This window comes from Streptomyces tauricus (assembly GCF_014650955.1).
Classification (GTDB): Bacteria; Actinomycetota; Actinomycetes; order Streptomycetales; family Streptomycetaceae; genus Streptomyces; species Streptomyces tauricus.
This window is the reverse complement of the sequence record NZ_BMVY01000001.1, coordinates 57,672-173,014: the sequence shown is the minus strand read 5'-3', so window position 1 is coordinate 173,014 and position 115,343 is coordinate 57,672. Positions and strand designations below refer to the sequence as shown.

82 protein-coding genes, 1 tRNA gene and 1 pseudogene (2 of these 84 cut by a window edge) are annotated in these 115,343 nt (G+C 71.2%); 58 read left to right on the top strand and 26 right to left on the bottom strand.

Annotated features, from left to right (window positions below; translation table 11 throughout):
• From IE278_RS00630 to IE278_RS00590, 9 genes are all read left to right on the top strand, one after another.
• A protein-coding gene (locus IE278_RS00630) for an aminotransferase class I/II-fold pyridoxal phosphate-dependent enzyme (protein ID WP_189767597.1) crosses the window boundary here: on the top strand, nt 1-1,307 show its 3' portion. 664 nt of this gene lie to the left of the window's left edge; only the last 1,307 of its 1,971 coding nucleotides appear in the window; its start codon lies off the left edge, out of view; it ends in the stop codon at nt 1,305-1,307.
• 7 nt (nt 1,308-1,314) lie between these two features.
• Nucleotides 1,315-3,114, top strand: a complete 1,800-nt coding sequence (locus IE278_RS00625) for an amino acid adenylation domain-containing protein (RefSeq protein ID WP_189767595.1) — start codon at nt 1,315-1,317, stop codon at nt 3,112-3,114.
• Between the two features lie 11 nt (nt 3,115-3,125).
• Complete coding sequence (locus tag IE278_RS00620; RefSeq protein ID WP_189767593.1) at nt 3,126-11,207, top strand: type I polyketide synthase; 8,082 nt, start codon at nt 3,126-3,128, stop codon at nt 11,205-11,207.
• Between the two features lie 19 nt (nt 11,208-11,226).
• A complete protein-coding gene (locus tag IE278_RS00615; RefSeq protein WP_246569649.1) occupies nt 11,227-12,117 on the top strand; it encodes a thioesterase II family protein in 891 nt (296 codons plus the stop codon).
• Nucleotides 12,105-13,220: an SAM-dependent methyltransferase gene (locus IE278_RS00610; RefSeq protein ID WP_189767592.1), complete on the top strand. Its 1,116-nt coding sequence runs from the start codon at nt 12,105-12,107 to the stop codon at nt 13,218-13,220. Before IE278_RS00615 ends, IE278_RS00610 begins: the two co-directional genes overlap by 13 nt.
• Before the next feature lie 19 nt (nt 13,221-13,239).
• Nucleotides 13,240-15,960, top strand: coding sequence for an undecylprodigiosin ligase RedH (gene redH, locus IE278_RS00605; protein WP_189767590.1), 2,721 nt, complete (start codon nt 13,240-13,242; stop codon nt 15,958-15,960).
• Between the two features lie 84 nt (nt 15,961-16,044).
• A complete protein-coding gene (locus IE278_RS00600; protein ID WP_189767588.1) occupies nt 16,045-17,292 on the top strand; it encodes a Rieske 2Fe-2S domain-containing protein in 1,248 nt (415 codons plus the stop codon).
• Nucleotides 17,292-17,972 carry a methyltransferase family protein gene (locus IE278_RS00595; RefSeq protein ID WP_189767586.1) on the top strand — a complete coding sequence of 227 codons (681 nt, stop codon included), beginning with the start codon at nt 17,292-17,294 and terminating at the stop codon, nt 17,970-17,972. The genes IE278_RS00600 and IE278_RS00595 overlap by 1 nt, the downstream gene beginning before the upstream one ends.
• Nucleotides 17,973-18,022: 50 nt before the next feature.
• Nucleotides 18,023-18,940: a lysophospholipid acyltransferase family protein gene (locus tag IE278_RS00590; protein ID WP_189767584.1), complete on the top strand. Its 918-nt coding sequence runs from the start codon at nt 18,023-18,025 to the stop codon at nt 18,938-18,940.
• A gap of 76 nt (nt 18,941-19,016) precedes the next feature.
• Here IE278_RS00590 and IE278_RS00585 read toward each other — a convergent pair whose 3' ends face one another.
• Nucleotides 19,017-19,961: a helix-turn-helix domain-containing protein gene (locus tag IE278_RS00585; RefSeq protein ID WP_189767581.1), complete on the bottom strand. Its 945-nt coding sequence runs from the start codon at nt 19,959-19,961 to the stop codon at nt 19,017-19,019.
• Between the two features lie 147 nt (nt 19,962-20,108).
• Here IE278_RS00585 and IE278_RS00580 point away from each other — a divergent pair, with 147 nt between their 5' ends.
• From IE278_RS00580 to IE278_RS00570, 3 genes are all read left to right on the top strand, one after another.
• Complete coding sequence (locus IE278_RS00580; protein WP_189768966.1) at nt 20,109-21,146, top strand: saccharopine dehydrogenase family protein; 1,038 nt, start codon at nt 20,109-20,111, stop codon at nt 21,144-21,146.
• Between the two features lie 143 nt (nt 21,147-21,289).
• Nucleotides 21,290-22,357, top strand: coding sequence for a phospho-N-acetylmuramoyl-pentapeptide-transferase (gene mraY / locus IE278_RS00575; RefSeq protein WP_189767579.1), 1,068 nt, complete (start codon nt 21,290-21,292; stop codon nt 22,355-22,357).
• Between the two features lie 84 nt (nt 22,358-22,441).
• A complete protein-coding gene (locus IE278_RS00570; protein WP_189767576.1) occupies nt 22,442-23,101 on the top strand; it encodes a class I SAM-dependent methyltransferase in 660 nt (219 codons plus the stop codon).
• A gap of 15 nt (nt 23,102-23,116) precedes the next feature.
• Here IE278_RS00570 and IE278_RS00565 read toward each other — a convergent pair whose 3' ends face one another.
• Both IE278_RS00565 and uvrA read right to left on the bottom strand, forming a co-directional pair.
• Nucleotides 23,117-23,779: a hypothetical protein gene (locus IE278_RS00565; RefSeq protein ID WP_189767574.1), complete on the bottom strand. Its 663-nt coding sequence runs from the start codon at nt 23,777-23,779 to the stop codon at nt 23,117-23,119.
• A 137-nt stretch (nt 23,780-23,916) separates the two neighbouring features.
• Complete coding sequence (gene uvrA, locus IE278_RS00560) at nt 23,917-26,403, bottom strand: excinuclease ABC subunit UvrA (protein ID WP_189767572.1); 2,487 nt, start codon at nt 26,401-26,403, stop codon at nt 23,917-23,919.
• A 246-nt stretch (nt 26,404-26,649) separates the two neighbouring features.
• Between uvrA and IE278_RS00555 the strand changes: the two genes are divergently transcribed.
• Both IE278_RS00555 and IE278_RS00550 read left to right on the top strand, forming a co-directional pair.
• Nucleotides 26,650-26,889 (top strand): type II TA system antitoxin, ParD family, encoded by a 240-nt coding sequence (locus IE278_RS00555; protein WP_189767570.1) that lies wholly within the window; start codon nt 26,650-26,652, stop codon nt 26,887-26,889.
• Entirely contained in the window at nt 26,886-27,260 is a 375-nt protein-coding gene (locus IE278_RS00550) for a toxin Doc (protein ID WP_189768964.1), read from the top strand. Before IE278_RS00555 ends, IE278_RS00550 begins: the two co-directional genes overlap by 4 nt.
• A gap of 346 nt (nt 27,261-27,606) precedes the next feature.
• Here the strand turns inward: IE278_RS00550 and IE278_RS00545 are convergent, their stop codons facing one another.
• Nucleotides 27,607-30,210, bottom strand: a complete 2,604-nt coding sequence (locus IE278_RS00545; RefSeq protein WP_189768962.1) for a PA14 domain-containing protein — start codon at nt 30,208-30,210, stop codon at nt 27,607-27,609.
• Nucleotides 30,211-30,671: 461 nt separating this feature from the next.
• Here IE278_RS00545 and IE278_RS00540 point away from each other — a divergent pair, with 461 nt between their 5' ends.
• The 7 genes from IE278_RS00540 (at nt 30,672) to IE278_RS00510 (ending at nt 37,967) form a co-directional block, all read left to right on the top strand.
• Nucleotides 30,672-31,685, top strand: coding sequence for a LacI family DNA-binding transcriptional regulator (locus IE278_RS00540; protein WP_189767568.1), 1,014 nt, complete (start codon nt 30,672-30,674; stop codon nt 31,683-31,685).
• 164 nt (nt 31,686-31,849) lie between these two features.
• Nucleotides 31,850-32,941 carry an ABC transporter substrate-binding protein gene (locus IE278_RS00535; protein WP_189767566.1) on the top strand — a complete coding sequence of 364 codons (1,092 nt, stop codon included), beginning with the start codon at nt 31,850-31,852 and terminating at the stop codon, nt 32,939-32,941.
• Nucleotide 32,942: 1 nt separating this feature from the next.
• A complete protein-coding gene (locus tag IE278_RS00530) occupies nt 32,943-34,520 on the top strand; it encodes a sugar ABC transporter ATP-binding protein (protein ID WP_189767565.1) in 1,578 nt (525 codons plus the stop codon).
• Complete coding sequence (locus IE278_RS00525; RefSeq protein WP_189767564.1) at nt 34,517-35,479, top strand: ABC transporter permease; 963 nt, start codon at nt 34,517-34,519, stop codon at nt 35,477-35,479. Before IE278_RS00530 ends, IE278_RS00525 begins: the two co-directional genes overlap by 4 nt.
• Entirely contained in the window at nt 35,476-36,507 is a 1,032-nt protein-coding gene (locus IE278_RS00520) for an ABC transporter permease (protein WP_189767563.1), read from the top strand. Before IE278_RS00525 ends, IE278_RS00520 begins: the two co-directional genes overlap by 4 nt.
• Before the next feature lie 275 nt (nt 36,508-36,782).
• Nucleotides 36,783-37,871, top strand: a complete 1,089-nt coding sequence (locus IE278_RS00515) for a glutamate--cysteine ligase 2 (protein ID WP_189767562.1) — start codon at nt 36,783-36,785, stop codon at nt 37,869-37,871.
• Between the two features lie 21 nt (nt 37,872-37,892).
• Nucleotides 37,893-37,967: transfer RNA gene (locus IE278_RS00510), tRNA-Ser, on the top strand.
• A 96-nt stretch (nt 37,968-38,063) separates the two neighbouring features.
• Here IE278_RS00510 and IE278_RS00505 read toward each other — a convergent pair.
• Entirely contained in the window at nt 38,064-39,878 is a 1,815-nt protein-coding gene (locus IE278_RS00505) for an ABC transporter ATP-binding protein (RefSeq protein WP_189767561.1), read from the bottom strand.
• A 299-nt stretch (nt 39,879-40,177) separates the two neighbouring features.
• On the opposite strand from IE278_RS00505, the gene IE278_RS00500 reads away from it, so the two are divergent.
• Nucleotides 40,178-41,350: an FAD-dependent oxidoreductase gene (locus tag IE278_RS00500; protein WP_189767559.1), complete on the top strand. Its 1,173-nt coding sequence runs from the start codon at nt 40,178-40,180 to the stop codon at nt 41,348-41,350.
• A gap of 227 nt (nt 41,351-41,577) precedes the next feature.
• Nucleotides 41,578-42,246: a hypothetical protein gene (locus tag IE278_RS00495; protein WP_189767557.1), complete on the top strand. Its 669-nt coding sequence runs from the start codon at nt 41,578-41,580 to the stop codon at nt 42,244-42,246.
• 109 nt (nt 42,247-42,355) lie between these two features.
• Here IE278_RS00495 and IE278_RS42005 read toward each other — a convergent pair.
• A pseudogene (locus IE278_RS42005) lies at nt 42,356-42,553 on the bottom strand (GNAT family N-acetyltransferase); the annotation flags it as partial.
• Between the two features lie 131 nt (nt 42,554-42,684).
• On the opposite strand from IE278_RS42005, the gene ligA reads away from it, so the two are divergent.
• From ligA to IE278_RS00470, 5 genes are all read left to right on the top strand, one after another.
• Nucleotides 42,685-44,850 carry an NAD-dependent DNA ligase LigA gene (gene ligA / locus IE278_RS00490; RefSeq protein ID WP_189767555.1) on the top strand — a complete coding sequence of 722 codons (2,166 nt, stop codon included), beginning with the start codon at nt 42,685-42,687 and terminating at the stop codon, nt 44,848-44,850.
• Nucleotides 44,851-44,964: 114 nt separating this feature from the next.
• On the top strand, nt 44,965-45,537 hold the full coding sequence (locus IE278_RS00485; RefSeq protein ID WP_189767553.1) for a hypothetical protein: 573 nt from the start codon (nt 44,965-44,967) through the stop codon (nt 45,535-45,537).
• Between the two features lie 158 nt (nt 45,538-45,695).
• Nucleotides 45,696-45,842, top strand: a complete 147-nt coding sequence (locus IE278_RS00480; protein ID WP_189767551.1) for a hypothetical protein — start codon at nt 45,696-45,698, stop codon at nt 45,840-45,842.
• A 227-nt stretch (nt 45,843-46,069) separates the two neighbouring features.
• A complete protein-coding gene (locus IE278_RS00475; protein WP_189767549.1) occupies nt 46,070-46,567 on the top strand; it encodes a hypothetical protein in 498 nt (165 codons plus the stop codon).
• A gap of 421 nt (nt 46,568-46,988) precedes the next feature.
• Nucleotides 46,989-47,930 carry an endonuclease/exonuclease/phosphatase family protein gene (locus IE278_RS00470; protein WP_213089692.1) on the top strand — a complete coding sequence of 314 codons (942 nt, stop codon included), beginning with the start codon at nt 46,989-46,991 and terminating at the stop codon, nt 47,928-47,930.
• 50 nt (nt 47,931-47,980) lie between these two features.
• On the opposite strand, the gene IE278_RS00465 is transcribed toward IE278_RS00470, so the two are convergent.
• Both IE278_RS00465 and IE278_RS00460 read right to left on the bottom strand, forming a co-directional pair.
• Nucleotides 47,981-49,006, bottom strand: coding sequence for a DUF6745 domain-containing protein (locus IE278_RS00465; protein WP_189767545.1), 1,026 nt, complete (start codon nt 49,004-49,006; stop codon nt 47,981-47,983).
• Between the two features lie 98 nt (nt 49,007-49,104).
• Entirely contained in the window at nt 49,105-49,431 is a 327-nt protein-coding gene (locus IE278_RS00460) for a DUF8820 family protein (protein ID WP_189767542.1), read from the bottom strand.
• Between the two features lie 246 nt (nt 49,432-49,677).
• Here IE278_RS00460 and IE278_RS00455 point away from each other — a divergent pair, with 246 nt between their 5' ends.
• The 9 genes from IE278_RS00455 (at nt 49,678) to IE278_RS00415 (ending at nt 57,681) form a co-directional block, all read left to right on the top strand.
• Nucleotides 49,678-50,646 carry an STM4015 family protein gene (locus IE278_RS00455; protein WP_189767539.1) on the top strand — a complete coding sequence of 323 codons (969 nt, stop codon included), beginning with the start codon at nt 49,678-49,680 and terminating at the stop codon, nt 50,644-50,646.
• A gap of 36 nt (nt 50,647-50,682) precedes the next feature.
• Complete coding sequence (locus IE278_RS00450) at nt 50,683-51,909, top strand: STM4014 family protein (protein WP_189767537.1); 1,227 nt, start codon at nt 50,683-50,685, stop codon at nt 51,907-51,909.
• Nucleotides 51,910-52,024: 115 nt separating this feature from the next.
• Complete coding sequence (locus IE278_RS00445; protein ID WP_189768960.1) at nt 52,025-52,831, top strand: STM4013/SEN3800 family hydrolase; 807 nt, start codon at nt 52,025-52,027, stop codon at nt 52,829-52,831.
• On the top strand, nt 52,828-54,195 hold the full coding sequence (locus tag IE278_RS00440; protein WP_189767535.1) for an STM4012 family radical SAM protein: 1,368 nt from the start codon (nt 52,828-52,830) through the stop codon (nt 54,193-54,195). Before IE278_RS00445 ends, IE278_RS00440 begins: the two co-directional genes overlap by 4 nt.
• A gap of 6 nt (nt 54,196-54,201) precedes the next feature.
• Nucleotides 54,202-55,092, top strand: coding sequence for an STM4011 family radical SAM protein (locus IE278_RS00435; protein WP_189767533.1), 891 nt, complete (start codon nt 54,202-54,204; stop codon nt 55,090-55,092).
• 170 nt (nt 55,093-55,262) lie between these two features.
• The gene (locus IE278_RS00430; RefSeq protein ID WP_246569647.1) at nt 55,263-55,724 is read left to right on the top strand and encodes a hypothetical protein; all 462 of its coding nucleotides are present in this window, start codon (nt 55,263-55,265) and stop codon (nt 55,722-55,724) included.
• Between the two features lie 239 nt (nt 55,725-55,963).
• Entirely contained in the window at nt 55,964-56,251 is a 288-nt protein-coding gene (locus tag IE278_RS00425) for a zinc-ribbon domain-containing protein (protein WP_189767531.1), read from the top strand.
• 144 nt (nt 56,252-56,395) lie between these two features.
• Nucleotides 56,396-56,758, top strand: a complete 363-nt coding sequence (locus IE278_RS00420; protein ID WP_246569645.1) for an STAS domain-containing protein — start codon at nt 56,396-56,398, stop codon at nt 56,756-56,758.
• Nucleotides 56,755-57,681 carry an anti-sigma factor RsbA family regulatory protein gene (locus tag IE278_RS00415; protein ID WP_189767529.1) on the top strand — a complete coding sequence of 309 codons (927 nt, stop codon included), beginning with the start codon at nt 56,755-56,757 and terminating at the stop codon, nt 57,679-57,681. The genes IE278_RS00420 and IE278_RS00415 overlap by 4 nt, the downstream gene beginning before the upstream one ends.
• A 67-nt stretch (nt 57,682-57,748) precedes the next feature.
• On the opposite strand, the gene IE278_RS00410 is transcribed toward IE278_RS00415, so the two are convergent.
• On the bottom strand, nt 57,749-58,609 hold the full coding sequence (locus tag IE278_RS00410) for an alpha/beta fold hydrolase (RefSeq protein WP_189767528.1): 861 nt from the start codon (nt 58,607-58,609) through the stop codon (nt 57,749-57,751).
• 102 nt (nt 58,610-58,711) lie between these two features.
• Nucleotides 58,712-59,167 (bottom strand): SRPBCC family protein, encoded by a 456-nt coding sequence (locus IE278_RS00405; protein ID WP_189767526.1) that lies wholly within the window; start codon nt 59,165-59,167, stop codon nt 58,712-58,714.
• A 208-nt stretch (nt 59,168-59,375) separates the two neighbouring features.
• On the opposite strand from IE278_RS00405, the gene IE278_RS00400 reads away from it, so the two are divergent.
• Nucleotides 59,376-60,416 carry a YihY/virulence factor BrkB family protein gene (locus tag IE278_RS00400; protein WP_189767524.1) on the top strand — a complete coding sequence of 347 codons (1,041 nt, stop codon included), beginning with the start codon at nt 59,376-59,378 and terminating at the stop codon, nt 60,414-60,416.
• A gap of 48 nt (nt 60,417-60,464) precedes the next feature.
• Here the strand turns inward: IE278_RS00400 and IE278_RS00395 are convergent, their stop codons facing one another.
• Nucleotides 60,465-61,706, bottom strand: coding sequence for an aminotransferase class V-fold PLP-dependent enzyme (locus tag IE278_RS00395; RefSeq protein ID WP_189767522.1), 1,242 nt, complete (start codon nt 61,704-61,706; stop codon nt 60,465-60,467).
• 193 nt (nt 61,707-61,899) lie between these two features.
• On the opposite strand from IE278_RS00395, the gene IE278_RS00390 reads away from it, so the two are divergent.
• A complete protein-coding gene (locus IE278_RS00390; protein ID WP_246569643.1) occupies nt 61,900-64,083 on the top strand; it encodes an ATP-binding protein in 2,184 nt (727 codons plus the stop codon).
• Here IE278_RS00390 and IE278_RS00385 read toward each other — a convergent pair.
• Together IE278_RS00385 and IE278_RS00380 are read right to left on the bottom strand one after the other, a co-directional pair.
• Nucleotides 63,987-64,595: a transcriptional regulator gene (locus IE278_RS00385; protein WP_189767518.1), complete on the bottom strand. Its 609-nt coding sequence runs from the start codon at nt 64,593-64,595 to the stop codon at nt 63,987-63,989. The two genes, IE278_RS00390 and IE278_RS00385, sit on opposite strands and share 97 nt — an antisense overlap.
• Nucleotides 64,592-65,848 (bottom strand): hypothetical protein, encoded by a 1,257-nt coding sequence (locus tag IE278_RS00380; protein ID WP_189767516.1) that lies wholly within the window; start codon nt 65,846-65,848, stop codon nt 64,592-64,594. Before IE278_RS00380 ends, IE278_RS00385 begins: the two co-directional genes overlap by 4 nt.
• Nucleotides 65,849-66,183: 335 nt before the next feature.
• Between IE278_RS00380 and IE278_RS00375 the strand changes: the two genes are divergently transcribed.
• The 3 genes from IE278_RS00375 (at nt 66,184) to IE278_RS00365 (ending at nt 74,187) form a co-directional block, all read left to right on the top strand.
• Nucleotides 66,184-69,372 carry an AfsR/SARP family transcriptional regulator gene (locus IE278_RS00375; RefSeq protein WP_189767513.1) on the top strand — a complete coding sequence of 1,063 codons (3,189 nt, stop codon included), beginning with the start codon at nt 66,184-66,186 and terminating at the stop codon, nt 69,370-69,372.
• 634 nt (nt 69,373-70,006) lie between these two features.
• Nucleotides 70,007-72,559 (top strand): discoidin domain-containing protein, encoded by a 2,553-nt coding sequence (locus tag IE278_RS00370; protein ID WP_189768956.1) that lies wholly within the window; start codon nt 70,007-70,009, stop codon nt 72,557-72,559.
• 173 nt (nt 72,560-72,732) lie between these two features.
• Nucleotides 72,733-74,187: a glyceraldehyde-3-phosphate dehydrogenase gene (locus IE278_RS00365; RefSeq protein ID WP_189767511.1), complete on the top strand. Its 1,455-nt coding sequence runs from the start codon at nt 72,733-72,735 to the stop codon at nt 74,185-74,187.
• A gap of 105 nt (nt 74,188-74,292) precedes the next feature.
• On the opposite strand, the gene IE278_RS00360 is transcribed toward IE278_RS00365, so the two are convergent.
• From IE278_RS00360 to IE278_RS00350, 3 genes are all read right to left on the bottom strand, one after another.
• The gene (locus tag IE278_RS00360; RefSeq protein ID WP_189767509.1) at nt 74,293-77,583 is read right to left on the bottom strand and encodes a family 78 glycoside hydrolase catalytic domain; all 3,291 of its coding nucleotides are present in this window, start codon (nt 77,581-77,583) and stop codon (nt 74,293-74,295) included.
• A gap of 67 nt (nt 77,584-77,650) precedes the next feature.
• The gene (locus tag IE278_RS00355) at nt 77,651-81,058 is read right to left on the bottom strand and encodes a glycosylhydrolase-like jelly roll fold domain-containing protein (RefSeq protein WP_189767508.1); all 3,408 of its coding nucleotides are present in this window, start codon (nt 81,056-81,058) and stop codon (nt 77,651-77,653) included.
• A gap of 134 nt (nt 81,059-81,192) precedes the next feature.
• Nucleotides 81,193-83,772: a glycoside hydrolase family 127 protein gene (locus IE278_RS00350; RefSeq protein ID WP_189767506.1), complete on the bottom strand. Its 2,580-nt coding sequence runs from the start codon at nt 83,770-83,772 to the stop codon at nt 81,193-81,195.
• A 389-nt stretch (nt 83,773-84,161) separates the two neighbouring features.
• On the opposite strand from IE278_RS00350, the gene IE278_RS00345 reads away from it, so the two are divergent.
• Together IE278_RS00345 and IE278_RS00340 are read left to right on the top strand one after the other, a co-directional pair.
• Complete coding sequence (locus tag IE278_RS00345; RefSeq protein WP_189767504.1) at nt 84,162-84,974, top strand: SAM-dependent methyltransferase; 813 nt, start codon at nt 84,162-84,164, stop codon at nt 84,972-84,974.
• A 234-nt stretch (nt 84,975-85,208) separates the two neighbouring features.
• On the top strand, nt 85,209-85,628 hold the full coding sequence (locus tag IE278_RS00340; protein ID WP_189767502.1) for a PPOX class F420-dependent oxidoreductase: 420 nt from the start codon (nt 85,209-85,211) through the stop codon (nt 85,626-85,628).
• 91 nt (nt 85,629-85,719) lie between these two features.
• On the opposite strand, the gene IE278_RS00335 is transcribed toward IE278_RS00340, so the two are convergent.
• The 4 genes from IE278_RS00335 to IE278_RS00320 are packed head-to-tail and all read right to left on the bottom strand — an operon-like array spanning nt 85,720 to nt 91,331.
• On the bottom strand, nt 85,720-88,101 hold the full coding sequence (locus IE278_RS00335; RefSeq protein ID WP_189767500.1) for a bifunctional salicylyl-CoA 5-hydroxylase/oxidoreductase: 2,382 nt from the start codon (nt 88,099-88,101) through the stop codon (nt 85,720-85,722).
• Between the two features lie 13 nt (nt 88,102-88,114).
• Nucleotides 88,115-89,884: an AMP-binding protein gene (locus IE278_RS00330; RefSeq protein WP_246569641.1), complete on the bottom strand. Its 1,770-nt coding sequence runs from the start codon at nt 89,882-89,884 to the stop codon at nt 88,115-88,117.
• A 41-nt stretch (nt 89,885-89,925) separates the two neighbouring features.
• Nucleotides 89,926-90,852, bottom strand: coding sequence for an acyl-CoA thioesterase (locus IE278_RS00325; RefSeq protein ID WP_189767498.1), 927 nt, complete (start codon nt 90,850-90,852; stop codon nt 89,926-89,928).
• Nucleotides 90,849-91,331 (bottom strand): cupin domain-containing protein, encoded by a 483-nt coding sequence (locus tag IE278_RS00320; protein ID WP_189767496.1) that lies wholly within the window; start codon nt 91,329-91,331, stop codon nt 90,849-90,851. Before IE278_RS00320 ends, IE278_RS00325 begins: the two co-directional genes overlap by 4 nt.
• A gap of 169 nt (nt 91,332-91,500) precedes the next feature.
• Between IE278_RS00320 and IE278_RS00315 the strand changes: the two genes are divergently transcribed.
• The 6 genes from IE278_RS00315 to IE278_RS00290 all read left to right on the top strand — a co-directional run bounded on the left by IE278_RS00315 (nt 91,501) and on the right by IE278_RS00290 (nt 99,317).
• Complete coding sequence (locus tag IE278_RS00315) at nt 91,501-91,917, top strand: RidA family protein (protein ID WP_246569638.1); 417 nt, start codon at nt 91,501-91,503, stop codon at nt 91,915-91,917.
• A 282-nt stretch (nt 91,918-92,199) separates the two neighbouring features.
• Nucleotides 92,200-93,699 carry a metallophosphoesterase family protein gene (locus tag IE278_RS00310; protein ID WP_189767494.1) on the top strand — a complete coding sequence of 500 codons (1,500 nt, stop codon included), beginning with the start codon at nt 92,200-92,202 and terminating at the stop codon, nt 93,697-93,699.
• 155 nt (nt 93,700-93,854) lie between these two features.
• Entirely contained in the window at nt 93,855-94,217 is a 363-nt protein-coding gene (locus tag IE278_RS00305) for a cupin domain-containing protein (protein ID WP_189767493.1), read from the top strand.
• Nucleotides 94,218-94,366: 149 nt separating this feature from the next.
• Complete coding sequence (locus tag IE278_RS00300; protein ID WP_189767491.1) at nt 94,367-96,790, top strand: serine/threonine protein kinase; 2,424 nt, start codon at nt 94,367-94,369, stop codon at nt 96,788-96,790.
• On the top strand, nt 96,787-98,028 hold the full coding sequence (locus tag IE278_RS00295) for a GlnX family signal transduction membrane protein (protein WP_246569635.1): 1,242 nt from the start codon (nt 96,787-96,789) through the stop codon (nt 98,026-98,028). Before IE278_RS00300 ends, IE278_RS00295 begins: the two co-directional genes overlap by 4 nt.
• The gene (locus IE278_RS00290) at nt 98,025-99,317 is read left to right on the top strand and encodes an alpha-glucoside ABC transporter substrate-binding protein (protein WP_189767489.1); all 1,293 of its coding nucleotides are present in this window, start codon (nt 98,025-98,027) and stop codon (nt 99,315-99,317) included. The genes IE278_RS00295 and IE278_RS00290 overlap by 4 nt, the downstream gene beginning before the upstream one ends.
• 113 nt (nt 99,318-99,430) lie before the next feature.
• Here IE278_RS00290 and IE278_RS00285 read toward each other — a convergent pair whose 3' ends face one another.
• The 4 genes from IE278_RS00285 to IE278_RS00270 form a co-directional block, all read right to left on the bottom strand.
• On the bottom strand, nt 99,431-100,081 hold the full coding sequence (locus IE278_RS00285; protein WP_189767487.1) for a DUF4360 domain-containing protein: 651 nt from the start codon (nt 100,079-100,081) through the stop codon (nt 99,431-99,433).
• 369 nt (nt 100,082-100,450) lie between these two features.
• Nucleotides 100,451-100,984: a GNAT family N-acetyltransferase gene (locus IE278_RS00280; protein ID WP_189767485.1), complete on the bottom strand. Its 534-nt coding sequence runs from the start codon at nt 100,982-100,984 to the stop codon at nt 100,451-100,453.
• 148 nt (nt 100,985-101,132) lie between these two features.
• Nucleotides 101,133-102,365, bottom strand: a complete 1,233-nt coding sequence (locus tag IE278_RS41775; RefSeq protein WP_213089691.1) for an SRPBCC family protein — start codon at nt 102,363-102,365, stop codon at nt 101,133-101,135.
• 89 nt (nt 102,366-102,454) lie between these two features.
• Entirely contained in the window at nt 102,455-103,414 is a 960-nt protein-coding gene (locus tag IE278_RS00270) for a LysR family transcriptional regulator (protein ID WP_189767484.1), read from the bottom strand.
• A 218-nt stretch (nt 103,415-103,632) separates the two neighbouring features.
• Here IE278_RS00270 and IE278_RS00265 point away from each other — a divergent pair, with 218 nt between their 5' ends.
• The 6 genes from IE278_RS00265 to IE278_RS00240 are packed head-to-tail and all read left to right on the top strand — an operon-like array spanning nt 103,633 to nt 110,626.
• Nucleotides 103,633-104,523, top strand: coding sequence for an FAD binding domain-containing protein (locus IE278_RS00265; RefSeq protein ID WP_189767483.1), 891 nt, complete (start codon nt 103,633-103,635; stop codon nt 104,521-104,523).
• A 5-nt stretch (nt 104,524-104,528) separates the two neighbouring features.
• On the top strand, nt 104,529-105,068 hold the full coding sequence (locus IE278_RS00260) for a (2Fe-2S)-binding protein (RefSeq protein ID WP_189767482.1): 540 nt from the start codon (nt 104,529-104,531) through the stop codon (nt 105,066-105,068).
• Nucleotides 105,065-107,482, top strand: coding sequence for an aerobic carbon-monoxide dehydrogenase large subunit (locus IE278_RS00255; protein ID WP_189767481.1), 2,418 nt, complete (start codon nt 105,065-105,067; stop codon nt 107,480-107,482). The genes IE278_RS00260 and IE278_RS00255 overlap by 4 nt, the downstream gene beginning before the upstream one ends.
• Nucleotides 107,479-108,489, top strand: a complete 1,011-nt coding sequence (locus IE278_RS00250; protein ID WP_213089690.1) for an XdhC family protein — start codon at nt 107,479-107,481, stop codon at nt 108,487-108,489. The genes IE278_RS00255 and IE278_RS00250 overlap by 4 nt, the downstream gene beginning before the upstream one ends.
• Nucleotides 108,486-109,385 (top strand): AAA family ATPase, encoded by a 900-nt coding sequence (locus IE278_RS00245; protein ID WP_189767480.1) that lies wholly within the window; start codon nt 108,486-108,488, stop codon nt 109,383-109,385. The genes IE278_RS00250 and IE278_RS00245 overlap by 4 nt, the downstream gene beginning before the upstream one ends.
• On the top strand, nt 109,358-110,626 hold the full coding sequence (locus tag IE278_RS00240) for a vWA domain-containing protein (RefSeq protein WP_246569633.1): 1,269 nt from the start codon (nt 109,358-109,360) through the stop codon (nt 110,624-110,626). Before IE278_RS00245 ends, IE278_RS00240 begins: the two co-directional genes overlap by 28 nt.
• A gap of 76 nt (nt 110,627-110,702) precedes the next feature.
• Here the strand turns inward: IE278_RS00240 and IE278_RS00235 are convergent, their stop codons facing one another.
• Both IE278_RS00235 and IE278_RS00230 read right to left on the bottom strand, forming a co-directional pair.
• Nucleotides 110,703-111,518, bottom strand: a complete 816-nt coding sequence (locus IE278_RS00235; RefSeq protein ID WP_189767479.1) for an SAM-dependent methyltransferase — start codon at nt 111,516-111,518, stop codon at nt 110,703-110,705.
• Nucleotides 111,519-111,561: 43 nt separating this feature from the next.
• A complete protein-coding gene (locus IE278_RS00230; RefSeq protein ID WP_189767477.1) occupies nt 111,562-112,581 on the bottom strand; it encodes a MarR family winged helix-turn-helix transcriptional regulator in 1,020 nt (339 codons plus the stop codon).
• A gap of 92 nt (nt 112,582-112,673) precedes the next feature.
• On the opposite strand from IE278_RS00230, the gene IE278_RS00225 reads away from it, so the two are divergent.
• Both IE278_RS00225 and IE278_RS00220 read left to right on the top strand, forming a co-directional pair.
• Nucleotides 112,674-113,732, top strand: coding sequence for an alpha/beta hydrolase family protein (locus tag IE278_RS00225; RefSeq protein WP_246569630.1), 1,059 nt, complete (start codon nt 112,674-112,676; stop codon nt 113,730-113,732).
• Nucleotides 113,733-113,918: 186 nt separating this feature from the next.
• Nucleotides 113,919-115,343: the 5' portion of a hypothetical protein gene (locus tag IE278_RS00220; protein ID WP_246569627.1), read on the top strand. 90 nt of this gene lie beyond the right edge of the window; 1,425 of the gene's 1,515 nt are visible here — the first part of the coding sequence; its start codon is at nt 113,919-113,921; its stop codon lies off the right edge, out of view.

Below are 115,343 nucleotides of genomic sequence, written 5' to 3'. Positions count from 1 at the left end.
ACGGACGCGCCGCTGACGGGCGCGCCGTGGACGACCCGGGCTCGGCCTGGGACAGCCGGTCCATGAAGGACTTCGTGGAGGAACGCGACGGCGACCTCTTCGCCAAGACCCGCAGCTTCGGCAGGTACCTGCGGCGGCGCGAGGCCGAGCGGCTCTACTGGTACGGCATGCCGCTGCACTCCCGCTGCTCCAACCGGGCCGTCATCTTCGACGAACTGGAGGGCCTCGAACGCGAGTTCCTGATGTTCGCCTCGAACAACTACCTGGGCCTGGCCAACCACCCCAAGGTGATCGAGGCCGTCTGCGACGCCACGCGGCGGTACGGGGCCACCCACACCGGTTCCCGGTTCATCGGCGGGACCAACATGCTCCACAAGGAACTGGAGCGGCGCCTCGCGGCCTTCAAGCAGCGGTCGGCCTGCATCGTCTATCCCGGCGGCTACGCGGCGAACATCGGCGCGATCTCCGCACTGGTCAAGAGTTACGACACCGTCGTCGTCGACAAGCTCAACCACATGAGCATCGTCGACGGAGCCCGGCTCTCCGGCGCCACCCGCAGGATCTACCAGCACAACGACATGGCCGACCTTGAGCGCATCCTGAAGCGCTGCGACGAGGATCCCGGCGGCAAACTCATCGTGGCCGACGGCGTGTTCAGCATGCACGGCGACATCTGCGACCTGCCCGAGATCGTCCGGCTGGCCAAGGAGCACGGCGCCAGGGTCATGATCGACGACGCGCACTCCACCGGCGTACTCGGCCGGCGCGGCTCGGGAACGGCCGAACACTTCGGCCTGAAGGGTGAGGTCGACCTCGAACTCGGCACGATGAGCAAGACGCTCGCGGGCATGGGCGGGTTCGTCGTCGGCGACGAGGAGGTCGTCGAGTACCTCCGCTTCTACTCGAACTCGTACGTCTTCGCCGCGAACATCCCCGCGGGTGTCGCCGCCGGGCTGATCGCGTCCATCGACGTCATCGAGTCGGAGCCCGAACGCATCACGAAGCTGTGGCACAACATCCGTCTGCTGCGGAGCCAGTTGGCGGACGCCGGCTTCGATCTGGAGAACACCCGCAGCGCGATCCTTCCCCTGGTCGTCGGCGACGAACGCAAGGCGATGGAGCTGGGCCGCGCGGTCCGCGCGAGGGGGCTCTACTGCCAGACGGTGGTGTTCCCGGGCGTGCCGCTCGGTGACGCGCGCCTGCGGGTCAGCGTCACCTCGGAGCACACCCCCGAGGATCTGGAGACCGCCGCGGGCATCTTCGTCGAGGCCGCCCGCGAGGTCGGTGTCCTGCCGTCGGCGGGGTGAGGCGGCGATGACGGAAGCAGCCCTGACGCGCGTACCGCACGGCCGCGGTTCCTCCTCGCCCGGCCCCGGTGCCGTTCCGGACGACTCCGACGACACCTCGCTGATCCGGTGGTCGCTGCCGCTGTCCCCCGCGCAGGCGACCCGGCCTGCCTTCGTCGGCGAACGGCCCATCTCTTACGGCCAGTTGGAGGTGGACGTCACGGCCGTCGCGTCCGGTCTGCTCGGGCTCGGCGCGGCGCTCGGTGACCGGGTGGCCGTCTGGATGGACAAGACGCCACGCTACGCCGAGGCCATCCTCGCGATCCTGAGGGCCGGTTGCGCGTACGTGCCGCTCGACGGGGGTCAGCCGCCCGCACGCGTGGAGCACATCCTCACGGACTGCGAACCCGTCGTGCTCTTCACCGACCACCGCCACCTGGAACTGCTCACGGACCGTGAACTGCCCTCCTGCGTAAGGGCGATCGTGGTCGCCGAGGACGACTCGGGCAAGGTACGCGACGACCGTGCCACAGCCGGGACGACGGCGAGGTACGCGACACCGATCCGCACGTGGGCCGACCTCACGGCGGAGACGGAGACGGCGGTAGCGGAGGCGGCGGTAGCGGAGACGACCGTGGCGGCGACAGCGGACCACGATCGCTTTCCACCCATGCCGGATCGCGACGACCTCGCCGCGATCCTCTACACCTCCGGCTCGACCGGTACGCCGAAAGGGGTGCGGATCTCCTACCGGAACCTGGCGAACTTCATCCGCTGGGCGCGTACCGAACTGACCGTGGGACCGGACGACGTCTTCGCCAACCACGCCTCCTTCAACTTCGACCTGTCGACCTTCGACCTCTTCACCGCGCTGTCGGTGGGCGCCGGTGTCTGGATCGTCGCCGACGACCGGGCACGCGACGTCGGGGCGCTGGCCAGGGGGATACGCGAGCACGGCGTCACGGTGTGGTACTCCGTGCCCTCCGTGCTGAACCTCCTGACCCGCTCGGGTGCGCTCACCCCGGACACGGTCCGCACCCTGCGGTACGTCCTCTTCGCGGGCGAGGTGTACCCGATCGGGCAGTTGCGTTCACTGGCGGCCCTGCTCCCTGAGGAGACGGCGCTCTACAACCTGTACGGGCCGACCGAGACCAACGTCTGCACGTATCACCGGGTCCGTGCGGAGGACCTCGGTCGGGACGAGCCCGTACCGATCGGCACGCCGGTTCCCGGCGCCCGTGTGTCCGTGGTCGACGAGGACGGACACACGCTGCACGGGCCCGAGGCGTTCGGTGAGTTGATCGTCGAGGGTGACTGCGTGACTCCCGGCTACTGGCGTGGGAAGTCACCTGCGGCCGACGCCGGAGACGCCACCTGCGGACCCACCGCGGTCGGACATGAAAGAGGCCGCCACGCCACCGGCGACCTGGTGAGCTACGAGGGGGACCGCCTCGTCTACCGCGGGCGCCGTGACCGGATGGTCAAACTCTCCGGCTACCGCGTGGAGTTGGGCGAGATCGAGGCCACCGCGCTCAAGCACCCGGCCGTCGCGTCCGCCGCCGTGGTCGTGGACACACAGGGCACGGAGCCGCGGATCGCCCTCTACTACACCCTCGTTCCGGGGGCCCGCAGGCCGAACCTCATCGAGATCAAACGGCACTGCGCACAGCACCTGCCCCGCTACATGCTGCCCCACCTGGCCGGCTGCCTCGACGAACTGCCGCGCAACGCCAACGGCAAGACCGACTACCACCGCCTGGGCAGCGGGACGGCCGGCTCTGTCCGGCACGCGCATGTCCTGCACGCGCAGGCCGTACCCGGCAAATGACGGAGACGCTCATGAACCAGGATCCCCACGAGACCCCCTGGCAACCCTGGCAGGGGAAAGAGCCGAAGACCGTCGCCGGGCTGCTGCGCCACCATCTCGAACACCGTCCGGACGCGCTCGCCTACCGTTTCCTCACCGGAACCGATACGGGCCGCGCCGACGCAGGCAGCACGGAAGAGGCCGAAAGGGCCGAAGAAGGCACGTCGTGGAACTACCGCGAGCTCGACCTGCGCACCCGGGCCGTGGCCGCACTCCTCCAGAGCGAAGGCCTCACGGGCGAACCGGTCCTGCTGCTCCATCCCCCGGGGCTCGACTACATCGCCGGCTTCCTCGGCTGCCTGTACGCGGGAGCCGTCGCCGTACCCGCCTACCCGCCGGACACCCGGCGCTTCGGCCAGACCATGCCCCGTCTCGCGGCCATCGCCCGGGACTCCGGGGCCACCCACGCCCTCACGACCGGGGCCCTGTCGCGCTTCGCGGCCACGAAACGACGCGAGATGGACTCGCTCGGGCTCGCCGGTCTGCGCTGGCTGGCGCTGTCCGAGCTGGGCACCGACGGAGCCGACACCTGGCACGAGCCCGTGGTCGGGAGCGATGCGACGGCCTTCCTCCAGTACACGTCCGGCTCGACCTCGTCGCCCAAGGGCGTGATGGTCAGCAACGGCAACCTGCTGCACAACCTCCGTTCGATCCACCGCAGGCTGGAGCACGACGCCGGGTCGGGCATGGTGTCCTGGCTGCCCCCGTACCACGACATGGGTCTCATCGGCGGCATCCTCACGCCCCTGTACGGCGGCTTTCCCGCCCACCTCATGTCCGCGATGTCGTTCGTACGGCAGCCGCTGCTGTGGCTGGAGACGCTGTCGCGGACCCGGGCGTCCACCAGCGTGGCCCCCAACTTCGGCTTCGAGCACTGCGTACGCCGGATCACGGACGAGCAGCGGGACGGGCTTGACCTGAGCCACTGGAGGCTGGCGCTGAACGGCGCCGAGCCGGTACGCGCCGACACCCTCGACCAGTTCACCGAACGGTTCGCGGCCTGCGGCTTCGAACGCCGTGCCCTGCTGCCCTGCTACGGCCTCGCGGAGGCGACGCTGATGGTGACGGGGGTCGGCGCGCACGAACCGCCACCGGTCGGCGCGTTCGCGTCCGCCGCCCTGGGCGCGGGGGTCGCCGAACCCGTACCCGACGCGGCTGTACCCGACACCGCCATGCCCGACGCAGCCACGCCCGAGGCCGCCGGGGCGCGGAGCGGGCGGGCGGTCCGGCTGGTCGGCTGCGGCCCCGCCGTCGACGGGGTGGACGTCGCCGTCGTCGACCCCGGCACCCGACGGCGGATCGACTCCGAGGGGCACATCGGTGAGATCTGGATCGCGGGCGGGAGCGTGGCGCACGGGTACTGGGGCCGCCCCGAGGCCAGCGAGGCCACCTTCCGGGCCCGTATCGAGGGCGAAGGGCCCACGCCCTTCCTGCGCACCGGCGATCTCGGCTTCCTGAAGGGCGGCCATCTGCACGTCGTCGGCCGTATCAAGGACGTCGTCATCGTGCAGGGCCGCAACCACTACCCGCAGGACGTCGAACTCACCGTCGAGCGGGCCGACGAGGCGGTCCGGGCGGGTTCGGGCGCGGCCTTCTCGATCGAGGTCGACGGCGCCGAGGAACTCGTCGTCGTGCACGAGGTCGAGAGCAGGCGCCTCGACGGGGCGCCGGCGCTCCTGGCGAAGCTGCGCGCGGCGATCGCCGAGGAGCACGACGTGACACCCCACGCCGTCGTCCTCCTCAAGAGGTCGACGGTTCACAGGACGACCAGCGGCAAGATCCAACGGCAGGCGTGCAAGCGGGACTTCCTGGGCCTCGGACTCACCGTGGTGGCGGCCAGCGTCACGAGGGACCCCGCGACACCCCTCCCCGCGGGGGGCCTCGCCGGCCTGTCCGCCGCCGGGCGCCGGCAGCGGGTGGTGGACGCGGTCACCGAGGTCCTGACGGGTGTCCCGGCGACGGCCGAACCACCGGACGTCACCGGTTGGACCTTCCTCGAACTGGACCTGGACTACCCGGCGCTCCTCACCGCCGTACGTGCCCTGGAGGAGCGGCTCGGCACCCGGATCCCCGTGGGCGTGCTGCTGACACGTCCAAGGGTCGACACCCTGATCAGCCTGTTTCTCGGCGAGGACCCCGGCGAGGAAACGGTCGAGGAACCCAGTTGGGACGCTGCGGCCGTCGAGGCCTGGCTGGTCGAGGAGGTGGCGACGCGCCTCGGCCTGTCCGCCGCCTCGGTCGACGTCACCAGGCCCATGGCGTCGTTGGGTCTGGACTCGAAGCAGGCCGTGGCGATCCTCGCGGAACTCGGCGCGAGGACAGGGCGCGAGATGAGCACGGGCACCGCTTTCGAGCACCCGACCATCCGGGCCGTCGCGGCCCACGTCGGTGCCGCCGGGCGCGTGGCGGGCCCGGCGGCCTCGGCGGACACCCTGGCCTCGGCAGGGGCAGCAGCCTCCGCAAGCGCGGCCATCTCGACGGCGGCGGCCCCGCCACCGCAATCCCAGCCCCAGTCACAGCCCCAGCCCCAGCCCCAGCCGCGACTGTTGCGGCAACCGTCGCCGCGGCAGGACCCCGAGCACGAGCCCATCGCCGTCATCGGCATGGGGTGCCGTTTCCCGGGAGCCCCGGACCCGGACAGCTACTGGCGGCTCCTGGTGGACGGACGCGACGCGATCACCGGGGTCCCGGGCGGCCGTTGGGCCACCGAGCAGGTGGACGCGCCCGCGTTCGGCGGCTTCGTCGATCGCGTGGACGAGTTCGACGCCCGCTTCTTCGGCCTGTCCGCCCGGGAGGCGGCGCGGATGGACCCCCAGCAGCGGCTGCTCCTGGAGACCGCCTGGCAGACCGTGGAGGACGCTGGCCTCGATCCGACCGGGCTGTCGGGCAGCGCGACCGGTGTGTTCGTCGGCATCAGCAGCCATGACTACTCCGAACTGCAGATGAGCCGCCTGGACACGATCGACGTCCACGCGGCGACCGGCAACGCGCACTCCATCGCGGCGAACAGGCTGTCGTACACCCTCGATCTGCGCGGGCCGAGTCTCGCGGTGGACACCGCGTGCTCGTCGTCGTTGCTCGCGGTGCACCTCGCCTGCGAGAGCATGCGGCGCGGCGAGTGCGACACGGCCCTGGCCGGCGGGGTCAACCTCCTGATCTCGCCGGGCCTCTCGGTGGCGTTCGCCCAGGGCGACATGCTCTCCCCGGACGGCCGGTGCCGTACGTTCGACGACTCGGCGAACGGCTACGTACGCGGTGAGGGCGTGGGCCTCGTCCTCCTCAAGCCGCTCTCCGCGGCGCTCGCCGACGGTGACCCGGTCCACGCCGTGATCCGCGGGTCGGCCACCGCCCACGGCGGCAGGAGCAACGGCCTGACGGCGCCGAGGGGTTCGGCCCAGCGCTCCGTGATCGAACGGGCCCTGGCCCAGGCGGGTCTGAGCGGTTCCGACATCGACTACGTGGAGGCGCACGGCACCGGCACCTCACTGGGCGACCCTGTCGAATGGGAGGGCCTCGCGGCCGCCTACGGCAGCGGCCGGCCCGAGGGCAGCCGCTGCCTGGTGGGGTCGGTCAAGACCAACATCGGCCACCTGGAGTCGGCCGCGGGCATCGCCGGGCTCATCAAGGCGGCCCTCGTCGTACGGCACCGCCAGGTTCCGCCGACGCTCCACCTGCGTACCCCGAACCGCCGCCTGGCCTGGGAAGACGCCGGACTCGACGTGCCGACCCGGCTCACCGGCCTGCCGGACACCGGCAGCGTACGGGCCGGGGTCAGTTCGTTCGGGTTCGGCGGGGCGAACGCGCACGTGGTGCTGGAATCGGCGCCCGAGCCGGATCCGCTCGACGCGGTGGCCCCGAAGCGGCCCACCCACGCCCTGTGCCTGTCGGCGCACACCCCGACGGCCCTCACCACCCTGGCCCAGCGCTGGCGTACGCACCTGGCCGCCCACCCCGACGCGGAACTCGCGGAACTCTGCCACACCGCCAACACCGGCCGGGCCCGGCTCGCCTTCCGGGCGGTCGTCACCGGCGGTTCCCAGGAGGCGTTCGACACCGCGCTCGACGCGCTGGCCCGCGGCGGACCGTCGACCGCCGTGGTGCGCGGCCGGACCCGGCCGGGACGGGCGCCGAAGGTCGCGTTCCTCTTCAGCGGCCAGGGCACCCAGTACACGGGCATGGGCAAGGGGCTGTACGACACGCACAGCGGGTTCGCCCGCACCCTCGAACGCGCCGACCGCGTCCTGCGACCCCACCTGGGCGTCCCGCTGACGGAGCTGCTGTTCGGTGAGGGGTCGGCCGACCGGCTGGCGAGCACCCGGTACTGCCAGGCCGCGCTGGTGGCACTGGAGGTCGCGCTCGCCGAGCTGTGGATCTCGCTGGGTGTGCGGCCGACCGCTCTGCTCGGGCACAGCATCGGGGCGTACGGCGCCGCCTGTGTCGCCGGGGTGATGTCCCTGGAGGACGCCCTGACACTGGCCGTGGTGCGGGGCAGGCACATGTCCGAGCAGCCCGGCGAGGGCGCGATGATCGCCTGTGCCGGGGACGCGGAGACCATCCGCGCCGCGGCCGGCGCCGAGGACTCCGTCGCGATCGCCGCCGTCAACGCCCCCGGGCATCTGGTGCTGTCCGGACCCCGTACGGAGATCGACGCGGTACGCGCGCGGCTGGAAGGTCAGGCGGTCGTCGTCAGGCCGCTCGCGGTGTCGCACGCCTTCCACTCCCCGCTGATGGCGGGTGCGGCCGGGCCGCTGCGCGCCGCGGCCGACGGTGTCGCGTTCCAACCGCCGCAGATTCCCTGGGTCTTCGACGCCACGGGTGAACAGGTCACCGGGCCGGTCGGGGCCGACGACTGGGCGCGGCACATGGTGGGCCCGGTGCGTTTCGGTGACGGTTTCGCGACGCTGCGTCGCCTCGGCTGCGATGCCTTCGTGGAGATCGGCCCGCATCCGACGCTCCTCACCATGGCACGCACCATGACCGGGCCGGACGACGAGGAGTCGGTGCTGTGGCTGCCCTCCCTGCGCCGCACGCGTGGTGGCCCCGCGGGTGACGGTGACTGGCAGACGCTTCTCCAGTCGCTCGGCCGACTGCACTGCGCGGGCGGGTCCGTGGACTGGGCCGCACTGGACGAGGGCGCGCGCAGGCCACGTATACCGGTACCGCACGCGGTCCTCGAAGGGCAGCGGTACTGGTTCTCATCGAAGCCGTTGTCCGAGTCAGCAGCATCGAGGGCTGCGTCGGCATCGACACCCGCCCCGGCGTCGGCGCCGAGCGGTCCCGCACAGAACGGCTTCGCGGATCACGGCCAGACACAGGCCGCCCCCACCACCCCCGCGGCCCTCGACAGTCCCGTCACCCCCCTCACCCCCGCCGCCCCCGTCACCCCGGCCTCCGCCGGAGGCGAGGTCCGCACCGAGGTCGTCGACCACGTGGCGCGGGCCTGCGCCTTCCCGCCCGAGCAGATCCCCCTGGACGCACGGCTGGGCACGGACCTGGGCTTCGACTCGCTGATGCGCACCGAGCTCGAACGCGCCCTCGCCCGCCGGTTCCCCGAACAGCTGGACAGGTACCGGGAGTCGGTGCCCGAGGATCCGACCGTCGGCCAGTTGGTGGCTCTGCTGGACACCCGTGACCGGCCCCCGGCCCCCGGGCCCGGCACTCCCCCGGCCGCCGTCGACGGTCCACGGCCCGCCGCGCCGACGGGGCCCGCACGTCGGGCGGACGGCGACCGTCCCCGGGTGAAGCAGGAGCGCGTGTTCGAGGAGTGGGCCGAGTACGCGGAACTGCAGGGCCGCCTCCGCCAGACAACGGCGAGCGGTTCGAACCCGTACGGCCGGATCCACGAGGGCCACAACTCCGGCCGGATCTCGCTCGACGGCCGCCCGGTCGTCAACTTCTCCTCCTTCAACTACCTCGCGCTGTCGCACCACCCGCGGGTGCGCAGGGCCGCGCAGGAGGCCATCGACCGGTACGGCACCTCCAGTTCGGCCACGCCCCTGCTGTTCGGCGAGACGCCCCTGCACCACGAACTGGACGCCGAGATCGCCTCGTTCCTCGGCACGGAGGCCGCGATCGTCTTCGCCGGGGGCCATGCGACGAACGTGGCGACCATCGGGCACCTCTTCGGGCCCGAGGACCTGGTCCTGCACGACGAGTGGATCCACGACAGCGCGCTGCGCGGCTGCATGCTCTCAGGGGCCCGGCGCCGGCCCTTCCCGCACAACGACTGGCGGGCGCTGGACTCGACGCTGGGTGCGCTCCGCTCGCAGCACCGGCGGGCCCTGGTCCTCATCGAGGGCGCGTACAGCCAGGACGGTGACCTGCCCGATCTGCGCAGGTTCATCGAGGTGAAGAAGCGCCACGGCGCGATGCTGATGATCGACGAGGCCCACTCGATCGGTGTCCTGGGGCGGACGGGCCGCGGCATCGGCGAGTACTTCGGCGTCGACCGCGGTGACGTGGATCTGTGGATGGGCACGCTGAGCAAGGCGCTCGGCAGCCTCGGCGGTTACATCGCGGCCCGCGAACCGATCATCGAGTACCTCCGGTTCACCGCTCCGCTGCACATCTTCAGCACCGGTATCTCACCGGCGAACACGGCCGCCGCCCTGGAGGCCATCCGGGTCGTCAGGGACGAGCCGCAGCGCGTGGCCCGGGTGCGGCGGCTCGCCGAGCACTTCCGCGACTCGGCCCGCGCGCGCGGCTTCGACGTCGGTGTGTCGCGTGCGTCGGCGGTGATCCCGGTCGTCATCGGCGACTGGGAGAAGACGATGGCGCTCTCCAACTCCCTGCTGGAGCGGGGCGTGAACGTCATGCCGATCGGCTATCCGGCCGTCGCACGCGACGAGTGCCGGCTGCGCTTCTTCGTCAACGCGGACCACACCGAAGAAGACCTGGAACACTCCCTCGACCTCCTGGGACGAGCCATGTCGGAACACACCCACACACCCCCCTCCCCCGGCCCCGCGGAGCATGTGCCCGCGGCCCTACGTCCGACCGCTCCCCTTCCCTCACCCACGTCTCACCCCGGACCGGCCGGGGACTCCGCCGCCGACGTGCTGGTCACCGGCGCGAGCGGGTTCATCGGCGGTCATCTGACACGCCGGCTGACCGAACACAGCCACCGGGTACGGGTGTTGGTGCGCGAGGGCAGCGACCGCTCCGCCTTCGCAGGGGTGGACGTCGAAGTGGCGGTCGGTGACCTGAACGACCGGGAGAGCCTGCGCCGCGCCACCTCGGGTGTCCGGCACGTCTACAACTGTGCGGGCCTGTCGGCCGACTGGGGCCCGTGGGAGGAGTTCAGGCGCGTCAACGTCGACGGCAGCCGCAACCTCGTCGAGGCCGCCCACCACGCGGGGACCGTGGAGCGCCTCGTCCACCTCAGCACCACCGACGTGTACGGCTATCCGGTCACCCCCTGCGACGAGAGCGCGGAGCCCAAGGACATCGGACTCCCGTACAACCGCAGCAAGTTGCTGGGGGAACGCGCCGTGCGGCAGGCCGCCGAACGGACCGGGCTGCCCGTCACCGTCGTGCGGCCGGTGTCGGTCTACGGGCCGCGCAGCAAGGACTTCGTGATCGAGATCGCGACGCTGCTGCTGAGCCGGCAGATGGTCTACGTCCGCGGGGGTGCCGTACCGGCGGGTCTCGTCTATGTGGGCAATCTCGTCGACGGGATGATCGCCGCGTGCACGTCGGAGACCGCGGTCGGCAAGGCGTACAACATGCGGGACCCCGATCCGACGACATGGCGGGAGTACGTGGAGGCACTGGCCCGCGGTCTGGGCGTGAGGCCTCCCGCGTTCAGCCTGCCGACCCCGGTGGCCCGGGGCGTGGCCACGGTGTCCGAGAGGCTCTACGGCGCCCTGGGGATCAAGTCCCGCCCCGTGCTCACCCGCCACGCCGTCCATCTCTTCGACCGTGATCAGTCCTACGCCATCGACCGGGCGCGCGACGACTTCGGGTTCAAGAGCGAGGTGGGCTTCGAGGAGGGCATCGCGCTGACGCTGGCCTGGCTGGACTCGCCGGAGGGGCGCGCGCTCGTCATCCGCTGACCCGACCGGGAGGATCCACGTGCACACCATCGAGCGGTCGGGGAGAGGGCCCTCGGCTCCACGACCACCCACGGCCGGCTGGTTCCCCGGCTTCGGCCCGAGCACGGCCACACCTGCTCGTGCGGGCGCCGCGCCACTGCGTCTCGTCTGTCTCCCGTACGCGGGCGGCACACCGTCCGTCTACCGGAACTGGGCGGCGCACCTCGGCGACCCGGTGCACGTCGTTCCCGTCCTCCTGCCCGGCCGGGGACTGCGCGTACGGGAGGCGCCGTACACCGGCATGGGCGCTCTGGTCGCGGATCTCACGGACGCGTTGATGGAGCACGAACTCGCTCATGACTACGCCCTGTTCGGGCACAGCATGGGAGCGCTGCTCGCCTACGAGGTCGCACACGAACTGCGGGACCGCGGCCTGGCCGAGCCGGCGCACCTGTTCGTGTCGGGGAGCAGGGCACCGCACCTGTACGGGGACCGTCGCGACCACACGCTCTCCGACGCGGAGCTGCGGCAGCTGGTACGCGATCTCGGGGGCCTGGGCGCCGACGACACCATCGGCGGTTCGTACCTGGAGCGGCGCCTGCCGGTGCTGCGCGCCGACCTCACCGTCTGCGAGACCTACCGGTGGGCCCCGCGCCGCCCCCTGAGCTGCCCGATGACCGCGTTCTCCGCCACTCGTGACCCGATCGCGCCCGCGCACGAGATGGAGGCATGGCGCGTCCACACCCGGGGCTCGCTCCTGCGCCACCACGTGGAGGGCGACCACTTCTTCCTCAACGGCCCGTCCAGGCCGTACCTCCTGCGCGAGATCCGTGCCGAACTCGCCCGCCACCTCGACGTGCCGGGGGATGCGGGAACGGCCGTGCGAGACCGTCCGCCCACTGCGAAGAGGGAACCCTCATGGATCTACTGAGCCTGGCCAGGACCGTCAAGGACCGGGTGGAGGCACCGATCACGGATGCGCTGGCGGTGGCGAAGGTCGTCACGGACCCGCGGACCCCCCTGCTGCTGGCGCTCTCCACCGTGGTGGTCACACCCCTGTACCGGGCGGCGTTCCTGGCGTCCGCGTCGGGCTCGGGTGTGCTCCAGTGCCTGGCCGTCCGGCCCTGCGACCTGGACAGCCTCGTCGAGTATCTGGAGGTGCCCCAGGACCGGGAGCGGCTGCGCGTCTGGCTGGACACCGGTGTCCGTCTCGGGGAACTGGACGTGCGTGAGGGGTGCTACCGGCTCAGGAGCACCCCCGCCAAGCTCCTCGCCCACGCGGGCAACGACGCGGTGGCCGCCGCCCTCGAAGAGATCATGCGCTTCCACGTGCCCGCGCTGCTGGACGCGCCGCGGATGCTCAAGGAGGGCCGTCGTTTCTCCCTCGGCGACCAGGACGGTACGGTCATCGCCCGTTCCTCTCTGGCGCTGCAGGGCATGGTGCAGGAGGCGATCGACCGGCACCTGGAGCGCGCCACCCCGGTCCGGCTGCTGGAGATCGGCTGCGGGACGGGGGCGTACGTCCGCCACGCCGCACGGCTCAACCCCCGCCTGACGGCCCTCGCGGTCGACCTCCAGCCGGAGGTGGCTCTGCGGGCGGCAGCCAACATGGCCGAGTGGGGGCTCACCGGACGTGTGGAGACCCGCCAGGGTGATCTGCGCACCCTCGAACTCCAGCCCCAGTTCGATCTCGTCACCCTGCACAACAACATCTACTACTTCCCCGAGGCCGAGCGCGTCGAGGTACTGGAGCGGGCCCGCTCGTTCCTGGCGCCCGGCGGCCGGCTGCTGCTCACCTCGTCGTGCCAGGGCGGCGGCAACGCCGGGCTGGACGTGCTCAACCTCTGGTTCGAGTACGCCGACTTCGGCGGCCCGCTGCCCCGGGAGGACGAACTGGTCGCCCAACTGGAGAAGGCGGGTTTCACGGACGTCCGGGCCGCCGGGATCGTCCCCACACAGCCGTTCCGCGTGTTCGTGGCGACCAACGGCGCCGACGGCGCCGACGGCACCAACGGCACCCCCATTCAGGCCTGACGGGCCGGGAGACCTCATCATGGACACACGCACGGCAAGCACTCCGGCCCCCGCCTCCTCTCCCTCCTCACTGGTGGTCGTGCTCGGTCGCACGTCCGCGTCCGGTGCCGGCAGCGAGGTCCTGGGCGGCAAGGCCGCCCGGCTGAGCGAGCTGATCGAGGCGGGACTGCCCGTCCCGCCCGCGTTCTGCCTCACCACCGGCCTGTTCGACCTGTTCCTGCGCGAGACGGGCCTCGGCGCGGAGATCCGGGCCGTCGAGGCGCGCGACGCGGATCCCGGGGCCGTCCGTGAGCTGATCACGTCCCGGGAGATACCCGAGCCCCTCACCCGTGCGATCGTCGCCGCCTACGAGGACCTGGGCAGGCCCCGGGTCGCGGTCCGTTCGTCGGCCTGCCGGGAGGACTCCGCCGCCCAGTCCTTCGCCGGCCAGCACGACACCGTCCTGGACGTGTCGGGCGACGAGGACCTGCTGCGGGCGGTGAAGGTCTGCTGGGCCTCCCTGTGGTCGGACCGCGCCGCCGCCTACCGCGACGGGACGGGACCCGCGGGCTCCATCGCCGTGGTCGTGCAGGAGATGGTCCAGGCGGACGTCAGCGGGGTGCTGTTCACCGTCGACCCGGTCGGCGCACGGCCCAACCGCCTTGTCGTGGAGGCCTGTTGCGGACTGGGCGAGGGGCTGGTCTCCGGACGGGTGTCCAGTGACTTCTTCGTCGTCGACGACCGCACGCTGGAGGTCGTCGAGGAACATGTGCGGTACAAGGTGACCAAGTGCGCGCCCCTCACCCCCGGCCGGATCGGTATGACGAAGGTCGACGCCGCCGACCGCGACGCGCCCTGTCTGACCCGGGAGCAGTTGCGTGTGCTCGCCGGGCTCGCCGTCCGGGTCCGTTCGCACTACGGCACGGAACAGGACATCGAGTGGGCCATGCGCGACGGAGAACTCCACCTCCTCCAGGCCAGGCCGGTCACCACGCGCCCCTCGGACAGGGCGACGACGGACGGCGAGCGCAGCCCGTACCTCGCGCGGCAGAGCGATCCCGTGCAGCACGGCACGCTCTGGTCGCGGATGGACATCGGTGAGATCTTCGTCGGGCTGATGTCACCGCTCGGTCTCAGCTTCGCGCAGTACTACCAGCGGAATGTGCACGGGGACTGCGCCGCCGCGCTCGGGGTGCGGGACACCGGTGACGTAGGTCTGCAGATGGGCTTCTTCCAGGGACATGTGTATCTGAACATCTCCTACACGGCCTATCTGCTCGGGCAGTGCCTGCCCACCCGCGACCAGCGCCACTTCACCAAGCGCTTCGTCAGCGAGGAGGTCGACCTCGCCGCGTACAGGAACCCCTTCGGCACCTTTCCCGGAGGTGTGGAGGATCTGCTCTCCACGGTGCACTGGGTGCAGGCCACGGCCACCGAGATGCTGAGCATGAAGCAGCGTGCCGAGGAGATGGCCGGCTCGCGGCTCTACGAGTTCGACCGCGCCCGGCGGCTGGACCTGACACGGATGAGCCGCCGGGAACTCGACGCCGAACTGACCCGCTACCTCGGCTACTTCCACGACGCGCACGTCGGTTACATGCCGTACTACATCAACGCGTTCGGGTTCTACGGCGTCCTCACGGAGCTGTGCGCCAAGTGGCTCGGCGCCGACGGTGACAATCTGCAGAACCGCATCAAGACCGACATGTCGAGCCTGCGGACCGTCGCCTCGGCACAGGAGATCTGGGGTGTGGCCCAGGCCGCGAAGGCCAGGCCGCGCGTATTGGAGATCATCGACGAGGCACCTCTCGACGAGATCGAGGACCGGCTGCGCCGCGATCCCGAGGGCCTGGCCTTCTGGAACACCCAGGTGGAGCCGTTCCTGCGGGCCAACGGCACCCGAGGCCGCCAGGAGATGGAGCTCACCCATCCGCGCTGGATCGACGACCCCTCGTACATCTTCCAGATGATCCGCCGCTATGCCGCCGACGGGATCTCCGTGGACGACCTGATGGGACGCAGCCGTGCCCACGCGGAGGGCGACGGCCGGGCGGTCCTGGCGAAGCTGCCGCTGCCCAAGCGGAAGGTCCTGGAGACCGTCATCTCGATGTACAGCCTGTGCAGCGAGCTGCGCGAGACCACCCGCATGTCGATGATCACGTCGATCTGGCTGGTCAGGAACGTCGTGTACGAGGTGGGCAGGCGGCTCGTCGCGGAAGGCGTCCTGCACTCGCTGGACGAGGTCGCCTTCCTCGAATTCGAGGACGTACGGGCCTACCTGGCCGGTGACGCCACGGAGCGCGAGGCGTTCTCCCGGGCCGAGCTGGACGAGCGGCGGCGGCTGCACGAGTACCACAACCGGCTGCCCGAGCCGCCGCTCACGTTCGTCGGCGAGCACGACATCACGCAGTCGGTGCGGCCGGCGGCCGACGGGAGCCGTCTCGAAGGGCTGGGCTCCAGCCCGGGTCGGATCATGGGCCGCGCGCGCATCGTGGAAGATTTGGTCTGGCAGGCCGACGAGTTCCAGCCCGGCGAGGTCCTGGTCACCCGCTACACCGACGCGTCCTGGACACCGCTCTTCGCCATCGCCGGCGCGGTGGTCACCGACATCGGTTCGATGCTCTCCCACAGCTCGATCGTGTCGCGGGAGTTCAACGTGCCGTCCGTGGTCAACACCAAGCACGCCACACAGCGCATCAACACGGGCGACCTGATCGTCGTCGACGGCGACACGGGTGTCGTGGAGGTCGTCGAAGGCTGAACCCTCCCCCCTGCTCCCCCGCCCCGCCCGTCAGCGAACCGTGCCGCGCCCCCATGGAGCGGTTCACCCCAGGAAGGCAGCGAGATGATCCCCAACCAGTGGTACCCGATCCTGCAGACCGGTGACATCAAACGCGACCGGCCCACCGGCGTACGACGTATGGGCGAGGAGCTGGTGCTCTGGCGCGACCTCGGCGGCACCCTCGTCTGCCAGAGTGCGCGCTGCCCGCACAAGGGCGCCAACATCGCCGAGGGGCGCCTCAAGGGCAACACGGTCGAGTGCCCGTACCACGGCTTCCGTTACAACGCCGAGGGCACCTGCAAGGTCGTCCCCGCCCTCGGCGCCAACGCCCGGATCCCCCAGTCGCTCCAGCTGAAGACCTACCCGGTGCGCGAGCAGCACGGGCTGGTGTGGCTGTGGTGGGGCGAGGCGCGGGAGCAGCTCCCCGAGATCGAGCTGCCCCATGAACTCGTGGGCAATCCACGCCCGCACGAGACGATCTCCTGGACCCGGCCGGTGCACTACACCCGGTACATCGAGAGCCTGCTCGAGTTCTACCACGTGACCTTCGTGCACCGGGATCACTGGACCAACAACATCGACTACACGTTCATGTACGGCACCGCCCGCAATCTGTGGATGGACGGCCGGGAGCGGTACCTCGCCGCGAACAAGATCGTCAACCATGAGGTCGTAGTCGACGGCACCACGATCCGTTCCACCTTCGACCAGTGCGAGGAGGCGAACCCCGCCAACAGCTCGCACTTCAACCTCATCTACCAGGCGCCGGGCCTGACGCACGTCAAGACCGGTCTCCTGGAGATCACGACATGGCTCACGCCGATCGACGACGAGAACACGCTGGCGATCATGCGCCTGTACGAGTACCCGCAGTTGCGGACCATGGTGCCCATCAAGCCACTCAGGCCCTGGGTGTTGCGCGCTTCCCTCCTGATGGAGAAGCTCGTCCAGGACCCCCAGGACGTGGGCATCATGCTCCGGCAGGAGCCCAAGGTCAGTGAGCGCGGCGTGAACAAGTTCATCGCCGTGGACGAGATGAACGCCAAGTTCCTGCAGATACGGGACCGGCTCAAGGCGGAGGCGGAGGCGGACGCCAAGGCGGGGGCAGAGGCGCACACGGAGACACACGCGGAGACGGCACCGGCGGCAGCCCCGGAGACCCCTGTGACACAGACCAGCACGACACCTCCCGCGACCAACGGCAATGGCAGCGGCAACGGCAACGGTTCGAAGGGCGCACACGGCACCCGCAGGAAGCGGACCGGGGCGGCGGCGGACCGTGAGGACGGCCTGACGAAGGCCCGTTCCTGATGTACGGCGGGTACGACGCCTCGACCGGCCCCAAGATCCTGGTGACCACGTGCAACACGCTGGCCGTGACGGCCGCCGGATGGTTCCTCTTCGGCGGCACGGACACGGTGGCGGACTGGTTCGGGACGGACCTGGACCACGCCGAACCGCTGCGCCGTGGGCTGCTGTTCGCCCTTTCGGCGATCTACCTGCTGCGGTTCGTCGCCACGACCTTCGTCATGCTGAAGAGGAGCATGGAGTGGTCCGAGGCGGCGACCGTGGGCGTCTGGGTCGTCGTCATCCACGGCACGATGGCGTACCTGGGCGGCACCAACGCAGCGTCCGTGGGCGTGGTCACCTGGCTCGGGGTGGTGCTCTACCTCGTGGGCTCGTACCTCAACACGGGCTCGGAGTACCAGCGCAAGCTGTGGAAACGAGTGCCGGAGCACCAAGGCAAGCTCTACACCGAGGGCCTGTTCAAGTACTCCATGCACATCAACTACTTCGGTGACGTCGTCCTGTTCACCGGGTTCGCCCTGGTGACGGGCAGCCCCTGGGCCCTGATCATCCCGGCGATCATGGCGTGCATGTTCTCGTTCATGAACATCCCCATGCTCGACAAGTACCTGGCCGAGCGGTACGGGACAGCGTTCGACGAGTACGCGAAGAAGACGGCCAAGCTGGTCCCCTTCGTCTACTGACCTGTGAGTACTGACCTGCGACAGACCGAACGGCACAGGAGGAGGAGCGCATGGCCGAGGCGGGTGACGAACAGTCCCGGACGGCACAGGAACGCATCGGCCCGGGCGAGCTGTTCACGGAAGTGATCGCCCAGGGGCTGCTGACCCTCGCGCGGGGCCGCGACCTCCTCGACCGGTGCCTCACCGAGGAGCAGAGCGTCGACGACTTCGGCTTCGACCCCGAACTCACCGACGAGATGATCCTCGCCCCGTTCCGGCCCCTGTACGAGAAGTACTTCCGGGTGACGGTGGAGGGACTGGCGAACGTGCCGGGCGAGGGCGGTGCCCTGGTGGTGGCCAACCACTCGGGCACGCTCCCGCTGGACGCGCTGATGCTGCAGGTCGCCCTGCGCGACCGTCATCCCGCCCGTCGCGCGCTGCGTCTGCTGGCCGCGGACCTGGTGTTCGATCTGCCCGTGCTGCGCACGCTGGCCCGCCGGGCCGGGCACACCCAGGCCCGTATGGACAACGCGCTGCGCCTGCTGGAGCGCGGCGAACTGGTCGGCGTGATGCCGGAGGGCTACAAGGGCCTCGGCAAGCCCTTCGCCGAACGCTACCGGCTGAGGCGTTTCGGCCGGGGCGGCTTCGCGGCCGCCGCCCTGCGCACGGGGACACCGATCGTGCCGTGCGCGGTCCTGGGCGCCGAGGAGATCTACCCGATGGTCGCCGACGCCCGTCCCGTGGCCAGGCTCCTCGGGCTGCCGTACTTTCCGATCACCCCCACGTTCCCCCTGCTGGGACCGCTCGGTGCGATTCCGCTGCCGACGAAGTGGACGATCCGTTTCGGTACGCCCCTGCCGACCGACCACTACGCGCAGGACGCGCTGGACGATCCGATGTTCGTCCACAAGCTCTCCGACGAGGTCCGGGACACCGTCCAGGACATGCTCACCGAGATGGTCCGCGAGCGCCGCTCGGTGTTCGGGTAGGTCCCTTCAGCAGCGTGTACGTCATGTCAGGAGCGTGCAGGCCTTCTCAGCAGCGTGCACGTCTTCTCAGGAGCGTTCAGGCCGGCCGTGAGCGGAAGGTGCGGCGGTAGGTGTCAGGCGGTACGCCGAGCGTGTGGTTGAAGTGGCGGCGCAGCGTCGTGGCGGTCCCCATGCCGGTGGCCTCCGCGATGGCCTCGACACCGCTGTCCGTGGTCTCCAGCAACTCCTGGGCGCGGCGGATGCGTTGGGCCAGCAGCCACTGCAGCGGGGTGGTGCCGGTCGCCGCCCTGAAGTGACGGCCGAGATGACGTGAGCTCATCCCCGCCCGGCGTGCCAGGTCGTCCACGGTCAGCGGCTGGTCGAGGCGTTCGACGACCCAGGGCAGCAGGGCGGCGAGCGGATGGTCGTCGCGGGCGGGTACGGGCGCGGCGACGAACTGGGCCTGGCCGCCGGCCCGGTGCGGTGGCACGACCAGGCGGCGGGCCACCGCGTTGGCGACCGCCGAACCGTGGTCGAGGCGCACGAGATGGAGGCACAGGTCCATCGCGGCGGCCTTGCCCGCGGAGGTGAGCACGCTGCCGTTGTCCACGTACAGCACGTCCGGGTCGACCTGTACGCGCGGGTGGCGGGCGGCGAGCACATCGGTGTGCGCCCAGTGGGTGGTGGCACGCCTGCCGTCCAGCAGTCCGGCGGCGGCGAGCACGAAGGCGCCCGTGCACAGGGAGGCCACCCGTGCGCCCGCCTCGTGGGCGGCACGCACCGCGTCCACCAGGTCGCCGGGCGGGGTCTCGTCGACGTCGGCCCAGGCCGGGACGAGGACCGTGTCGGCGTGCGGCAGCCGGTCGAGGCCGTGGTCGGGCTCCAGCCGGAACCGGCCGACCTGTACGGCGGCGGATCCGCAGACCTCGACGTCGTACCAGGGGACGTCCACTCCCGCCGGGGCGCTGCCGAACACCTCGCAGGCCACCGACAGTTCGAAGTGCAGCATTCCCTCGGTGGCGACCACCGCGACAGAGCCCATGTCCGTAATTGTACGCAGCATGTCGTTCCGGACACTCACGAGCAGGCACAGGACCTCGGCAGGATGACCGCAGTGGATCACAACGGATCCCAGGCGGGTCTGGAGCGCGTGGCGGGCCGGTCGTCCGAGCGAGTACGGGGAGTGGTCATGGGACCGGGTCCGGGTCATACGGTTGCGGTGTTCGGCGCCTACGGGCACACCGGGCGGTTCGTGGTGGCGGAGCTGCTGGAGCGGGGGTTCGTCCCGGTGCTCTCCGGCCGCGACGCGGACAAGCTGCGAGCGCTGGCCGCGTCCCGTCCCGGACTCGACGTCCGGCCCGCCCCGGTCGACGATCCGGCCGCGCTCGACCGTGCGCTGGCCGGCGCGGCAGCGGTGATCAACTGCGCCGGTCCCTTCACCACCACGGCCGCCCCCGTGATCGAGGCGGCCCTGCGCGCCGGGATCCCGTACATCGACGTGGCGGCCGAGATCGAGGCGAACACCGACACACTCGCGCACTTCGCGGACCGCGCCCGCGCCGCCAAAACCGTTGTCGTACCCGCGATGGCCTTCTACGGCGGACTGGGCGATCTGCTGGTCACCACGGCCATGGGTGACTGGACCGCGGCCGACGAGGCGCACATCGCCTACGGGCTGAGCGGCTGGCATCCCACCCCCGGAACACGCGTCGCGGGCGCGGCCGTCCAGGCACGGCGCGACGGACAGCGCGTCCGCTTCCGGCAGGGGCGGCTGGAGTACCACCGGGACGACCTGCCCACCCTCGACTGGCACTTCCCCGCCCCGCTGGGCACACGGGCCGTCATCGGCGAGTTCACCATGGCCGACGTCGTCACCGTCCCCAGCCATCTGTCCGTCCCCGAGGTGCGCACCTACATGACCACCGAGGCGGCCGGCGACCTCGCGGCCCCGGACACTCCGGCGCCCACCGCCGTCGACGGGAGCGGCCGGTCCGCGCAGACCTTCCTCGTCGATGCCGTCGTACGGTCCGGCGGTACCGAGCGCCGTGCCACGGCCTGGGGGCAGGACATCTACGCCGTCACCGCGCCCCTCGCCGTGGAGGCCGTCCGGCGCGTCCTCGACGGACGGACCGGCAGGACAGGTGTCGCCTTCGCGGGTGACGTCTTCGACGCCCCCGACTTCCTCGACGCGCTCGCCCCGCACATCACGTACTCGACGACCGCATAACCTCCGGCGCCGAGGCTTGGGGCGGCAACTACCCACCGGCGTACAGCGCTTGGCTCTATGCATAGGGTGTGGGCTGCGACCGCCGCCCGCACCGGTGCGGCGGTCGGGCACGAGCACGCAGTCGAGGGGAAAACCGCCGTCCGATGAACCAGATCCTGTTTGCCGGGGCCATAGGCCTGTTCCTGACACTCGGCGGCACACCACTGCTGATCAAGCTGCTGGCCCGCAAGGGCTACGGCCAGTTCATCCGGGACGACGGACCCCGCGGCCACCACGGCAAGCGCGGCACACCCACCATGGGCGGCATCGCCTTCATCCTGGCCACCCTCGCCGCGTACGCCCTGACCAAGGTCATCACCGGTGAGCCGCCGACGTTCCCCGGTGTGCTGGTGCTGTTCCTGATGGCGGGCATGGGTGTCGTCGGCTTCCTCGACGACTACATCAAGATCGTGAAGCGGCGTTCGCTGGGGCTGCGGGCCGGCGCCAAGATGGCGGGCCAGCTGATCGTCGGCATCCTGTTCGCCGTCCTGGCGATCCGGTTCGCCGACGACCGCGGACTGACTCCCGCCTCGCTGAAGCTGTCGTTCGTGAGCGACTTCGGCTGGACCATCGGTCCGGTGCTGTTCGTCGTGTGGGCCCTGTTCATGATCCTGGCCATGTCCAACGGGGTGAACCTGACCGACGGTCTGGACGGACTGGCCACCGGCGCGTCGGCGATGGTCCTCGCCGGCTACACCTTCATCGGTCTGTGGCAGTTCCAGAACTCGTGCGCCAACGCGATGAACCTCACCGATCCCGGTTCCTGCATCGAGGTGCGCGATCCGCTCGACCTGGCCGTCGTCGCCTCCGCGCTGATGGGTGCCTGTATCGGGTTCCTCTGGTGGAACACCTCACCCGCCAAGATCTTCATGGGTGACACCGGTTCGCTCGCGCTGGGCGGCGCGCTGGCGGGTCTGGCCATCTGCTCCCGCACCCAGTTGCTGCTCGCCCTGCTGGGCGGGCTGTTCGTCCTGATCACCCTGTCCGTGGTCATCCAGGTCGGCTCGTTCAAGCTGACCGGCAAGCGGGTCTTCAAGATGGCCCCTCTGCAGCACCACTTCGAGCTCAAGGGCTGGTCCGAGGTCCTGGTCGTGGTCCGCTTCTGGACCATCCAGGGGATCTGCGTCATCCTCGGGATCGGTGTGTTCTACGCGGGCTGGGTGGCGGGCTGAGCCCACTGCGACCTGCCGGTGTGTGAAGGCGCGGCGGCCCCGGATTCCGGCTACGGCGACCGGCGTCTGGGCTAGCCTGCGGGTATGAGCAGCGGACGGGAAGACCCGGAGGGCGAGAGCTGGCTGGCGGCCATCCGGGCGTCCTACGACGCCGACGCCGCCGACTACGCGGAGGAGACACGCAACCTCCTGGCCGAGCTGCCGCCCGAGCAGGAGGTCATGGCGCTGTTCGCCGAGTGGGTGCGCGCGCAGGGCGGCGGGCCCGTCGCGGACGTGGGGTGCGGGCCCGGGCGGATCACCGCCCACCTGAGGGACCTCGGCGTCGACGCCTTCGGTATCGACCTGTCACCCCGGATGATCGAGGTGGCCCGACGCGAACACCCCGGCCTGCGGTTCGAGGTGGGCTCGATGACCCGACTCGGCCTCGCGGACGGCGAGTTGGCCGCCCTGCTCGCCTGGTACTCCATCATGCACGTCCCCGACGACGCGATCGGCGAGGTCTTCGCCGGCTTCCGCCGGGTGCTGCGGCCCGGCGGTCTGCTGCTGCTGGGTTTCCACGTGGGTGACCCCTCATCGCCCGAGCCCCACGACACCGACGAGAGCCGGCCCGACGGCTACGGCCACCGCCGCCGACCGGGTCAGGTGGCCACCTGGCTGGACGAGTCCGGCTTCACGGTCGAGACCCACCCGACCCTCACGTCGGCCGCCCGCAGACTCGGCGGAGTACTGCTGGCCCGCCGCTAGCGCCTGACTGCCCGCCTACTTCACATGGCCGGTGAACACAGCGGTCTCCGATTCGTAGTCGGGTGCGACCTCCACCTGGAGGTACTTCTCGTCCGTGGGGAGTTCGCAGGCCCAGACGACGGAGAGCGAACGCCCGGCGAGGACGCGGGTCTCGGGAAGGCCGTCGAGCCCTTCGTCGAAGATGGCGTCACCTTCCTTGCCCTCGTCGCCGTAGGCGCAGTTGACGCTGAGTTCGTCGGCGTTGACGCTCTCGTCGGACCCGTTCACGATCTTGATGGTGAACTTGGCGTACGGCGTGTTCCCCGGGGACGCGTACTCGCTCGACGTGCCCCGCGAGAACTTCGACAGGCTGACTTCCACGTCGTTCTCGTAGGCGACCGGTTCACTGAGGCTGTAGACGCCGTCGCCGGACTCCTCGGCGACCGGTTCGGTGTCGCCGTCGGCCACGGCGGGCGCGTCGTCCGCCGGCGCGACCTCGGTGACCGTGACGGTCGGGGCCGGCTTGGCCGCGCTGTCACGGCTGCCGCTCACCGCGATGCCCGTGGCGACGACCGCGACGACGACGGCGGCCGCGGAGCCGATGACGACCGCGTTCGAGAGGTTCTTCTTCGCGGGCGGCGGCGGCAGGGGCGGCGGCGGGAAGCCCGGCATGCGTGGCGGTGTCGACTCATGGCTCATGTGTCCCCCTGTGTGACGCTGCCGAGGCATGCATCATGACGTTGCGAGCGAGACTTGTGGACCCTCCGTGGCCAAATAGTTCTCATGATGCGCAAGCGCTGTCCGTTTCCCCCATCGGCCCACCTTCGACGGGGAACTCAGGACGCCGCCAGTCGGCGTGCCAGGTACGGTGCCGTCGCACTGTGGCGTGATGTCGCCACCTTCGCCGGGGTGCCTTCGGCGATCACGCGGCCGCCGGCGTCCCCGCCGCCGGGACCCAGGTCGATGACCCAGTCGGCGGTGGCGATCGTGTCCAGGTCGTGTTCGACCAGAACCACCGTGTTGCCCGCGTCGACGAGCCGGTGCAACTGGCGCAGCAGCAGGGCGATGTCGGCGGGGTGGAGCCCGGCCGTCGGCTCGTCGAGGAGGTAGAGCGCGTGGCCACGACGGGCCCGCTGCAACTCCGTGGAGAGTTTGATGCGTTGGGCCTCACCGCCGCTGAGTTCCGTCGCGGGCTGTCCCAGACGCAGGTATCCGAGCCCCACTTCCCGCAGCGTCTCCAGGCTCCGGGAGGCGGCCGGGAGGTCGGCGAGGAATCCGGCGGCCTCGTCGACGGGCATGGCGAGCACGTCCGCGATGTTCCGGCCCCGGTACGTGACTTCGAGCGTCTCGGCGTCGTAGCGGGCGCCGTGGCAGGCCGGGCACGGCGCGTACGTCCCGGGCAGGAACAGCAGCTCGACCTCGACGAACCCCTCGCCCTGGCAGGTCCCGCAGCGGCCCTCCGCGACGTTGAAGGAGAACCGCCCCGCGGAGTACCCGCGCTTGTGTGCCTCGTCGGTCGCCGCGTACAGCTTGCGGACCGCGTCGAACATGCCGGTGTACGTCGCCAGGTTGGAGCGGGGTGTCCGGCCGATGGGCCGCTGGTCGACCCGTACCAGCCGGTCGAAGGAGTCGAGCCCCGCCGCGCCCCGCAGGTCGACCTCCAGCTCCGCGTCGTCGTCCTCGCTCCCGGCCCCGGTCCCGTCCGGGTTCTGGCCGAGGTGGCGGCGTACGACCTCGGCGAGCACCTGGGTCACCAGCGTGGACTTACCCGATCCGGACACCCCGGTCACCGCGGTCAGCACCTGCAGCGGTACGTCGACGGAGACGTCCCGCAGGTTGTGCCGGGAGACACCGCTCAGGCGCAGCCGCCCCCGAGGCTTCCGCGGGCGGTGCTCGACCGGCGGCGCATGCCCGGACAGGTACCGGCCGGTGGCGGACTCCGCGACCTCCTCCAGGCCGGGCACCGGACCGCTGTACAGGACCTGCCCGCCGCCCTCGCCCGCCCCGGGGCCGATGTCCACCACCCAGTCGGCCCGTCGCACCACATCCATGTCGTGCTCGACGACGAAGAGCGAGTTGCCCGACTCCTTGAGCCGGTCCAGTACGTCCAGCAGGGGCTCCGCGTCGGCCGGGTGCAGCCCGGCGGACGGCTCGTCGAGGACGTAGACGACGCCGAACAGACCGGAGCGCAACTGGGTGGCGATGCGCAGCCGTTGCGCCTCGCCGGGCGACAGGGTCGTCGAGCGGCGTCCGAGGCCGAGATAGCCGAGGCCGAGCCCGAGCAGCACCTCGATACGGGCCACCAGGTCCGCGCAGATCCGTACCGCGACCTCGTTGGTCTCCCCGGCCGGGTCCGTCGTGGTGGCCGCCTCGGCCTCGGACAGCTCCGCTACGGGCCGCAGCAGCACGACGACCTCGGTGAGGGGCAGCGCGTTGACCTCGGCGATGGACCGGCCGGCGAAGGTCACGGCCAGGGCTTCCGGCCGCAGGCCGCTGCCCTCGCACTCCGGGCAGGGCACACTCCGCACGAAGCGCAGGGCCCGTTCCCGCATCCGCTCGCTCCTGGAGTCGGCGAGGACATGCATGACATGGGCGCGGGCGCTCCAGAACTTGCCGTAGTAGCCGTAGTCGATGCGGTCGGCCTCCGGCTCGATCAGCACGGACGGCTGCTCGTCGGTGTGCAGCAGCCAGTCACGGTCCTTCTTCTTGAGCCGGCGCCACGGCTTGTCGATGTCGATGCCAAGGCCGCTCACGACGCTGCGCAGGTTGGCGCCCTGCCAGGCACCCGGCCAGGCCGCGATGGCGCCGTCGCGGATGCTCAGGGAGGGGTCCGGTACGAGCAGGTCGTCGGCGACGTCGACGACGGCGCCCAGCCCGTGGCACCGCGTACAGGCGCCGGCGGCGGTGTTGGGCGAGAACGCCTCGGCGGCGAGCCGCGGCACCCCGGGCGGGTGGGTGCCGGCTCGGGAGTACAGGATGCGCAGCAGGTTGCCCAGCGTGGTGAGCGTGCCGACCGTGGACCGGGAGCTGGGGGCGCCGTGCCGCTGCTGCAGGGCGACCGCCGGCGGCAGCCCGGAGATCTCCTGGACGTGCGGGGCGCCGACCTGCTGCAGCAGCCGGCGGGCGTAGGGCGCGACGGACTCGAAGTACCGCCGCTGGGCCTCGGCGTAGAGCGTGCCGAAGGCCAGCGAGGACTTCCCGGACCCCGAGATCCCGGTGAAGGCGACCATCGCGTCACGGGGAACATCCACGTCGACGTTCTTCAGATTGTGCTCGGCGGCACCTCTGACATGCACAAACGGATCGGACGCGGCACCCACCACAACGCCTCCTCACGCGACGACCCCACCCCACCCCTCCACCCTGCGCCTCCGGCCCCGCTCCGGCACCCGGAGCCCCCGGGTCCTCCACGGGCCGGGGCGCAGCCCCGCCCCTGGAGGGGCGCGGGGAACTGCGCGCCCAGCCCCCACCGACCCCGCAGACAGAACGCCACCCCCGGCGGGGGACCCACCAGGGACCCGCCAGCAGCCCGGTTGCCGACCCCGGTACCAACTAGGTACCATCCCCCCATGCCGTCCTTGAACATCACCTACAGCGACGAGGAGATGCAGGAGCTGCGCGCCGCGGCCGCAGCCGCAGGCACCTCCCTCAAGCAGTACGTCCACGACCTCTCACTCCGCGAACGCCAGCGCCAGCAGTTCGTGCGCTACGCCGTTTCCTGGGGCGAACTGCGGCGCGCCGAGTTCGACGAGGCGTTCCCGGACGAGATCCCGCCGGCCGGCCGCCACCAGGGAGCCGAAGCCGCCTGATGCTGCATGTCGACATCGCCTGGCTGCTCGACATCCAGGAGCAGGCCGTCCCCGAGGACGTGACGGTCGGGGACTACTCCGCCCTGGTGGCCGCGGTCGCCCGCCACAAGACCCGCATCCCCCGCCCCGGCCTCGCCACGCCGGACGCGTCCTGGCGGGCGGCGGCGCTCCTGCACACGATCGTCCGGCTGGAGCCCCTGCCGTACCGGAACTCCCTGTACGCCTGCCAGGTCGCCGTCGCCTACATGCACACCTCCGATGAGGGCATCGATCCGCCCTACGGGGCGCTGGTGGAGCTGGTGCGCGACATACAGGCCCGCAAGGCCACCGTCTACCAGGCCGCCGACCGGATCCGCACCTGGCGCATCTGACACGGTTCGTTGCCGGCTGCAGGCGGGCGGGGGCTGGTCGCGCAGTTCCCGCGTGCCCCTCAAGACGAAAGACAGGGGCGCAGCCCCGTCCTTCAGGGGCGCGGGGAACTGCGCGCTCAGCCCCCCCCCCCCCCCCCCCCCCCCCCCCCCCCCCCCCCCCCCCCCCCCCCCCCCCCCCCGCATGCGCGCACCCGCCGTACGGCCATCCGCACCGAGCGCGAACCCGCAGAAAGGCGGAGCCGCCCGGCGAACAGCGGGGAGGCATCCCGCCGGGCGGCCCTGGCATCGAACGCGAGCGATGCCTGACACCTTGATGCCTGACAAGCCGCTGTCAGGCATCAGTCGATCAGACGCACCCCGCAGGGATCGCCCGGGACACGTCGTCGATCAGGGCCTCGTGCGCCGCCTTGACCCGCCGCACATCGGGCTTGACGACCGCGCGGTCGTACGTGAGCAGCCCGTTCAGCTCGCCCTCGACGTCCGCGATCTGGGTGTACACCGCGCCGTTGCCGCCCTTGCAGGCCAGGGCGTGCACCTCGGCGAGCTTGGTGAGGTAGTCGTCGGTGTACGTGGCCGGATCGACGTCGACATAGGACTGCTGCACCGACCAGGCATGTCCGGGCACGGCGAGTCCGAGGCCGCCGTACTCACCCATGACCAGTGCCCGTCTGCCGTCCGGACGCGGTGGCAGGGCAGGGCTCGGATAGCCGTGCTCGTCCATGATGTCGCCGGTACCGCCGTCGGCGCCGAGGTTGAGGCCCGACTGGTTGTTGACCAGCCGTGTGGGGTCCCAGGCCTTGGCCTGTTCGGCGATGCGGCCCACGTCGTACTGGCCCCACCCTTCGTTGAAGGTGACCCACATGACGATCGACGGGCTGCTGATGTGCTCGTCGATCATCTGCTTCATCTCGCGCTCGTAGGTGGCGCGGGCGGCGGCGGACGGGTTCACGCCCGCTGTCATGGCCGGCATGTCCTGCCACACCAGCAGGCCGAGTCTGTCGGCCCAGTAGAACCACCGGTCGGGTTCGACCTTGATGTGTTTGCGGACCGAGTTGAAGCCCATGGCCTTGTGCATCTTGAGGTCGTAGGCCAGGGCCTTGTCGCTCGGGGCGGTGTGCAGGCCGTCGGGCCAGAAGCCCTGGTCGAGGGTGGCCATCATGAAGACCGGCTTGCCGTTGAGGACGGTACGAGGGGTCCCCTCGATGTTCTCCACGGCGACGGACCGCATGCCGAAGTAGCTGCTGACACGGTCCTTGCCGACACTGACCTTGAGGTCGTACAGGAACGGGTCGTCCGGTGACCACAGCCGTGCGTCACGGATCCGCAGGGTCAGCGGGGCGCCCGTGCGGCCGGAGACGGTGGCCACCTTGCGCTTGCCCTCGTACGCGGTCGCGGTGACCGGCACCCCGTCGCGTACGCCCTTCGGTGCGACCGTCAGCGTGCCGGCGTCCACGTCCGGGGTGAGTGCGAGCGAGTCGACGTGGTCGGCGGCGACGGGCTCCATCCACACGGTCTGCCAGATGCCCGAGGACGGGGTGTACCAGATGCCGCTCGGGTCCAGGCGCTGCTTGCCGATGGGCGGGTTCTCGCCGTTCGCGGCGTCCGTCGGGTCGTAGACGCCGACGATCAGCTCCTGGGTGCGGCCCGGCTTGAGGGCGTCGGTGACGTCGGCGCCGAACTTGTCGTAGCCGCCCTGGTGGTCGGCGACCTTCGTGCCGTTGACGTAGACCTCGGAACGCCAGTCGACCGCGCCGAAGTTGAGCCGCAGACGCTGCTTCGAGCCGATCTTCCAGTCCTTCGGGACGGTGAAGGTGCGCCGGTACCACATCCGGTCCTCGTGCCGTTCGATGCCCGACAGCTGGGACTCGACGGGGTAGGGGACGAGGATCTTCTCGGCGAGTTTCCTGCCCACCGGGGGCCGCTCCCCCGCCTCTGCCGCGGCGAACTGCCAACTGCCGTTGAGGTTTTGCCAGTTGTCGCGGGTGAGCTGGGGCCTCGGGTACTCGCGGTGGGCGTTGGCCGGGGTGACGTCCTTGCCCCACCGGGTGCTCAGCTGGTGGGTCGAGCGGTTGGTGCCACTGCTCCAGAAGGGCTTGACAACGTTGCCGTCCCGGGCGGAGAGACCCCCTGCCCCGTCGTAGCGCACATCGGCGCTGCCGCGCGCGGTGCCGGTCTTGTTGCCGACCACGGGTTCCTTGAGCGCGATCAGCAGGGATTTGGGATCGGCCGGGTCGAGCCGGATGCGCCCGAGCGGCCAGGTGGCCCCGCCGATGACCGCGTCCAGGTGGTCGACGAGTCCGGCCGGGGGCGCCTTGAGTTCCTGGGCGAAGTCGAGCCGCAGGGTGCGGCCGTCCTTGAGGACGGTGGTGGCGATGGCTCCGTCGTAGTCGTAGCCCGCGGGCAGCAGGAACGCCGACTGCGGGACGGCGGTCTTGGTGCCGCCGGGCGGAGTCCAGCGCAGATGGAGGTTGGAGCCTCCGTAGTGCTCGAAGTACTCGACCTTGATGTCGTACGCCGTGCCGGCGGTCAGCTCCACCGGTTCCGCGGTCTGTTCGCGGTCCCAGTCGTCGACCCAGTGGTCGATGGTGAGCTTTCCGTCCACCCAGAGCCGGAAGCCGTTGTCCCCGATGATCGAAAAGGTGGTGGGACCGGTTTTCTCGGGCACGATCCGACCGGTCCAGCGCACGCTGACGTCGTCCGACTTCCCGGTCGCGGAACGGAGCCGGGACTCCAGGTTGTCGAAGTCGAGCAGCGCGTCCATGCCGGTGGCCTTGAGCTCGTGGAAATCGAAGGCGCCGGGGGCGGACTGGGTGTAGTACTCCCCCTTGAGGCCGTGGACCTCGACAGGATCCTCCACGGCCGTCGCGACGGGCGCGGCGGCCAGTCCCGCGGCCCCGAGCAGTAACGCGAGGAGCAGAGCGAGCCGTTGTCTGAGTTGTATGCGTCGTATGCGTGATCTGAGCGAACCGAGTGACTTGAGTGATCTGATGCGCACGAATCCTCCTAGGGAGCTTCTGACGAATCTCCGCGGTGTCGCGACACCCGGTCTGCGCGGCGTCACGACGCCCGGCACACACCCCCGCCCAGGACCGGCTTCACCCGGCCCGGCCTGGGGTCCCACGCCCTTCGGGCTGTGCGGGAGCACCGAACGTCGTCCCCTCGCCCACGGAGACCGACGGAGGCCCATCGGAAACCCCCCGGGCCGTGTCCACGGCGTCCCGCCTGCCCCGCGGGCGGACGACGGGAGCTCGCGGACACGGCCTAGGGTGAGGAAGGGTGGCGGCTCGGAGCTTCAGTCTGTACAACGTTGGAAGCAGTGGCAGTTGGCATGAGAGCACGGGCTCCCACCCACTGTCCAGGTTCATGACACAGCTCCGGTCGCGGAGTTCCCGTCGATGCCGAGGAGATCCCTTGCGGGTCAGCCTGAAGGACGTGGCCGAACGGGCCGGCGTCTCGATCAAGACCGTTTCCAACGTCGTGAACAACTATCCGCACATCACCCCAGCGATGCGCGCCAAGGTCCAGGAGGCGATCGACGAACTCGGCTACCGGCCGAACCTCACCGCACGGCATTTGCGCAAAGGCCGTACGGGCATCATCGCGCTGGCCGTTCCCGAGCTGGGCAACCCCTACTTCGCCGAGCTCGCGGGCGCGGTGATCGACGCCGCCGCCGAGCACGAGTTCACCGTCCTGCTCGACCACACGCGCGGCGAGCGCCAGCAGGAACTGCTGGTCAGCCAGGGGTTCCGGGCCCGGGTGATCGACGGACTGATCCTCAGTCCGCTGGAGCTGGAGGCCGAGGATCTGCAGGGCCGGGCCGACGACGTGCCCCTGGTCCTGCTCGGCGAGCGCGAGTACGGTCTGCCCTTCGACCACATCGCGATCGACAACGTCGCCGCCGCCCGCGCGGCGGTGCGCCATCTGCTCGACCGCGGCCGGACCCGGATCGCCTACCTCGGGGTCCGTACGGACTCCGCGAACCGCCCCGCCCATCTGCGGCTCGACGGCTGGCGTGCGGAGCTGGCGGCGGCGGGCCTCACCCCCGACGAGAACCTGATCGTGCCCGTCGGCGGCTGGGACCGGGACGACGGCGCCCGGGCCATGGCCGAACTCCTTGACGCGGGCCATCGGCCCGACGCGGTCTTCGCCTTCAACGACCTCATCGCGATCGGCGCCATGCGGGTGCTGCACGAGCGGGGGCTCAGGGTGCCGTGGGACATCGCCGTGGTGGGCTTCGACGACATCGCCGAGAGCCGTTTCGGAGCCGTTTCGCTGACCACCATCGCGCCGGACAAACAGGCGATCGCCCGGCTCGCGGTGGCCTCGCTGCTGCGCAGTCTCTCCGGCCGTCAGGACCCCGGCGGACGTGAACTCACGGCGGAGTTCCGGCTGGTGGAGCGGGAGAGCACCCTCGGGCGGCGCTGACGGCGGGTCGAACGAATCGGTCGAGATTTCGGACGGAGGGGTTTACACGACCTCTCCAACGATGTAAAAACCTCCCCTGAACGCCGTGCACGCCGTATCGACCGTCAAGTGCCGAACTCCCGGGAGCGCTCTCAGCTCCGGGGCCGCGCCGTTTGGGGATCTCCATGAAGTCGACCGCATCTTCTCGTCGCACCACCGCTCGCGCCCTCCTCGCCACCGGCATCCTGACGAGCCTGGCACTCACCGGATGCACCAAGTCCGAGGACTCCTCCGACGACAAGGCCACCGAGCAGCAGGCCGACGCGGGTCAGGAGGTCGCCTCGCCGAGCGCCGGCTCCGGGGCCTCCTGCACCATCGACACGTTCGGCGGCAAGAAGCTCGATCTCAAGAACGCCACGGTCGGTTTCTCGCAGTCCGAGAAGGAGGCCAACCCCTTCCGGATCGCCGAGACCGACTCGATCGAGGCGGAGGCGAAGAAGCGCGGCATCAAGCTCCTCACCGCCAACGCCCAGTCGCAGTTCTCCAAGCAGATCAGCGACGTCCAGGACCTCATCGCCAAGGGCGCCGACGTGCTGGTGATCGCCCCGCTCAACTCGGACGGCTGGGAGCCGGTGCTGAAGACGGCGGCGGCCAAGCACATCCCGATCGTCACGGTCGACCGCAAGATCAACGCCGAGGCGTGCAAGGACTATGTGAGCTTCATCGGCTCCGACTTCGTGGAGCAGGGCAAGCGGGCCGCCGACCAGATGATCGAGGCGACCGGCGGCAAGGGCGAGATCGCCATCCTGCTCGGCGCGGCGGGCAACAACGTCACCACGGAACGCACCAAGGGCTTCGTGGACCAGATCAAGGCGGAGGCGCCCGGCCTCAAGGTGGTGTTCCAGCAGACCGGTGAGTTCGCCCGCGAGAAGGGCCAGTCGGTCACCGAGAACCTCATCCAGTCCAAGCCCGGGATCAAGGGCATCTACGCCGAGAACGACGAGATGGGCCTCGGCGCCGTCAACGCCCTCAAGGGCGCGGGCAAGAAGGCCGGCGACGTGAAGATCGTGACCATCGACGGCACGCGCAACGCCGTCCAGGGCATCGTGGACGGCTGGATCAGCGGGGTCGTCGAGTCCAACCCGCGTTTCGGGCCGCTGGCCTTCCAGACCCTGGACAGCTTCACCAAGGGCGAGGAAGTGGCGCAGGACATCGTTATCAAGGACAGCGCGTACACCGAGGCCAACGCCGAGTCGGACATCTCCAAGGCCTACTGAGATGCTTTCCGTCACCGGCGTGTCCAAGCTCTTCCCCGGCGTGAAGGCGCTGTCCGACGTGGACTTCACCGCCCGCGCCGGGGAGGTGCACGCCCTCGTCGGCGAGAACGGCGCGGGCAAGTCGACCCTGATCAAAGTACTGACCGGCGTCTACCAGCCGGACTCCGGCGAGGTCGTCCACAACGGCTCGCCGGTCCGCTTCACCACACCGCTGCAGGCCCAGCAGGCGGGCATCTCCACCATCTACCAGGAGGTCAACCTCGTCCCGCTGATGAGCGTGGCGCGCAACCTCCTCCTCGGCCGTGAACCACGCGGCCGACTCGGTCTGATCGACTTCCGCCGGATGCACCGGGAGGCCGACGAGGCGCTGCGGGGCCTCGGCATCCGGGTCGACGTGAGCCGGCCGCTGCGTGAACTGGGCGTCGGCGCCCAGCAGATGGTGGCCCTCGCGCGGGCCGTCGCCATCGACGCCCGGGTCGTCATCATGGACGAGCCCACCTCCTCGCTCGAACCGCGCGAGGTGCGCACCCTCTTCGACGTGATCGGCATGCTCCGCGAGCGCGGCATCGCGGTGGTCTACGTGAGCCACCGCATGGACGAGCTGTACGAGATCTGCGACGCCGTCACCGTGCTGCGTGACGGCCGGGTGGTGCACACCGGGCGGCTCGCCGACCTCGACCGGCTGCGGCTGGTCTCGCTGATGCTGGGCCGGGAGATCGGCGAGGTGCGCAGCGAGGGACTGACCAAGTTCACCGGCTCGCACCAGGCGGCGGCCGAACCGGTGCTGCGCGCCGAGGACTTGACGGTCCGTCATCAGCTCCACGGCGTGTCGCTGTCCATCCGTCCGGGTGAGGTGGTGGGCCTGGGCGGACTCCTCGGCTCGGGCCGCAGTGAGACCGCGCGGGCGATCGCGGGGGCGTTGCCGGCCGACTCCGGCCGGGTGTCGGTCGGCGGCGCGCCCGTGCGTACCGGCTCCACCCCGGCGGCGATCCGCGCCGGTATCAGCCTGCTGCCCGAGGACCGTAAGGCGGAAGGCATCTCGCCCGGCCTCTCGGTACGGGAGAACATCGCGCTGGCCGCCCTTCCCGGGCTCTCCCGGTTCGGTCTGGTGGACAACGCCCGGGTCGACAAGGTCGTCGACACGTTCGTGAAGCGGCTGCGCATCAAGTCCGCGGGCCCGCACCAGAAGGTCGGCGAGCTGTCCGGCGGCAACCAGCAGAAGGTGCTGCTGGCCCGCTGGCTCGCCATGCACCCGAAGGTGCTGCTTCTCGACGAGCCCACCCGGGGCATCGATGTGGGAGCCAAGGCGGAGGTCCAGTCCCTCATCGACGAACTCGCCGAGGAGGGACTGGCCGTGCTGCTGATCTCCTCGGACACCGAGGAGCTGATCGAGGGCAGTGACCGGATCATCGTCCTCAAGGACGGGGTGGTGGTCGACGAGCTGACCGGCGACGCCGTCACCGAGGACGCGCTGATGCGGGCCATCGCCGCCGAGTCCCCGGCGCCCCCGGACTCCGCAGAACTCTCCAAGTCGCCCGACTTCCCCCAGTCCCCAGGATCCGCCGGGAGCGCCCCATGACCGACCTGACGCTCACCCGCGGTCAGGTGGACCGCGAGCGGCTGCTGCGCCTGCTCCAGGAGTACGGCGTCTACGCGGGCGTCGTGGCACTGCTCGCCTTCAACTTCGTCTTCACCTCGAACTTCGTCTCGGCGGAGAACTTCCGCACCCAGGCCGTCCAGGTCGCGCCGGTCCTCATCGTCGCGCTCGGCATGGCACTGGCGATCGGCACCGAGGGCGTCGACCTGTCGGTGGGCTCGGTGATGGCCCTGTCCACCTCGCTGCTGTCCCTGTATCTCGGCTACGGCCCGTGGATGGCCGTCCTCATGGCGGTGGCGGGCGGCATCGTGATCGGCCTGGCGAACGGTTCGCTGATCGCCTTCCTGGGGGTCCAGCCGATCGTCGCCACGCTGGCCCTCATGGTCGCCGGACGCGGGATCGCCCTGGTGCTGCTCCCGCAGCTGGAGGACGTACGCGATCCGGGGATGGCGTCGCTCGGTTCCGGTGACGTGCTGGGCGTGCCGTATCTGGTCCTCATCGCGGCGGCCCTGGCGTTGCTGGTGGCCTTCGTGGTGCGACGCACCACCTTCGGGCGCCAGCTGCTCGCCGTCGGCGACAGCAGGCCGGCGGCCCGTCTCGCGGGGCTGCCCGTGCGCCGCATCCTCATCGTGGTGTACGCGTGCTCCGGCGCGCTGGCCGCGGTGGCGGGCGTCCTCGCCACCGCCCGGCTGACGGCCAGCGATCCCACCTCGCTGGGCAACCTCATGGAACTGTCGGCGATCACGGCGGTGGTCGTCGGCGGCACTCCCCTGTCCGGGGGTCGGATACGCATCGGCGGCACGGTCGCCGGGGCCGTCCTGATCCAGCTGCTGACCACCACGCTCATCAAGCACGACCTGCAACCGTCGTGGACGCAGATGGCCCAGGCCGTGGTGATCATCGCCGCCGTCTACGCGGCCCGTGAACGGGGGAAGCGATGACCGTCGAGACCACAGAGGCCGAGCTGCAGCCGGCCTCCGCCCGGCAGGGCCCCGACAAGGCCGACGCCCCGAGCCGTGCCGAGCGATTCAGCGCCCTCGCCCAGCAGCACGGCGCCCTGGTCACCCTCCTGGTGGCCATGGTCGCGGCGTCGCTGAGCTTCGACACCTTCCTGACCGGTGACAACCTGGAGAACATGGCGCTGTCCTCGGCCTTCCTCGCCGTGGTCGCGCTGGGCATGACGTTCGTCATCGTCACCGGCGGGATCGACCTGTCGGTCGGCTCGCTCTTCGCCCTCGGCGGAGTACTGGCGGCCTGGGGCTCGCAGTACGGCACGGCTGTGGCCCTCCTGCTCCCGCTCGCGGTGTGCGGGCTGATCGGAGTCGTCAACGGCCTGCTCATCGCCCGGTCGGGGCTGGCCCCCTTCATCGTCACGCTGGCCGCCATGCTCGGGGCGCGCGGCATCCTGCTGGCGATCACCGACGAGGGCTCACGCACCTACCTCGTCGACAAGGACTCGTTCTTCGCGACCCTCGGACAGGGCTCGCTGCTCGGCATCGGCGTACCGATATGGATCACGGTGGCCCTGTTCATACTGGGCGCGGTCGTCCTGCGGCTCACCCGGTTCGGGCAGTACGTGTACGCGGTCGGCGGCAACGAGGACGCGGCGGCCCTGATGGGTGCCCCCGTGGCCCGTACGAAGATCGCCGTGTACGCCCTGTCGGGGCTGTGCGCCGGTCTCGCGGGGGCGCTCAACGCGTCCTGGCTGGTGTCGGGCGTGACGATCCTCGGGTCCGGCATGGAGCTGGAGGCCATCTCGGCGGTCGTCATCGGCGGCACCCTGCTCTCCGGCGGCTTCGGCTTCGTCAGCGGTTCGCTGGTCGGTGTGCTGCTGCTGAAGGTGATCCAGAACGTCATCAACCAGATCGGGTCCCTGGACTCCGCGTACCAGCAGGTGGTCAGCGGGGCCTTCCTCGCCGTGGTCGTGGTGGCCCAGACATGGCTGGGGCGCAGGCGCCGGGTGCTGTGACCGCCTCGCCCGGGCGGTGCCGGGCGCTGTGAACGGCCCCACCCGGGCGGCTTCGATGCCGCCCGGGTGGGGCCGGCGGCATGTCCGGGGCCGGGTAACGGCCGCCGGCGCGCTTCCGCAGGAGCGCACCGGGCCTCGTGCGCAAGCCCTCACGGCTACCTGGTGTCCACCCGCTGTTCCAGGGCATTCGGATCCCCGGGAGGAGTTGCCAGCCTCCGCCTTCCCGGCATTTCCTCGTCGTCCCTTCGGACGACCCATATGAGAGGCTTTATCACGTGCGTACCGTGGGAGTGGAAGAAGAACTTCTCCTGGTCGATCCCGAGACAGGAGAACCCCAGGCGCTGTCCGCCGCGGTACTCGCCCGGGCCGCCAGGGACGATCCGTCGGAGGAGACGTTCGAGAAGGAACTGCACACCCAGCAACTCGAATTCGCCACTCACCCGCAGGCGGACATGACCGAACTCGGCGCCGAGATAGTCCGCTGCCGGAAGGAGGCGGCACGTGTCGCGGGGGACATCGGTGCCACTGTCGTCGCGCTCGCCACGTCTCCCCTGCCGGTCAGGCCCTCGGTCAGCATGAGTCCCCGTTACCAGTGGATGATCGAGGAATTCGGTCTGCCGGCCCAGGAGCAGCTCGTCTGCGGCTGCCACATCCATGTGTCGGTGGAATCCGACGACGAGGGCGCCGCGGTGCTCGACCGTATTCGCCCCTGGCTGTCCGTGCTGACCGCGCTCAGCACCAACTCCCCCTTCTGGCAGGGCAAGGACAGCCTCTACAGCAGTTACCGCAGCCGCGTGTGGATGCGCTGGCCCATGGCCGGCCCCACGGAACTCTTCGGCACCGCAGACGCCTACCACCGACGGGTCGACGACATGGTCGCCACGGGGGTTCTGAAGGACAGGGGCATGGTCTATTACGACGCGCGGATCGCCGAGCGGTACCCCACCGTCGAGATCCGTGTGTCGGACGTCTGCCTGGAGGCGAGCACCGCGACCCTGCTCGCCACCCTCACCCGTGGACTCGTCGAGACGGCGGCACGCGAGTGGCGTGCGGGAGCCGCCCCGGCGGCGCACCCCGTGGAGCTGTTGCGCCTGGCCGCCTGGCGGGCCGCACGGTCGGGTCTTGAGGATGACCTGCTGCACCCCGTGACCATGCGGCCGGCACCGGCCCAGGACGTGGTCCGCGCGCTGCTGGACCATGTCGGCCCCGCCCTGGACGACAGTGGTGACACCGACCGGGTGCACACCGCCGCGGCGGAACTGCTGCGGGACGGCAACGGCGCCCGGGTCCAGCGGCAGATCCTGGAGCGGACCGGAAGCCTGGGGGACGTGGTCACGGAGTGCGTGCGGCGCACGCAGACCTGAGCGCTAGGATCACGCCCAAGGGCGGGGTCGTAGCACAGAGGTAGTGCGCCGCGACGACATCTCGGAGGACGCCGGTTCGAATCCGGCCGCCCCGCCCCCTTTCCCGCGTCAGCGCATGACGCAGTGCGTGACACAGTCCATGACTCAGTGCATGACCGCTTCACCGCATGGCCGGCTCAGTGCACGGCCGACTCAGTGCACGGTCGCCCGGGTGGGGCCGTCGTCCAGGAAGCCGCCTGACTGGTGCTGCCAGAGCTTGGCGTAGGCGCCTGCCGAGGCGAGCAGTTCCTGGTGGGTGCCCTGTTCGACGATGCGCCCTCGGTCCAGGACCACGAGCCGGTCCATGGTGGCGACCGTACTGAGCCGGTGCGCCACCACGAGCGCCGTCCGCCCCTCCATGAGCCTCCACAGCGCCTCCTGGACCAGGACCTCGCTCTCGGAGTCCAGGGCGCTGGTGGCCTCGTCGAGCAGCAGGATCGGCGCGTCGCGCAGGATCGCCCTGGCGAGCGCGACCCGCTGGCGCTGTCCGCCCGACAGCTTCACCCCGCGCTCGCCCACCATGGTGTCGAAGCCGTTCGGCAAGGCGTCGGCGAACTCGGTGACGTGCGCGATCCCGGCCGCGCGCCGGATCTCCCGGTCCGTGGCGTCCGGGCGGGCGAACGCGATGTTGTCCCGCAGCGAGCGGTGGAACATCGCCGGATCCTGCGGCACATAGGCGATGAGGCTGCGCAGCTCGGCCTGGCGCAGCCTGCTGATGTCCTGTCCCCCGATCAGGATCCGGCCCGCGTCGAGGTCCGTCATCCTCAGCAGCAGCCGGCTGAGGGTGGTCTTGCCGCCGCCCGACCGGCCGACGAGACCGATCTTCGTCCCGCTGGGCACAGCCAGTTCGAGCCCTTCGAAGAGAGGTCCCGCCCCCGCGTGGGCGAAGGTCACCTCTTCGAAGTGGACGTCGGCGGCCTGGGACAGCAACGGCTCGGGCGGCACCGGGTCCAGCACGGTCGGCGGCATCAGCAGCAGTTCGGTGAACTGCCCCGCCTCCGTCATCGAACTCTCCAGCCGGCGGTACACCTGATTGAACTCGAACATGATCCGCGTCGCGTTCGAGTAGTACGTGAAGGCCACCACGACCGCCTCCACACCGTGCCCGCCGCCGGCGAGGGCGACCGCGAGCAACAGGCCCAGCACGTTGGTGAGTACGGACAGGGGTGCGACCAGCGTGTCGATGCGCAGGTTGCCGTAGTCCCACGCCCGGAGGGTGAGCCGCCGTGACTCGGCCACCCGGGACCGGTGTTCGGCGGCTTCGCGTTCCTCGGCCGCGAACGCGCGGACCGTGTCCATGTTCATCAGGCTGTCGGCGACATGGCCCGACACCCGGGCGATCGCCTCCTCGCGCCTGTCGACCAGCGCCTGGCGGCGGCGGATGAGCGGCACCACGCACAGCGCGGTCAGCACGAGCATCGTCAACAGGCCGACGACGAGCAGCGGTTCGTACCGCCAGAGGATCACCGATCCGAACGCGAGGGGCACCACCCGGCCCACCACCTGGAACGTCAGCGTGTCGACGAACTCCTCGAACCGGGAGGCGAAGCTCAGCACCCGCTTGGTCAGCGACCCGGCGAAGTTGTCGTGGAAGAAGGCCGCGTCCTTGGCGAACAGCTCGTCCATGCCGATCACGTACAGGCTCTCGATGCCTCGGGCGGCCAGCCGGTTCAGGCAGTGCAGGCCCAGCCGCCACAGCGCCTCCCCGAGCAACAGGACGCCGGCGAAGGCGAGGACGTAGGGGAGGGCCTCGGTGAGGGTGATGCCGCCTTCGGTGGCGATCCTCGCGACGAGTTTCGCGACGATGAGCGGCGCCACGTAGTTGATGCCTATGTTGCCCAGGGCCGGCAGCAGCATGGCCGGCACCGAGAACGGTTTCAAGCGGGCCAACTCCCGCCCGTAGTGACGAAGTGCCAGAAGCACCGCGCCCCTGCGTGGTTGAACCCTGTGTGTTTCAGGCGTTCCCATCCCACCCCCGGGTGGTCGTAGGGCGGCCCGTCGCCCGTTTCTCCGGTGAATCTCCGTTGCCGCACGCCGACAACAGCGGAGAGGACGGGTGGGCCGGAACTGGAATTGTCCCGCGACGGCACACGATGAGTCCAAGTGTTTTGCGGCCCGTACACCCGTACGCAGGTGCGAAGTCGGTGACCGGCCTCCCCTTCCGTCAACGGCGTGCCACGGCCCTCACACCACGCGGGAGGCACACAGGGAAGTGCGGGCCTACAGTGCGACCGAGAGTCCGTACACGTACGAGTGGGGGATACGACGTGGTGCACACACTTGTCATCGGTGGCGGGATCGCCGGCACGGCTGCCGCGCTGGCTCTGCACAAGGCGGGTTCGGACGTCACCGTGTACGAGGCTCATCCCGACTCGGCCGAGGACATCGGGGCGTTCCTCACCCTCGCGAGCAACGGCATGCGGGCCCTCGCCCAGATCGACGCCTCCGCCGCGGTCACGGCCGTCGGCTTCCCCCTGCGTTCCATGCGTGTCCTCGACGACACGGGCGCCACGGTGGCCCATGTGCCGCTCGGCGAGGCCCACGACCCGCTCCTGCGGTACCGGTGCCTGCACCGCGGCGAACTCGCCTCCGCGCTGCAGGCGGAGGCCGCCCGCCGGGGCATCGGCATCCGGCACGGAGCGCGGCTCGCGTCCGTCCAGGACACCCCGGACGCGGTCACCGCGCACTTCACCGACGGCAGCACCGCGACCGGTGACCTGCTCGTCGGGGCGGACGGGCTGAACTCCGTCGTACGGCACGGGTTCGCCCCTGCCGTACAGCCCCGTTACGCGGGACAGCGCGTCTTCTACGGCTACTCCGACGACCCGCTCCTGGCCGAGGAGAACGCCGGGGAGAGCGAGCGCATCACCATGGTGCGGGGCAGCGCGACCTCCTTCGGCCACGCGGTGTCGCCGGCCGGGGAGACGTACTGGTTCGCGCGCGTGGCCGGTGAGCCCCTGGCCGCCGAGGAGATCGCCCACGGCACCCCCGGCCACTGGCGCGAGCTGCTGCTGCCGCTGCTGCGTGGGGACACCACCCCTGCCGCGGGTGTCGTCGCGGCCACCACCGACCGCCTCATGGTCACCAACGCCACGGAGATCCCCACCGGTACACCGTGGCGCTCCGGCCGCGTCCTCACCATCGGTGACGCGGCCCACGCGGCCTCCCCCGCGACCGGGCAGGGAGCCTCGATGGCCCTGGAGGACGCCGTCGTCCTCGCGAAGTGCCTGCGCGACGCACCCGATACCGAGACCGCGCTCACCCTGTACGAGTCACTACGTCGTCCGCGCGTCGAGGACAACATCACCACCAGCGGCAACATCTCCCGCGGCACTCCCCCGTCGTCCCGTCCGGGCCGGGGAGCCCCCGCGTCACGGCCGGGCGACGACGACCTCGTACGGCACCTGGACTGGCACACGGACCTGTGGGCCACCTCATGAACGGCACCGGATACGGATGTGTGTTGACACCTTGCTGCACCGTCACGGAGGTACGCACCAGGAACAGCCCGTTCCCCACGTGCGTACTATCTCTACACTGGCGCAAAGCGCGTAGGTGTGTCCTTCGGACGGACCAGCCCTGACAGACACCATCCCGCCCTCAACTCGCGTACGGACATGTCTTTCCTTTTTGCACATGTGCCGGCGGACCGAGAAAGGCTCCACATATGTCTGACAACCAGATCTCCACCACAGAACTCACCTCGCAGTACATCGCACAGGTGACCAGCGACCTGGAGCGCAACAGCAAGGAGCAGGAGCGCATCGCGACGGACATCGCGGCCCTCCAGGAGCAGTTGCTGGCTCTGCAGCACGACCACACGGTGCTGGTGAACATGCACCAGGCGCTCGGTGGCACGAGCCCCGCCACCGGCACCGCCGCGGCGGTGCCCTCCGTGCCGAGTCAGTCCTCCGCCCGGACCAAGCAGCCCAAGGAAGCCAAGGACGTCAAGGACGTCAAGGACGTCAAGGACGTCAAGGCGGCCAAGCCGAAGAAGGCGACTGCCACGGGCGCGGCGAAGAAGGCCGAGGCCAAGAAGCCCGAGCCCAGGAAGACCGCGGCGAAGGCAGCGAAGACCACCGCGCAGCCGAGCCTCGTCGACCTGATCCGCGGTCACCTCGAAGCACAGAAGGAGCCGCGCTCCGCCGCCGAGATCACCACCGCGCTCACCGCGGCCCACCCGGAGCGCACCATCAAGACCACCGTCGTGCGCACCACCCTCGAAAACCTGGTCGCCAGGAGCAGCGCCCACCGCAACAAGCAGGGCTCCTCGGTCTTCTACACCGCCACCACCGAGGCCCCCGCCGCGGCCGAGCCCGCCGCCGCGGCCGGCTGACCGTCCCTGTCGGCGCCCGGCCCCCAGGCTGCCGGCACGCTCACTGGCGCCCGTTCGCGTACGCCATTGCGTGCCGGGGCCGCCGACGGCACGAGGCGTCCGCGGCCGGTCACGACGCCGTCCGCCCGGGGTGCGGCGGGCTGAACTCGTCCGCCAGCAGACCCAGCATGACCACGTCGTGATGCCCGCCGTCGAAGAACACATGCTCGCGCAGCCGCCCCTCCTCGACGAAACCGAGTCCACGGTGCAGTGCCAGCGAGGCCTCGTTGCGTGCGAAGACCCGCGCCTGGCATTTGTGGAAGCGCCGGCGTGGTGCGAGCCGACCACACCGACCGGCTGTCCCGTGTTGAGGGCCTCGACCACCAGGGTGAAGCAGTCACCGTCGGCCCCGGGCCTGCGTCGGGGCCGTTGTCAGTGGTGGCAGGCAGGATGGCCCTCATGACCTCACCAGTTGCAGTGATCGTGGATGCCGTCGCCTACGCACAGGCCGTCGAGGACGCCGTGAAGGCGTCGGCCGCCTACTACACGGGCGGCACCTCGCCGATGGACGACGACACCTACGACCGGCTCGTGCGCGCCATCACCGTGTGGGAGGCGGAGCATCCCGACGAGGTGCTGCCCGGCTCGCCGACCGGGAAGGTCGCCGGCGGCGCCGTGGACGGCGATGTGCCGCACACGGTGGCGATGCTGAGTCTGGACAACGTGTTCTCGGCGGACGAGTTCACCGCCTGGACGGCGTCGCTGGCCCGGCGCGTCGGCCACGACGTGGAGCGGTTCAGCGTCGAACCGAAGCTGGACGGCCTGGCGATCGCCGCCCGTTACACCGCCGGCCGCCTGGAGCGGCTGATCACCCGTGGGGACGGGACGGCCGGGGAGGACGTCTCGCACGCGATCGGCACCGTCGAGGGCCTGCCGGAGGTCCTGGCCGAGCCGGTGACGGTGGAGGTGCGCGGTGAAGTCCTGATGACCACGGCGCAGTTCGAGCACGCCAACGAGGTGCGCACCGCGCACGGCGGCCAGCCGTTCGCGAATCCGCGCGGCGCCTCGGCGGGCACCCTGAGAGCCAAGGAGCGTGCCTACACCGTGCCGATGACGTTCTTCGGCTACGGTCTGCTGCCCCTGCCGGACACGGACGCCGAACTGGCCGGGCGGCTGCGCGAGCTGTCCCACAGCGAGCTGATGGACCGTGCCGCCGGGCTCGGGGTGAACACCACCGCGGGCACCGCCGTGCCCGGCACCACCGCCGAGACGGCCGAGCAGGTCCTGGCCCGGGTGCGGGAGATCGCCGCGCTGCGCGCCTCCCTGCCGTTCGGCATCGACGGGATCGTCATCAAGGCCGACCTGGCCGCCGACCAGCAGACCGCCGGATCCGGTTCACGCGCCCCGCGCTGGGCCATCGCCTACAAACTGCCTGCCGTGGAGAAGATCACCCGGCTCCTTGAAGTCGAGTGGAACGTGGGCCGCACCGGCATCATCGCCCCGCGCGCCGTCCTCGAACCGGTCGTCATCGACGGGGCCACCATCACCTACGCCACCCTGCACAACCCGGCCGACATCACCCGGCGCGACCTGCGCCTGGGTGACCACGTCATGGTCCACCGGGCCGGTGACGTCATCCCCCGGATCGAAGCCCCCGTCGCCCATCTGCGCACGGGTGACGAACAGCCCATCGTCTTCCCCGAGGTGTGCCCGCGGTGCGGGAGCGGCATCGACACCGGAGAACAGCGCTGGCGCTGCGAGAACGGCCGCAACTGCCATCTGGTCGCCTCCCTGTCGTACGCGGCCGGCCGTGATCAGCTCGACATCGAGGGCCTCGGCCACACCCGCGTCGTCCAGCTCGTCGAGGCCGGCCTGGTCACCGATCTCGCGGATCTGTTCACCCTCACCCGTGACCAGCTCCTGAAGCTGGAGAGGATGGGCGAGACGAGCACCGACAACCTCCTCGCGGCGCTCACCACGGCCAAGGGACGCCCGCTCTCCCGGGTGCTGTGCGCGCTCGGTGTACGGGGCACGGGGCGGTCGATGTCCCGGCGCATCGCCCGTCACTTCGCCACCATGGACCACGTCCGCGCGGCCGACGCCACGTCGATGCAGCAGGTCGAGGGCATCGGTACGGAGAAGGCCCCGTCCATCGTCTCGGAACTCGCCGAACTGGCCCCGCTCATCGACAAGCTCGTAGCCGCCGGGGTGAACATGACCGAGCCCGGCGCCACTCCCCCGAGCGCACCGACCGCCGAGGACGCCGAGGGTGTCTCGGGCAGCGCCCAGGACACCGAGGGCTCGACGGGCTCAGGGAGCCCTGAGGATGCGGGAGGTTCGCAGGGGTCGGCGCCGGCGGGCGGGCCGCTCGCCGGGATGACGGTGGTGGTGACCGGCGCGATGACCGGCGCACTGGAGAAGCTCAGCCGCAACCAGATGAACGAACTCATCGAACGGGCCGGCGGCCGCTCCTCCTCCAGCGTCTCCAAGAAGACCACCCTGGTGGTGGCGGGAGAGGGCGCCGGATCCAAGCGCGCCAAGGCCGAGACCCTCGGCATCCGCCTCGCCACCCCCGACGAGTTCGCCGCGCTCGTCACCGACCACCTCGAACAGCCCGCTCAGTAGTCCACCCCGGCCCGGCCGCACGCCATGTGCCCGGCCGGGGCCGGTGGCGCGAGGGCGGGCCGCCGTGACAGGCTCTGCGTCGCTCGTGAACAGGCTGTTGGTGAGGGGAAATCCGTGGACACGCAGACGTGGGACGCACTGGTCACATCGATGAAGAACGCGTACACCGCGGATCTGGCTCAGGGGAGAGCGCCCCGCCCGGTCATCATGCCGCTGGTCCGCGGCGAACTGGTGGGACTCATCTGGCTGCGCCCGGCGACGACCGGCGAGGACGCCATGACCGCGATCGTCGAGCTGTCGAACGTCGCCGCGGCGGCGGGCGCGGACGAGGTCGTGCTCGCCTGGGACACCCAGAACGTCGCGGCCGAATGCGGGCTCCCGGTCATCGGCCCGGCACCCTGCCTGAACCTGGTGCACGCCACGAAGGACGGCCACGTACTGCACCAACTCCCCTGCACGCACCAGCCCGTGGACTCCTCGCCCGAGGGCGCGGACACGGCCGAGCCCCGGTGGCTCCCCGCCCCGGGACCGCAGCCGGGCGGCGAGCTCGCCCCGCCCATCCAGGCCGCCCTCACGTACTCCTTCACCCCGCTCGACCTCGACCACCCCTCCCCCTTCGGCGTCACCGTCCTCCTCATGGAGGACGACGGCTACGCCGTCCACCTCACCGATGCCTTCACCCCCTGACCCAGGTGTCCCGCGCGCCGCCTCCAGGTTCGTCGCAGGGGTGGTACGCGGGGGTTCCACGCAAGAGTGGCGGCCGGTTGCCGTGGTTGTCCGCCCGTGGCGGGGTATACGGAGCTGTGCACGGACCGCACCACCGCCCCCGGCCCAGGAGTAGAGCCATGGCAGGCATCATGAACAAGATCAAGCAGTTCGCCCGGAGCCCGCAGGGACGGCGCACCATCGAGCAGGCACGCCGCGCCTCCGCCGATCCGCGACGTCGCGCCCAGGCCCAGCGACTGCTGGGCAAGCTGCGCGGCCGACGCTGACCTCGATCGGGCGGCCCGGCCCCGACCAACGCGAAGACCCCACCCGTGCAACACGGGTGGGGTCTTTGTTGAGCGCCGGGCAGGCCTTGCACCTGCATTTCCCCGCAGGAAGCGGGGCGTCTTTCCTTGGACCACCGACGCGAGACGGGCCCGCACTCGGCGGCTCGCTCAAGATCGAGTCTAGCAGCATCGGCGCCCCACTCTGCACACGCGTGCGATGTGAAGATGTGAAGGCGCAGAACACATTTCCGTTTGCCGAACGCAGAGCCGGATACCCGGTGTTCATGGCTGGAGCGAACAACAAAACCACGAACGGACAGTCGCCCACCGCGCATGCGCGAGCGGCGAAGACCACCGTGACCGAAGGTGCCACGGCGCCCGCGAAGGAGTCACAGAAGGCCGCAACCGAGGCGGTGAAGAACGCCGGGGACGCTGCCGGGGCCGTCGGCCGTGGCAGCAGGGAAGCCCTGGTGAACCTCGGCGGAGTCGCGTCGCAGAAGGCCAAGGAGACGGCCAGGACGGTGCAGGGCGGTGTTTCCACGGCCGCTCAGCAGACAGTCGGGAAGGCCGGCCTTGTCTGGACCCTCCTGAAGGCCAGGAAGCTCGTCGCGGCCGGCGCCGGCGCGGGGACCGCTGCGGTGGTCCTCTGCTCCTACACCGTGGGCCGGCGTGCCGGTCTGCGGCAGCGAGGCCCGCTTTCCCGTCTCAGTGGCGGTCGTCTCTGAGCAACAGGACGCCGCCAAGGCACCTGCTCGCAGGCCCGTCGGAGCTTCTGCTCCGGCGGGCCTGCTGGCGTGCGGCCGTCCCGCACTCTGTCCCGCACTCCCCCCGGTCCGGGGTGAGTGACCGTGACCGGAACCTGATCACCGTGCCGTGCGTCGTTAGGGGCACGTCGTGCTCATGACGTGAGCCGAAGAACGGTTCCGGAACGGATACGGGATCCCGGGACGGAACAGGGACCCCCGTACGGGGCGGGACGGATACGGGTGGGGCTTGGTGGAGCGGATCGCGAACGGCAGTGCGGCGACGGGGACGAAAGCCGCGGCGCCCGTCCGATGGCACCGGAGACTCCCCTGGCGGCGCCTCTTTCAGCGGCCTTGGGGCCCGGACGCGGACGGCCGGTCGTCCTCCTGGGCGCGTGGGCGTGTGCTCGCGGCGCTCGCCGTACTGACCGCCGCCCTGCTGGCCTTCCACTCGGTCGTGCCCAATACGGTGGGCCGCTTCGGCAGCCTGCTGGAGACGTTCCTGCCCTGGCTCGGTATGGCCGTACTCCTGTTGCTGCTTCTCGCCCTGCTGCGCCGCTCGGCCAGCGCGCTGGTGGCCCTGGTGCTGCCGACGGCCGTGTGGGGGCTGTCGTTCGGCGGACGCCTCCTGCCCGAGGACCGCGGCGCACACGACCTCACGGCGGTCCAGCACAACGTCAGTGATGTGAACACCGATCCCGCGGGCACCGCGGCCGCCCTGATCGAGACCGCACCGGATCTCGTCGCCCTGGAAGAGCTGACCCCCGACGCGTTGCCTGCCTACGAGAAGGCCCTGGCACCGGACTACCCCCACCACGCGGTCGAGGGAACGGTCGGACTCTGGTCGAGGCATCCCCTGTCGGACGTTCGCCGGGTGGACATCAGACCGGCCGCGATCGAGGAGGGCTGGAGCCGCGGGATGCGGTCCACGGCCCGCACTCCGTGGGGCGACATCGCGGTGTACGTCGCCCACCTGCCCTCGGTCCGCCTCGGCTGGAACGGTCTCGGTTCCGGTGCGCGGGACGAGAGCGCCGGCCTGCTGGGAGATGCCCTCGCCACCGAGAGGCTGGACAGGGTGATCCTGCTCGGTGACCTCAACAGCACCCTGGACGACCGGGGTCTGGATCCGGTGACCTCACGGATGGACCGTACGGACTCGGCGCGGCAGGCCTTCGCCTTCAGCTGGCCGGCTTCCTTCCCCGTGTCCCGGATCGACCAGGTCCTGGCCCGCTCGGCCACCGTGACGAACGTACGGACCCTGCCCGCCACCGGCAGCGACCACCTCCCCCTCGCCGTCGACATCAGGCTTGAGCGCGGCTCCGACGGCTCCCCGCCGCCCCCCTGACCCCCCTTCCCCCCCTGCCCCCCCTGCCCCACGCTCCCCCGCCCGCGTCCCTACGTCTGCTGCAGCGGCTCGTACGCCTCCGCGCCGACGCCGAACGTCCATGCCACGCCCTCGCGGGCCGTGCGGGTCGACGGCGGCACCCTCAGCCAGTAGGTGCGGCTCGTACCGTCCGGCTCCGGTGTGGAGTTGACGACCTCGACCATCACCACGTCCTCGTCGCCGACGAGTTGGACCCGCCACAGCACGCCCGTCTCGTCGCGGTGGACAGGGACCGCGCCTGACTCGTCCAGATAGCGGTCGTACCCGTAGTACTCCAGCATCACGCGGCGCAGTTCGGCGTTCTCCTCGCCGCGGATCCGCTCGGGGGTCAGGCTGGTCAGCTCGTCCAGGAAGTCGCGGGGGACGGGCATGCCCCGCCACGCGTACAACTCGAACCCGTCCGCGTAACCCAGGGCCGGGCCGTCGCCTCGGTCCAGGCGTCCGGCTTCGTCGCGGTGCAGGGTCAGGGGGCGCTCGCTGACGACCGCCACCTTCTCGTAGGGCCACCACCAGCCCGCGTGGCGCGCGACCGCGGCCAGACCCTCCAGAGGGCTCCCGGCCCCGGAGTCGAACGCGCACAGCCAGGCCGCGTCGTGCTGTCCGAGGGCCGCGTCCAGAAGAAGGAGGCGCACCCGCGTCTCCTCCGCCCGGTCGCCGGCGAGTTCGTCGACGACGCCCGCCCGTACCCGGTCGACCAGGGTGCGGGTGGACTCCCACAGGCCCGCTCCGGTGGCACGCCAGTGGCCGCTCCACCCCTCCGGTCCCAGTTCCCCGTGCAGCCGCGCCCGTTCGGCGGCCCAGGGGGCGCCCAGCACGGCGTCGCGGACGCTCGCCCCGAAGGTGTCCGGCTCCGGGGCGTCCGGACGTGCCGCCGCCATGAGTGTGCGCACCGCCTCGCGGGGTGAGCGTGTCCATACGATCCGCTCCGGTCCGGCCAGACCTGCCCGCCGGTAGGCGAGCCGGACGCCCTCCTCGGCCGCCGCCCGGTCCCCCGGCCCCGTCGCCGCCGCCGTCGCCCGCCAACTGCCCTGCTCCATCAACGCCGTTCCTCTCCCCGAGTACCGTGCCGGGCCGCATCCCCGTGCCGCCCGGTCCTGCGTCGCGCTGTCCGCGCGTGCGATGTGTGTGCCGCTCGTCAGTCGGCGACCATGCGCACCGAGCCCGGCACGTACTCCCGTTGCCGAATCACTCGGTACCAGCCCTTCGGGAGGGAGATCGCCGCGTGTTCCTCGTGGACGACGCGGGCGCCGTCGGGCACGTGCAGCAGCATCGGTCCGAACAGGCCGGCCTCGCGGACGAGCCGTCCGGGACCGACCACCGCGTGGGCGTGGCCGGTGACTTCGCCGAGTGCCAGGACGAGCCTGCCGCGGCCGTCCCGTGGTTCGGACGCCGCGTCGGCCGCGTGCTCCGGCACCGCGCTCTCGGCCAGCGCCACGATCAGGACGTCTCCTTGCCGGTACATGGGTCTCCTCCCGCTGCGGCACACCGTGTGCCAGGGGAACGACCGTAGAGGCGGGCACTGACAATCACCCCCGACCGCAGGTCACACGGCCCGCACGGGACGAGGGGCGCTGTAGGAGGACCCCTGTTCCACACGTTGTCAGTGGGGCTTGGTAGAACTCCGTTACCTGGATGCGGTCGGCGCGCGCCGGGAGTCAGGACCCATGACCGCCGATCCACCGACTTCCGCACGAAGGAGCAGGCGCGCATGACCATCGGTGACCACTTCCAGGAGTTCCACGGCCTGCCGGCCTTCGACTTCCCGGGCCTCGACGACCCGACGCCCGACGCGTCCTCGCTTCCGTCGCCCGAGTCCGTCGCCTGGCGCATCGCGGTGAACTCCTACGACTCCGACGAGCAGTGGGAAGCGGCCTTCGGCCGTTTCACGGCGGCCGTCGACACGGAGCGGGTGCGGGCGATCGTCGTGGGCGCGTGGAGCGACGTGTATGACTCCGCTCCCGACGAGGTGGTCAAGGCGCTGGTGGCGGCCCGGGACCGGCTGCCCGCCCTGCGCGCGCTGTTCGTCGGCGACATCGTGATGGAGGAGGCCGAGATCTCCTGGATCACGCAGGGCGACATGGGCCCGCTCCTCCAAGCCTTCCCCGATCTGGAGGAGTTCGGGGTCCGCGGCGGCAACGGACTGGTCTTCCCCGCCGTCCGTCATGAGCGGCTGCGGAAGCTGACCGTCGAGACCGGCGGCCTGCCCGTCGAAGCGGTGCGCGGCATCGCCGCCAGCGATCTGCCCGACCTCGTCGAACTCGACCTGTGGCTGGGCACGTCCGAGTACGGCGGGGACTCCGACATCGCCGACCTCGAACCCTTCTTCGCGGGCACCAGGCTGCCCTCCCTCACCAGGCTCGCCCTGCGCAACAGCGAGATCCAGGACGCCATCTGCTCGGCCCTCGCGTCCGCCCCCGTGGTGGCACGCCTGGAGGAGCTCGACGTCTCGATGGGCGTGCTCACCGACGACGGCGCGACGGCACTGCTCACCGGCCAGCCGTTGACGCACCTCAAGAAGCTCGACCTCCACCACAACTACCTCAGCCCCGCCCTGAGCACACGACTGCTGGAGACCCTCGAACCCGCGGGCGTGATCGTCGACACCGACAAGGAAGACGCCGAGGACGACGAGGACGACGACGGCGAGGTCTGGCGTTTCGTCGCGGTGGGCGAGTAGCGCGCCGCGAAGTCCGGACCAGGGAGGGGGAACGGCATGGGCCGTACGGAATCGGCGGACGCCCCGCCGAAGTGGGTGGTCGTCGCCAACGGGGACAACCGCAGGGTGGAACTGTTCACCACGGCCGCCGAGGCCGCCGGCCACGGCACGCCCCGGGTCGTCGAGTGGCTCGACGTCCTGCGCGAGGGCGGGCACGACTTCGCCGACGACGAGATCGTCCGCCTGGACTCCCCCGGTGAGAACGCCGGCGTGGACGCCTTGCTGCGCGGGGTGGACGATCCGACGCGGGTGGAGGGTTCCGCGCGGTGGTACGCGCGGTTCCTGAAGTGCGTGGCCTCGCTGCGCGGCGGAGCCCGGCTTGACGACCCGGCGGAGCTGGCCGTGATGTTCGACAAACGGCTGTGCCACGACCGGCTCGCGCGCGCGGACGTGCCGGTGCCCCCGTCCCCCACTTCCGGCTCCGGCGGCCTCGCACCGGTCCGGGGGTGGTCGGACGTACGGGACGTCATGGCGGCGGCGGGCATGCGGCGTGCCTTCGTCAAACTCGCCCACGGCTCGTCCGCCTCCGGTGTCCTGGCCGTCGAGACCTCCGCTTCGGGCCGGATCCGTGCGACGACATCGGTGGAGCGCGCCGAGGACGGCCGGCTGTACAACTCGCTGCGGGTGCGCCGCTACACGTCGGAGCCGGAGGTCGCCGCGATCGTCGACACGCTGGCACCCGACGGACTGCACGTCGAACGCTGGCTGCCGAAGGCCTCCCTCGGGGGCCGGTCGGCCGATCTGCGCATCGTGGTCGTGGCCGGCCGGGCCACGCACGCCGTGGTCCGCACCAGCCGCTCCCCGCTGACCAATCTCCATCTCGGCGGGACGCGCGGCGATCTGGCCGCCGTGCGCGCGCTGGCGGGTGACCGGTGGGCCACGGCCATCGAGGTGAGTGAGCGGGCCGCCGCCTGTTTTCCCGGCACGCTGTGTGTCGGCGTCGACCTGCTGCCCGCCATCGGCTGGCGCCGCTTCGCCGTCGGCGAGGTCAACGCGTTCGGCGACCTGCTGCCCCGCCTCACCGGCCTGCCGGGCAGCGGGGCGGAGGGCCTGGACACGTACGCCGCGCAGATCGCCGCGGCCGGTGCCTTCTGCCGCGGTCTCGGCCCAGGGCACTCCACGGCGCCCGCGCCGCCTGGCCCACCCGTGTCACCGCATGGCCCGTCCGACCCGCAGTCACTTCACCCGCACCACCCGCCGAGGACAGCCCATGCCACAACCTGACGCCGACCCCGTACCGCCCCCGGCCGACCGCCCTCCGACCACGTCCGGCACGACGAACATCACCGCCGGTACCACCGACAGCGCCGGCACCACCGGTACCACCGGCGCTCCGGACATGAACGAGGTCGTGGGACGGGACGATCTGCTCCTCCTCACCCTGGACACCCTTCGCCACGACGTGGCGGTCGAGCTGGCGGCAGCCGGCCGGCTGCCCAACCTCACCGCCCATCTCCCGGGCGGCACCTGGGAGAAGCGGCACGCGCCGGGGAACTTCACCTACGCCTCCCACCAGGCGATGTTCGCCGGCTTCCTCCCCACGCCCGCCGGTCCCGGACCGCATCCGCGGCTGTTCGCCGCCCGGTTCGCGGGCAGCGAGACCACGGCGGACGGCACGTTCGTCTTCGAGACCCCGGACCTCGTGTCCGCCCTGGCCGCCCGCGGCTACCGCACGGTGTGCATCGGCGGCGTCGGCTTCTTCAACAAACAGGGCGCCCTGGGCGACGTACTGCCCGGCTACTTCCAGGAGAGCCACTGGGAGCCGGAGTTCTCCGTCGCCTCTGCGACCTCATTCGAGGCGCAGGTGGCCCGCGCCGAGAAGACGGTCTCCGAACTGCCCCCGCAACAGCGCCTGTTCCTCTTCCTGAACGCCTCGGCGCTGCACCAGCCGAACTGGTTCCACCTCCCCGGCGCGACCCGGGAGGCGGGCGACAGCCGCCTCACCCATGCCGCGGCGCTGGAGTACATCGACCGCCATGTGGGGCGGCTGTTCGGCGCGATGAGTTCGCGCCGCCGCTGCTTCGCGATCGTCTGCTCCGACCACGGCACCGCCTACGGGGACGACGGCTACACCGGCCACCGCCTCGGCCACGAATCCGTGTGGACCGTGCCCTACGGCCACTTCTTCCTGGAGCCGCCCACATGACCGTCACCTCTGAGGCCGGCTCCGCGAGCACTTCTCTCGCTCTGCCGCGCCCGTACCAGAGCTATACGTACGCCTATCCGCACAAGACCGCCTACCGGCCGCTCGCCCCGGAACCGCGACTCGCGGACCTGTGGGCCGGGGAGTCCCGGCAGGCCCTCTCGCTGTACCTGCACATCCCGTTCTGCGAGATCCGCTGCGGCTTCTGCAACCTCTTCACCCGCATCGGCGCGCCGGACGGGCTGACGGGCCGCTATCTGGACGCCGTACGCCGTCAGGCCGCCGCCGTCCGCGAGGCCCTGGGTGATGAGGAGGCGCCCCGTTTCGCCAACGCGGCGTTCGGCGGCGGCACTCCGACCTATCTGGAGGCCGCCGAGCTGGAGCGGCTGTGCGACATCGCCGAGCACGAGATGGGCGTGGACCTGCGGGCCGTTCCCCTGTCCGTGGAGGCCTCGCCGTCCACGGCCACCGCGGACAGGCTGGCCGTGCTGGCCGAGCGCGGCACCACACGCCTGAGCCTCGGTGTGCAGAGCTTCGTCGAGGAGGAGTCCCGGGCCGCCGTACGCCCCCAGCGCAGAAGCGACGTGGAGGCGGCCCTGACCCGCATCCGCGAGGCCGCGATCCCGGTCCTGAACATCGACCTGATCTACGGCATCGACGGGCAGACGGCGGCCAGTTGGCGGTACTCCCTCGACGCGGCCCTGGCCTGGCGCCCCGAGGAGATCTACCTCTACCCCCTCTACATACGTCCGCTGACCGGCCTCGGCCGCCACACCGACCGGCGCACGGCCGACCGCCAGTGGGACGAGGAACGGCTGCGCCGCTACCGGGAGGGGCGCGACCATCTGCTCTCCCACGGGTACGAGCAGGTGTCGATGCGTATGTTCCGGCGGGCCGACGCACCACCGCAGGGGCCGGACGACTACGCGTGCCAGACCGACGGCATGATCGGCCTGGGCTGCGGCGCCCGCTCGTACACCTCGCGGCTGCACTACTCCTTCGACTACGCGGTGTCGATGCGGGAGATCCGCGGCATCATCGACGACTACACCGTCACCGAGGACTTCTCCCGCGCCCTGCACGGCAGGTGGGTCGACGAGGACGAGGCACGCCGCCGGCATCTGCTGCAGTCGCTGCTCCAGGCGGAGGGCCTGCCCGTCGCCGACTACCGCCGTCGGTTCGGTACGGATCCCGTCGACGACTTCCCGACGGAGCTGGACACCCTCGTGGGCCGCGGCTGGCTCGACGACGCCCGGCCGGAGCTGCTGCGGCTCTCCGCCGAGGGGCTCGCGCACTCGGACGCCATCGGCCCCGAGTTCTTCTCACCGGCCGTGCGTGAGGCCATGGCCGCGTACGAGACGAAGTGAGTGCCGGTGGACCTCACCCTGCTGTACCGCGGCCCCCTTTCCTCCTGCGACTACGACTGCCCCTACTGCCCGTTCGCGAAGCGGCGGGACTCCACGGCCCAACTGCGCGCCGACCGCACGGCCCTTGAGCGGTTCACCGCCTGGGCGCACGAACAGCGCCAGGACCGTCTCTCGGTCCTGTTCACCCCGTGGGGCGAGGGGCTGGTGCGCTCCTGGTACCGCCGCGCCCTCGTGGAACTCTCGCACCAGCCGCACATCCAACGGGTCGCCATCCAGACCAATCTGAGCTGCCGGACCGACTGGCTGAAGGACGCGGACCTCGACACCGTCGCCCTGTGGTGCACCTACCACCCCGGCCAGACACCGTACGAACGCTTCCTCGCCAAGACGCACACCCTGGCCGGCCTCGGTGTCCGTTTCAGCGTCGGGATCGTCGGCGTGCCCGACCACCTGGAACACGCGCGACGGCTGCGCGCGGAACTGCCGTCGCACGTCTACCTGTGGGTGAACGCCGCCGAGGGACACACCTATACGGACGCGCAGGCCGCCGAGTGGACGGAGCTGGACCCGCTCTTCCCCTTCAGCCGGCACCCGCACCGGTCGGCGGGCATGCCCTGCCGCACCGGCGAGTCGGTCCTGTCGGTCGACGGTGCGGGCACGGTGCGCCGCTGCCATTTCGTGCGCACGGAACTGGGCAACCTCTACGACGGTTCCTACCGTGCCGCGCTCGGCCCCAGGGCCTGCCCCAAGGAGCTGTGCGACTGCCACATCGGATATGTCCACCTGGAGACACTGCCGCTGTACGACGTGTTCGCGGGCGGGATTCTGGAACGTGTGCCGCCCGCCCTCCCCGACCGCCCGCTCCTGCCCCTCATCGCCACAACTGGGCGTGACTGACGTGCCGTTGGTTGTCCTGCCGTCAAGCAGCGCGCTTCGGCCGCGGCTGGCTCGGCTGGCAGGATGTCGCCGTTGACCCCTTTGCGTGGCACATGACAGCGTCGGTCCGCCCCGGGCAGCGGGCTCCGGGCAGCAGTCTTCGGACACATCCACAGAGGGGACCGATCAGCATGGGCGGCAGACAGGTCACGTACGCGGCGGCACTCACGGCGGCCGTACTCTTCCTCGGCGTCTCGGGCACCGCGGCCTCGGCCGCGACCCAGACACCCCCGGCCGCGGCGGCGGAGGCGGCGTTCGGCCAGAGCAGCTTCACCCCCGAGGAGGAGGCTCATCTGCGCGAGGTGGCCGCGGCGATCTGGAACGCGGACCTGGCGGCAGGCTGGAACATGAACCCCGAGGTCGCCGACGTGCTCTCCACCGCGACCGGGGAGATCCTCCGGTGTTCCGAGGCCTTCGCCCTCGTGCCCCGGCCGGCCGGCTTCGTCCCGGGCGTCGGATACCTGCTCAACTACTGGAAGAACCTCAAGGACTATTTCCTCGCCGTGAAGGACAACCGCACGTACCGCGCGTGCGTGGTGACCGCGGCGGCGAACTACCGGTCGGCGATCGAGATGGCCTCCATGGGCATCTGACCTCCCGTCCCGCACCGCCCCGTGCCATGCCGCTCGGCGTCCGGCCGCAGGTTCGCCCACCCGGGTGGGCGGCCCACCCGGCCGCCGAGCGGCACCCACGGTTCCGGGACACCGGGAGTGCCGTCGGCCGTGCACGCCCTCGTGCAGCAGACTGGGACACGAGACCGTGACCGGTGAGCGCCCCTCCGCTCACCGGCACCGCGCCGCCGGACACCGCTCGTCCCGAAAGGATCCACCACATGATCATCTTTGGCACCAAGGGATATCTCTACCAGTTGGCGATACTGACGCTGGTGTGCGGCCAGTGCGGCAACCCCGCCGCGCACACGCTCAGCAAACGCGTCACGAAGTTCACCCTGTTCTTCGTCCCGCTGTTCCCCGTCTCGACGAAGTACGCGACCCAGTGCACCTTCTGCGGCGCACAGCACAAGATCGGCAAGGAGCAGGCGGAGCAGTTGCAGGTGCAGGGCGCGAGCGGTCAGCCGCACGGCCAGCAGCAGCCGCACCAGCAGCCCTATCAGGGCTGATCGTCCACCGGCCGGGCCGGGGACGCGGTGAGCCCGTCCGGCCCTGACCGCACCCGATCGGATCTTCCCTGCCCCGGTGGCTTCGCGCGGGGTGCGCAGAGGGAATACTGGGGTGGAAACGACGACACTCCAGAGGTGGTCAGCGTGGACAGAGCGTGGGAGGCGGACCCGCCGGACGTGTCGTCCGCGCGGTCCACGGGCACCCTTCAGGTGCGCCCCCTGTCGGACCGGACGGGCTGGCAGGCCGCGGGTGAGGTCAGTCTGGCCACGCGCATCGCCTGGGAACGGACGCTGGACCGGCTGGCTCTGGAGGATGTGGAGGTGTGCCACTTGGAACTCTCGGCGGTCACCTTCGTCGACGTCGCCGGTGTCTCCGCCCTCGCAGTGGCGGCTCAAGGTCTTCCCGAAGGACGTCGCATCATGATCGAACAGCCGCCTGCCGCCATGGGACGGGTACTGGACATGTTCTGGCCCGGCCTGCGGGGCGTCGAGGTGGTGGCACGATGACGGCCCCCTCCACCGAGTTGTTCGTGCATCCCGCCCTGTTCTACCGGGGCGAGGAGGAGTACGTGGACGGCACCGTGCCGTTCATCCGCGAGGGTCTGGCGGCCGGCGAACCGGTGGCGGTCGCCGTGCCCGGCCCGAAGCTGGACATCCTGCGCTCCGCCCTGGGCGACGCCGCGACGGATGTGCGCTTCATCGACATGACGCAGGCGGGACGCAACCCCGGCCGGATCATCCCCAAGGTGCTGCGCGTCTTCGCCGACGCCCACCCGACCTCGCGCGTGCGGATCATCGGCGAGCCGATATGGCCCGATCGCAGCGGCGTGGAGTACCCGGCCTGCGTCCAGCACGAGGCACTGATCAACAGCGCGTTCGAGGGCCGGGACGCGACGATCCTGTGTCCGTACGACGAGGCGGGGCTCAGTGAGCAGGCGCTGACCGACGCGTACGCGACCCATCCCGTCGTGATCTCCGAGGGCCGGCAGCGGAACAGCCCGTCCTACGCGCCCGAGCGGGTGGTCGAGCGGTACAACGAACCCCTGCCGATCGCGGAGGCGGCGGAAGGTTACGCCTTCGGCGCGGACGAACTGCCGGCTGCCCGGTACTTCGTGGCCGAGCGGGCCACCCGGTTCGGTCTCTCCGGTGTCCGGCTGGACGACCTGGCGCTGGTCGTCGCCGAGCTGACCACCAACAGTGTGGTGCACGGCGGTGGTACGGGCACGGTGTATGTGTGGGCCGAGAACGGCCAGGTGGTGTGCGAGGTGCGCGACGGGGGGCAGCTGAAGGATCCCCTCGCCGGGCGGCGCCCCTCCCCGCCCGCGCAAGTGGGCGGCCGGGGGCTGCTGCTGGTGAACTACCTCACCGATCTGGTCCGGGTGCACACCGGGCCCGACGGCACGGTCATCCGCTGTTACGTCGACTGCTGAGGTCGACTGAAGGCCGACCACTCGGGGGTGCGCCCCCGAGTGGTCGGCCTTCAGGCAGGCGGCCAGGTCAGCCCTGGAAGAAGTCACCCAACGACTCGGCCAGTTCCTCGGGGGCCTGTTCGGCGACGTGGTGGCCGGAGTCGATTCCGTGGCCGCGTACGTCGGGGGCCCAGTCGGCCCAGATCTTCAGCGGGTCGCCGTAGAGGTCCTCCAGGTCGTCCCGGAGCGACCAGAGCGCCAGCGCGGGGCACGTGATCCGCCGTCCGGCGGCCCGGTCGGCCTCCTCGTGACCCCTGTCGATGGTCAGACCCGCCCGGTAGTCCTCCAGCATCGCCCGGACCACGTCCGGGTCGCGCACGGCTGCGCGCCACTCGTCGTGGTTCTCCTGCCCCATGCTCCGCGGATCACCGTGGTACCAGCTGTCCGGATCGGCGTTGATGACCCGCTCGGGGATGTCCGGCTGCGCGAAGAAGAACCAGTGCCACCACTGGGTGGCGAACTTCGCGGTGATACGGGACAGATGCTCGCTCAGGGGAAGGCAGTCGATCAGCGCCACGCGCCGGACCGCCTCGGGGTGATCGAGGACCAGACGCAGCGCGACACTGCCTCCGCGGTCGTGCCCGGCCAGCATGAACCGCTCATGGCCGAGGGAGCGCATGACCGCCACCACGTCCTGGGCGACGACACGCTTGGTGTAACCCGCGTGGTCGGCGGTGAACGCCGGACCACGCGAGCGGCCGTATCCCCGCAGGTCGGGGCAGACGACGGTGAAGCCCCGCTCGACCAGTCGGGGAGCGACCCGGTGCCAGGTCGCGGAGGTCCTGGGGTGGCCGTGCAGCAGGACGACGGGCGGTCCCTCGCCGCCGTGGCGGACGAAGGCGGACGACTCCGGGAGCCGGACCACCTCGGATGCGAAACCCTCGAACATCGGTCCGGCCTCCCGGTTCGTCGCTGCTGCCGCTCAGGTCGTCCGCCCTGCCGCTCCGGTCGCGTCCCCGCTCCGCACCGGACGCGGTGCGGTGTGGTGTGGTCAGCCCGGTGTGATGCGGCCGCGCCAGGAACCGGACGCGCCGTGCTGCTCGATGTACTCCTTGAAGCGGCGCATGTCGCCCTTGACCCGGCGGTCGATCGTCCCCGTCAGGTCGGCGGCCTTCTCGGCCGCCCCGGTCGGCTCCACGTCCATCACGAGCTGGACCCGCGTATGCGTGTCGTCCAGCCGCTGGAAGCTGACGGTGCCCTTCTGCTTGGTGTCACCGCTGGTGGTGCGCCAGGTGATCCGCTCGTCGGGGAACTGGTCGACGATCTCCGTGTCGAACTCGCGCTTCACCCCACCGATCTTGGTGGTCCAGTGGTTGTGGCGGTCGTCGACCTGCCTGATCTCCTCGACGCCCTCCATGAACTTGGGGAACTCCTCGAACTGGGTCCACTGGTTGTAGGCGACGCTGACGGGGACCTCGACCTCGACCGCTTCCTTGACCGTGCTCATCAGTCGGCTCCTTTCCACTGAATGGCCACGGAGCAGGGGGTTCTGCCCTGTGGATCTCGTCTCGGCGCGCCGGGTACCCGATGAACGTCCGCCTACAACCCGGCGAAGCCATCGTTTCTCGTCAAAGGTCATCTCTTCCGGTCGTGGCCGCCGTCCGCGTCCGCCGCGGACCGCGCATGGGCGGGGCGGGGCGGGATACCCGGCGGGTATGGCAAGGACATCGAAATCCGATCACGGCGTCACGACGTCGGGGTCCGCGCAGCAGGAGCAGACTCCGGGCCCGGCGGAGGAGATAGAGGAGCGGGCACCGGACAAGCTCCACGAGTTGCCGAAGCGGTCGTGGCTGGCCGTTCTGAAAGGCACGGTCAAGGAGTTCCAGGACGACGAGCTGGCCGACAGGGCCGCGGCACTGACGTACTACGGGGTGCTCTCGCTGTTCCCGGCGCTGCTGCTCCTGGTCTCGCTCCTGGGCATCGCCGGCAAGTCGGCGACGCAGGAGGTCCTGGACAACCTCAAGAAACTGACTCCCGGCTCCGCACGGGACATCATCAGCGACGCGGTGACGCAGCTGCAGGGCCGGGGCGGCATCGGCTCCGTCATGGCCCTGGTCGGTGTCGTGCTCGCCGTGTGGTCGGCCTCCGGCTATGTGGCGGCCTTCATCCGCTCCGCCAACGCCGTCTACGACATGCCGGAGGGACGCCCCGTCTGGAAGGTGCTGCCGATCCGCGTGGGCGTGACCGTCGTGCTCCTGGTACTGACGGTGATCAGCGCGCTGATCGTGGTGTTCACCGGTGGTCTGGCCCGCCAGGCGGGCGGCGCGCTGGGAATCGGAGACACGGCCCTGACGGTGTGGTCGATCGCGAAGTGGCCGGTGCTGGTGGTGCTCGTCACGATCATGATCGCCCTTCTCTACTGGGCGACACCGAACGTGAAGGGCCGCGGTTTCAAGTGGATCACTCCCGGTAGCGTGCTGGCCCTGCTGATCTGGATGATCGCCTCGGCCGGGTTCGCGTTCTACGTGGCCAACTTCGGCTCGTACAACAAGACCTACGGCACGCTCGCCGGTGTCATCGTCTTCCTGATCTGGCTGTGGATCAGCAACATCGCGATCCTTCTCGGGCTGGAGTTCGACTCCGAGATGGCACGGCAGCGCGCCATCGCGGGCGGCATGCCGGACACCGAGGAGCCCTATGTTCCGCCCCGGGACACCCGCGCCTGGAGCGACGAGGAGCAGCGCCGCATGGAATGAGGGGCCGCATGGACTAGGGGGTCGGACGGAACGAGGGCGTGCGGCCGGTCATCCGGCCGCGCGCGCGAGTGCGGCGACGGCCTCCACGGCCCGGTCCAGTTCGGCATGCGTGTTGTAGTAGTGCGGTGAGAGGCGTACGAGGGGGTGGACGTCCCGCACCTCCGTGTCGAACTGGGTGTGCTCGGGGACGGTCGTCGTCACGTTGATCCCCTGCCGCGCGAGCGCCGCGGCGACGTCCGCGGTGGGCACGCCGTCGACCTTCGCGGTCACGATGGCGCACCGGACCCGGCCGAGGTCGTACGTGGTGACGCCGGGCAGGGCGTCGAGGGCGTCGCGCAGATACGCGCCGAGGGCGGTGGCCCGCTCCCCGATCCGGTCCATGCCCAGGTCCAGGGCCTGGCGGGCGGCCACTCCCAGCCCCAGGACGTTGGCGTAGCTCGCTTCCCAGCTCTCGAAGCGCCGAGCGCCGGCGTGCCAGGTGAAGCCCCGGTCGCCGTCCCAGGTGGCCGCCTGGATGTCGCTGACGAACGGGTCGAGGTACTCCAGGGCCTCGCGGCGGACCCACAGGAAGCCGGTGCCGCGTGGTCCCCGCAGGAACTTGCGGCCGGTGGCGCTGAGCATGTCGCAGCCGATCCGGGTGACGTCGACGGGAAACTGCCCCACGGACTGGGTGGCGTCGAGCAGGAACGGCACGCCGGCGGCTCGGGTGATCCGGCCGATCTCGTGCGCGGGGTTGACCAGGCCGCCGCTGGTGGGGATGTGGGTGACGCCGACGAGTTTGGTGCGCTCGTCGATCAGTGCGGCCAGCGCCGTGGTGTCGAGTCCGCCGGACTCGTCGTCGGGGACCACCACGACCTCGGCGCCGGAACGCCGTGCGGTCTGCAGGTACGCCAGCACGTTGCTGCCGTACTCCGCCCGGCCGGTCAGGATCCGGTCGCCCGGTTTGAAGACCATCGAGTAGAAGCCGGCGTTCCACGCGTGCGTGGAGTTGTCGAAGAGCGCGATCTCGTCGGACTGCCCGCCGACCAGTTCGGCGATGCTCGTGTAGGTGGCGTCGATCCGGTCCTGTTCCTGTCGGGCGGCCTCGTAACCGCCGATCTCCGCCTCCAGCTCCAGATGGGAGGTCATCGTCACGAGGGTCCGCCGGGACAGCAGCCCGGCCCCCGCGTTGTTGAGGTGCACCCGGTGCGCGGTACCGGGGGTCTCCGCGCGGAGCGCCTCGATGTCCAGTCCGGGGTGTTCCACGCTGCTGTCCTCCACGGTGCCGTGTCCAACGCTGGTGGGTTCCATGACGGTGTGTTTCCATCCGCGCGGCCCTCGTATGCCTTCGTATGCCCGCGCTGCGCTCCCCGAGCCCCCGAGCTCGTACGCGCCCTCCCCCGGAAGTGAGCCGCCGATCCGCGGATCCGCGGATATCGAGCTTCTGCGCGGAAAGGATCCGTCGAAGGCATTGCTGCTTACGTACACGGGGCGGAGGGCGCGGGTGCCGAGCGAGGGGCACAGGTCGCACAACGAGTTGCGTGGCGACGTGTACGGCTCGGTCGTCCAGGCGGGCTCCGTACACGGTGGTATCCACATCGGTGCGCCGACTCCTTCCGTCCGGCAGACGCCGTGGCAGTTCCCCCCGCTCGTACGGGTGGTCGACCGGTCGTCGGAGCTGGCGGCGCTGGAGCGTCATCGTGCCCGCGCCGCGCGGGACGGGCGGCCGGCGCTGGCCGCGGTCAGCGGACTGGGCGGAGTCGGCAAGACCACGGTCGCGCTGAGCTGGCTCCACACCTTGCGCCGTCAGTTTCCGGGCGGCCAGCTCCACGCCGACCTGGGGGCTCAGTCGCCCGACGGGCCGGAGCACCCGGGAGAGGTACTCGCGCGTTTCCTGCGGGCCCTGGGCGTTCCCGCACAGCAGGTCCCCACGATGCTCGCCGAACGAACCGTGATGTACCGGTCGTTGACCGCCGACCGGAGCCTGGTCGTCCTGCTCGACGACGCGGCGACCGCGGCCCAGGTCCGGCCGTTGCTGCCCGGAGGCAGCAGCGTCACCGCGGTGACCAGCCGCAGACGGCTGCCGGGGCTGACCGTCGACGGCTGCTATCCCGTCCACCTGGAACCACTCGCCTCCGACGCGGCCGTCGAACTGCTCACGGACACCCTCGCGGACGGGCGGGTGGCCGAGGAGCCCGAGAACGCGCAGGCCCTGGTCGAGTTGTGCGCGGGGCTGCCGCTGGCCGTCCGTATCGCGGGCGCCCGGCTCGCGGCGCGCCCCGGGCGGAGTATCGGCACGATGGTCCGCTCACTGGCCGCGGAACATCAGCGACTGGAGGCACTGGCCATCGACGGCGACCACAACGTCCGAGCGGCACTGGATCTGTCGTACCAGGCACTGCCGCCCTCGGCGGCCCGGCTCTACCGCTTGCTGGGGCTGCACCCCGGCCGGGAGTTCGACACCCCGGTGGCCTCGGCGTTGCTCATCGCGGAGGGAACGGAGGGAGCGGCGGGAACGGAGGGAGCGGAGGGAGCGGCGGCGCGGTCGCTGGACGTGCTCCACGAGGCGAGCCTCCTCGTCGATGCCGCGGGAGAACGGCATCGCTTCCACGATCTCGTACGACTGCACGCCGCCGCGCGGGCGAGGGAGGACGAGTCTCCTGAGGAACGTGCGGCAGCCGCGCGCCGTATCGCCGATCACTATCTGGCGAGCGCCACGCGCGCCGAGGAGATCATCGATCCCCAGCACCGGACCATGGCCCGGGACTACGGTTCGGCCTCCGTGGTCGTCGCGGACGTGGGACCCGGCTCCGAAGCCGCGCTGGACTGGCTGGAGCGTGAACTCCCCAATCTGATGGCCGTGATCCATCAGGCCCGGTCCGCCGGCTTTCCCACCGTCTGCTGGCAGCTCGCCGACGCGTTGTGGCCGCTCTTCCTGCGGCGCAAGTTCTACGACGACTGGTGTGCCGCGCACCGGGAGGGGCTGGCGGCGGCACGGGACCTGGAGGACACGGCGGCCGAATGCCGCATGCTGACCTCGGGCGGTGTCGGGGAACTCGGCGCCGGGAACCCCGACCGCGCCCTGGAGATGTTCGAGCAGGCGGCACGGCTGTTCCTCGGCCGCGGTGACCGGCTCGGTCAGGCCCGCACGCTCAACTACCGCGGTCTCGCCCTGCAACGGCTCGGGCGTACGGACGAGGCCGTCGCGTACTTCGCGCGGGCCGCCACGGAGTTACCCGCGAACGGTGACGAGCGGGCGGGCGGGCTCGCCGGGCTCAACCTCGCCGATGTCGCCCTCGCCACCGGACAGGCCGAGGAGGCGATCCGCCATGCCGGTGTCGCCCGCACCACGCTCCGCGATGCGGGCGACACCTACAACGCCGCGCGCGCGACCACGCTCCTGGGCCGTGCGCATCTCGTACTGGACCGGCTCGACCAGGCGGGGGACCTGCTGTCCTCGGCCCTGGCGACACTGCGCGGCATGGCGGCGGACTACGAGACGGCCCGCGCCCTCGGAAGCCTGGCTGAGGTCTCCGAGCGACGCGGACGGACAGATCTCGCCCGGACCCACTACCGGGAGGCGCTGGACCTCTATTCCTCCGTGGGCCGGTCCGGGTCCGACGAGGCCGAGGCGGCCCGGTGCCGGCTCCGGCGGCTGGAGCAGGACGAGCCGCCCGACGAGAGGTGAGCACGCGGGAGGTGGCCGGCCGCGGAGTCGGTGCCCGACGCTGACAACCCGGCCACGAGCCAGGAATGGGCCAGCGAGGCGACGGTCTCCCAGAACCCCTCCGGCCGTCCCGGACCGCCCGCTTCGAGCACGAGCATCCGGCCGTCAGGGCCCAGCCGCATCCAGCAACGTGGGCCGTGATGCACGGCCACGACCAGCGCCCCCGGACAGGACAGGGCAAGCCGGACGGCCTGCCACGCCCCCTCACCGCGCTCGACCAGCACATCGCCCAGCGCCGGCCACCGGTTCCGCGCGCAGGCCCGGACCCTGACGTGCTCGTCGACGAAGAGCGTCCCGGAATCCGGGATCAGCAACACGGTCCGGACCCGGACCACCGAACCGTCGTCGTACGGAGCCCGGCCATGAGGCGTTCGGTCATACGTAGGCCGGTCGTATGCAGCCTCGTCGTACGAAGGCCGGTCGTACGGGGCCACGGACACGGCCGTCCGGGACAGCACGGCGAGGACAGTCATCGGGGCACCACGCTGCCCGGTCCGTCGTAGCGCACCGGCAGCGGAAGTCGGGCCGGTTCCGTGGTGGTCCTGGCCGCCGGCGCCCGCAGATGGAGCTTGCGGTAGAGCAGCGCACGCATCCTGCGGGCGAACCGGCCGGGTTCGGAGGTGATCCTGGCCGCGACCCGCTCGTAGCGCCGCGCACCGCGGAACGCGGAACCCCGTTTCAGTTGCGGACGCACCGGACGGTCGCCCTGCAGCCGCGGGGCGAACGACATCAGCTCGGCCATCGGTGAACCCGGATCGACGGGTGCGTCGGGGCGGCCCGCCATCAGCAGCGGCGCGCCGGTCATCGCGCCGTAGAGCGTCACCGAGCCGTGATCGCCCACGATGTGGTCGGCGGCGACGACCGTTCCGGCCCAGTCCTCGTACGGGCTGACCAGGATCAGGCCGGAGCGCACGAGATGGGCGAGCCATGTACGGACCTGCCAGTCGCCGTGCGCGTTCCAGACATGCGGATGCAGAAGTGCGGCGATCCGGTACTCGTCCCCGGGAAGTTCGGTGACCAGGCGCTCCAGGGTGCCCCACCCCTCCCCCAGCAGGGAGTCGGGCCCCCAGGTGGAGCAGGCGAGGACCAGTTGCTGCCGTGTCCCGACCCCGAGGGCCTCCCGGTACAGGGCCCGTGAGGCCAGACTCGCGGCGATCCTGTCGAAGCACGGGTCGCCCACCACTTCGGCGACCGCCAGCGCCTCGGGGCATTCGCGGCCGAGCCTGGCCAGTTCCTCGTGGTGGGCCAGCACGATGGCCTCGGGCACCACGGCTCCGTCCCGTACCAGCCTCTGCCTGCTGAAGCCGTAGGCACCGCGCTGCGTCACCGGCCTGCCGCGCTGCCCGACGTGGATGACCTTGTTGTGTCCGGCCCCGTGGGGAAGGACGACCACGGGTGCGTGCAGTTCGTGCAAGCTGCCGTGGCCGGCGGCCAGAGCGAGGTCGAAACCTGTCTGCACCGCCTGGCTCCAGGGAAGTACGAGACCTCCCAGCCGTTCAAGGAACTCACTGACCCCGTTGCTGAACACGTCGGGTGCCTGGGTGAAGAACGTCTGCACCCGGCTCTCGCCTTCCAGCAGGCGTATCGCGTCGAGCAGGCGCTGGCCCGCGATCACGGTGTGCACCACGACCAGGACCCGCCTGCGGGTCCGGCGGGTGGCCCAGCGCTCGACATCCAGCCGCACCGGCACATGCCGCCACTGCGGCTCCGGCACTGTCACGCTCATCGTTGAAATCCCCCGGTTCTTCCTGCGTCGCTTCGCGACCGCGCAGTTTCGCGGCCGATGGCAGAGGGATGCCCGCGGGGCTGGACGGAGGGCTTGCAGGAATCCTGCACTCCTGTGGCACGGCGACGGAGCCCTCCTCCGTGCGCCCGGCACGCTTCGGTGCGCCTGCGTGCCCACCCCTGACTCCATGGCACAGCCGTAGAACAGTGGTATGGCTCACACACCCGTACGGACAGACGTACGGGCTGCCGTACGGACAGCCGTACGAAGAGACGTACGGGCAGGCTTACAGGCATCAGCGAAGGCCGTGGGAAGAAGCGCACCCGTCGGGGGGCATGGTGGAACTTCTTGCTCTGGGACCTCTGGAACTCTGGCACGACCAGCGACAGCACGAACTCGGCTCCGTGAAGGAACGCAGAGTGCTGGCCGCCCTGATCCACGCCCGTGGTGAACCGGTGTCGGCGAACACGCTGATGGACCGGGTCTGGGACGGCGAACCACCCCTGACGGCCCTGGACACGCTGCAGAGTTACATCTCGCGGCTCAGGGGGCGGCTGCGCCGGGCGGTCGGCGAGGACAGGGTCGGCGTGGAACGGCCTTCCCCACGGCTGTACCAACTGCGCGCCGATCCGGAGGACATCGACCTGCTGCGCTTCCGGCGGCTGCGCTCGGACGCGCTGGCCGCGGCGGCGCGAGGTGAACGACCGCTGGCCATAGGGCTGTTGCGGACCGCCGAGGCGCTGTGGCGCAGTGAACCCCTGACCGAGTTCAGCGAGAGTTCCTGGGCGCAGTCCGCACGTGCTCGGCTCATCGAGGACCACCGCCGGGTCCGGGAGGAACGGATCGGCCTGGAACTGGAGTTGGGCCGTCACGCGGACCTCGTGGGCGAGCTGCGGGAACTCGCCTCCCAGAGTCCCTTCGCCCAGCAGGTGATCGGTTCCCTGATGCTGGCCCTGTACCGCTCCGGACGTCACGACGAGGCGCTCGCCGTCTACCGGAACACCCGCGCGCGATTACACGAGAGCCAGGGCATCGAGCCGACCGCGGAACTGCGGCAGCTGCACCTGCGCATGCTCGAACAGGACCGGGACCTCCTGCGGACGGAGCCAGGTCCTCCCGATCCGGCCCCGCGGGCACAGCCCCGCAACTGTCTGCCGCGGGACATCCCTGACTTCACCGGGCGGGCTGGTGAACTGCGCATCCTGCTCGCCGATTCGATGGCCGGGAGGCGCACGGCGACAGCTCTGTCGGTGACCGCTCTGCCGGTGACCGTGATCCACGGAATGCCCGGTATCGGCAAGACGGCCCTGGCGGTCCATGCGGCGCACCAGTTGTCCTCGGCGTATCCGGACTCCCAGTTCTATGTGGACATGCGGGGCCACAGCGGACAGCGGCCGCTCGATCCGGCGGACGCCCTGGCCGGTCTGCTGCACGCCACCGGCCGGTCCGGTGAACTGCCCGCGACGCTGGACGAGCGGGCGACCAGGTGGCGCGAGTGGACCGCAGGGCGCCGGGTGCTCGTGGTCCTGGACAACGTGCGGGACGCCGCTCAGGTCGGCCCTCTGCTGCCCGGCTCCCCCACCTGCCGGGTCCTCGTGACCACACGGAGCCGGTTGGTCGGTCTGGACGGCGCCGCCCACCTGTTCGTGGACACCCTGTCCCGGGAGGAGGCCGCGGCCCTCTTCACCCGGATCGTCGGTGCGTCGAGGGTGGCCGGTGAACCGGAGTGCCTGCGGCGGATCGTGGAGGCCTGCGCCTGTCATCCGCTGGCCGTGCAGGTCCTCGCGAGCCGCTTCCGGCACCGGGACTCCTGGGACCTGCCGCATCTGCTCGACCGGCTGGCCCATGCGACGAGTCCGCTCCAGGAGTTCGACGCGGTGATCAGCGCGGTGTTCCGGTTCTCGTACACGGAACTCAGCGCCCCCACACGGGAGTTGTTCCGGCGCCTCGCGCTGCACCCGGGCTCCGACATCACCCTCCTGGCGGCCGCGGCGCTGGCCGGAGCGGATCTCGGACGCGAACCCGAGGCACTGGAGCCATGCGTCGAGGAACTCATCGACGCCAACCTCCTGGAGGAGCCGGTCCGTGGCCGTTACCGGCTGCACGATCTGACCCGGGCCTACGCCTCGCAGGTATGTCTGCGCACGGACCCGGAAGCGGTCCGGCGTGCCGCGGTCGGCCGTCTCATCGCCCACCACCTCACCACCGCGTACCAGGCCGACCGGCTCTGTCACCCCCATCGCCGGGTGCTCGACCTGGACCTCCCCGCACAGGACCGGTCACTCCCCGCGGCGGAGTTCACGGACGCGGACGGGGCGTCGGTGTGGCTGACCGTGGAGCGCGCCAATCTCGTCGCGGTCGCGCGCACGGCCGCCGCCGGGCACCCTCAGTACGCGGCCCTGTTCCCGCACGTGCTGGCCAGGTCCCTCAAGCTGTGGGGCGCGTGGGACATCGAGGCCGAACTCTTCGACGCGGCCGTACCGGTCCTGCGCGCGTCCGACGATCGTGCCGCGCTGGCCCGGACCCTCACCGACCACGCGGACCTGCTGGCGCAGCGGAACCATGGTGCGGCCCTGCGCTGTGCGACCGAGGCCCTGTCGATCCACGAGGCCCTGCATCAGGTGGAGGGCCGCGCCGACGCCCTCTTCCAGTCGGGCCGCGCCCATCTCGCGGCGGGTCACGGCGACACGTCGCTGGGCGTCCTGGAACAGGCGCTGACGCTGTACCGCGAGGTGGGTGACCGGCACGGCGAGGCCGAATGCCTCAACGTCCAGGGAATCGTCCTGTATTACGCGGGGCACTACGACGAGGCCCTGCGGAAGGTCCAGGGCATGGAGGCCATCTACGAGGAGCTGCCCGACCCGTACGGGCTGGCCCAGGCCCTCAATAATCGCGGCGAACTGGCCTTCCTCCAGGGGCAGTACGCCGATGCGCAGAAATGCTACGAAAGGTCGCGCGTCCTGATGCGGCAGCACGGCGGCCGTGTCGATCTGGCGATTCTCGACACCAACCTCGGCGCGGTGCACCAGGCCGTCGGCGAGACGGACCAGGCACTCGGCTTCTTCAAGAAGGCGCTCGCGGCCCATCGATTCAGCGGCGACGCCCTCGGCGAGGCCGACGTGCTGATCAGCATGGGGACGGCCTATGCCCGGTCGGGGCGCCGGGGCGAGGCGCTGCTGCATCTCACGATGGCGGAGCAGGTGGCCACCCGTATCGACAACCCGTACGAGCGCATGCGGGCGTTGATCGCCGCGGCGGACGTCCAGCGCGAGTCGGGACGGCTCGACACCGCGGCCAAGGGCTATGAACAGGCACTTGAGGTGGCTGAGCGCATCGAGTTCCCCATGGGCTCCGCCCACGCGCTCGCGGGACTCGCGCGGATCGCGTCCCTGTCCCCTCGCGCCACCGACCGGACGGTCGACCACAGCGAACAGGCCGTCGCCCTGTACCGCGCCCTCGGCGCGGAGGCGGAGGCCGCGGAACTGCTCCGATTCCTCAACAGCCGCAGGTCGACCGGCTCCTGAGCGGTCGCCCAGGAGCCGGCACCTGTCACTCCGTCGACCCCGGCCGGTCTCGGCCTCCGTCGCCGACGGTCCGCGGTGGGATCACCACATCCAGCGGAGCACCACCGGCGCCGTGTGGGCGGCGAGCGCGAGGGGGAGGGCAACGACGTAGAACTTGTGAAGCACGGCTCTCCTTGCAGGTCGAACTACTCTCCGGGCCGACGCGCATGATCGCGTGGCGGCAGCGCCAAGGTACCGCCCCGGTGATCGCCACGGTTCCGGTTTTCGAGACTCGTCTGCACGTGCTAATGGCCGTTCGGCGTCACGCCCTCCGCTGCCCGGCAGCGACGCGAACCGCCTGACCACGGGCCTCCACCGCTCCGCCCCCGGCCACCGGCCGCACGTCGGCGGCCGGTGGCGTTCCCGGACAGTTTTCATGTCCTGACGCGGGCGCCCCGCCCGGCCGAAGACCTCTCCCTGGACGCACGGCCCGCGAACAGCGCCGCAAAGAAGTCGTGTCCGACGGGTTGCCGAGTAGTTGATTCATTACTTAAATCAACACCTGAACTAAGCGTCACCGCACCGGTATCGGGTTCCTCCCGTCCGTCCCGCACCCTCCACACCCGCACGGAGTCAACGTATGAGACGTCAACGTCTGCGGCTCAGATCCCTGGGGTTCGCGCTCGCCACGGCGGCCGCGCTCATCACCATCCCCGCCCAGCTACCGGCCGCCGCGGCCGAAGCACCGCTCTCCCAAGGCAGAACGGCCACCTCCTCCTCCGACGAGAACGCCGGCACCCCCGCCGCCGGCGCGGTCGACGGCGACACCGGCACCCGGTGGTCGTCGGCCCGTACCGACGCCCAGTGGCTCCAGGTCGACCTCGGGGCCTCGGCCACCCTCAGCAAGGTCGTCCTCAACTGGGAGGCGGCCTACGGCAAGGACTACAAGATCCAGGTCTCCGACAACGGCAGCTCCTGGACCGACGTCAAGTCCGTCACCGGCGGCGACGGCGGCACCGACACGCTCGACGTCTCCGGCCAGGGCCGCTACGTCCGTATGCAGGGCGTGTCCCGCGCCACCGAATACGGCTACTCCCTCTGGGAGTTCCAGGTCTTCGGCACCTCCGGCACCGGCAACCCCCCGGCCGCCGCCTGCTCGACGGCCAACGCCGCCAAGGGCAAGCCCGCCACCGCGTCCTCCACGGAGAACGCGGGCACGCCCGCCGCGTCCGCCTTCGATGGCGACACGGGCACCCGCTGGTCCAGCCAGGCGTCCGACCCCCAGTGGGTACGGGTCGACCTCGGTTCGGTCCAGGACATCTGCAAGGTCGACCTGAACTGGGAGGCCGCCTACGGCAAGGACTTCACCGTCCAGGCCTCGGCGGACGGCCAGAGCTGGACCACGCTCAAGTCCGTCACCAACGGCACCGGCGGGACCGCCTCCTACGACGTCAGCGGCTCGGGCCGCTACGTCCGCGTCAACGGGACCGCCCGCGGCACCGGTTACGGCTACTCTCTGTGGGAGGTCGCGGTGCACACCGGCACCGGCGGCGGCACCCCGCCCGTCGAGGGCGGCGGCGACCTCGGTCCCAACGTCATCGTCGTGGACCCGAACACCCCCAACCTGCAAGCCAAGTTCGACCAGGTCTTCACCCAGCAGGAGTCCAACCAGTTCGGCGCGGGCCGCTACCAGTTCCTGATGAAGCCGGGCACCTACAACGGCATCAACGCGCAACTGGGCTTCTACACCTCGATCTCCGGACTCGGCCTCAACCCCGACGACGTGAAGATCAACGGTGACATCACCGTGGACGCGGGCTGGTTCAACGGCAACGCCACCCAGAACTTCTGGCGTTCGGCGGAGAACCTGTCCATCAGGCCCGTCAGCGGCACGAACCGCTGGGCGGTGGCCCAGGCCGCGCCGTTCCGCCGGATCCACGTCGAGGGCGGCCTCAACCTCGCACCGGCGGGCTACGGCTGGGCGTCCGGCGGCTACATCGCCGACTCGAAGATCGACGGCACGGTCGGTCCGTACTCCCAGCAGCAGTGGTACACCCGCGAGAGCTCGGTCGGCGGCTGGACCAACGGTGTCTGGAACATGACGTTCTCGGGGGTGCAGGGCGCCCCGGCGACGAACTTCGACACCGGCCCGTACACGACGCTCGAGACCACGCCCATCTCGCGTGAGAAGCCGTTCCTGTACCTGGACGGCAACGACTACAAGGTGTTCGTGCCCGGCAAGCGGACGAACGCCCGGGGTGTGTCCTGGCCGGCGAACGCGGGCGGCACCTCGCTCCCGCTGAGCCAGTTCTACGTGGTGAAGCCCGGCGCGACCGCCGCGACCATCAACGCGGCACTGGCGCAGGGCCTCAACCTCCTGTTCACGCCCGGCGTCTACCACCTCGACCAGACCATCAACGTCAACCGCGCCAACACCGTCGTCCTCGGGCTCGGTCTGGCCACGATCATTCCCGACAACGGCGTGGACGCGATGCATGTCGCCGACGTCGACGGGGTCCGGCTGGCCGGCTTCCTCATCGACGCCGGTGCCGCCAAGTCCGACACCCTGCTCCAGGTCGGCGCGCCCGGTTCCTCGGCCGACCACGCCGCCAACCCGACCACCGTGCAGGACGTGTTCGTCCGGATCGGCGGGGCCGGTCCCGGCCTGGCCACCCGTTCGATGGTCGTCAACAGCGACGACGCCATCATCGACCACACCTGGATCTGGCGGGCGGACCACGGTGAGGGCGTCGGCTGGGAGACCAACCGCGCCGACTACGGTCTTGAGGTCAACGGCGACGACGTCCTCGCGACGGGCCTGTTCGTCGAACACTTCAACAAGTACGACGTGGTCTGGAACGGTGAACGCGGCCGGACGATCTTCTTCCAGAACGAGAAGGCCTACGACGTGCCGAACTCCGCCGCCATCACCCATGACGGCATCGTCGGGTACGCCGCCTACAAGGTGGCCGACAGCGTCAACACCCACGAGGCCTGGGGTCTGGGCAGCTACTGCAACTTCACGTCCGATCCGTCGATCGTCCAGCACCACGGGTTCCAGGTGCCGGTCAAGTCGGGGATCAAGCTGCACAGCATCCAGGTCGTCTCACTGGGAGGGAAGGGGCAGTACGCGCACGTCGTGAACAACACGGGTGCGCCGACCTCGGGGTCGGACACCATCCCGTCGAAGATCACCAGCTTCCCCTAGCCGGCTTCCCGCAGTCGGCTTCCCGCAACAGGCCGCCAACGGGCCGCTGAGCGGTTGAAAGGTGTCTGTGGCCCGCCCACCGGGCGGGCCACAGGCATGTGGGCGGACCCCGTGCGGGGCGAGATCATCGACGGTTTATCATATGAGCACCGCCTAGCTCGAAAGATAAACCTGTGACTGTCAATGACGACTCGTTCACCAACTGGAAGCACCGCGAGGAGATCGCGGAATCGATGATCCCGATCATCGGGAAGCTGCACCGCGAGCGGGACGTCACCGTCCTGCTGCACAGCCGCTCCTTGGTGAACAAGTCGGTGGTCAGCATCCTCAAGACCCACCGGTTCGCCCGGCAGATCGCCGGAGTGGAACTGTCGGTCACCGAGACACTGCCCTATCTGCGGGCACTGACCACGCTCGACCTCGGCCCCGCCCAGATCGACATCGGGATGCTCGCCGCCACGCACCGCGACGACGACCGCGGCCTCACGGTCGAGGCCTTCACCGCCGAGGCCGTCGCCGGGGCCACCGGCGCCAACAAGATCGAGAGCCGCGAGGGACGCGATGTCGTCCTGTACGGCTTCGGCCGCATCGGCCGCCTGGTCGCCCGGCTCCTCATCGAGAAGGCCGGCTCGGGGAACGGTCTGCGTCTGCGGGCCGTCGTCGTCCGCCGGGGCGGTGAGCGGGCCGCCGACGATCTCGTCAAGCGTGCCTCGCTGCTGCGCCGCGACTCGATCCACGGCCAGTTCCAGGGCACGATCACCGTCGACGAGGCGAGCAGCCTGATCTTCGCCAACGGCAACGCGATCAAGGTGATCTACGCGAACGACCCGTCGGAGGTCGACTACACGGCGTACGGCATCAAGGACGCCGTCCTCATCGACAACACCGGCATCTGGCGCGACCGCGAGGGCCTGTCGCAGCATCTGCGCCCCGGCATCGACAAGGTCGTGCTGACCGCGCCGGGCAAGGGCGACGTGCCCAACATCGTGCACGGTGTCAACCACGACATGATCAAGCCGGACGAGCGGATCCTGTCCTGCGCGTCCTGCACCACGAACGCGATCGTCCCGCCGCTGAAGGCGATGGCCGACGAGTACGGGGTCCTGCGCGGGCACGTGGAGACCGTCCACTCGTTCACCAACGACCAGAACCTGCTGGACAACTACCACAAGGCCGACCGCCGTGGCCGCTCGGCGCCGCTCAACATGGTGATCACCGAGACCGGTGCGGCCTCCGCCGTGGCCAAGGCGCTGCCCGACCTCGACGCGCCGATCACCGGCAGCTCGATCAGGGTGCCGGTGCCGGACGTGTCGATCGCGATCCTCAGCCTGCGGCTCGGCCGTGAGACCACCCGCGGGGAAGTCCTCGACTATCTGCGGAACGTGTCGCTGACCTCGCCGCTGAAGCGGCAGATCGACTTCACCACCGCCCCCGACGCGGTCTCCAGCGACTTCATGGGCTCGCGCCACGCCTCGATCGTCGACGCCGGAGCCACCAAGGTCGACGGCGACAACGCGATCCTCTACCTCTGGTACGACAACGAGTTCGGCTACTCCTGCCAGGTCGTCCGGGTCGTCCAGCATGTGACGGGGGTCGAGTACCCGACGTACCCGGCGCCGGCGGTCTGACCGCGGCGACCACCCGAGAACGTACGCGACGAACGCGCACCCGGGCCGATGACCTGGGTGCGCGTTCGTCGTGCCGTCGGACGGCAGCCGGCAGACCGCCCGGCGTTACGAAACCGCCGAGCGGAAGCTCCAGCGGCCCGACCCGATCTCGTACACCGCCTCGTCCTCGTCCGTACGCACCAGGCGTGCCCCGGCGGGCGCCTGGGCCTTTCCACCGGCGCCGAACAGCGGAACGTGAACCTCCGCCGTGCTCCCCGCCGGTACCTCCACGGTCAGGCGGAACCGGCCGCCGTCCCGCTTCCACCCGGTCCGGGCGACCCCGTACGGAGTGCGGTACGAGCCGGTCGCCGAGGTCATGTCGCCCTCGACGGCCGGGTCGATGAGCAGCTCGGAGTAGCCGACCGAGTCGGCGGTCTGTCCGATGCCCGCGACCCGGGTGGTGAACCAGGAGTCGATGGCGCCGAGCATGAAGTGGTTCTGCGACTGGCCGGGGCCGCCGTCCCATGACTCGCCGAGCGTGGTGTTGCCGGCGCGCACCTGGTAGCCGTAGCTCGGGCTGGTCGTCTGCGTGGCGATCTTGTGGACGATGTCGTCGCGGCCGTTGGTGGACAGGACCCGGAACGCGGCGGGCAGGGAGATCTCGCCGAGCGTCAGGTGGTGTCCGGCGCTCTCGACGGCGCCGGTGAAGTGGCCGAGCAGCCGGTCCTTCTCCCCCGCCGGGTACGCGCCTATGTCGAGGGCGAGGGCTTCGGCGCCCTGCCCTCCGCCGCCGAAGGTGCCGGTCGCGGAGTCGTAGTACTTGGCGGCGAGGGCGGTCGCGCTCGCGTCGGCCTTCGCCCGGTACGAGGCGGCCCCCTCCTCGTCCCCGAGGACGGCGGCTGTCCTGCTCAGGGCGTCGACGACGCGCCAGTAGCCGTAGGTGCCGGCGACCGCGCGCGGGAAGGTGCGGTCCGGGGTGAACCAGTCGCCGAGCCCGTAGTCGAGGATGCCGCCGGAGACCTGCGTTCCGAGGAAGTCGGCGTACTGCCGCATCCGCGGGTAGTACGCGGCCATCGTGTCCCGGTCGCCGTAGGTCGTGTAGAGCTGCCAGGGGACGAGGACGAACGCGCCGCCCCAGTTGGAGTCGTTGCGGTAGGCGCCGGGCAGGCTGGTGTACTCGGGCACGGTGCTGGGGATCAGCCCGTCCGTGGTCTGCGCGTCGGCCATGTCGCGCACGATCTTGCGCAGGTAGGAGCGCATGTCGTAGTTGCCCGCGAGCGCCGGGAACACGAGCTGGTTCTGCTCCAGCCAGCCCAGCTTCTCCCGGCTGGGGCAGTCGGTGAGGACGCTCATCATGTTGCCCTCGACGGCCCGGCGGATCAGCGAGTGGATGTCGTTGACGAGCGGGTCGGAGCTGCTGAAGTCTCCGGCCGAGGTGTTGTCGGTGCGCAGCACCTTGCCGCGTACGGTGACGGTCGCGCCCTCGGGCACACCCCTCAACTCCAGGTAGCGGAAGCCGTGATAGCTGAAGCGCGGGTGCCAGGTCTCGGTGCGGGCGCCCCGGGTGGTGTAGCTGTCCCAGAGGGGTGCGCCGACGTTGCTGATGGACTGGAAGGCGTGACCGTCCTTGAGGGATTCGGCCGGGTAGACGCGCACGGCCGTGCCGGCGGGGGCGCTGACGGTGATCTCCGGCCAGCCGGCGATGTTGCGGCCGAGGTCGAAGACCCTGCTGTTCGCGGCGCCCGCGACCTCCTTGCCCTTGAGGGTCTCGACGGCCCTGATGGGTTCGGTCTCGCGCGCGCTGAGCGCGGCGGGCTTCTCCGCTCTACCGGGGCCGGACACCGCGACGGCCCGCTCCCAGTCACGTCGGTCGCCGCCCGGCTCGTCCCAGTGGGCGGTCTCGCGACGGGCGTCGTAGTCCTCGCCGCCGTACCAGTTGGAGGACGTGGTGGGTCCGAGGGTGGTCCGCCAGTCGTCGCCGCTCGTGACGGTACGGACGCTGCCGTCGGCGAGGGTCACCTCAAGGCGGGCGATGAGCTTGGGGTCGCTCAGGTTGCCGTACAGCTTGCGGTAGCGGTCGGCGGTGCTGACGACGTTGGACATGCCGTTGCCGAGGGCCACACCGAGGGTGTTGGCGCCGGCCTTGAGGCGGTCGGTGACGTCGTAGGTGGCGTACTGGACGCGTTCCGCGTAGTCGGTGTTGGCGGGTTCCAGGACGGCGTCGCCCACCGGTTCGCCGTTGAGGGTGGCGTCGTAGATACCGAGTCCGCCGATGTACAGACGGGCGCCGCGCACGCCTGCGGGCAGCTTGAAGTCGTCGGTGAGCAGGGGCAGTCCGGCCGGGAGATAGGGCTCCGGGGGCCTCTGCCCGGCCACGTCCGCGAGTGCGGTGAACGGGCCGGTGGCGCTGTCGCCGCTCGAAAGGGCGTAGTCCACCGGGAAGTTGGGGACGCGGCCGTCCGCCGTGAGGACGTCGGCGCGCGGGTACAGCGCCACCTCGTCGAAGGTCTTCGCCGCCTTGAGGTCGAGGGTGACCACCACGGGTGCGCCGGAGACATCGGCACTCGTGTGGGCGGCGCTCGCGTATCCGGCGGCGGTCTGCAGGGCGCTGTTGGGCAGGCCGTCGACGGCGAGGGCCGGTTCCCAGGTCTTGCGCAGGGTGTTGGTCTCGGAGGCGGTCACCGCCGCGCCGCGGGCGAGGCCGGTGGTGGAGGTGGCGGAGTCACGTACGTCGATCTCGCCGAGCTGGACCCGCCAGGTGCGCTCGGGGAAGTTCTCCTCCAGCGGCAGACCCAGCTTCGTCACGTCCAGCCGTACGTAACGGGCCGTGGTACGGGGAACCTTGACGACGACGGGCTCGGCGGTGCGCTCGCTGAGCCGCCAGTCCGGGTGCGTGATCCAGTCGGCTTTCGCGCCCGTGTTCCAGTCCGACTGCCGGGTCAGGCCGGTCTCGAAGACGGCGGTGTCGCTCCAGCCGGAGTCGCGCGGCCCGTGCGAGGACCAGAGCATGACCCGCCAGTACACGCGGTCACGGGAACCGAGCTTCTTCCCCGCGTACGTGGTCTCCGGCACCGTCGAGCGGACCTTGCCCGAGTCCCAGAGGTCGGGCCGGCCGCGGCGCAGCAGCTCCGGCGAACTGGCCGCCTGGACGCGGTAGGCGGCCTGACGGGTGTCCGTGGCGCGGGCCTCGGTCTCCCAGCTGAGGTCGGGCGTGGTGTCGTCGATACCCAGGGCCTGGCTCAGGTGCTGGGTGCGCAGCCGGTCCGGGGTGATGGTGGCACTGCTGCCGGCAGTGGTGGCGTCGGCGGTGACGGCACCGGCCAGGACGGTCGCGAACGCGGTCAGTCCGGCGAGGAGTACGGGTACGGGCCGCCGGTGTCCGCTGCGGCGACGCGGTCGCGGACGGGGTCTGAGCATGAGGGCTCCATGAAGTGCGGGCGGGTGGGGCGTGCGGGTGGGGCGTGCGGGAGGTGGTCCGAAAGGGTCAGTCGCGGGTGAGGTCGACGGTCAGGTGGCGTCGGAAGCGCAGGGTCACCGGTCCGAGCAGGCCGGACGGCAGGGGTTTGTTGCGCTCGTTGGAGAGCGTGTTGGCCACACGGACGGCGAGGGAGTTGCGGCCCGCCTTGACCAGCCGGGTGATGTCGACGGTCCACGGCGCCCACAGCAGCGGCGGGAGCGCGGTGCCGTTGACGGTGACGGCCGCGACGTCACGGACGTCGCCGAGGTCGAGCAGGACGCGGTGCCCGTCGAGCAGGGACCCTTGGACGTCGAGGTCCTTGGTGTAGGTGCCGCTGCCGGAGTAGAGACGGTCGTGCTCGACCCAGCTGCCCAGGGGGCCGGTGACCGGGGTGGAGCCTTCGCGTTCCAGGGTGAGGGTCCAGTCGCCGTCCACGGTGACCGGTTCCAGCGGGTCGTCGGTACGGGCCGTGCCCCGGTAGGTGTGCGTACCGTCGGTGCCGGTGAACCGGTGGCTGCCGGGGGCCGAGGCCTCCACCGTCGCCCGCAGGCCCTTGCCGTGCCGCTCGACCGTGAGGACGGGCAGTGGTGAGGCCGTCAGGTGCGGGACCGCCCGTGCGTCGTGGCGTACGACGAAGATCCTGGTCTGGTACGGCTCCAGGGTCAGGGGCAGTTGGACGCCGTTCCTGCCGCTCCGGTGCACGGGGGCGGTGCCGGTGCTGCCCGTCGCGGGGTCCCACAGCTCGGGGACGCCGGTGGCCGGGAGGGTCATGGACGTCTCGACATCGTCGCCACCCTCGTTGTTGACGATGAAGGCGGTGTCCTCGCCGCGGTGGACCCGGATGACGCGCACCGCGTCCTGGGGTGTCTCCAGCACGGCCGCGGCCACCCCGGCCTCGTGGGCCGCGTCGCGCAGGCCCGTCGGGTCGGCGACACGCACGGCGTGCCCGCGGCCGACCGTCCGGCGGCCGGGGACCCGCTCGCCGAACAGGTCCGTCAGGGCCCGGGCGAGGGAGCGGTCCTTGTGGTCCGCCTCCTCGGCGGCGAGGGAGCCGACGGCCACGACAGTGCCACCCGCGCGCGCGAATTCCGCGAGGGTGCGTACGGAGTCCACGTCCAGGGTGGGTGTCACGGGCACCACCACCAGGTCGTAGCGGGCCGCGCCCACGGCCAGTCGGCCGCCCCGCACCTTCGCGTGGCTCAGCAGATCGGGGTCGCCGGTCAGGGCGCCCTCGTGGACGAGGTCGAAGTCGACCTGGGCGCGCTCCAGCGCGTAGGCGGTGTCGGCGAGCGCGCCGTCGACCTCGCCCTGACGGTCGGTGCCGGTCCACTGCTCGGCGGCGCGCTGCGGCTGCAGTACGGCGGTCCGGGCGCCTGAGGTGCCGCGCCCGGCCTCCATCACGCGGCCGATCCATTCGGCGAGCGGCCGCATCGCCCACCACCAGGGGGCGCGCGGGCCGAACGGCGGCGGGAAGTAGACGCGGACCTCGTCGGTCCACAGGGCGTGCAGGATGGTCAGGTTGACGCCCCGGGCGGCCTGCGCGCCGACGGTCGTGTGCACGAAGCCGGGCGTGACCTGCCAGCCCATGTTGCCGAACATCTCCAACAGGGCCCGCTCCCGGCCCATTTGATGCGCGACGGACACGGGGTTGCGCGGAATCATGGTGGGCTCACCGGCCACGTACTCCGCGGTGATGATGTCGCCGCCGGGCACGTGCGCCCACTGATTGACCTTGTGGAGGTCCCCGGTGGAGGGGATGCGCTTGGCGGGGGCCGTCTCGTCGTAGAGCGGGTTGGTGATGAGGGCGACGTCGCGCTGCTCGTACCAGCGGGCCTGCTTCTGGAAGGCGCGGGCGAAGCGGTTGGACACGGCCTGCCAGTAGCGGCCTCGGGCGATCCGGCCGTCGCGGCCCAGGTCGTCGAAGGCGGCGGCGTAGGCGACACCGGGCTCGACGCCCACCGCGCGCAGTGCCTTGTCGAGGGTGGGCGACCAGGGGAGGCGCTTGAAGTGCGCCTCGGCCGACGCGAAGAACGGCTCGTCGTCCCAGAAGCCGGGGACGACCGTGCCGAAGTAGCGGCGGAAACGGCGGTGGTACTCGCCCGGCACGATGTCGAGGAACAGTTCCACGGGCTCGTCGTCGAGCAGGTCGACGTAACTGCGGCTGTAGCCCTGGGTGTCGTCGACGAGCGGGGAGCCGCCGAACAGGTCGAGCTGCCAGCGGCCGGCCGGGACCTGCCAGGTGTGTGCGCCGCTGAGCCGGGCGGTCAGGTCGACGACTTCGCCGGCGTCGGTGGTGCCCACGGGGCGGGCCGCGGCGGCGACGGCCGTGGCGTCGGCGGCGAGGCGGGCGCGCTCGGGGAAGTCCCCCGCGTCGGCCGGGTCGGCGAAGGTCGTGGTGTGGAGCGTGGTGCCGTCGGCGGCCGTGACGGTGAGACTGTCCCACAGGGAACGCTGGTCGGCGACGGCCCGTACGCCCGCCCCGCCGGTCGCGTACCGGTCGTCGGTGACCGTGCCCTTGTCCTTGCCGTCGAGGGTGACGGCCAGGGTGCCCGCGCGGACGGTGACGGCCACCGTGTGGAACTTGGTCTTGTTGAAGCCGTCGGTGCGGGTGCTGCGGAGCAGTTCGACCGGGTCCGTGCCGCGTGCGAGACGCAGGACGGTGACGACTCCGGTCTGGTCGAAGGTGACGGCGTACCCGTCGAGTCCGTCGGCGGAGGCCCGGACGACGAGACCGGCCGCGGTGTGGTCGGCCTTGGCGCTGCCGGTGACGGTGTAGTCGGTCCACCCGTCGCCGCCGCGCAGTACGGCCGCTCCGTCGAGCACGGCGGCGTCGGCGACCAGTTGTCCGGCGGCCACGCCCACCCCGCTGCTGCGGCGCAGGTCGACGGTGGCGGGGCCCTCGACGACGGTGGTGGAGCGCCAGAGTGCCTTCAGCCGCAGCTCGGGCCGTGGCTGGTACGTACGGGAGCCGACCGTGCCGCCCTTGACGATGTACTCCCCCGCGCGGCCACTGGGGAAGTGGTCGTCGTTGAACAGCCACACCCGCATGCCGGTGCGTTCCGCGGTGCGCAGGACGTGGCCGACGATGTCGAACCATTCCTCGGTGAAGAACACCGGCTGCATCTCTGCGTTGTCGAACGGGAACAGCACCACCTCGTACATGCCCTTGTCCCGTAGGTCGGCCATCTGCCGGTCCACGAGTTCGCGGGTGACGGGCCCGTTCCAGTACCAGTAGACGGTCGGCCTGCTGTCTCGCCGGGGGTCGGTGAAGTGCTGGGCCGAGAAGGTGTGTTCGGCGCTCGCGGCCGTGGCGCCGGCGCCCTTGGCCGCTTCTCCGGCGGCGAGGGCTGTGTCGGGCAGGCCGACCGCGAGAACGGTGCCCGCGGCACCGGCCGCGGCGACGAAGCGGCGTCTGGACAGGTCGTCGTGAGACATGGTTGAACTCCTGCGTGAACGGCGGGCACCGGGGCGCCCGCCGGACGGAACGGTGTGCGGAAGGGCTCGTACTACAGCGGGACGTGGTGACGCGGAGGGAGGCCGGTGCTCGGCGGAGCACCGGAAGGAGGGGGTCAGCCGGCCGCCAGGCGCGCCGCCTCGGACGCGCTCAGGGCCCGGTTGTGCAGGCGGAAGTCACGGACCGCGCCGTGCAGGTACGGGTGGGTGGTGTTCTGTGAGCGGCCCAGGTAGTTGCGGGTGCTCGCGCCGAGCAGGAGCGGGCTCGCCACCATGGCGTCGTTGCGTCCGGCCTCGACACCGTCGAGGTAGAGGACACCGGTGCCGCCGCCCAGGGTGAGGGCCACGTGGACCCATCGGCCGACGGGGAGCGGGCCGCTCGCGTCGATGACGTCCTCCGCCTCCATGCCGGCGATCTTCAGGGCGGCGCGGGCGCGCCGGGCTCCGGTGGTCGCCGCCAGGAACAGATAGGTGGACTTGTGGTACCCCAGGTCGAAGACACGGGCGGAGGCGGTCAGGGTGTCCACGCGGACCCGGACACTGACGGTCAGTTCGTCGAGTCCGCTCGGCAGTCCGGCGGGGAGCGCGATGTGGGCCCCTTGCCCGTCCAGGGAGACGGACCGCACGCCGTCGGCCTCGGCCCACACCGCGCCGGACGCGAGGGTCGCGTCGGTGAAGGTGCGGGTACGGTCGGCCGCCGAGGTGCCGGTCCCCTCGTCGAAGGGGTAGCGGGCGATGTCCCGTTCGCGTGCGGGGCGCGGTGCCACGGCCCAGTAGACGTTGTAGCGCTGGTGGTGCACCTCGTGGAACGGGCGCAGGGACACGCGGCGGCCGTCGGCGAGAGCGGTGAACGCCGTGCCACCGCCCGACACCGGACGCAGGGTCTCCGGCCGGATCGCGGGAAGGGTGGCGAGCGCGGTGTCGCCGTACTCCCCCGCGAGGACCAGCGGCCCGTACGAGAGAGACTTCACCTGCGGGTTGTCGGGGGCGGCCCGCCAGACGGGCCGTCGGGGCAGTACGAGTTCCACGGTGTCCCCGGCGCGCCAGTGGCGTTCCACGGCGGCGTACGTGCCCGGCTTCAGGCGGCCCGGGAAGCGTCGGCCGTTGACTTCGAGACGGGGCTCCCGGCCGCCGTCCGCCACCCAGGCGGGAACCCGCAGCCGCAGGGTGAAGCGGGCGTCTCCCGCGGTGACGGTGAAGCGGGTGCGATCGGTCGTGGGGTGGCCGGTCTCCTGACGTATCGTCACCCCCGTGTGCCGCCAGCGCAGTTCGGAGGGGATGAACAGGTTGACGTACAGGGAGGGCCCGCGCGTGTCACGCGTCCGGAAGTAGATGCTGTCCGCGAACTTGGTGTGGGTCTCCAGACCGGAGCCGTGGTCGCAGGAGAAGTTGTCGTAGTCCCCGCTGTAACTGCCGGGCGCCGCACCGAGGCCGCCTTTGGGCTGCCGCTCCGAACCGGCCCACAGTCCGGTGTAGTACGTGACGAACCCGTGCCCGGAGTCGGGATCCTGTTCCCCGAGCATCTGGTTGTAGAGCGTCCACTCGTAGTGGTCCATGTACGCCGAGCGGGAGGGACGGTGCAGGAACAGGTGACGGCCGAGCTTGAGCATGTTGTAGCTGTTGCAGTTCTCGCAGGTCACCTCGGACAGCCGGCTCACGATCTCACCGGGCGGCCCGAACAGCTCCTGGTCGGAGTTGCCCCCGACGGCATACGAATGGTCCCGTACGACCGTCGTCCAGAAGTACTCGGCGATGTCGAGGTAGCGCCTCTCCCCCGTGGCCTCGTAACTCGGCACCGCTCCCACCACCTTGGCGATCTCGGTGTTGGCGTGGCGGCCCGCGAGTTCGTCCCGGCCGGCGGCCAGCGGGGCGTACAGCTCCTCGTGGTCGAAGCGCCGGGCGGTCCGCAGGTGCGCCGCGTCACCCGTGAGGAGGTGGAGGCGGGCCAGTACGTCGTTCATACCGCCGAACTCCACCTTCAGCACCGACTGCATCCGCTCGGCGGAGAGCGGCGCCGTGCGGGCGTCCACCCAGGCCGCCATGTCCAGCAGCACGGCCACCGCCTGCTGGTCGCCACCCAGTTCGTAGCTGTCGAGCAGCCCCGCCATGATCTTGTGGAGGGTGTAGTAGGGGGCCCAGGGCTTCCCGCCGGCCTCCAGCTGGTCGAAGACGGACTCGGGGAACGCGGACAGGTATCCCGGGTGGTATCCGGCCGCCGGGGCGGCCCGCTGGCACTCGGCCAGGACGGACACCATGGAACGGGCCTTGGCCGCGTAGGCGTCGTCGCCGGTGTGGGCGTACGCCTGGGCCAGCGCGCTGAGCAGGTGCCCGGTGGTGTGGCCGCGCAGTTGGATGCCCGGCGCCTCCCAGCCACCGCAGGGTTCGGCGGCGGAGGGCAGACCCACGTTCAGCCGGAAGGTGTGCAGCAGCCTGTCGGGGTCGACGAAGAGCAGATACGCGCAGGTGCGCCGCATGTTGGCGAGGAAGGGGCTCTCCAGCAGCCGGACGTCGGCAAGGGGGAAAGCGGTGAGGGCCGACCGCGGTCCGGCCGCCCTGGCGGCGGCCCCCCGCGCTCCGGCCGTCGCGGCCACGGCTTCCTGCGGGGCGAGCGGGGCAAATGAGGCGGCGGCCGCCGCGGACGCGGCGGCGAGGATCCGGCGGCGGGACGGGCGAGGCAGGTCGTGCGGTGCGGGCAAGACGCCGTGCTCCTTCCGGGCAGGGGAAGTACCAGACGGAAAGCAGGGTGGCGAACAGCGAAGAGTTGAATCGTTTTACTTCGTCCGCGGGAGACGGTAAGTGTGCACACCACACGCGTCAAGGGTTCGCGCACGAAGGGGTGTTGCCAGGGGTACACTCTCTGATTTGAATCGTTCAAAGTGATCAAGGGCTGGGCATCGGCCGCCGGACCGGTACGGCCTCACGGGGACGGCCGTCCGCCGGATGTGCCGGGCGGACGAGCCGGAATCCCGGGACGGCGTGATCAACAGACGGCAGAATGGCGGGAACGACGGTTCGGTGCCGCCACGGCGGCCGCAGACGCCCAGGACACGCGCGGCGAGTCGCGCGCGTCCGGGAGAGGAAAGACATGAGTGAGAACCAGACCCCCTCCAGCGGTTCCGGGAGACTCAACACCGGGGTGGCGCACAACGCCCGGGTCTGGAACTACTGGATCGGCGGGAAGGACAACTACGAGGTCGACCAGGCCGTCGGCGACCAGGTCGCCGGCATGTTCCCGGTCATCCGCGACGTGGCCCGCGCCGACCGGGAGTTCCTCGGACGCGCGGTCCGCCATCTGGTCGAGGAGCGCGTGGTACGGCAGTTCCTGGACATCGGCACCGGTCTGCCGACCCTGGACAACACCCACGAGATAGCGCAGCGGTCCGCGCCCGACGCGCGCATCGTGTACGTCGACAACGACCCGATCGTGCTCGCCCACGCGCGGACCCTGCTGACCAGTACGCCCCAGGGCGCCACCGACTACATCGACGCCGACGTCCACCGCCCCGAGGGCATCATCGAACGGGCCTCGGCGACCCTGGACCTCGACCGGCCCGTCGCGGTGATGATGCTGGGCATCCTCAACTTCGTCCTCGACACCGCCAAGGCGCAGGACATCGTGCGGCAGGTCCTGGCGGCGGTCCCGTCCGGCAGCTACCTGGTCCTCACGCATCCGACGACCGACCCCGACCTCGGCGGCGAGGGCAACGTGGCGGCGATGAAGTTCTGGAACGAGAACGCCACCCCGCCGATCACCGCACGCACCCGCGCGGAGGTCACCGCCTTCTTCGACGGTCTGGAGTTCCTCGAACCCGGCCTGGTCTCCTGCACGCACTGGCACCCCGGTACGGACTCGCCCGTCACGGTCCCGCAGTTCGGCGCGGTGGCCGTGAAGCCCTGACGGTCTGCCGGTCTGCCGGTCTGCCGGTCTGCCGGTCTGCCGGTCAGGAGCCTGTCCGGCTGGGAGGGCCGCGTCGCCTGCGCGGCGGGGTCGCGGCGTCGCGTGGTGGAAGCACCGAGTGAGGCGAGAGCATCAAGTGGCGTAAGCGCCGAGTGGCGGGGGCGAACGCGGGGCATGAGGATGCATTCGCGGCAGGCCCTCACCCGGCGGGCCCGCCCAGATGGAGGAGTGCACATGTCCAAGCCGCCGCTTCCGCCCGAGGCCGTCGAACTGCTGAGCCGTCCGAACGCGGCCGTCATCGCCACGGTGCGTTCGGACGGTGCGCCCGTGTCCACACCCACCTGGTACATGTGGGAGGACGGCCGCGCGCTGATCAGCATGGACCTGGGCCGGGTGCGCCTGAAGCATCTGCGCCGCGACCCCCGGGTGACCCTCACCGTGCTCGACAGGGAGGACTGGTACACCCATGTCACCCTCTTGGGCGAGGTCGTGGACATGAAGGACGACGAGGGCCTGGCGGACATCGACCGCATCTCCCGGCACTACACCGGCGAACCCTATCCCGACCGCGTCCGTGACCGGGTCAGCGCCTGGATCGAGGTCGACCGGTGGCACGGCTGGGGCGCCCTGAAGGACAGCAACCAGTCGGGCTAGGACGCGCGGGGTTCGGGGGCGCGGGGAACTGTGCGACCGGCCACGGACGGCCGTCCCTCTTCGAACGCGCCGAAGACACCCCGTGCAGGCCTCACACGACAGTCGCCGCCTCCCGGGACGGCAGCCACCGCAGGTGCACGGTCTGCGCGGACCCCTCGGCCCGTAGCAGGGAGAGCCGTGGGCGGACGGCGTCGGTGCGGGCGCTCGGCGGCTTGCGGGCGCCGGCCCGGTACGGGAGCGGCCACTGGCGGGCGGCGTCCCGGTACTCCTGCTCGGCCGCCGCGTGCAGGGTCCAGTGCGGGTCGTAGAGATGGGTGCGGCCGAGGGCGCACAGGTCGGCGCGGCCGGCCAGGAGGATCGAGTTGACGTCGTCGTAGGACGCGATGGCTCCGACCGCGATGACGGCCGTGCCGGTGGCCGCGGCGACCTCGTGGCGGATCCGGTCCGCGAACGGCGTCTGGTACGAGCGGCCGTACGCGGGGCGCTCCTCCTTGGTGACCTGTCCGGAGGAGACGTCGATGGCGTCCGCGCCATGGGCGATGAAGGCGCGGGCGATCTCCACGGCGTCGTGCTCGGTGTTGCCGTCCGGAACCCAGTCGCTCGCGGAGATCCGTACGATCACCGGCCGCTCGGCGGGCCAGGCGGCGCGGACGGCGTCGAAGACCTCCAGGGGGAACCGGAGCCGGGCCCGGAGCGATCCGCCGTACTCGTCGGTGCGCCGGTTCGCCGTCGGTGAGAGGAACGAGGACAGCAAGTAGCCGTGGGCGCAGTGGAGTTCGAGCAGGTCGAAGCCCGCTTCGGCGCCGCGGCGGGCGGCGGCGACGAAGTCGGCGACCAGGGCGTCCAGGTCGGCGCGGTCCAGCTCGCGAGGGACGGCCGAGCCGGGCCCGTACGGCAGGGGCGAGGGGCCGACGGGCTCCCAGTTGCCGTCCGGCAGCGGGTCGTCCATGCCCTCCCACATGAGCCGGGTGGAGCCCTTGCGGCCGGAGTGGCCGAGCTGGAGGCCGATCCGGGCGGTGCTGCGCTCGTGGACGAAGGACACGATCCGCGCCCATGAGTCGCGCTGTCCGTCGGTCCACAGTCCCGTGCAGCCGGGTGTGATGCGGCCCTCGGGCGAGACGCAGACCATCTCCGTCATCACCAGTCCCGCGCCGCCCATGGCCTTCGAGCCGAGGTGCACGAGGTGGAAGTCACCGGGTACACCGTCGACGGCCGAGTACATGTCCATCGGGGAGACGATCACCCGGTTCTTCAGCTCCAGCTCCCCCAGCCGAAAGGGCTGGAACATCGCCGGCGCGGTCTCCGGCAGGCCCTGGGAGGCCGCGAAGGCCGCGTCGACGCGGTCGGCGAACTCCTGGTCGCGGGTGCGGAGGTTGTCGTACGTGATGCGGCGGGACCGGGTCAGCAGGTTGAAGCAGAACTGGGTGGGCTCCTGGTGGGCGTACATGCCGATGTTCTCGAACCATTCGAGGGAGGCCTGGGCGGCCCGCTGCGTGGACTCGACGACGGGGCGTCTCTCCGCCTCGTACGCCCTCAACGCGCCCTCGGTGTCCGGGTGTTCGTGCAGGCACGCGGCGAGGGCGAGGGAGTCCTCCATCGCCAGTTTGGTGCCGGAGCCGATCGAGAAGTGCGCGGTGTGCGCGGCGTCCCCGACGAGGACGAGGTTGCCGTGGTGCCAGCGTTCGTTGCGTACGGTGGTGAAGCCGAGCCACTTCGAGTTGTTGGCGAACACCTGGTGCCCGGCGAGTTCGTCGGCGAAGAGCTCGCGGACACGCTCGACGGCCTGCTCGTCGGAGGCACCCGGCGGGAAGTCGGTCTCCTCGGTGACGTCGAAGCCGGCCCGGCGCCAGACGTCCTCGTGCATCTCGACGATGAAGGTGGAGCCGGTCTCGGAGTAGGGGTAGCCGTGCACCTGCATGGTCCCCCACTCCGTCTGCCTGACGAAGAACTGGAAGGCCTCGAAGACCCGGTCCGTGCCCAGCCACATGTACTTGTTGTGCCGCTGGTCGAGGGTGGGGCGGAAGATGTCCCGGTGGGCGGCCCTGACCTGGGAGTTGACTCCGTCCGCGCCCACCACGAGGTCGTACGAGGCACGCAGCGCGCCGGTGTCGGGGGCGGGCATGGAGAAGCGGACGCGCACCCCCAGGTCCTGGCAGCGGCGCTGCAGCAGCCCGAGCAGTTCGCGGCGGCCCATCGCGGCGAAGCCCTGGCCGCCCACGGTGTGGGTCCGGCCGCGGTAGTGGATGTCGATGTCGGTCCAGCGGGCGAAGCGGCGGGCCATCGCGTCGGCGAACTCGCGGTCCGCGTTCTCGATGCCGCCGAGCGTCTCGTCGGAGAACACCACACCGAATCCGAAGGTGTCGTCCGGGGCGTTGCGCTCCCACACGGTGATCTCATGGGCCGGGTCGAGCTGTTTCATGAGAGCGGCGAAGTAGAGGCCGCCGGGGCCACCGCCAACGATCGCGATCTTCACGGGGGTTCCTCTTTCAGTGCTCGCCGGCGGCCGTGGTGGTCTGCTCGTCCTGGGCGGCTGCGTCCTCGGCAACGGCGCCCTCGGCTGCCGCGTCCTCGACGGCCGTCTCCTCCATGACCGCCTCCTCTACGGCCGCGCGGAGCGCGAAGCGCTGCAGTTTGCCGCTGGCGTTGCGTGGCAGGGAGTCGCGGAACCGCACATCCCGGGGGTACTTGTAGGGTGCGATGACCTGTTTGACGTGGTCCTGGATCTCCTTGGCCTTGGCGGCGTCTGCGCTCACGCCGTCCCGCAGGACGACGAAGGCGCAGACGACCTCGCCGCGTTCGGTGTCGCTCCGGCCGACGACGGCGCACTCCGCGACGTCGGGGTGGGTGTCTATGGCGGCCTCGACCTCGGGCCCGCCGATGTTGTAGCCGGAGGAGACGATCATGTTGTCGCCGCGGGCGTGGTAGTGGAAGTAGCCGTCCTCGTCGCGGTGGAAGACGTCACCGGTGACGTTCCAGCCGTTGACGACGTAGTCCTTCTGGCGTTCGTCGTCGAGGTAGCGGCAGCCGACCGGGCCGATGACACCCAGCCTGCCCGGCTCGCCCGGGCCCAGTTCCGTGCCGTCGGGGCCGAGGATCGTGGCGCGGAAGCCCGGCACCGGTTTTCCGGTGGCGCCGGGGCGGATGTCGTCACCGGCCGCCGAGATGAAGATGTGCAGCAGTTCGGTGGCGCCGATCCCGTCGACGACCCGCAGTCCGACGCGGTCGCGCAACTGCACCCAGGTGCCGACGGGTATGTGTTCGCCGGCCGAGACACCGACGCGCAGTCCGGCGAGCTGCTGCTCCCGCCCCTCGCGCAGGATCGCCTTGTACGCCGTCGGTGCGGTGGCGAGCACGGTGACGCCCTGCCGCTCGACGAGGTCCGCCATGCCCGGCGGGGTCACCGCCTCGGTCAGCAGCGCGCAGGCGCCGGCCCGCAGCGGGAAGACGACGAGCATGCCGAGGCCGAAGGTGAAGGCGAAGGGGGCGCTGCAGGCGACCAGGTCGTCCGGGAGGAGGCGCAGCACCTGGCGGCCGAAGGTGTCGTCGATGGCCAGGATGTCCCGGTGGAAGTGCATGGTGATCTTCGGGGTGCCGGTGCTGCCGGAGGTCGGCGCGAGGAGTGCCACATCGTCGGCGGCGGTGTCCACTGCGGTGAACTCACCCGACTTCGCTGAGGCGCGGGCCACGAGGTCGCCCGGCCCGGTGCCGCCGAACTCGACGACCTTCAGCGAGGGCAGCACGGTGTCGCGTACGACGTGGACGTCCTCGGCGCACCGGTGGTCGACCAACGCGAGGGCGGGCAGGGTCCGTTCGGCGACCGGCGCGATCTCGCGGGCGCGCAGCGCGGCCATGACGGTGACGACCACTCCCCCGGCCTTGAGCACACCCAGCCAACTCGCCACAGTCCACGGGGTGTTGGGTGAGCGGAGCAGGACCCGCTGGCCGGGGACGAGGCCGAGGTCCTCGGTGAGCACCTGGGCCACCTGGTTGGCGCGTGTCCTCAGCTCCCCGTAGGTCCAGGTCTCCCCGGCCGGTGTGCGCAGTGCCGGACGGTCGGCCCCGAACTCCGACGTGGGGCGGTCGATGAGTTCGGCGGCGGCGTTGAGCCGTGGCGGGTGACGCAGTCCGGGTGTGGCGAACTCGATCGTCGGCCACAGGTGTGCGGGCGGGAGGTGGTCCTGGGCGAAGGTGTCCGCATACGCCGTGGGGGCCGGTGACGGGGTTCGTTGTGGCGGGATCGGGGGCGGAAGAGTCAACGGAGGAGTCCTTCCGGGAGCCGCCGGTACCGGGCGGCGGATCAGGCGGGGCGGATCATTCCCTCCTGGACGACGGTGGCCAGGTGACGGTGGTCGCGTGTGAAGAAGCGGCCGGTGCCGAGGCCGCGGCCCGCGTCGGCGGCGACCGCTTCCTGGACGTAGAGGAGCCAGTCGCCGACCGGCCCGGAGCGGTGGAACCACATGGCGTGGTCGAGGCTCGCGGTGACGAGCCCGGGGTCGGCCCACGCCAGGCCGAGGACACGCAGGACGGGTTCGAGGATCGTGTAGTCGCAGACGTACGCCAGCGCGGCCAGGTCGCGTTGGGCGTCGGTCAGCCCTTCGACGGTACGCAGTCTGTCGAACGGCCGCACCCAGACCGCCTGTTGGGGCAGTCGTCTGCCCTCGACCGTCAGGTAGACCGGGCCGGGCAGGTGCCGCATGTCGAAGCTGCGGCCGGCGGACCAGTAGGCCTTCGACTCCTCGGTCATCGAGCCGCCGCTGCGCTCTTGAAGGTACGCCGCCGAACTGGGCAGGTCCTCCGGGTCGGGGACGACCTCCGCGAACTCCGCGTGGAAGGTCCCGCCGGGCTCCCCCGCGGCGAAGTTGGCGAGGCAGACGTACAGCGGCTTGCCGTTCTGGTATCCCCGTACCTGCCGGGTGCTGTAGCCGCGGCCGTCGCGCAGCACCTCCACCTCGTAGTGCACCTGGGCGCCGATGTCGGCGGGGCGCAGGAAGTAGCTGTGCATCGAGTGCAGCGTCTTGGTGTCGGTCACCGACCTCATGGCCGCCGCTGCCGCCGCGGCGACCAGGTCGCCGCCGTACGCCTTCGGCCAGGGGCAGGGCTGGGTGACGGCGGTGAAGGCGAGGTCGAAGTGTTCCGGCGGGGCGGGGGTCAGGGTGACGGCGTCGGTGAAGAACGCGGAGGTCGGTGACGTGCCGGTCGCCATCGGCCCGGGGCCCGGCGTCATCGGTCGAGCCAGTCACGCAGGTCGGCGTCGGGGACATCGGTGAGGTTGACGACGATGTTCTCCGGCGTCCGGGTGGTCATCCAGGTCAGCGGCTCGGTACGGGAGAGGTTGCACTCGATGTGCGGCATGAACGGCGGGACGAAGACCCAGTCGCCCTCCGACATGTCGACGTAGTCCTCGAACTTCTCGCCGAAGTAGATACGGGCCCGCCCCGACAGGACATAACCGCCGGTCTCGGCCTCACCGTGGTGGTGGGTGACCGAGCGGTAGCCGGGGTCGTTGCTGACCTTGCCGAACCACAGCTTCGTGGCGGGAGTGTGCTGGATGCTGACGCCCGAGACGCGGACGGCTCCGCCGGAGTCGGCCGTGTTCGCGCTCTCCGCCCCGGCGCGCGTCACGACGGGGGCGACGATCCCGCTGGGCAGCCGGTACATCGAGGCGTCACCCTCCAGGCGGTACTTGCTGAGGTCGGGCTCCATGAGGGCTGGCTCCGTTCCGGTCGTACGGCTTCGGGAGCGGGTGATCGCAGGCGCGGTGCGTATGGTGTCTCGTTTTTTTCACGACCGTCATTTATTGTCAATACGGTACGCCGGACCGCGACCGCCCGAACAATCCGGCCCGCCCGACCCCGTCCGAACCGGAGGCCACGTGACGCCCATCGCCGTGAACCCGGGGGCGCTGCCGACGCCCCGTGGCTACTCGCACGGAACGCTCGTGGGAAACACGCTCCACCTGGGCGGGCAGACCGCTCTCGACGCCGACATGAAGATCGTGCCGGGTGGGATCGTCGAGCAGTTCCGCCAGGCGTTCGGCAATGTCCTGACGACCTTGCGCGAGGTGGGCGGGGAGCCGCGGGACTTGGTGAGCGTGACGATCTACCTCACCGACATCCCCGACTACCAGGCGCACGGCAAGGAGATCGGGGCGGTGTGGCGGGAGTTGGCCGGCCCTGTCTATCCGGCGATGGCCGGGATCGGTTGCACGGCGCTGTGGCAGCCGGAAGCGATGATCGAGATCCTCGGCGTGGCCGTGATCCCGGAGGCCCGCCTCACACTCGGCTCGTAACCCCCGCGGGCAGTCCCCCGGCACCGTCAAAAAAGATTGCGCAGTTCCCCGCGCCCCTATGGGGCACCTAGGGACGCGGGGAACTGCGCACCCAGCCCCCACCCGCCCGCAGCCAAAACCCCCGCACCCCAAACGCCCCAAAGGGGCGCGGGGAACTGCGCGGCCAACCCCAACCGCCCCGCAGCCAAAAGCTCCCCGCCGCCGGGACACTTTCAGGGGCGCGGGGAACGGCGCGGTCAGCCCCCACCCACCCACAACCAACCGCGTTGTTACCGTTCGCGGATGGCTGACTCTTCACGTGACACCGCGGCCGGCGCCGGCTGGGGCAGCACGGAACCCGGCGCGTACACGCACCTGATGCCGCAACGGACCGAGAAGTTGTCCTGGGTGAACCCCAGGACCCTGTGGCCGGCCCGCAACGGCACACTCGCCTCGCTGTTCGGCGACCCGACGGGCCACACCCGCAGCCGCTGGGTGGAGCAGCGGTCGGCCGCCGGCGCGCCGGCCGACAAGGTGGTGAGACGCGACACCCCGGACCACTTCTCCTTCATGGTCATCGGGGACACCGGCGAGGGCGACGACCCGCAGTACGCCGTCGTACCCGGCTTCCTGAAGGCGAGTCAGGGCACGGAGTTCGCCGTGCTCGCCAGCGACGTGATCTACCCGGTCGGCGCCGCCGACGACTACGGCACGAAGTTCTTCCGCCCGTACCAGGACTACCAGGCGCCGATCTACGCGATACCCGGCAACCACGACTGGTACGAGGACCTGGACGGCTTCATGCGCGTCTTCTGCGACGCGCCGCCCCTCGCGCCACCGCCCCCGCCCCGCCGGCTGTCGTCGGCCTGGTGGCGGTCGCTGCTGTGGCACAAGCCGAGCGCCCCCGACGAACAACGACTCGCTCAGGCGAGGAAGTTGCGTTCGGCCCCCGCCCAACAGGCCGTCCAGCCGGGCCCGTACTGGGCCGTCGACGCGGGCCCGGTGCGGATCATAGGCATCGACACCGGCCTCCTCGGAACCGTGGACGCCGAGCAGGGCCGCTGGCTCCGCGAGGTCTCCGCGGGAGACACCCCGAAGATCCTCGTCACCGGCTCCCCCCTGTACGTGGACGCCGAGCACCACCCCTGCCCCATCGAGGGCGGCGGCACGGTCGACGAGATCGTGCGCGACCCCGCCCATCACTACGTGGCCGCGATAGGCGGTGACATCCACAACTACCAGCGCTACCCGGTGGCGGTGGGCGGCCGCACCATCCAGTACGTGGTCGCCGGTGGCGGCGGGGCCTTCATGCACGCGACCCACACCATGCCGCGTGTCTCCGTCGCCGGAGTCTCGGAGGGCGACTTCCGCTGCTATCCGCTGCGCGGCGACTCACTGGCCTTCTACAGCGGGCTCTACGGGCGCCGGCTGCGCATGCGGCGTTTCTTCACCCTCACCGAGGACCAGGCGACCGCCGTCGTCTCCCGGCGGCTCGGCATCCCCCCGACCCGGGCCCAGGTCGGCTCCACCCGGGTCACCCCGCGCACCCGCCTCGTCGCGAGCCTGCTGGGCGCGGGCGGCCGTCCCGACCGCACCTCGCGGCTGCGCCTGCCGGTGCGCAAGGCGTACACCCGGCTCTTCTCGCCGGGGTCGGCGACGTACAGTCCGCCGTTCTTCAAGTGCTTCCTGCGCCTGGACGTCAGCCCGGAATCCGTCCGGCTGCGCTGCTTCGCGGCGACGGGGAACCTGCCGCAGGAACTCGATCCGCCCGTCGAGGACGAGGTGGTCATCCCCCTGGTGTGACCGGGGCGGCCACGGGACGGTTCCCCCGAATGGCGGCGCCCGGCTCGCGGGCGGACGATGAAGGAAAGGGGGCTCCGATCCGCGTGTCCGTGGACCGCACGGCAACGGCGGCCGGACCCCGACGCTGCTGCACAGGCTGGATTGGAGGGACCGTCATGATGGAGATCAAGGCGGTCGAGAAGCCGGACGAACGGCGGGACTTCCCGCACGGTCACCTGGAGGCCGTGCACCTCACCGGGCTCGACTTCGCCGTGGCGACGTTCGAGCCGGGCTGGCGCTGGTCCGAGTCGGTGGGACCGATCGCGGGCACCGAGAGCTGTCTGGTCCACCACAACGGTTACGTCGTCCAGGGCCGTATGCGGATCCGGATGGACGACGGGGCCGAGGGCGAGGTCGGTGCCGGAGACGTCTTCGTCTGCCCGCCCGGCCACGACGCCTGGGTCGTGGGAGACGAGCCCACCGTGGTGTTCGACTTCGCCGGAGGCATGGCACAGGAGTACGCGAAGGCCACCGACTGACACCCCCGGGCGGGCTACCCGCCCCGCGCCGAGACCATCGGGCGGCTCTCCCAGGTCGGCCGCCCCTTGGACCCGCCTGTCGACTCCGGCACAGCATCTCCCCCTCGGCACGGGGTCATTGGCGGCCGTCGCGTCTATTCTGGGGTCGCATGGAGGGGGCAGCGGGCAGCAGGGCGACCGGTGAACCGCCGGAGTCCAGCGCGTCGTTCGGCCCGCTCGTGGTCTCGTCGCCGATTCTGCGGGCCGCGCATGTCGTCCTGCCCGAGGAGAGCCCCGACCCCGTGCTGCTGCCGTCGATCACCCTGCTGGACCGCACGGCGTCCCACGGTGGTGACCGGGAAGCACTTCCCCTGCCCTCGGGACGGCTGCTCGCGGGGCAGTACCGGCTGATCCGGCCGCTGGGCTACGGCGGAATGGGCGAGGTGTATCTCGCGCTCGACACCAAGGTCGACCACCGCGAGGTCGCCATCAAGATCCTCCACCCGCAGCAGGCGGCGGCCTCCTCGGGCGCCCTGGCCCAGGAACGGCGGGCCCTGGTCGATCTCAGCCACGGCGACATCATCCGCGTCTTCAACTACGGCCACCATCCCGAGGTCGGCGACTTCCTCGTCCTGCAGTACGTGGACGGCCTGACGCTCGAGGAGGTGCGGGCGCGGGTCCAGGTGAACCCGGACGAGTTCGGCGGCGGTCGCTTCCACGAGTTCGTACTCGCCTACGGGGTGCGGATCCTGGCCGCTCTCGGACATCTGCACGCCGACCGGCCCGGCAAGGTCTACGGCGACCTCAAGCCGGACAACGTGATGCACGACGGCACCGCCACGAAGATCATCGATGTGGGGAGCGTCCGCTCGGCCGGCCTGCCCGGCCATACGACGGAGGGTTTCCGGGCGCCGACCGTAGGCCCGAACGGCCAGTCCACCGGCCAGGACGACCTGTTCAGCCTCGGGGAGACCCTGCGGCGGCTGAGCGGACTGGGCCGCTGCCCCGCCGACCTGGCGGAACTGGGCCGACTGGACATGATCAGCCCGCCGACCGGCACACCGCGCCCACCGGACGGCGACGAGACCCCCCGGGCCGCCGGAGCGCCCCCCATGACGGCGCCTGCTCCCCACGGACTCGGCCTGGTGTCGCTGGCCCGGGTACTGCACCGCGCCACCCGCGCCGAACGCGCCGAACGGTTCGCCACCGCGCGCGAGATGGAGGAACAACTGCGGGGTGTCTTCCGGGAGTTGCGGTCACTGCGGACCGGCCTTGAGACCTTCGAGCCGTCACCGCTCTTCTTCCAGTCGCCGTACGCGCTCGACGCGGCCCTCGGCTCGGCGCCGCCCGTCACCCGGTGGGCCGCACCCGACGCGCCCGCCCCGTACGCGCCGCCGTCGCCCGCCGAGGTCGCCAGCCGACTGCCCGTGCCGCGGCCCGATCCGCAGGACCTCCATCACGCCGAGCTGAGCAGGCTGGCCGACGCCGCTCCCGAGGCGCTGCTCCAGCACACCGGGGACTGGCGGGACTCGCCGGAGGTCCTGCTGCTGCGCTGCCGTCTGCGGTTGCGCAGCGCCGGGAGCGGCACCTCGGCCGCCGAGCGGGAACTGCGGTCCGCCGAGACCCTGATAGGCGCCGAGCGCGCCCCCTACGACTGGCGGCTCGGCTGGCACCGCGGACTGCTCGCACTCGGACAGGACCGGGTCGGGGCGGCCCGGCGGCACTTCGACGAGGTGTTCGCGGCGATCCCGGGCGAGTACGCGCCGAAGCTGGCCCTCGGCTACTGCGCCGAGCGCCTCGGCCGCTGGCAGGAGGCGCTGACGTTCTACGAGGCGGTCCGGCTGCGCAACCCGTCCCTCGGCAGCGCCGCGTTCGGCGCGGCGCGGGCCCGTCTCGCGCTGGGCGGGGAGCCCGCGTGGGACGACGCCGTACGGGCCCTGGACGCGGTGCCGCAGCACTCCCGGCACCGGACCGCCGCACGGACGGCGGCCGTACGCGTCGGCGTCGAGCATGTGCGCACCGCCGAGCGCCCGGACGAGGCCGCCGACCGGCTCCGCGAGGTACTGGCCAGGCTGGCCCGGCTGTTCCACGCGCACGGGCTGACGGACGAGCAGGCCCGGGTCCGTATGACGGCGGAGGTGTGGGAGGCGGTACGGGGCGCCCTCGTCCGGGGTGCGATCGACGCGGCGGGGCTGGCCGGGCTCGCCGCGGGCGCCGACGCACGGCTGGGACTGCCGTCCGACGAACCCGGTCTGCGCAGGGAACTCTCCCGTCTCTATCTCACCCTCGCGCACCAGGCCGCCCGTTCCGCCACCGCCGAGGACGGGGCCGTCGCCGAGACCCTGCTGGACCGTGCCTACGCGGTCCGCCCCCTCGCCTTCCGGCACCACCGGGACAGCCCCTGGCTCGGCAGAAGAGCGACAGCCTGGCTGCGGACGATCGCCCATACGCCGTCGCAGGGGTCGCAGAGATCGCACAGATCTCAGGAGCCGCGAGGGTCGCAGGGGTCAGAGCAGTCACAAGGGCCAGAGGGGTCAAGGCCAGAGGCGTCGCGGGGGCCGAGGGAAAAGAACACGCGGACGGACCGCGAGTGACCGGTGCAGGACGACGCGGACGTACGGCCCGGGACGCGGCTGCCACCACCGCACCGCCCGCGGCCACGGCGCCCGTACGTGTGCGCCGGGCCGCGCGGGGAGCGGTGGTCGTCGTCGCCGAACTCGCCCGCCGGCTCTGGCGCTATCTGTGGCCCTCGCCCACCGGCCGCCGCAACCGCGCGTTCCTGCGGGACCGGCTCATCGCGCTGCCCCTGCTCATGGTGGTGGCGTTCGGCACGCTCGGGTGGGCGTACATGGACGTACGGGACGACTCAGCGTCTCTGCGCGACCAGCTGGCGCCCGCGCTGGTCGGCCTCGCGAACGCCAAGGCGTCGCTGTTCATCGCGCAGGGCGAGGCCGAGAAGAACCTCGCCCAGGCGGGCGCGGCCGAACTCGGCGGCCTCAGCGAGCGGTACCGCACACGGGTGGCGCGGGCGACGCAGAGCCTCAACCAGGTCACCCGCAGCGGAGCCCTGACCGTGGCCGAGGAGCAGGAGCTGCGGGTGGTGTCCGCGCTGGTCGTCGACTACACGGGGTGGATCGGCCGGGCCCAGGGCCACGCGAACGACGCCGTGCTGCGGGACGCCGAGCTGACCTACGCGCGCAGCATGCTCTGTTCGGAGCCGGTGGCCGCCGCGGACCGGCAGGACCGCTATCCGCCGTGTCCGTCGGCGACCGGTTCCGGCGCGACCTCGATCGTGGACCGTGTCACGGAACTGGAGCGGGAGTTGCGCGACCGGCTCGCCGAACGGGCCGCCTGGGGCGGGGGCGTGCTCACCGCGGCCGCGGTCTCCGGGCTCGCCCTCGTCCTGCTCACCGTCGGGCTCTGGCGCACCCTGGTGTTCCTGCGCCGCCGCTTCCGCATCCGGCTCAGCGTTCCGCTGGCGGCGGCCGCCCTGCCGCTGCTCGCCGTACCGCTCCTGACGGCCGACGCGCTGCTCGCGCAGGACGCCCAGGCACGGTCCGCGCCGCTGGCCGAGGCGCTCGCCGAGCGGACCTCTCCGGAGACGGAGACGATCGCCGAGGAACGCCCCTTCGACGGCCCCGATCCCCAAGCCGTCGAGGTACTGGAGACCCGCATCGACGAGACGCTGTCCGACGGCCGACTCCCCTTCCTCGACGGGGTCGCGCCCTTCGTCCTCCCCGTGGGTCTGCTCGCCGCCGGGCTCACCGGCGGCGCCCTGCACGCGTACCGCCGCGAATACCTCGTGGTCGCCCGTCCGGGAGCCGTCTCATGACCCGCCGCCCGCATGCCCGGCGCGGGCTGCGTGTCCTGCTGGCCGGGTGTCTGCTCGCCCTGGTTCCCGGCTGCGCCTCGGACGACCCCGACCCCCTCGTCGTCCTCGGCCCGTGGACCGGCGCGGAGGGCGAGGCCTTCGAGTCCGCGCTCCAGCGGCTCGACGACGGGACCGGCAGGACCTACACCTACGAGGGCACCCGCTCCCTGCGCGAGACCCTCGTCTCGCAGCTGGAGGCGGACACCCCGCCGGATGTGGCGGTCCTCAACAGCATCGGCGAGCTCACCGAGTACGCCCGCCGCGACCAGCTGAAGCCGCTCGCCGAGCCGACCCGCGAACGCGCCTTCTCCCCCTGGGCGCCGGAACTCCTGGTGGACGGCAGCCGCCGCACCTACTGGGTGCCGCTGAAAGTCGACCTGAAGAGTCTGGTGTGGAGCAAGGAGGGCACGCCGAGCGACGATCCGTCGTGGTGTGTGGGGCTCGCCTCGCAGGCCACGTCCGGCTGGCCCGGGACGGACTGGATCGAGGACATCCTGCTCCACCAGGCGGGTCCCGGCCGCTACGCGCAGTGGGCCACGAGCAGGCTCAGCTGGCGCGATCCGGACGTCGTACGGGCGTGGACGACCTGGGCGGAGCTGCTCGCCGGCCGCACCGACGACTCCGTCGAACAGTCGCTCACGACGTCGTACGAAGGCACGTCCGGCCCTGCCGGGCCCCGCGGGCTGCTGAACTCCCCCGGCTTCGCGTGCACCCACGAGCACCAGAGCGCCTTCATCCGGTACGTGTACGCGGGCGACGACATCCGGGTGGAGCCGTCGGCCCGGTTCCTGCGCGGACGGGCCGAGAACCGCGACGCGTTCGAGGTCGCCGGTGACATGGCGGCCGTCTTCAGCGACGACGCGGACGCCCAGGAGCTGGTCGAGCGGCTGTCGAGCCAGGCCGGGCGGGAGCGGTGGCGGGCCGAGGCGGACCCCGCGGTGCGTCCGCTGTTCCCGAACACGACGGGGCTGCCGCCCACGGAGCCCGCGAACGTCATCGAGCAGGAGATCGACGGCCTGCTCAACTCGACGGCCCGCACCCTGTGTTTCGACGCGTCGGACGTGATGCCGCCGGAGCTGCGGGACGCCTTCCACCGGGCGGTCCTGGAGTTCTTCCGCGACCCCGCGGAGAAGCATCTCGCCTCGCTGCTGGAGCAGTTGGAGACGATACGGGCGCAGGTGGACGAGGACGCGGACGACGCCCGCTCGTTCCGGCCGCCCGAGGACATCTGCGCCGGCCCCGGCGGCTGAACGCCGTACGCCGGTGGTACGCCGTCGGCCGGCTCCCGGTGCGAAGGAGCCGGCCGAGGGGACCCGGTCCAGGCCCTTCACATCAGGGCCTGCGGATCGGTCACTTCAGGCGCTCAGGACGCGGGGCACTCCTTCCACGCCAGGTGGTAGATGGTGCTGAGTTCACCGTCCGTCGAGTCCATGGTCATGAAGCTGGTACTGGTGGGGGCCGACGTGCCGGCGTTGACGCGGAGTTCGGTGTTGATGTTGAAGTTCCGCTGGACACCACAGGGCGCCCAGACCAGTTGGGCCCACTCCGTGGTGTCCGTGGCCTGCCAGTTGTCGTCGTAGGGGCCTCTGAAGGGGTGCGTGATGGAGGCCGTGTTCGACGAGCCCTGGAAGTAGTACGAGGCCTTCTGGGTGCTGCTCGCCCCCGACTTGAGCGAGGCGAAGCCCCGGTAGTCCGCGCTGGCGATGGCGTACGTGAAGCCTCCCGGCACGGCGACGATCAGGTTGAGCTGGCAGTTCTTGCGGAACGCGGTGGGATCGGAGTTGCCTCCGACCTGGGCGAGGTAGTCGCTGTAGGTCACCGTGAAGGCGGTGTTGTCGGGGGACACGGCGACGGCGGCGGTGCCCTGGGGACAGCCGGAGCCGTTCACCGTGGCGACCTTGATGACGATCTTGTCCGGGGGCGGGTCGATGATCCCCGTGGACGGGTCGTGCGCGGGCAGTGCGGTGGCGAACAGAGCGGCGATCGCGCCGCTCAGAAACAGCCCACCGGTCATGGTGCTCCCATCCGTTGCGTCGGTGTTCCGGCGGCGGGGAGCGTGCCCCGCCGCGAAATGGGGGGTGCGGCCTCCGTGTACGGGGGCCGTCGCGGACCAGGTGCATGGGATCGGGGTGAGCAGTCATGCACAGTCATGCACATGTCAATCAATCAACTACATCGACACATCAACTGCATGCCAACCGCTCGGGTGCACTCGCGGCCCCGAATCTGTGAAGGTTCAATGAAGACGCTGTGAAGGCCGGGAGCGATCGCATCGTACGTAGCCCGACCGTGACGGGCCAGGGCGAACTCCGGCCATTTGTGCATGGCCGTCGACCCCGGCCGCCGGCGCGTCCGCCGCCGGCCGTGCGCGCGTCGCGTGGGGTCAGCCCTCGTACTCCGTCAGGTCGATCGTGTACAGCCGGAGGTCGTGTCCGTGGACCGGGTCCTGCACGGCACCCTCCATCGTCATGCCGAGCTTCTCCAGTACGTTCGCGGAGGCGCTGTCGCCCGGGCGGGGCGCGGCGACGACCCGGTCGATGCCGCGGTCCTGAAGGGCGAACTCGAGCGCCGCGTGGGCGGCCTCGGACGCGTACCCCTGGCCCCAGTAGACCCGGCCGAGCCGCCAGGTGATGGCGATCCTGTCCGCGATCTCGGGCGGGGAGTCGGGGACGTACAGGCCGACCGCTCCGGCGAGCTCGCCCGAGCCGAGGAGTTCGACGGCGAAGACCCCGAAACCCTCCTCGTCCCACTCCTCCTCCCACGCCTCGATGTCCTCCGCGGTCTCCTCCAGGGACCGCGGCCGGCCGTCGCCGATCCACTGCATCACCGTCGGGTCGGCGTGGATCTCGGACAGGGGCACGAGGTCGTCGTCCTGCCAGCGGCGGAGCAGCAGGCGGGGGGTACGGATGTCGTTCATACCCCCATCCTGTCGACACGCGGACGCAAGCGCGAAATCCGCGGTCTCCGCGGGTCGCCGTGGTCGTCAGCCGGGGCGCCGACAGCAGGGCGTCCGACCCCGGGCACGTCCGACCCCCTCGCCTCGCGAGAGACCGGCGGGCCCGCCTCTAGCTCGTGAGCCAGACGACCAGGACGGTGACGATCACGGCCAGCACCAGCACTGCCGGGAGGACGCGCTTCAGGACGGCGCCGCGGGCCACGCTCATCAGGTCCAGGGGCTGCACCTCCGCCGGGGCGGGCGGTGCGGACGCGGGGCGGCCCCCGTCCGACACGGGGGCGGCGGAAGCCGCCGGGCTCACCGGATCGGGCCCCTGCCCGGCTCCGGTCGTGGAGCCGTCAGCCACGGTGGTGCCCGGAGCCGCAGCAGCCGGCGCCGCGACCTCCGCGCCGGAGCCCGGGCCAGTGCCCGCACCGTGGCTCGCGCCGGTCTCGGGCCCGGTGCCAGTGCCCGTGCCTACGCTGTGGCCCGCGCCGGTGTCGGGCCCGCTGCCCGGTTCGTGGTCCGGGCTGGTGCCCGGCGCTGCAGCGGCCGGCGCCGCGGCCTCCGCACCGAGGCCCGATCCGATGCCCGAGTCGTGGCCCAGGCCAGCGTCCAGGCCGGTGCCCGCGCCGTAGCCCGCGCCGATGTCGGGCCCCGTGCCCTGGCCGTGGCCCAGGCCGATGCCCGGAGCTGTAGCGGCCGGCGCCGCGACCTCCGCGCCGGAGCCCGGGCCGGTGTCAGGCCCGGTGGCCGACCCCACCGCAGCCGCAGCCGCCGGGGTCGGCCCAGGCTCCGGGCCAGCCGCGGGCACGGGCGCTGGCGGAGACACCGGCGCCTGAGCCTGGGGCTGACCCTGTGGCTGTGGCGCCTGCTGCAGTGGTTCGCCCGTACCGGGTGCCGGTTGCGCTCGGCGCCGCTCCGCCGCCAGTTGGCCCTCCAGGTTGTCGACGAACTGGGTCAGGAGTCGTCCGCTGATCTCCTCGATCATTCCTTTGCCGAACTGCGCCACCCGGCCCGTGATGGTGAGCCGGGTGTCCACGGTGACCCGTGTTCCGTCCCCGTCCGGCGCCAGCCGGGCGGTGACCCTGGCGTCGGCGTTGCCCTGACCCCGGGTGTCACGGCCCCGCGCGTGAAGTACCGCCGTACGCCCCGCCTCGTCCTTCTCCTCGAAGGAGACGACCCCCTTGTACTGGACGGTCATGGGGCCGACCTTGACCTTCACGACGCCGTTGTAGGCCTCGCCGTCCACGCCGGTGAGCTGGGCACCCGGCATGCAGGGAGCGATCCGCTCCACATCGGTCAGCAGGGCCCAGGCCCCGTCGGGCGGCAGGTTCACTCGGAACTCGTTGGTGAAGTCCATGACGGACACACCATGGGCGCGGCCCGCCGGAGCGTCAACGCGCTCTTCAGCCTTTGCTTAAGACGCCCGGCGGGCAGGGAAGGCAGACGTCAGCTCCAGATGGTGACGTGGACCGGCGGACGGAACTCGTTCATGGGAACCCCGTTGGACCGGGTCAGCACCGCCTGCGTCGCGGCCGGTGTCGTCACGAAGCGGCACAGCGCGGCGGCCGTCGTCGAGCGGCGTTCCCCGGTGAGCGCGCTCGCGTACAGCATGCCGCTCAGCCTCGCGCCCGCGACATCGAGCCGGATCAGTGACCCGCGCCGCAGGTCGTCGCGGACGACGTGCAGGAAGGCCACGGACAGCCCGGCCCCTGCGGCCACCGCGTTGAGCGAGGCCGTGACGCTGGGGAACGCCTTGGCACCGGTGGCCTCGACCCCGGTGTGCGCGAGGAAGGCACCGGACAGGGTGTCCGGGTCGAGCCCGGCCGGGCCCAGCAGCCATGGCTCGTTGGCCAGTTGGGCGGGGACCAGCCGTTGCCGGTGTTTCAGCGGGTGGTCCGGTGCGGCGACGACGGCCAGCTGGAAGCGCAGGAACGGTATCGACTCGACGGCCGGTGCCGGATGCGGCGCAGGCCCGATGGTGACATCGGCGCGCCGGTCGCGGAGCAGATCGCCGAAGACCGCCACCGGTACGGCGAGGGTCTCCACATCGAGGTCGGGCTGCCTGCGGCCGAAGGACGTCAGCAAGGCGGGCAGCACCTGTTCCACCCCGGCCTCCGTGGACGCGACGCGCAGATGGGCGGTGCCGGAACTCGCCTGGCGGACACGGTGCCGGGTCTCCTCGGCGAGACCCACGATCTCGGCGGCGCCCGCGGCCAGCCGGTTGCCGCCCGGGGTGAGGCTGATCCCGCCCGCGGCCCGGATGAAGAGCACGTCGCCCAGTTCGCGGCGGAGCGCGGCGACCGCCCCGGAGACGGCTGCCTCGGTCACTCCGAGCGACTGGGCGGCACCCTTCACGGATCCCAGGCGGGCCACTGTGACGAATGCGCGCAGCTGAGTCAGCGTCATGTTCGCCATTACAACGGCTGTCCGGCCGGTAGGACCCGTTCCGTCGGCAGCCGACTTAAGCATTCGCTTGAGTCGCCGTTGACCGGCCCGTACGTCCGCGCGATCGTTCCCCCCGGACCGCACCGCCGGACCGCCGGACCGCCGGACCGTTGGACCACTGGACCACTGGACCGCCGGATGCCGGGCCGGTCCCGGTCCTCAAGGGGAGGGAACGTGCCGTGCAGGTACCCGCTTCGTTCGACTACCGGCGTGCGACGAGCGTGGCCGAGGCGCTGGAGCTGCTGCGGCGCTACGGCGAGGAGGCCAGGGTCGTGGCAGGCGGACACAGCCTGCTGCCCATGATGAAGTTGCGCCTCGCCGGACCCGAACTGCTCGTAGACATCAATGACCTGCACGAACTCGACCACATCGAGCAGGTCGGGGACGAGCTGCACATCGGCGCGCTGACCCGGCACCGCACCCTCCTGGAGTCACCGCTGGTCGGCCGGTACTTCCCCATCGTCCACGACGCGGAGAAGGTGATCGCCGACCCGCCGGTCCGCAACCGGGGCACCATCGGCGGCTCCCTGTGCCAGGCGGACCCGTCGGAGGACCTGTCCGCGGTGTGCGGGGCCCTGCACGCGCGTGTCGTGATCCGCGGGGAGGCCGGCGAACGGATCGTGCCCATGGCCGACTTCCACCAGGGCCCGTACGAGACCGCGGTGGGCGTCGGCGAGATGCTGGTCCAGGTGCGGATCCCGGTCCTGCCGGGTGCGGGCAGCGCGTACGAGAAGGTCGAGCGCAAGTCCGGCGACTGGGCGGTCGCCGCCGCCGGGGTCGCGCTGACCCTGCGCGAGGGCCGGATCGCCGAGTCGGGCGTGGGGCTGGCGGCGGTGGGCGCGGGCGCGCTGAACCTCGGCCCGGTCCAGGAGCTGCTGGACGGCAACGAGCCGTCCGAGTCGCTGTACGAGGAGGCGGGCCGGCTGGCCTCCGCGAACTGTTCGCCGGTCACCGACGGCCGGGGCAGCGCCGAGTACAAACGCCATCTGGCCGGCGAACTCACCAGGCGGGCCCTGCGGCGGTCCGTCGCAAGGGCACGGACCGCCCAGGGCACCACAGGGGAGGCGTGAGGCGTATGCGGATCACTGTCGACGTCAACGGCGAGGACAGGACCCGGGAGGTCGAGCCCCGCCATCTGCTCGTGCGGTTCCTCCGCGACGACCTGGGGCTGACGGGCACCCACTGGGGGTGCGACACCAGCAACTGCGGCACCTGTGTGGTGCTGATGGACGGCGAACCCGTGAAGAGCTGCACGGTCCTGGCGGTGATGGCGGCCGGTCATGAGATCCGTACGGTCGAGGACCTGGCGGACGGCGACAGGCTCGACCCCGTGCAGCAGGGGTTCATCGAACAGCACGGGCTGCAGTGCGGGTTCTGCACACCGGGCATGATGCTGGCCGGCCGGGCGCTCCTGGACCGCAATCCGGACCCGTCCGACCAGGAGATCCGCGAGGCCATCTCCGGGCAGCTGTGCCGGTGCACCGGCTATCTGAACATCGTCAAGTCCATCCAGTGGGCGGCCAGGGAACAGGCCACGGCCGCCGCCCCGGAAGCCACAGCCACAACGACAGCGACAGCGACAGCGACAGCCACAGCCACAGGGGGCCAGACATGACCGCCGTCGACGAACCCCCGGTGACACCCCAGGAGCCGGAGCAGGGACAGGGACGGGGACAGGGACAGGCGCACGAGCGGCCCATCGGCTTCGGCCGGATGAAGCGCAAGGAGGACCCCCGCTTCGTCCGCGGCAAGGGCCGCTATGTCGACGACATCCAGCTGCCCGGCATGCTGCACGGCGCGGTCCTGCGCAGCCCGTTCGCGCACGCCCGCATCCTCTCCGTCGACACGTCCGCCGCCGAGGCGCACCCCAAGGTCAAGGCGGTGATCACCGGCGAGACCCTGGCCGGGCTGGGGCTCGCCTGGATGCCGACCCTGTCGATGGACACTCAGGCGGTGCTCGCCACCGACAAGGTCCGCTTCCAGGGCCAGGAGGTCGCGTTCGTCGTCGCGGAGGACCACTACGCGGCGCGGGACGCGATCGAGCTGATCGACGTCGAGTACGAGCCGCTGGACCCGGTCGTCAACGCCCGGCACGCCCTCGCCCCCGAGGCTCCCGTGATCCGGGACGACCTGGAGGGGCGTACGGACAATCACGTCTTCGACTGGGAGGCGGGTGACAGCGCGGCCACCGAGGAGGTGTTCGCGCGGGCCGACGTCGTCGTCGAGCAGACCATGCTCTATCCGCGGGTCCACCCGGCCCCGCTGGAGACCTGTGGCGCGGTCGCCGCCATGGACCCCGTCGACGGAAAGCTCACCCTCTACTCCACCACCCAGGCGCCGCACGCCCACCGCACGCTCTACGCGATGGTGGCCGGTATCCCCGAGCACAAGATCCGGGTGGTGGCCCCAGACATCGGCGGCGGGTTCGGCAACAAGGTCGGCATCTATCCGGGGTACGTGTGCGCGATCGTCGGGTCGATCGTCACCGGGCGGCCCGTGAAGTGGATGGAGGACCGCTCCGAGAACCTGATGAGCACGTCCTTCGCCCGCGACTACCACATGGCCGGTGAGATCGCGGCGACGCGGGAGGGGCGGATCCTGGGTGTCCGGGTCAAGGTCCTGGCCGACCACGGCGCCTTCAACTCCACGGCGCAGCCGACCAAGTACCCGGCGGGCTTCTTCCACATCTTCACCGGCTCGTACGACATCGAGGCCGCGCACTGCGAGGTCACGGGCGTCTACACCAACAAGGCTCCCGGCGGTGTCGCGTACGCCTGCTCCTTCCGGGTCACAGAGGCGGTCTATCTCATCGAGCGGCTGGTGGACTGTCTGGCCGACGAACTCGGCGCCGATCCTGCCGAGTTGAGGATGCGCAATCTGCTGCGCCCTGAGCAGTTCCCGTACGAGAACAAGACCGGCTGGACGTACGACTCCGGTGACTACCCGGCCTGTCTGCGCAAGGCCATGGATCTCGTGGGGTACGAGGAGCTGCGCAAGGAGCAGAGCGAGAAGCGTGCCCGGGGCGAACTCATGGGCGTCGGGCTCTCGTTCTTCACCGAGACGGTCGGCGCGGGGCCCCGCAAGCACATGGACATCCTGGGCCTCGGCATGGCGGACGGCTGCGAGCTGCGCGTCCATCCGACGGGCAAGGCGGTCGTGCGGCTGAGCGTGCAGACCCAGGGGCAGGGCCACGAGACGACGTTCGCGCAGATCGTCGCGGAGGAACTGGGCATCCCGCCCGAGGACATCGACGTCGTGCACGGCGACACCGACCAGACGCCGTTCGGACTCGGTACGTACGGCAGCCGCTCCACTCCGGTGTCGGGCGCCGCGGCGGCCGTGGTGGCGCGCAAGGTGCGGGACAAGGCGCGGATCGTCGCGGGCGCCATGCTGGAGGTCGCCCCGGACGATCTCGCGTGGACGAAGGGCCGTTGGTCGGTCGAGGGCGACCCCTCGATGGCGGCGACCATCCAGGAGATCGCGCTCGCCGCGCACGGCTCCCTGGAACTGCCGGACGGCGTGGAGGGACACCTGGAGGCGACGACCGTCTACAACCCGCCGAGCATGACGTACCCGTTCGGCGCGTACGTCTGCGTGGTCGACGTCGATCCCGGCACGGGCTCGGTGAAGGTACGGCGGTTCGTGGCGGTGGACGACTGCGGGACCCGTATCAACCCGATGATCATCGAGGGGCAGGTGCACGGCGGTCTCGCCGACGGCATCGGGATGGCGCTGATGGAGATCATCGGCTTCGACGAGGACGGCAACTGTCTCTCCGGGTCCTTCATGGACTATCTGCTGCCGACCGCGCTGGAGGTGCCCGCCTGGGAGCTGGACCACACGGTCACGCCGTCCCCGCACCATCCGTTCGGGGCGAAGGGCATCGGCGAGTCCGCGACCGTCGGTTCACCGCCGGCCGTCGTCAACGCCGTCCTCGACGCCATCGGCGTACGCCATGCCGACATGCCCCTCACCCCGAGCCGGGTGTGGCAGGCGCTGCAGGGCGGCGAGGTGGAGGCACCGCAATGAGTCCCGTCGTACCACCGCCTCCCGGAGTGCTGGAGGCACGCATGGCCGAACTGACGGGACGTCATGTGCCGTTCGTGAAGGCCACCGTGGTGCGGGCCCGCCGGCCGGCGAGCGCGCGGCCGGGCGACACCGCGCTGGTCCTATCGGACGGCAGGATCGAGGGTTTCGTCGGAGGGGTCTGCGCGGAGGCGACCGTACGGGTGCAGGCGCTGCGGACCCTGCGCAGCGGTGAGTCCCTGCTGCTGCGCATCTCACCGCGGGAGACGGCGGACGGCACCGGGGAACCGGTCGTCGAGGAGGGCGCGGTCAGCGTCTGCAACCCCTGTCTGTCCGGTGGCGAGCTGGAGATCTTCCTGGAGCCCCTGCGGCCCGCGCCGCGTGTCGTGGTGTTCGGTGAGTCCCCCATCGCCCGCGCGCTGCTCGCCTTCGGTCCGGCGCTCGGTTACGCGATCACGTCGGTGTCCGGTGCCGACGTGCTCGGCGCGCAGGCGCCGGCCGGAACGCGGGCCGTGGTGATCGCCTCCCACGGCCGCGACGAGGAACGGGTCCTGATGGCGGCGGTACGGGCCGGTGTGCCGTACATCGGGCTCGTCGCCAGTCCCCGGCGCGGGGCGGCGGTGCTGGCCGGGCTCGCCCACGAGCTGGACGAGGAGCAGCGGGCCCGCGTCCGCACTCCGGCGGGCCTGTGGATCGGGGCCCGTACGCCGGGCGAGATCGCGCTGTCGATCCTGGCGGAGGTGGTACGGGAGGTGCGCTCACCGTCGCCGCCGGCTGAAGCGGCTGAGACAGCTGAGGCGGCTGCCACGGCTGGCGCGGTCGTTCCGGTGACCGTCGTCGACCCGGTGTGCGGGATGGAGGTCGTCGCCGCCGAGGGCGGAACGCCCTTCTCGGACGCGGGTGGCGGTCGTCGGCGGTGGTTCTGCCGCCCCGCCTGTCGCGACGCGTACGAGAAGGACCCCGCCCGCTACGCGCGGGCCGGGGCGGGGTCGGAGGCCGGGGCTTCGTGAGCGAGTACGTCGAGCGCGCCCTGCCGGGCGTCGGGAGTCTGCGCGCCGCGCTGGACGCACTGGGCTACCTCGCCGACGACGGCCTGGTCACCGCCCTCTTCCTGGCGCTGCGCCTCCCCCAGCCGCTGCTCCTTGAGGGCGAGGCGGGTGTCGGCAAGACCGAGGCGGCCAAGTCGGTGGCCGCCGTCCTCGGCAGCCCGCTGATCCGGCTGCAGTGCTACGACGGCCTGGACGCGGCCGAGGCGCTGTACGAGTGGAACCATCCCCGCCAGTTGCTCGGCATCCGGCTCGCCGAGGCACGCCACGAACAGATCGGCGAGGACGACCTGTTCAGCGAGGCGTACCTGCTGCGGCGGCCGGTGCTCGCCGCGCTCAGCCATCCCGGCCCGGCGCCCGCCGTCCTGCTCATCGACGAGATCGACCGCGCCGACGACGACTTCGAGGCGTTCCTGCTGGAGGTGCTCGCCGAGGCCGCCGTCACCATCCCGGAGCTTGGCACCGTACGGGCCGAGGTGCCGCCTGTCGTGCTGCTCACCTCCAACCGCACGCGCGACCTCCACGACGCGCTCAAACGCCGGTGCCTGTACCACTGGATCGACTATCCGGAGACGGAGCGGCTCATCGAGATCGTGCGGCGGCGGGTGCCCGGCACGTCACGCGAGCTGGCGGTCGCGGTGGCGGCGGCCGTACGGCGGCTGCGGGCGCTGGAGCTGCAGAAGGCGCCCGGTGTCGCCGAGACCATCGACTGGCTCTCCGCGCTGCGGCTGCTCGGTGTGGACGTCCTGGACGAGGGGATCGCCGGAAGCACCCTCGGCTCGCTGCTCAAGTACCGGGAGGACCAGGAGTCGGTGCGCGACCGCGGTCTGGCGTGGCTGGTCGCGGGCCGGCGGCCGTGACCGCGGTGCGGGTGCCGCTCTTCGACCGGGCCGAGTTCGGCGTCCGGCTGGGCGCGGAGCTGCGCCGCGCCGGGGTGGTGGTGACCCCGGAGCGGTCGGTGCGGTTCCTGGAGGCGCTGCGCGTGCTGCCGCCGGTGGACCGTGCGGCGCTGTACTGGGCGGCACGGCTGGCCTTCGTGACGGGGCGCGAGCAGATCGGTGCGTTCGACCGGGTCTTCGAGGCGGTCTTCGGCGGCCTGCCGCGTTCCGTGTCGCTCTCCGTGCGCCAAGGTCGCGGGCGGCCCGTGCCCGGGGCGGACGCCGAGCCGGATCCCGTGGCCGGGCGGGCCCCGGTGGCTCCCGGGGCCCGCCCGGACGTCCTCACCACCTCGCACCTCGGCGCGGTGTCGGACCGCGATCGCGTACGCGGGCCGGGGCGGGACGAGCGGACCGAGGCGCTGCCCACCGTGGGCAGCACGGCCGAGGTCCTGGGCCACAAGGACTTCGCCACTCTCGACGCGGGTGAAATGGCCGAAGTGGACCGGCTGCTCGCCCTGTTGGAGCTGCGGACGCCGTTGCGCCGTGGCCGCCGCCGGGAGACCGGCCGACGCGGGCGCCGCATCGATCTGCGCCGCACCCTGCGCGCCGGACAGCGCACGGGGGGCGAGGTGCTGTCCCTGGCACGCAGCCGCGACCGGCTCCGGCGGCGACGGCTGGTGCTGCTGTGTGACGTCTCGCGCTCGATGGAGCCGTACACACGGGCCTACCTGCGGCTCTTTCCGCGCGCCGCGGCCGGGGGCGCGGCGGAGGCGTTCGTCTTCGCGACCCGGCTCACCCGGCTCACCCCGGTGCTGCGGCACACCGGGCCGTCGGGCGTGGACGCGGCGCTGCGCCGGATGGGCGGCGCGGCGTCCGACTGGTCCGGCGGCACCCGGATCGGCCACGCGCTGGCGGAGTTCAACAACCGGTACGGCCGCCGGGGCATGGCACGCGGAGCGGTGGTGGTGGTCTTCTCCGACGGGTGGGAGGGCGAGGACCCCGCCGCGGTCGGGCGGGAGATGTCCCGCCTCGCGCGGCTCGCCCATCGGATCGTCTGGGTCAACCCGCGCAGGGCGGCGCCCGGTTACGCCCCGCGCACCGGTGGTATGGCCGCCGCCCTCCCCCACTGCGACGCGTTCGTGAGCGGGCACAGCCTCACGGCTCTCATCGAGGTGACCGAGGCGATCGCGGACGACGGGGACCGGCGGCCCCGCCGGCGGTGAGCCCTGTCGTCCATGTTCCGTCGGCGGTGAGCCCTGTCGTCCACGTCCCGCCGGGGCGGGCCCGGACCTCGTCGTCTCAGGGTTTGCGTGCGACACCGCCCAGCGCGATCACGTCACCGGCGGGGCGGTCCGCCCCGGGGTCGGGGCGCCAGTCGTCGATGGGGACCACCCCCGGGGCGAGCAGTTCAAGTCCCTCGAAGAATGCGGCCAGTTGGGCGGGGCTGCGCAGGTGGTACGGCGCGGCGCCGCTCTCGTTGTAGAGGCGGGTGGCCTCGGCGTTGGCCTTGTTGGTGTCCACGCTGTCGTTGAACGCGAGGTAGCTGCCCGAGGGGAGCGCCGCCATCAGCGTGCGGACGATGCCGCGTGCTTCGTCGTAGTCGGCGATGTGTCCGCTGACCTGCATCAGCGTCAGGGCGACCGGCTGTGTGAGGTCCAGGGTCCTGGACGCCTCGCGCAGGACGGCCGCGGGGTCGTGCAGGTCGGCGTCGACGTAGTCCGTCCGCCCTTCGGGGGTGCTGGTCAGCAGCACCCTGGCATGGACGAGGACCAGGGGGTCGTTGTCCACATAGACGATGCGCGCCTCCGGGGCCACCCGCTGGGCGATCTCGTGGGTGTTGTCGACCGTCGGCAGTCCGGTGCCGATGTCGAGGAACTGCCGGACTCCGGCCTCCCCCGCCAGGTGGCGCACGGCCCGTCCGAGGAAGGCCCGTGAGCCGCGGGCCAGGTCGGTGATGCCGGCGAAGACCTCACGGAAGGCGTCGCCCGCCGCGTGGTCGACGGGGTAGTTGTCCTTGCCGCCGAGCCAGTAGTTCCAGATCCGGGCCGAGTGCGGCACCGTCGAGTCGATGTGCGCCGACGCCGCTCCGTCGGGGGCGGACGAGTCCTGAGTCACCGGCAACCTCCTTGACGACAGCCGTCATTGGTCGTGGAGTATGTCAGTGCTGCGGGCCGGGCGGGCCTGTTCCGTACGGCCCGTCGTCGATCGGCAGGTGCCCCTCGATCAGTGCCAGACCGAGCGGAGTCAGGGTGTGCCGTGCGGTGTCGGCGACCCGGTGCGTGGCGATCAGACCGGTGCTCCGCAGGACGGCGGTGTGCGCGCCCGCCGAGGCCGGCGCCATCCCGAGCCGCCGCGCGATGTCCGCCCCTGTCGTACCGCCGGACAGGGCGATCTCCTCCAGCACGGACGCCCGGGTCCGTCCCAGCAGCCGGGCCAGCGCCGACCGGCCCGGTCGTTCGGAGCCTGTGAGCAGGTGCAGACCGCGGTTGGCCGGATAGACGAGGACCGGTGCCAGCTCCTCGTCGAGCAGCGTGATGGGCCTGCGCCAGCAGAAGTACGAGGGGATCAGCCGCAGCCCCCTGCCCCGCAGACGGAGTTCCTGGTCGACGGGGTAGTCCACCGTCAGCACCGGGGGCTCCCAGCGGACCGGCGGGCCGAGGCAGCCGAGCAGTCTCTCCGCTCCGCCGTCCAGGAAGTCCCGGGCGCGCAGGGCCCGTTCGGCCTCGGTCACCGCGCGGACGCGGTCCCACCTGCGGGCGAGCACGCGGTCGTGGTAGCGGTTCAGGGCGCTGCCGAGCCGGCCCATCGTCTCGGCGTCGCCCTCCGCCAGCAGCCGTGTCCAGGACGGCATCCGCCGCCGGACGGCGAGCTGTGCGAGGTCGGCGCGCAGCCGTCGGCGGCCGGTGCTGAGCACGGTGTCGACGGCGGAGCGCACATCGGGGGCACCGGCGGGGGTGAGGAAGTCGGGCGAGTACCCGCGGGGTGGCGCCAGCGCCAGCAGCATGCGTGCCGAAGCGTCGAGCCGGGTCAGCGTCTCGGTCCGCCACGGGCCGAAGACCACGTGGTCGGCCGGGCCTCCCAGGGCGTGCAGGCTCAGCAGGATCTCCCAGGCCGGATCCGGCTCCCGGGCGATGCGGATCCGGCTCAGATCCGCCGTGGAGAAGTGAATGCTGAGCACGGACAACCCCCCGATTCGCACGGCTCCCGACGCTGGAGCAGGATCCCACGATCGCCTGCGCCGACCCTGGGTTTTGCGCGGATACTGGATCCATGCGGCTGACCCGTGCGGCTACGGAGACCGGACACCTGCGGATGAGGAAGCGGGGCTGTGCCGCCGTCGGCCTCGTGCTGCTGGCCGCGGTCGGCTGCGGCGGGGGCGGCGACGCCGACCGGACGGAACCACCGGCACCGACCCGCGCCACGAGCGATGCGCCCAGCAGGACGCCCACCCCGGCACCGGCGAACCCCGTGTCGATCCCGGGCCTGATCGAGCGCGACCACCGCGGCTCGGACCTCCGGCTGGGCGACGTGCTCGCCCGGACGAGCGCCTACACCCGGTACAGCGTGACGTACGAGGCCAACGGGCTCACCGTCTCGGGGATCATGAACATCCCCCGGGGCAAGGGCCCCTTCCCCGCGCTGGTGCTGGCGCACGGCTACATCGACCCGGCCGTGTACACCCCGGGCCGCGGACTGGCCCGGGAGCAGGACCTGCTGGCCCGCAACGGCTATGTGGTCCTGCACACCGACTACCGCAACCACGCGGGCTCCGACGACGACCCCGACAACGACGTGAACCTGCGCCTCGGGTACACCGAGGACACCATCGGTGCCGTGCTGGCGCTGCGCGGGTCGGGGCGGCAGGAGATCGACGGCGACCGGATCGGCCTGCTGGGGCGGTCGATGGGCGGCGGCGTGGTGTACAACACGCTGGTGGTGGCGCCCGGTCTGGTCGACGCCGCGGTGGTCTTCGCCCCGGTGAGTTCCCGGCCGGACGAGAACGTCGACCACTTCCAGCGCGGTGAGGGCGACCCGATCGCGGCGAAGATCGACGCGGCGCACGGCACCCCGGAGGAGAACCCGAAGTTCTGGCGGGAGGCCGCCCCCGTCACCTACGTGGACCGGGCGACCGAGCCGCTGTTGATCCACCACGGCACCGCCGACGACACCTGCCCCCTCGTCTGGTCGGAGCGGACGGCCGCCGCGTTCGAGGCGGCGGGCAAGGACGTGGAGCTCGTGAAGTGGAAAGGCGAGGGGCACACCTTCGGCCCGCGGTGGCCGGCCTCGATGGACCGGACGATGGCCTTCTTCGAGAAGCATCTGCGCTGACCGGTACCGCCCCGGCCCGGGCGGGCACCTCGGCGGCCCGCGGGCGGATCCCCGGACAGGCACCCGGACGAGCACCCGGGCGAACTCAATGAACGTAACGATCAAGCCATGGGTTTTCGCTCCACGGCTCCTTAGCATCGGCCCCGCCGCGCAACGGTGCGCCGACGAGGAGAGGGAGAGCACGCCATGGACAGGACGAGGCCGAGTACGCCGGGGGTCCACGACGGATCCGGTGCCCACGGAACCGCCGCCCCCGGGACAGGGCTTCTCCGACGCCGGCGCCGGGCGGCTGTGGCCACGGCCCTCGCGGGAATCCTCCTCGGCACCCTCTCCGGCCCCGCTTCCGCCACCTCGACCGCCTCCGCGACCGCGAGCGGACCGGCGGCCGTGGAGTGCCCGGCGAACCTCGCGGAGAAGGCCACCTGTTACACGGGCCGGGACTCCGACGGCGCCTACTACGCGATCGCCGTCCCGAGGAACTGGAACAGGTCCCTCGTCGTGCACGCGCACGGCGGCCCCGACCTGGGCGCGGAGTCCGACCCGGAGCGCAGCACGGGTGACCTGGAGCGCTGGTCGGTGATGGTGGACGAGGGCTACGCGTGGGCCGGCTCGTCGTACCGTCGCGGTGGCTACGGGACCCGGATGGCTGCCGCCGACACGGAGAAGGTGCGCAGGCTGTTCGTCGAGGAGTTCGGCGAGCCGCGGCGGACGTATGTGCACGGCCAGTCCTGGGGCGGCGATGTCGCCGCGAAGGTCGTGGAGACGTACGGCGCGGGCAAGCGCGGCCCCTACGACGGGGCGCTGCTGACCAACGGTGTCCTCGGCGGCGGGTCGCGCGGCTACGACTACCGCGTGGACCTGCGCGTGGTCTACCAGTACTACTGCCAGAACCATCCGCGTCCCACCGAGGCCCAGTACCCGCTGTGGGAGGGGCTGCGGGCGGGCTCGACCATGACGTCGGCGGGGCTCGGCGCCCGGCTGCAGGAGTGCACGGGCCTCGAGTCCGCGCCGCAGGACCGGACCGCTCTGCAGCAGCGCAACCTGGACGACATCCTCGGCGTCACGGGAGTGCCCGAGCGCACCCTGGAGTCGCATCTGCGGTTCGCGACGTTCACCTTCAGGGACATCGTGCACAACCGGCTGGGCGGCCGTAATCCGTTCGGCAACCAGGGTGTGCGCTACTCCGGTTCGCACGACGACCGGGCGCTCAACGCGGGCGTCGAGCGCTTCTCCGCCGACCCCACCGCCGTACGTGACCTGTCGTACGACAGCGATCTGACGGGCAAGGTCGACATTCCGGTGCTCACGCTCCACGCGATCGACGATCCGACGGCGTTCGTCGAGCACGAGTCGGCGTACCGGGACAGCCTCCGGGGCGCCGGCCGCGAGCGGAACCTCGTGCAGACCTTCTCCCGGGAGAGCGAGCACAGCGGGCTGAGCGACTCCGAGTACGCCAACTCGATCTCCGCGCTCGACTCCTGGGTGCGCACCGGCCGGAAGCCGACGCCGAGGTCGGTCGCGGCGTCCTGCCCCGCCTTCGACGCCGACCACGGCACCGGCTGCTTCTACGACCCGGGATTCCGGCCCGGTTCGTACGCCTCGAAGGTCAAC

Excerpts from the sequence above, each read along its gene's own strand:
- IE278_RS00625 (WP_189767595.1), top strand. The coding sequence starts at position 1,315 with ATGACGGAAGCAGCCCTGACGCGCGTACCGCACGGCCGCGGTTCCTCC.
- IE278_RS00620 (WP_189767593.1), top strand. The coding sequence starts at position 3,126 with ATGAACCAGGATCCCCACGAGACCCCCTGGCAACCCTGGCAGGGGAAA.
- IE278_RS00610 (WP_189767592.1), top strand. The coding sequence starts at position 12,105 with ATGGATCTACTGAGCCTGGCCAGGACCGTCAAGGACCGGGTGGAGGCA.
- redH (WP_189767590.1), top strand. The coding sequence starts at position 13,240 with ATGGACACACGCACGGCAAGCACTCCGGCCCCCGCCTCCTCTCCCTCC.
- IE278_RS00600 (WP_189767588.1), top strand. The coding sequence starts at position 16,045 with ATGATCCCCAACCAGTGGTACCCGATCCTGCAGACCGGTGACATCAAA.
- IE278_RS00595 (WP_189767586.1), top strand. The coding sequence starts at position 17,292 with ATGTACGGCGGGTACGACGCCTCGACCGGCCCCAAGATCCTGGTGACC.
- IE278_RS00590 (WP_189767584.1), top strand. The coding sequence starts at position 18,023 with ATGGCCGAGGCGGGTGACGAACAGTCCCGGACGGCACAGGAACGCATC.
- IE278_RS00585 (WP_189767581.1), bottom strand. The coding sequence starts at position 19,961 with ATGGGCTCTGTCGCGGTGGTCGCCACCGAGGGAATGCTGCACTTCGAA.
- IE278_RS00580 (WP_189768966.1), top strand. The coding sequence starts at position 20,109 with ATGGGACCGGGTCCGGGTCATACGGTTGCGGTGTTCGGCGCCTACGGG.
- mraY (WP_189767579.1), top strand. The coding sequence starts at position 21,290 with ATGAACCAGATCCTGTTTGCCGGGGCCATAGGCCTGTTCCTGACACTC.
- IE278_RS00570 (WP_189767576.1), top strand. The coding sequence starts at position 22,442 with ATGAGCAGCGGACGGGAAGACCCGGAGGGCGAGAGCTGGCTGGCGGCC.
- IE278_RS00565 (WP_189767574.1), bottom strand. The coding sequence starts at position 23,779 with ATGAGCCATGAGTCGACACCGCCACGCATGCCGGGCTTCCCGCCGCCG.
- IE278_RS00555 (WP_189767570.1), top strand. The coding sequence starts at position 26,650 with ATGCCGTCCTTGAACATCACCTACAGCGACGAGGAGATGCAGGAGCTG.
- IE278_RS00535 (WP_189767566.1), top strand. The coding sequence starts at position 31,850 with ATGAAGTCGACCGCATCTTCTCGTCGCACCACCGCTCGCGCCCTCCTC.
- IE278_RS00530 (WP_189767565.1), top strand. The coding sequence starts at position 32,943 with ATGCTTTCCGTCACCGGCGTGTCCAAGCTCTTCCCCGGCGTGAAGGCG.
- IE278_RS00525 (WP_189767564.1), top strand. The coding sequence starts at position 34,517 with ATGACCGACCTGACGCTCACCCGCGGTCAGGTGGACCGCGAGCGGCTG.
- IE278_RS00520 (WP_189767563.1), top strand. The coding sequence starts at position 35,476 with ATGACCGTCGAGACCACAGAGGCCGAGCTGCAGCCGGCCTCCGCCCGG.
- IE278_RS00505 (WP_189767561.1), bottom strand. The coding sequence starts at position 39,878 with ATGGGAACGCCTGAAACACACAGGGTTCAACCACGCAGGGGCGCGGTG.
- IE278_RS00495 (WP_189767557.1), top strand. The coding sequence starts at position 41,578 with ATGTCTGACAACCAGATCTCCACCACAGAACTCACCTCGCAGTACATC.
- ligA (WP_189767555.1), top strand. The coding sequence starts at position 42,685 with ATGACCTCACCAGTTGCAGTGATCGTGGATGCCGTCGCCTACGCACAG.
- IE278_RS00480 (WP_189767551.1), top strand. The coding sequence starts at position 45,696 with ATGGCAGGCATCATGAACAAGATCAAGCAGTTCGCCCGGAGCCCGCAG.
- IE278_RS00465 (WP_189767545.1), bottom strand. The coding sequence starts at position 49,006 with ATGGAGCAGGGCAGTTGGCGGGCGACGGCGGCGGCGACGGGGCCGGGG.
- IE278_RS00460 (WP_189767542.1), bottom strand. The coding sequence starts at position 49,431 with ATGTACCGGCAAGGAGACGTCCTGATCGTGGCGCTGGCCGAGAGCGCG.
- IE278_RS00455 (WP_189767539.1), top strand. The coding sequence starts at position 49,678 with ATGACCATCGGTGACCACTTCCAGGAGTTCCACGGCCTGCCGGCCTTC.
- IE278_RS00450 (WP_189767537.1), top strand. The coding sequence starts at position 50,683 with ATGGGCCGTACGGAATCGGCGGACGCCCCGCCGAAGTGGGTGGTCGTC.
- IE278_RS00445 (WP_189768960.1), top strand. The coding sequence starts at position 52,025 with ATGAACGAGGTCGTGGGACGGGACGATCTGCTCCTCCTCACCCTGGAC.
- IE278_RS00440 (WP_189767535.1), top strand. The coding sequence starts at position 52,828 with ATGACCGTCACCTCTGAGGCCGGCTCCGCGAGCACTTCTCTCGCTCTG.
- IE278_RS00430 (WP_246569647.1), top strand. The coding sequence starts at position 55,263 with ATGGGCGGCAGACAGGTCACGTACGCGGCGGCACTCACGGCGGCCGTA.
- IE278_RS00425 (WP_189767531.1), top strand. The coding sequence starts at position 55,964 with ATGATCATCTTTGGCACCAAGGGATATCTCTACCAGTTGGCGATACTG.
- IE278_RS00415 (WP_189767529.1), top strand. The coding sequence starts at position 56,755 with ATGACGGCCCCCTCCACCGAGTTGTTCGTGCATCCCGCCCTGTTCTAC.
- IE278_RS00410 (WP_189767528.1), bottom strand. The coding sequence starts at position 58,609 with ATGTTCGAGGGTTTCGCATCCGAGGTGGTCCGGCTCCCGGAGTCGTCC.
- IE278_RS00405 (WP_189767526.1), bottom strand. The coding sequence starts at position 59,167 with ATGAGCACGGTCAAGGAAGCGGTCGAGGTCGAGGTCCCCGTCAGCGTC.
- IE278_RS00400 (WP_189767524.1), top strand. The coding sequence starts at position 59,376 with ATGGCAAGGACATCGAAATCCGATCACGGCGTCACGACGTCGGGGTCC.
- IE278_RS00395 (WP_189767522.1), bottom strand. The coding sequence starts at position 61,706 with ATGGAACCCACCAGCGTTGGACACGGCACCGTGGAGGACAGCAGCGTG.
- IE278_RS00385 (WP_189767518.1), bottom strand. The coding sequence starts at position 64,595 with ATGACTGTCCTCGCCGTGCTGTCCCGGACGGCCGTGTCCGTGGCCCCG.
- IE278_RS00380 (WP_189767516.1), bottom strand. The coding sequence starts at position 65,848 with ATGAGCGTGACAGTGCCGGAGCCGCAGTGGCGGCATGTGCCGGTGCGG.
- IE278_RS00375 (WP_189767513.1), top strand. The coding sequence starts at position 66,184 with ATGGTGGAACTTCTTGCTCTGGGACCTCTGGAACTCTGGCACGACCAG.
- IE278_RS00360 (WP_189767509.1), bottom strand. The coding sequence starts at position 77,583 with ATGCTCAGACCCCGTCCGCGACCGCGTCGCCGCAGCGGACACCGGCGG.
- IE278_RS00355 (WP_189767508.1), bottom strand. The coding sequence starts at position 81,058 with ATGTCTCACGACGACCTGTCCAGACGCCGCTTCGTCGCCGCGGCCGGT.
- IE278_RS00345 (WP_189767504.1), top strand. The coding sequence starts at position 84,162 with ATGAGTGAGAACCAGACCCCCTCCAGCGGTTCCGGGAGACTCAACACC.
- IE278_RS00340 (WP_189767502.1), top strand. The coding sequence starts at position 85,209 with ATGTCCAAGCCGCCGCTTCCGCCCGAGGCCGTCGAACTGCTGAGCCGT.
- IE278_RS00325 (WP_189767498.1), bottom strand. The coding sequence starts at position 90,852 with ATGACGCCGGGCCCCGGGCCGATGGCGACCGGCACGTCACCGACCTCC.
- IE278_RS00320 (WP_189767496.1), bottom strand. The coding sequence starts at position 91,331 with ATGGAGCCCGACCTCAGCAAGTACCGCCTGGAGGGTGACGCCTCGATG.
- IE278_RS00310 (WP_189767494.1), top strand. The coding sequence starts at position 92,200 with ATGGCTGACTCTTCACGTGACACCGCGGCCGGCGCCGGCTGGGGCAGC.
- IE278_RS00305 (WP_189767493.1), top strand. The coding sequence starts at position 93,855 with ATGATGGAGATCAAGGCGGTCGAGAAGCCGGACGAACGGCGGGACTTC.
- IE278_RS00300 (WP_189767491.1), top strand. The coding sequence starts at position 94,367 with ATGGAGGGGGCAGCGGGCAGCAGGGCGACCGGTGAACCGCCGGAGTCC.
- IE278_RS00290 (WP_189767489.1), top strand. The coding sequence starts at position 98,025 with ATGACCCGCCGCCCGCATGCCCGGCGCGGGCTGCGTGTCCTGCTGGCC.
- IE278_RS00285 (WP_189767487.1), bottom strand. The coding sequence starts at position 100,081 with ATGACCGGTGGGCTGTTTCTGAGCGGCGCGATCGCCGCTCTGTTCGCC.
- IE278_RS00280 (WP_189767485.1), bottom strand. The coding sequence starts at position 100,984 with ATGAACGACATCCGTACCCCCCGCCTGCTGCTCCGCCGCTGGCAGGAC.
- IE278_RS41775 (WP_213089691.1), bottom strand. The coding sequence starts at position 102,365 with ATGGACTTCACCAACGAGTTCCGAGTGAACCTGCCGCCCGACGGGGCC.
- IE278_RS00270 (WP_189767484.1), bottom strand. The coding sequence starts at position 103,414 with ATGACGCTGACTCAGCTGCGCGCATTCGTCACAGTGGCCCGCCTGGGA.
- IE278_RS00260 (WP_189767482.1), top strand. The coding sequence starts at position 104,529 with ATGCGGATCACTGTCGACGTCAACGGCGAGGACAGGACCCGGGAGGTC.
- IE278_RS00255 (WP_189767481.1), top strand. The coding sequence starts at position 105,065 with ATGACCGCCGTCGACGAACCCCCGGTGACACCCCAGGAGCCGGAGCAG.
- IE278_RS00250 (WP_213089690.1), top strand. The coding sequence starts at position 107,479 with ATGAGTCCCGTCGTACCACCGCCTCCCGGAGTGCTGGAGGCACGCATG.
- IE278_RS00225 (WP_246569630.1), top strand. The coding sequence starts at position 112,674 with ATGCGGCTGACCCGTGCGGCTACGGAGACCGGACACCTGCGGATGAGG.